Here is a 115343-nt window from a genome sequence, read left to right as displayed (position 1 = left end):
GGTAAATCTGTTTCATTAGGTATTAGATAATTAAACTTCTAAATAGTAGGAAAGCCGGAATTATTCTTTTTTAAAGAAGACTTTAACACTACTTAATTAGTTAAATAACAAGAAAAATATTACATTTATTCTAATAGTCAAGTATCAATATAATTTACTTATACTAATAATTAATAAAAAAGTATTTCCTATTTTCTAGCTTTAGCAACTTTGTTTTTGGGAAAATTGACATAGTAATTTTTATCTTTCATTCTAATTTGTAAATTTATATTTTAATTCACATACAGCGATGTCAATTAAAAACTTGGATAGCCATAGATAACTTAGTTCAAAAAACTAGATATTTTATTTATTGACTATCAAAAGTCAAAATTCCAAATAGGTTTATTAAAGTCAATAAAGTACAATTTGGTTCTAATTGCGAGACTTTTTATAATTTATCTTCAAAAATTACACATTTATTAAATTGTAAATAATTATACATAATTTTTTGATATTTATATATATTTTTTTGCATTCATTTTAGTTTCTTAATATTATTTAACTAACAATTTTGAAGAATTAGTATTTGAGTGCTGTCATAGTAATTTATATAGCAGGAACTACAAAGTAATTTTATATTTGAGTAATTTTGAATTATGAAATAATTTGTATAAAATACAAAAATTGTAATTGTGCTAAATCATTTAAATTTGATAACTAAAAATATAGCAATACTAGTTATTTTTCTAACTCCACTAAATTTTGTAAAATAATAATTGTAGAATCCCGCTTTAGTAAATAGCTGCATACTAACCTCATACAGCTTTAAGAGAGAATAACCGGAAAAGTTTTTATTAGGTATTCTTTTTAGTCATAAACACAATAGCTGAATCAAAACAAAATGTCTTGCCAAAATGGCAACTTTATTGGGGATTAGGGATTGGTGACTGGGTGTTGGGAGAAGAGGAAGAGATGGGAGATGGGGGAGAATTTATTCTTACCGATCTCTACTCCCTCAGCTCCTTGTCTCCCCTGCCCCTTGTCCTCTTCAAGCGTCCCCTTTTAGAACAAAAAAAATACAAGTACGGTTATTGCGATCGGAATACCCTCTAAAGATAGCTGTTGATATCGGGTTGGAAACGGTACATTGAAGATGTAGCCTGTGATGAGAGCTACTACTAATGGAAACTCGCTCCGGGCCATGGACTGGCGTCACTGACTAAACAAAAACATCCTACCCTAGTGAGAAAATCATAACCAAATACCGTTTTTCAAGCAATGTGTTATGCGTAAAAAACTACAACAAGCCATCAAACCGCTTTTAAAATCCCTATTTGTTCTGGTCGCAGTGTTCGCATTGGTGATAAGTCAAGCCGATGGAGCACTAGCAGCCCGTAGCGGAGGCAGGATTGGTGGTGGTTCCTTCAGAGCGCCCAGTAGCCGCCCCTACTCATCACCCCGGACTTACGCACCTCCTGGTGGAGGATACTATCCAGCGCCCTATCCTGTGTATCCAGGTGGTGGATGGGGATTTCCCTTTGTCGTGCCGATTTTTGGTGTCGGTGGCGGATTATTTAGCTTGCTAATTTTTCTGGCGATCGCTGGCTTTTTAGTCCAAACTTTCCGTCGTGCTACCAGTGGTGGCTATGAGGGTGGCTACGAAGAAGTTGGCTACAGCAATAATCCTCCTATTTCAATTGCGCGTTTGCAAGTGGGATTATTAGCTCAAGCTCGCGATTTACAACCCGAACTGAATCGCATTGCTGAAACTGCTGATACCAACTCTCCAGAAGGTAGAACTGAAGTATTACAAGAAGCCAGCCTGGCTTTACTTCGCCATCCAGAATACTGGGTATATGCAGGTGGTAGCACACAACAAGCACGTTTGAATGCAGCAGAAGGTGTATTTAACCGTTTAGCATTGGCTGAACGTAGCAAATTCACTGAGGAAACTTTATCTAACGTCAATAACCAGCTTAAAGCAGCTAATCCTAAAGGTGCTTTACCTTCTAGTGGTGAACTAGACAATCCAACCCGTTTGATTACCGAAGGGCCAGGAGAATACATTATAGTGACTTTACTGGCGGCGACTCTAGGTAAATTTGAAATTTCAGAAGTTAACAGTGCTGATGACTTGCGTCAAGCCTTACGTCAAATTGGTAGCATCCCCAGCGAAAAACTGTTGGCGATTGAACTGCTGTGGACTCCCCAAGCAGAAGGCGATGTCCTTACCACTGATGATATACTGGCGCAATACCCAGAGCTAAAACTGGTGTAGATTGAGGTGGAAAATTCCACTTATTAAGAAGAACCCCGACTTCTTAGAGAAGTCGGGGTTCTGTGTTTCAAGTTTATTTATATTTACTTACTCAGAAGAAATCATCTCAAATTCATTTAATTAATTATCATTCAAAACTCTCCGCGCCAGTCTCAATGATAAGTCTTTAAGTGAACTCGATATCATTCCTCTAAATCCAGTTGTTCAGTTTCTTGTTCCTCATAATCATAAGTAGTATTACTTATGATTGAGCTTAGTTCTTCTTCTTCCTCATCGTCATAATCGTAGTATTCTTCGGTACCACGTGGTATTAATCGACCTCTATTTCTCAACCATTCGAGAAATGATTCTTCATGCTTGAGAGGAATAACAGCTGCTCTCTGATTACGGGGTTCTTCGTGAAGAACTGGCTCAGACGGCTTCACCATATTTCCTCACCTCCACTAAGCTATACACTTAAATGCTATCGTTGCATATCAATTGTTAGGGACTGTCAATTGTAGTATTTGTTTCTGTTACTTTGGTAGTACATCAATAGACTGAGGTTTAGCAAAGGATAATCATTTTATTTATTAACTAAAAAGATTTTTTAATGCTCATCTTATCAAAAACTATTAAGATTTATTTGCCTTGTAGAGCGTATAATTATAATAACCACAGCTTTTTTGAATTGAGGCGATCGCTTCTACTATTGAGCTAACTTTAATATCAGGTGTAGTAATTAGCATCTCCCACAGATGAATCAGTGCTTGAGGAGCGCCTATTTTTCCTAAAGCCTCTGCTGCAATTTCACGCACAGCAAAGTCTTCGTGTTGACAAGCTTCAACTAATATATCCAATGACAACGGATTGGTTACTTGTGCTATGGCATAAAGAGAATCATAGTAAATATAGCTACCTTGTTCACCTTTGCAAGCTTGAACTAGAGCATCCACCGCTAAAGGAGTACCAATAGTTGCTAAGGCGCAGGCAGCCGCTTCGCTGATGCCTCCATAATTCAAAGCATTAATCAGAGCAGGTACAGCCACAACATCGCCGATATGTCCTAATGCATGGGCAGCGCGAATGCGAACACCATAGTCTTCATCTTCTAAAGCTTGAACCAACACATCCACTGCTTTTGGATCTCGAATTTGTCCTAAAGCACCAGCTGCTCCTCCACGCACTTCCGGCATTTCATCTTTTAAAGCCCGAATCAGTGCATCTACCGCTTTTGGGTTGGCAATTTTTCCTAACGACTCAGTAGCGTTTTCCCGAACTTCAAAATTCTCATCTTGCAACGCCCCAATCAAATTATCAATCACAGAGTCATCACCAATTTGTCCTAACTCAATAGCCGCAAAACTGCGAACATTAAAATCTTGATCCTGTAAAGCTTCGATCAGGGCATTGATTGACGAGGGATGGTAAATTTGTCCTAATGACTCAACAGCACAAACACGAACATCAGAGTCATCTGAGTTTAAAACCTGAATCAGCGCATCTACTGCCAATGGATCGCCAATATTTCCTAAAGCACAAACCGCACAAGCACGTACAATCGAATCTTCATCCCCTACAGCTTGAATTAGAGCATCTAACGCTTGTGGTGCGTTAATTTGCCCTAATTGAATCGCAGCAGATCGCCGCACACCAGAGCTTTGATCCAACAAACCCTCAATTAGAGCATCTACAGTTACACTATCGCTCGTCGGTTCTAAGACAGAAGTTTCTGCGGTGCAATGCTCACAGTTTTCTTTGTTTTGGGGATAGTCATCTTCATGAAATGCGATCGCCCTTTTATAACCTGTTATCCTCAACAGATAATTCCGACAAGTTTCAGGCACTTTTAGGCAAGCAACTAAACTCACTGTATGTTCTTTGAACTCTTGTTTCACCACTCCTGCTAGCTTTGCCCCCAAAATCAAATCTACTTCTAAAGCTAACCGAACAACTCGTGCCACCTGTACCTCATCATCTAGTTCCTGCAACATCTGCACTATGGGTTGTGTCCATTGCAGGTTATTTAAATAATCTTGTTTAAATTTTTGATCGCTGAGGTTGAGCACAACAGATGGCGAGTTGTGCAGCAACTCCAAAGGTGGCAACTTATCTTTGCTTTTACCCATGCCAATTTATGAACAGAAATGATTATTCTAAGCCAATAAAGGTAGGATAACTAGGGATTGGGAAATCAGAAATCCTAGTACCCAATTCAGTTGTTGTTTTTATGTCATTTTTTATCTTAATAGTGGCATTTGTTGGCTTTTAATGCAATGATCTAAATTAAGAGTAGAGTTGTGATCGCCTGCATTCAAAATTTCAAAGCTATCCCAATTCCTAATTGTTAACTCCTAGATGTGAAGCAATTAAAAATAGAGCGATCGTAATGACTTACTAGTTCTTTTTATGGTAGACAAGTGAGTATAATCACCACTCAAGTAACCAAGCAAAAATTACAAACGCCAAAGCACTAAAAGAAAAAATAATCTACAATCTTTGCCAAAGAGCGGCTATTTAGCAAATACCTCCACGCTAATTTGCAATTAAGCAAGAGCATGAATGCAAAAGTGACTAGGAGGAGACATCTTAAGTCAAATTCCTGAAAAACTTATTCATACAAGCAATAAATATCTAACAGTGAGGAGGCATTATGCAACTAACACTGCAAATAACCTTTCACAATATATCCCCCATCAACAAAAGTTGTCAAAGTTAACATATATTTACTTCTTCCTAAATTTGATTAATGATAATCCTTTCCCTGAGCAAACTTGAACAGTAACAATAAACGATTGCCAAAAGTGAATTAGAAAAATACTGTAACTCAAACTGTGATGAAGAAAACAAGTTAAGCATTTGCTTGTTCGTGTTGCACAATACAATCAAGACTTCACTTTTACCTTCTTAATTCTTTTTGCACTTGAAAAAACAAAAATAGTTCTGAGCGATCTACCTAAGCAAGGAGGTGAGAAATATGACGATAAAATTTCATGATCGCGCTGAAGCAGGCAAAATGTTAGCTAGAAGACTTGCAGCTTATGCCAACCGCCCGGATGTGCTAGTTGTAGCTTTGCCTCGCGGGGGCGTACCAGTAGCTTTTGAAGTAGCAGAGGCACTCCATGCTCCCTTAGATATTTGTATCGTTAGAAAACTTGGTGTACCTCATCACAAAGAACTAGCAATGGGTGCGATCGCAGCAGGTGGGATTCGGGTACTCAATTACGATGTGATTAGTTGGTTGGGAATCTCCAGTAAAACGATAGATGAAGTTGCAACCAAAGAATTGCGAGAATTACAACGTCGCGATCACGTCTATCGAGGAGAACGCCCACCATTAGATGTGCGTAATCGCATTGTAATTTTGCTCGATGACGGTATTGCTACGGGTTCAACTATACGTGCTGCTATTGCTATTTTGCGACAGCAGCATCCCCAAAGGATAGTTGTAGCAGTTCCTGTCGCACCTCTTGCTACCTGCCAAGAGTTGCAAACCGAAGTGGAAGAGATAGTGTGTTTATCAACACCAGAGCCATTGTATGCGATCGGTCTTTGGTATGAAAATTTCTCGCAAACAACTGATGAAGAAGTACGGGAACTGTTAGCAAGACAATTTGCAGCTAGCGATCGGCTTTCAAGCTTAATGGAACTGAGCTTTTAGCCGTTTCAACAGCCCTCACAACATCTAGACGCGCAATCGGGAGGGGAATACCAATGGATACAAAATCAATATGGGACGCACAAGAGGAAATAATTACAGTCAAGATTGACTCAGCTTACTTAGAAGCAGAACTAGTTGTCCCTGAAACTGCTGAGGGAATTGTCATGTTTGCTCATAGCGGTGGTAGCGGCAGATACAGCACCCGCAACCGCTATCTCTCCCACATACTGCGTCAGGCGGGGCTAGCAACTATTGCAATCAACTTGCTGACAAAAGAGGAAGAAGCGATCAATTTGCGAACCAAGCATTACCAGTGTGATACCAAACACTTAGCTATGCGTTTAATCAAAGCAACTAACTGGTTAGCTGAAAATCCTAACACCAGCAAACTTAAGGTTGGTTTCTTCGGTTATGGAACTGGCAGTGGTGCGGCATTGCTAGCAGCAGCAGAACATCCAATAGCAGTTGGGGCAATTGTCTCATATAGCGGTCAAACTGACTTGGTTTGTGAAGTCCTTTCCTGCGTGAAAACCCCCACACTGTTGATTGTAGGGAGTAATGACTTACCAGTCATAGCAATGAATGAAGATGCATTGGCATTAATTTCTGCCCCAAATAAACAACTGGAGATAATTCTAGGGGCAACTCACAACTTTAACGAGCCAGGAGCACTTCAAGAAGTAGGAAGGTTAGCAAGTCAGTGGTTTAAACATCACCTCACCACAGATCAGCAGCGAGACTTACACGTTCATGCGATGTCACTCGTTTAGTTCTAACCGATTCCCATTTAAAAGGAGCAATCAACCATGCCAGTGGATCATAACGGTGGTGGCGATCGCGATCGCCAAAGCAAAACACCACAACCTCGGCATATGGGCAGTAGTGTACTGCTGTGGTTATCATTACTGATGTTCTTAAATATGCTTCTGTGGGTACAACCTGCCCGTAATCACGTACCATACAGTGAATTTATCTCTCAGGTAGAAGCTGGTAAAGTTGCTCGCGCAGTCGTTGATACAAACCAAATTGAGTATGAACTGAAGCCAGAACCAACTACAAAACAATCCGACACGCAATCCAAACAGGTGTTTGTTACCACACCAATACCACTCGATTTAGAGTCGCAAAAGCTGCTCCGGGAGCATAATGTTGAGTTTGCCGCTCCGCCTCCTAGCCGCACTGGTTGGATCTCAACTTTATTTAGCTGGGTTTTGCCACCGTTAATTTTCTTTGCGATTTGGGGATGGTTGATGAACCGCAGTCAAATAGGAGGACAGGCAGCGCTGACAGTAGGTAAAAGCAAGGCTCGCATTTACTCAGAGGGCAATACAGGTGTGAAATTTGATGATGTTGCTGGTGTTGATGAAGCGAAAGCAGAACTGCAAGAAATTGTTGATTTTCTCAAAAATGCAGAAAAATATACCCGCTTAGGGGCAAAAATCCCTAAAGGAGTATTGTTGATTGGGCCTCCGGGAACAGGAAAAACCCTACTAGCAAAAGCCATTGCAGGCGAAGCAGTTGTTCCTTTCTTCAGTATTTCTGGTTCTGAGTTTATCGAACTGTTTGTAGGTATTGGTGCTGCACGGGTGCGAGATTTGTTTGAACAAGCAAAGCACCAAGCGCCTTGTATCGTTTTTATCGATGAACTTGATGCCTTAGGTAAATCCCGTGCTAATGTGGGGCCGCACTTAAGTGGTAATGATGAGCGGGAGCAAACTCTCAATCAACTACTTTCGGAGATGGATGGTTTCGATTCCAACACAGGCGTGATTATCCTGGCTGCTACCAACCGTCCAGAGGTTTTAGATCCAGCATTGCGTCGTCCTGGTAGATTCGACCGTCAGGTTGTGGTAGATCGTCCAGATAAAATTGGTCGAGAAGCGATTCTCAAAATTCACGCCAAAAACGTGAAGTTAGCAACTGATGTGGATTTGTCAAAATTAGCGGCTCGGACTCCAGGGTTTGCAGGTGCAGATTTGGCGAATCTCGTCAATGAAGCAGCATTACTGGCAGCTCGCCGCAACCATCAGACTGTGGCAATGGCTGATTTTCAAGAAGCGATTGAGCGAGTTTTGACGGGGTTGGAGAAAAAATCCCGCATTCTCAATGACAATGAGAAAAAAACTGTTGCCTATCATGAAGTTGGACACGCACTGATTGGAACGCTGGCGCCTGGAGGTGGCAGCGTGGAAAAAATTTCTGTTGTGCCTCGTGGTGTCGGTGCTTTGGGTTATACGCTGCAATTACCAGAGGAAGACCGTTTTTTGATGACAGAAGATGAAATTCGTGGGCGGATTGTAACGTTATTGGGTGGACGTGCGGCAGAGGAGTTGATTCTTAATAAAGTTTCTACTGGTGCTAGTGATGATATTCAAAAAGCAACCGATTTAGCAGAGCGGTTTGTCACGCTTTATGGTATGAGTAATACTCTTGGCCCTATTGCTTTCGAGCAAATTAAACAAGAGTTTTTAGAAGGGTTTACCAATCCTCGGCGCACAGTTAGCCAGAAGATTGCCGAGCAAATTGACCAAGAAGTCAAAGAAATTGTCGATAGAGCACACTATATTGCCCTAAAAATTTTAGACAAGAATCGGGGATTGTTGGAAGAAACAGCCCAAATCCTTTTACAAAAAGAAGTTCTGGAGGGAGAAGAGTTGCGATCGCGACTCCGGTGTGTCCAATCTCCACCAGAAATGGATGAATGGCTGCGTACAGGCAAAATCCCCAGACCACTTACCCATGCCAATAACTTGGAATGGTACTCAAACGACCGGACTGGAAAAAATTAGCAAGTATATCTTACAGGAGAAGTGTATTTGCTAGCTATGGCACTTAGTTTTACGAATTGATTGGATTTTGTTAGTTATCAATTAATTTTTGAAATTTTTTATTTTTTATTACTTAAAGGGAGACTGAGCTTATATGAATAAGACATCAGAATGGAAAGCTCAACAGAACCTGGTTTTAATTACAACAGGCTCGGTCAAGCTAGAGGGTAATCTAGTCATTCCTGAAAATGCTCAAGGGATTGTATTATTTGCTCACGGTAGTGGTAGCAGTCGGCACAGTCCTCGTAATCAATATGTTGCTGATGTACTGCAAACTTACGGTTTAGCTACTTTGTTAATTGACTTACTGACAGCCCAAGAAGAAGCGGTGGATTTACGGACACGACATCTGCGCTTCGATATTGGTCTTTTGGCATCGCGGTTAGTTGATACGACAGATTGGCTTGCCCAAAACCCAGACACAACTAATCTTGGGGTGGGTTACTTTGGAGCCAGTACTGGGGCTGCTGCTGCATTGCTAGCGGCAACAGAACGTCCGCAAGCCGTAAGAGCAATAGTCTCTCGTGGTGGACGCCCGGATTTGGCTGGTTCGGCATTAGGTCGTGTCAAAGCACCAACACTCCTGATTGTTGGCGGGTACGATACTCCAGTGATTCGCATGAATCAGGATGCACTGGCATTACTGCGTGTTGACAAAGAACTGGAGATTGTTCCTGGTGCAACTCACCTATTTGAAGAACCAGGAACATTAGAGGAAGTAGCGCGATTGGCGACTGGGTGGTTTAAGCGGTATCTCTCAAGTGATAAGGCAGAGGGCAGAGGGCAGGAGGCAGTAGACGCGTAGCGGCTTCCGTAGGTAGGAAAGAGGATTTAACTTGTTTAGCCATTAGCGATTAGCCATTAGCTACTAAATTTTTCTAGGATTGCTATGGATTTCTATGAAAGAGTTAGTCAACCTAGCATTTATTGGTGATGTTATGCTCGGTCGAGGAGTCAACGAAGAAATTCCTTGGCGATCGCCTGATGATTTCTGGGGTAATGTCCTGCCGATTTTACAGAAAGCAGATGCTGTGATTGCCAATCTGGAATGCGCTATTACCGAGCACCCTCAACAATGGAGCAAAACGCCAAAAGCCTTCTACTTTCGTGCCGATCCCGCCGCAGTAGATGTGCTTCGTGCTGGCAATATTCGTTTTGTCAGTCTTGCCAACAATCATACGCTAGATTTTGAAGAACAAGGGTTACTCGATACGTTGCACTATTTAGATGCTGCCGGAATTCATCATGCTGGGGCGGGTAGAAATATCAAAGAGGCAACAACTCCAGCCGTCATTAATGTTGGCGGATTCAAAGTAGGTATTATTGCAATTACAGATAACGAGCCTGAATTTGCAGCAACAAGCGATCGCCCTGGCACTAACTATCTGCCAATCCGCTCTGACTCTAAAACCTTAGCACTGATTGAATCTTGGATAGTGCAGTTACGGCGCTCAGGCGCTGGACTGGTAATCGTTTCTGCTCATTGGGGACCAAATATGGTCACTTCCCCACCACCCCACTTTCGCCGCTTTGCCCACGCAGTTATAGATTGCGGCGTAGATATTTTTCACGGTCATTCTGCCCATTTATTCCAGGGTATAGAAAACTATAAGTATGGTTTAATTCTTTATGACACAGGCGATTTTCTGGATGATTATGCAGTAGATCCGCTCCTACGTAATGACTGGTCATTTGTATTTCTTGTAGAAGTGGATAGTAAAGGTTTGCGTAGGTTGCGTTTAATACCAGTTCGTCTGCGCTATGCACGAGTTGACCTTGCTAAAGGAGATGAATTTGAAGCTATCTGCAAACGGATGCAATTTTTATGTGCAGCATTTAATACTGTATGCGTTTTAAAATCACCTGAAGGATTGGAAGTTAACTGAAGGCTGAAGTATGAAGTATGAAAAAGAACTTAGAAGTCAGGAGTCAGAATTTAGAAGATTCCGACTCCTGACTTCTGACTACTGTTTCCTTCATCCTTCCCTCTGCCAATTACGGAAGAATAAAACCACTCCAGACACAGAGAACACGGGGAAAACAGTTAGAGAGTGATTTTTGTAAGTCCTGAATTTGAGAATCAATATCTTTTATTCGATAGTAATAAGCAATAAAGGTATCGCCCATATCAATTAGCAGTAAGCTGTTTTATCTAGGGCGTTTTTCACAATCTACTATGGCAACGATTAACGACAACTACTTGAAGCTCAAAGCAGGTTACCTGTTTCCCGAAATTGCGCGACGAGTTAATGCCTTTGCTGAGGCGAATCCAGATGCCAAAATCATCCGCTTGGGAATTGGTGATGTCACCGAACCACTACCAGAAGCTTGCCGCACAGCGATGATTAAAGCTGTGGAAGAAATGGGCGATCGCGCTACTTTTAAAGGCTACGGCCCAGAGCAAGGTTATGCTTGGTTGCGGGAGAAAATCGCCAAATACGACTTCCAAGCACGGGGATGCGAAATTGATGCTTCGGAAATCTTTGTATCTGATGGTTCTAAATGCGACACTGGCAATATTCTAGAAATCTTTGGTCACGATAACACCATTGCCGTTACAGACCCGGTTTATCCTGTATATGTAGACACTAATGTTATGACGGGAAATACTGGGAAAGCCAACGATAAAGGCGAATTTGAGGGCTTAGTTTATCTGCCAATTACAGCAGAAAATAACTTCACCTCGACAATTCCCTCGCAGAAAGTCGATTTAATTTACTTGTGTTTCCCCAATAACCCCACTGGTGCAACCGCCACCAAAGAACACCTCAAAGCATGGGTAGACTATGCTAGAGCTAATAACTCAATTATTTTCTTTGATGCAGCTTACGAAGCCTTTATTACCGATCCATCGATTCCACACTCTATCTACGAAATAGAAGGAGCAAGAGAGTGTGCGATCGAGTTTCGTTCTTTCTCTAAAAATGCCGGATTTACCGGAACTCGCTGCGCCTTAACGGTTGTACCTAAGAACCTCACAGCCAAAGCCGCTGATGGTTCCGATGTCGAGTTGTGGAAACTTTGGAATCGCCGCCAATCTACTAAATTCAATGGCGTGTCCTACATTGTGCAACGCGGGGCTGAAGCAGTTTATTCTGAAGCAGGACAGGCGCAAACCCAGGCATTAGTTAGCTTTTATCTGGAAAACGCCAAAATTATCCGTGAGCAACTAACAGCAGCCGGATTAGCTGTATATGGTGGTGTAAATGCTCCTTACGTTTGGGTGAAAACACCTAATAGTCTTTCTAGCTGGGATTTCTTTGATAAATTGCTGCATACTTGCAATGTTGTAGGTACACCTGGTTCAGGCTTTGGGGCTGCGGGTGAAGGCTACTTCCGCATTTCCGCATTTAACAGCCGGGAGAATGTCGAAGAGGCAATGAAACGCATTACCGAGAAGTTTAAGGTGTAGAGTCAAAGTTGCGGTGGGCAATGCCCACCGGGCTTGGCAGTTGCCAGAGAAAACAACCTTTGTGAAAACTTATCTTTTACAACTGCTCCATTTTCACACCCGGCACTTCCAACATCACCGTTGTCACTGGCACAAGTCGCCCTACAGTAGTGTAATAGCTATTCCCCACTGGTGTTATCGTCGAACGTTCCTGAAAACGGCGCATGGTAATCAAAAACCACTCCCGCGTCTTTGGCATCGGTAATTGGTACAGTTGACAAGTATTGACGAAGTAGTAAAAGATAAACTGCGCTTCTGTGTACATGAAGCAACCGGGGTTTCCCTTCTCTAGATTGCTGTGGGTTTCAAAGAAAAAGTTTCGAGTTTTGTTCCACCGATCGCCCTTTACTTCAATCAGGATATCGCCAGTTCTCGTTGTCCAAACCAAGTCAACATCTCTGCGCTGGTAATCTGGGTCATGCTCTACATTTGTAACATTGATAGTTTCCGGCTTACCCCACAACCATGCTTCAATGTCACAAGCGGCTTGCTTGGCTACTTGCACTGTATCATCCATGCTGTAGCTGTAAGTCATAACTCTACTTCTACTATTACAATTATTGGTACAAATGTATTGTTGTTTGGTATACACTAAACTCTGGTTTTATACTAATTGTCTGTAAATAGAAAGATGCTTCCAGTCAAAAACAAGAAGCATCCTACTACATGAGTGTTTTGACTTCGGCGATTTCACCAGTACAGTACAATTGTACTACAGAAGAACAAAGTGTAAACAGGGGAATCTGGACAACTCGCAATAATTTTAGTACATATATACTAAATGTATGATAAAAAATTGCCTTTGTTATCAAGCATTTAACAAGTAAGTGCTATGCCCAAACGCCTTCTAGTGGTTGAATCTCCTGGTAAAGTCAAAAAACTCAGTCAAATCCTTGGTTCTGATTGGATTGTTCGTGCTAGTTGCGGACACATTCGAGAACTCAGCGATGAAGGTGAGGATTCGCTGGGGTTCATCATGGAGGGCAGTAGTGTGCGATGCAATTATATACCTCGTGATCAACGCTCGAAAGAAACTATCCAGCAACTAAAAGCTGCGGTTAAGCAAGTTGATGAAGTTGTCTTAGCAACCGATCCAGATCGGGAGGGAGAAACTATTGCTTGGCATCTGAAGGAAGTACTGGGATTGAGGGAACCAAAACGAGTTGTCTATTCTGAAATTACAGCATCGGCGGTTCGAGGAGCGATCGCCAATCCCAGGAAGCTTGACTTTAACTTAATCGGCGCGGGATTATGCCGAGATTGTCTGGATAAGTTAGTAGGTTACAAAGGAAGTCCATTAGTTTGGGCGTTAAACAATGGTGCTAAAAGTGTCGGCAGAGTCCAAAGCGCCACCTTACACCTGATTTGCCAACGGGAGAGGGAAATTCAAACTTTTGTCCCTCAAGACTACTGGAGTGTTTGGGTAGATTATGCCGAGGGGTTCCGGGCTTTTTACAAAGGTACGGCGAATTCTCCACAAGAAGCACCAGAACAAGAAACAGAAACCCATGATGATGCAGCTGCAAACAACACAGAAACACCAGAGTCTAAGCGTGTGCTTTCGGAAGCAGAGGCAACCAGGTTAGTTGAAGAAGCACGGCGCTATCCTCATCAAATTATTCAGATTGAAGGAAAAACTGTTCATCGCCAACCACCTCCACCCTTCACGACTTCCACTCTCCAGCAAGCTGCTGGTTCAAAGCTCAAATTCACTCCAGACAAAACTATGCTTCTCGCCCAAAAGCTGTATGAGGCAGGGTTAATTACATATATGCGCACAGACTCAGTCATGTTGAGTCCTGAGTTTGTCAAGAGTGCGCGGCAGTGGTTGGAACAAAACGATCCGCAGAACGTACCGCAAAAACTTGCCAAGCACCGCAGTGCTAAAACTGCTCAAGAAGCCCATGAGGCGATCCGCCCCACAGATGTTTTTCGTCCCTCAGCCCAATTGCGGCAAGAATTGCCTGCTGATGAATTCAATTTGTACGTCATGATTTGGAAACGAGCGATCGCCTCTCAATGCTGCTCTGCCCGGCTGCGTAAAACTCAAGTTATCGCTCAATCTGGACAGCTATTATGGCAAGCGAGAGGTCAAGTAGTAGAATTCTACGGTTATGCTCGCTACTGGAACAACCTCAGTAAGGATACAGTTTTACCACTATTGCAGCAGGGACAAGCCTTAACCCTGGAAAATGCAGCCCATGAGAAAAAACAGACACAACCCCCACCCCGTTACAGTGAGCCGAAACTAGTGCAACTCATGGAGCGCAAAGGAATAGGGCGTCCCAGTACCTATGCTCCAACTGTTGCAACCCTCAAGAAGCGGGGTTACGTGCAGTTAACAAAAGACAATTTACAGCCAACGGATTTGGGATTAGAAGTCGATGCTTTTTTACAGAAGGCATTGCCAGATCTGCTGGAGGCAGAATTCACAGCCAAGATGGAAGATGCCCTCGATGCGATCGCTCTTGGAAAACAGGGGTGGCAGCACTACTTAACAACCTGGAATCAGAATTACTTTGCACCAGCTTTAACAAAAGCAAAAACCGTGGTTTTCACATCAGATACAGCTAAAGCTTCTCCAGTGGAACGCAAATATGAAACTTCTAGAACTCGCTGCCCTCATTGCAACAACTTTCTAGCCAAAATTAAGAGTACTAAAGTTAAAAAGAAATACTTCCTCAAATGTGTCAGTGGGTGTGAAAATACCGTCCTATTTTGGAACGAACTCAACAAAAAGTGGGAACTACCTCGAAACAAAGAAAGCAGAGATAAAAATCCGCAAACACCTCCAGTGAAGCTAACTTCATATCCCTGCCCAGTGTGTAAAAAGCCTTTAGAAGAGTACAGTTACGTCAAAGAGGGACAGAACAAGACAATGCTACGGTGTTCTGCTCAAGAGTCCCGTCAGGATAAAAAACATAAGGATGTGGCTTACTTTAGTACGCAAAAAGGCTGGTGGAGTCCTAAGTTTGGTGAATTAGATTGTTAACTTTAATAAAGCTTTTAAACCTATCAAGAGCCTGTGAGAGTGATTGCCCTCGCAAGCCCCGTCCGGAAAAGCATCCGATGCAAGCCATTGTTATGTGAATTCAGACTACTCAAAGACATCTGCTTTGCAGGCTTCCTCAATTGCTCGCCCAATAGTCAGCAAGAACTGCATTGATCGTGCGTCGGGCGTTGCTGACTCCCACAGGGTTGGTGTTCAAGTAGTATGGGATGAAGATTACCGCTTGGGACAGTGCGTGGCCACGACCTCGCGCCCACGTCGCGTCATCGATCCCTAGTGCTACGCGGAACACGTCCCGGCTCTCACCTGAGAACAATCCCCATGCGATCATCAAGTCGCAGGCGGGATCTCCCACACCCAGACCTCCAAAGTCGATTACGGCACTTAAGCGTCCTCCTTCGACCAGCAGGTTTCCAGGTAGCAAGTCTCCGTGAAACCAGACAGGTGCGCGATCCCATTCGGGTGCCTGAAGGGCGTCTTCCCACACTATAATTGCTGCATCGGTATCGATCATGCCATCTAGGGCTGCGATCGCCTCGCGGGTGTACGTGTCTCGCATCGCTAGAGGAATGCCGCGCAAGTTATTGTCCACAGCGAGCGGTCCGCCTGTGGTATCGATCCTTTGCAGATCTGCGATGAATTGCGCCAGATCAGTTGCCGCCTGGCGTGGATTGGCAATGCACTCCATCGTCGCGCTCTCACCTTCGAGCCACCGATAGACTGACCACTGCCAGGGGTAGCCCTCACTAGGTTCGCCCTTCGCGAGCGGAATGGGGATAGTAAGCGGTAGGAAAGAGGCAAGTCTCGGCAACCAATGGTGCTCCTTCTCCACCTGAGCGATAGCCCAATGGATACGGGGTAGCCGCACAGCCATATCATTACCGAGACGATAGACCGCATTGTCTGTGCCAGCGGACTGAACTGGCTCGATGGGAAGGTCGGCCCATTGCGGGAACTGGGATGCGAGCAATCGGCTCACGAGTGATGTGTTGGTGTCTACTTCGTCAACATGCATTTTGCCAGAAGTCATAGGCACCTTTAATCATCTTCCAAAATGGCGGACGGATATACTTACAATATCAGGACTTACGTACGAGTTATGGAATAATGAACCGCAGAGAACGCAAAGACAACAGAGTCAAGAGGATTTTAGAGAGATTTTGCGTAAGTCCTAGATATTTGAGATTTTCAATCTACTTCAATCAGTTGCCACCACAAAGATTTTGACAAAAATTCTTCTATTTTTTCTCTGGCAAATTTCTGGGCGGGACTTCTCGCCCTTGGTAAAACTGTCGCTCCAACTTGCCCAAACCAAACCAAATCAATGCACCACTAACAACAGCCAAGCTGGAAATGGTAGCAGTGATGATAGATACCTGACCCTGAATCAACACCAATAGGGGAAGTAGCCCCCAAACCAATGCTGCCACTACAGCTACTCCCATCCTCAACCGTTGCAAGTTGATCAAGGCAGTACGGCAACTGCTGCATTTTTTCGTGTGGGAATGATACCTGTCTAGTAGAGCTTCTTTAGGCAGTGGCGGTGGAAGAATCTTTCCTGGGAAGGGTTCAGCATGATATTGTTTCACCCAGGAACGCAATTGAAATACGAAAAGGTCGGCTTTGGTCGGCAAATAAAACGCCTTAGTAAAGTTGGCACTGCCGCCTCGTTGTTCGAGATACCGTTGTTGGTAATGCAGAAAAATCTGATCGTCTTCCAGGACGTTATTTTGTCCAATGTGTGAGTACCAGCGCGGAGTCAGCTTGAGAAATAGTCCCGGCAATTTGGAGGAGAACTTGAAGGGAAAGCGGGCAAATAACCGACATTCTCCCTTACGAATCGGAGTTGCGTAGACCACTGTCAAAGTTCTGCCAAACTGCTTGGAGGTGAGGTCGTGCCACATCAGTCCAGGAGCAATGAAGGTAGTATCCTGACGCCCTAGAGTTCCTTTGCGAGGCCCTTCTGCCCAAGTCCCTTTAAACCCCCACTTCCCTGATTCTACGACTTCCAATTCAACAGCAGACACGTTAGCCCGATTGCCAACGGTGCGGTGGTGCGTGTAAGGGACATGGCTGGGATCGAGAACGTTTTCCATCAACGTCAGGGCATCATAGGGCAAGTCTCGAAAGGTATTGAGGCAAATCCAGCCTTCAGGATCTTCTTCGAGGGGTTCGACGATCGGAACTTTAGTTTTAGACGCATTCTCTGCTCGACCAGGATAAACGAACAACAGCCCTTGACGAACAGTGGTGGGCATAGAAGTCACGCAGGCACGCCCAGAAACTTCTGCTTTTGTTCCTTCCGCTTGTTGGGGGATACGTTCACACCGACCGGTTCCTGAAAAAGACCAGCCATGATAAGGACATTCTAGCTGTCCTAACTCGTTAATTCTGCCTTCTGAAAGCGGCGCTAAACGGTGTGGGCATTGGTCTACAAATGCTCGCCACGTCTGTTCATTTTTGTCCCACCACAAAACAATGTCCTGCTCTAGCAAGGTGAAGCGAGTTAGCTGAGATTTGTCTAGGTCTTCAACGTAAGCGACAGGATACCAAACTTCTTGCCACTCAAAGCGGTCTGGATCGAGTCCACCCGCAGGAAACTCTTGTGGTGCTATGGTTTGGGATGTGAGTGCTTGTTGAGAATCCTGTTGAGATAAAACGCTGTTGAACATGGTGGGAGGTGTAAAAAATCTTTTTATTTTCCTATCCACAAAAAATGTAACAATTTTTGAACGGTACTGGTGAGTCGCATTCAATCTTAGAAATGGTCTAAAGTAACATCAGTTGAAGTAAAAAACCGATGGCGCTATGGCAGTAGATACGGGAAAATATACAGCGGCTAAAACAGCTTTGCGTCAGGCGCTTGCTGCTTGTGGTGGCAGCACCAAGGACAAAGCCGTAATTGACGCGATTGAGAATCTCCAGCCTCTCAACCCGACGAAAGCACCAGCCTATAGTGGCACCCTACTGGATAGTAATTGGTTGTTGATTAGCGCACCAAATTTTCCAGGAGGGGAACAACTTGAAGATGGAAAGTTTGCCTATACCCTCGGTCGGCTCGCCTTCAATATGTTTCAACCGACAGGATTAAAATTGGTCATTGACCGAGTTCTACAACCTGTCTTGTTATTGGAAGGAGAACAGCGCAGCCACGATATTGTTGTGGAATTTACGACAATTGACGAGTCTCTTCCCAAGTTGGCTGGAATTGTTCGCAATCAAGGCATCTGTTACCCGGTTAGCGATCGCCTGCTACAAGTAAAATTTACGGGAGGAACTCTAGCGCCGCAAAACTCAAATCAAATGAACGATTGGCAAGCGGTTTTTGGACAGCAGCAACCCTCACAAAAAAGTTGGCAAGAAAAATTCAAGTCCGCTTTATTCTGGCTTATGTTTGGTTTAGTTCCTCCACAAGCAATGAATCCAGAAACTGGAGAAGTTTGTTTCACCATGCAGCGATCGCCTAAAGGTCGTCTAGAAATTCTCTATCTTGATGATGAACTTCGGATTACTCGTGGGGAACGGGGAACATTCTTGGTATGTGAGCGGCAGTAATGTCGAGATTAGATGAGAGTCAGACAGTTAATCAGTCCTAAACCTGATGCAATCCCCTCCCACGTCAAGCCAGCATCATTTGAGAGAAAAATTTGCCCATCACGAGTTGCAAATCCTGCTATATTTCCTGAGGTAGCAATGCATCCCGTATTGATATTGTCTGAAAACCATTCTGGCAGTCCTTGCTCGCACTTCTCAAACGTTCCCATCTGGTCAAGCGATCGCCGATAGAGGGCTGCTTTACTACCATTTGGCCCCATCGAAACACTCATTAAAATGGTGTCTCCACTGAGGTTGATCGCCCGTGCATAGATTGCATGGAGGTTCTTTCGATCAAAGCTCCAATCGTCTCCTCCATCTTGGCTTATAGCTAGTCCTTGAGCCGTCGCTGCTAGAACCAAACCAGGGCGATCGGCAACGGTTCTGACTTCGTGGACATCGGCATGAATATCAAGGGTTGGTTGCCATGATTTTCCTTGATCACGAGAACGCAAGATTCCACCCACATGGATGTTCGCGTAGAGTTCACCCGATGTACCTTGTGCCAGCGATCGCACATCCGGCAATCCACCCCAAGGAGTATACCATTCGTCCCTTCCCTCTGCCTGCTCAAAGCTGTCGATAATTTGCATATTTCCTTCGACAACTCGCATCAAATGAGCTTCAGAGGTGCCAACTAAAACGGTGTCATCAACGGGTAAAAGGCAATGCAAACGTAGGTTTTCGCTCGAAGCGACTTTGCGCCATTCGCCGTTCAAGTTGCGCTGCCAAACTGAATTATGATTGGCGATCACCCATAATCCATCATTACTGGGAGCGATCGCGGTAATATCGAAGCCTTCAAGTTCAATTCGTTGCTCAGATTCAAGTACCCACAACCCTTTGGATGTTCCTGCCAGTACAGAAAGTTTGCGGCTCTGGGATTCGGAATTGCTAGAATCCAAGGTCGCTTGTTTTACGCTCTGTTGTGCAACTTCAACCATAATTAAACCTCCTAGCTCTTTGCGTTACCTTAGCCACGCAAAGCGTCAAAGAAATGACTGTCCTATCTCCAGTCTAGTAATTACTGCTAAAGAATAAGACTGTCTTAGGTAGGAGGGGCTTTGACTTTTCACTGATGATGAAACTGGCTTTTGTGAAGATGGCCAGCTAACTGTAAGGTATGAGAAGTGATCGCTTTTGTGGGATGATAAAGAAATCTCACTATTGCTTGTTTAAGGTTTGGGCAATCTCCAGCAAATACCGGAAGACAAGACTGCACTAGCAACAGCAGCAATCAGAATCACTTGGATAGCATCACTTAAATTAAAAGTCATTGTCGTTACCTCAATTTTCAATTTCTATAAATCACTTCCATCTCTTATGGCAATTCTCCAAATATAAAATTGTGATTTAGATCAAAAATCTATGTGATTCTCGTCTCATCATTGTCAAAAACCCCTCTAGTTGAGTGCGATCGCCCACAACACAAACTCTATAGTTGTACACGATCACAGAAGGGTATTACTGCACGTTAACCAGAAGAGCGTATGAGTATTGAACAATTGCTATTGGAAAAATGGCGATCGCTGCTCTTTCTTTCAGCTTGACGACACAAAGTACTGCGATCGGCGATCTAGAATGAGGCTGATACTCTAATTGCCTCACCGATCATCCTGTTGCTGTGATTTTCTGGCGTTTCTCTTTGGATTAACTCTCCCCGGCATTTATTGATGCCGAAGATTCAAACTAAATGGGTTAAAGGTCGTAAAAATAATTGATTTATTTATTTATCGTTCAATGCTTCACGAGTATAAGCTTGAGCATGTTGTCCCCAATAGCTTCGCAAGTCGCCGTACCGTCAGGATCTAAATCCATATTTTCTGCTTTTGCATAAGCCATGAAGAGTATATCAAGTCCTATCTCTGCTTTTTTAGCAATTTCAATTGCTTCTTCAGCAGTGACAGTTGATGAGTCACGACTTGCTAGGTCTTTCAAAGGCTCATAAACTTGTTGAATATTGCACACAGATAAAGGCGCGATGCTATAGTCACCATTTGGAAGGATTTTGAGGGTGCAGTTGGTCAATCTCCCAGGAACTAGGATTATTGGCAATATACTGACGAATTGTATTTAAAGCAATCTCATTATGTATGATTTGTTCGTAGTAATTTCGTTGCCATACAGATATTCCAGGAGTACAGCGGATTTGGTTGATACGACGGGCGGAAAATGTTTTGAATCCACGAATAATTTCTGGAATGCCATGATGTCGCTTGATTGTCGAATTCCCGGTAGGGGCGGGTTTTGCCGATAATATCTTGCTCAAGACCGATAAATTCTCTGTTAAACCCGCCCCTACAATGCGATCGCAATTTGCAAAATCTTCTCCCTCTTCATGTTCTGAATCATCAGTCAAAATCAAAATTCCATGCAAATGATTTGGCATGAATACAAAATCATCCAACAGCAATCGCGGGTGATATTTAGGTAAAATTCGCCAATACCACTGAGCGACTTTTCCTAAATTATTCAATTTCATCTGTTCATCTACAATTTCACCGAACAAACATTCTCTTTGAGAAGTACAAATAGTTATGAAATATGCTCCTGCTTGGGAGTAGTTGTATCCCTGAAGACGGATAGATCGGCGGTGATGTTTTTCAGGGTTATATTTCATGTAATTTTTTTAGCATTTCCATAATTAGATTGCCCAATTACCTTACAAAATCAACATCGATAATCGGATTCCTGGTAGAGGTGCGTTTAACAGGGAAATAATCAGTCTCAATCGAGATATTATCGGCAAAACCTGACCCTACTGTAGATATTACTGAACTCATCATGGCAGTTCTAGATGCAAAATCTTACCTAGACATTGCCTAATTCACTGATGAATTACTCTAAATTTTTCCAGCAACGCTACTTTTCTCAGGGAGTAGCTCTGTTGTTATTACTACTATTGTTAGCGCTAGGAGCAGTTCCAGGATACCTAACAGGACGCTGGCAATGGCAACAACCACTTCCTGTCACAAATCTTAAACAACTCAGACAGATACGCCAGACAGGATTAACTCTTCCTAATTGGCAAACGATTGAACAAGCTCAACAACAAATCGGCGAGCACAAATGGTCATCGCAGGTACTCCAGAAACAAGGTGCCAACACTCAAGTTTTGTTACTTTTATTACCCCAAAATGGCCCTAAAAACCAGCCTCAAGTAGAGTGGACAGACATTGACAGTTGGGGAAGGTTGCGTTGGGGACAGTGGAACCAAGCTCAAAATCGTTCTGTTAAGTTCACGCTCAAGCACCCCCAGGAAAATGCTTTAACTACTGAAACCAAGGTAACAGCTAGTTTCTTTCGCGCCGTTACAAGAGAGCAAACTTTTGCTGTTCTGCAATGGTACGCTTGGCGAAACGGTGGAGATTCATCTCCTTTGCAGTGGTTGTTAGCAGATCAAGTCGCACAATTGCAAAAGCAACGCGCTGCTTGGGTCGCTGTTAGTATTCTTATGCCGATGGAACCTTTGGGACAAATCGAAACAGTTTGGCCTGAGGTTAAGTCTATTGGTGAAACAGTACAAGCTGCCTTAATGGCTGGTTTTTTGTAAAAAAATTTACTATCTATTGATAGAAAAAATAATAGAGTTTTTGTATAAAAAATTTCATTATAAAACTAGCATTTAGTATATTTACAGGCTAAGATAGCATCTTCATAGCTCCCAGTTGTGATATGCGTTCATTCAGCGCCCTGTATTTTTTTAGTCTTCAGGTCAGCGTTTTCTTTGCAAACGCTGCTCAACCTGTTTTTGCCCAGCAGACAACTCCCACTCTGCCATCCCCAATCATAGCGCCAGTACAAATTCCTGCTCCCCCAACAAGCACTGAATTTGTACCTTCTGGTGCTAACAACGATCAAATCTCACCACAACTCAGTCGCTACATTTTAGGGCCGGGAGATTTAATTAATATCCAAGTTCAACGCCCTCCAGGTCAATATCGCTTGGGAGCAGGAGATGTAATTAGTGTTGTGGTGCAGCGTTTTCCAGATGTAAGCTTTCAAGCAGCCATTAACCCAGAGGGAAATATCATTGTTCCTCTTTTGGGAACGGTATCACTACAAAATTTAACTTTGGAACAAGCACAAGTCAAAACTTGCTCGTTACTAAATCGCTATCTGGTGGAGCCGATTGTCACTTTATCACTGATGTCACAACGGCCCGATCTAAATTTTTCGGTTGCAATTAATCCAGAGGGTAATGTTGTTTTGCCACAAGTTGGAGCCGTTTCCCTCAAAGGTTTAACTATGGCAGAAGCTCAAGAAAAAATCCGCTTGTTGCTCGATCGCATTGCAGTCGAGCCAGTTGTGAACATATCACTAGTATCACCACGACCAGTACAAATCACAATTAGCGGTGAAGTTTTCCGCCCTGGTATTTATCCTATGGGTTCGCCAATGCCTCGTGTTGCTGATGCTCTGCTTTTATCAGGTGGTTCTACCATGATGGCAGACTTACGACAAGTACAAGTGCGGCGACATTTAATAGATGGTTCTGTAGTCACACAAACTATTGATTTGTATACTCCTTTGCAAAATGGCGGTACAGTACCTAATTTGCGCTTGCAAGATGGAGATGCAATCATTGTGCCACGCCGCGAGCTCATTAACGATGATACTTATGACCGCAATTTAGTGGCTCGTTCGTCCTTAGCTCAACCGCAGATTAAAATTCGGGTATTAAATTATGCTGCCGGAGGTCTTGTTACACAAATGCTACCAAATGGTAGTAGTTTTGTTGATGCTTTAGCAGGACTTAATCCTGACACTGCCAACTTACGGGAAATTGCTCTAGTTCGTTTTGATCCAGAAAGAGGTAAAGCCATCACCCAAAGATTGAATGCGAAAAAAGCGCTTTCTGGAGATGCATCTCAAAACGTGCCACTTCAAGACAATGATGTCATCGTTGTTGGTCGTAATCTTGTCGGTAGAATTACTAACTTGGTATCTACTATTACCCGCCCTTTTTTTGATGTTCAGTCCTTTATCCGCTTTTTTGAAACTTTCGGTGGTGGTGGTAGCAAGTAAAGGAGAGATTGGAAGACGCGGGGAGTGGGAGAACAACCACTAACACTAGCCATTAGCCATTAGCCATTAACCATTAGCTATTAACTATTAACCAATGACTCCACCGATTGTTAAACGTTATTTGATTGCTTTCGAGAAGTACAAGTGGATTGGATTAACCAGTTTTGCTTTGGTTGTAGCTGGTTCAACGGTGGTGGCTATGCAGCCGGAACCACCTGCTAGTTATGTAGCAAATGGTGCTTTGACTTACACTAGTCCACCTGTTTTTTTCTCTGCAACTGGTAGTGAAATTCTCCAACAAGGGCAAGAACTTTCTCAAGAAGTTTTACTATCTGATCAAATTGTTGAAACTGTGGCAGCACAAATTAATGTCAAACCACAAAAAATTGGTTTGAATGTTGCTTTGAGTCTACCGAAAAAAAGCAAAACAGGAGAATTAGAATCTACAATAATTGAGCTGAAGTACAAGGATTCTGATAAAAAGCGCGCTCAAGAAACAGTGCAGTTATTGATGGAAACAATGGTTAAGTTGAGTGGTGAGATTAATACTGGAAGATTAAAAGCAATTATTAAAAAAATTAACGATCGCCTACCACCGACTAAACGAGAATTAGAGGTTGCTGAAAAGAGACTGGAACAGTACGATCGCATTCAAGGCCCAGCAATTCTAGCTGCTGAGAATGGTAGTTTATTAGCCGGAATTACTAGTAGCCAAAACCAGCAACGGCAAATTCAACTCACACTTGCTGGAATCGATGCCCAAATTCGTAGTTTACAAGCAAAGCTGGGATTAACTGTCAACCAAGCTTATGTTTCTTCTGCTTTGAGTGCCGATCCAATTATTGCTAGCTTGCGCTCGCAAATTTATCAAGTTGAAACTCAAATTGAGATTTACAGAAGAGATTTTCGTGCTCAACATCCAACAATGATTCAGTTGCGACGCCAAAAGGAAGCCTATGAAAAATTGTTACAACAACGTGCAAATGAGGTAGTCGGCGGAGGCGGTAGGGCTGCTCCTCTAGGTAGTACAACAGATATCCGTACTCAAATGAACTTAGATCCATCTCGACAGTTACTCGCAAACCAGTTAGTTACTTTGCAAACCCAACGCGAGACATTGCAGCAACAACTATCGTCGTTGATTAAGGAAGAAGCGCAATTGCGACAAGAATATTCTTTGATACCTAATAAGCAACTGGAGCGATCGCGTTTAGAACAAGAAGTATTACTCAAAAAAGCCGTTTATGACAAAATGCAAGCGAAGCTCAGTGATGCTCAAACAGCAGAAGCAGAAACCGTTAGTAGTCTCAGTATTGCTAGAGCGCCTATAGTTATTGCTAATGTCAAACCTCCAAAAAGTGTGTTCGCTACCCTTGCTATCGGTGGTTTCTTAGGATTAATAGTAGGTGGTGGAGTTATATTTTTATTAGGATCACTAGAAGACACATTCAAAACTAAAGAGGATATCCGCAATAGTCTCAAGCAACGGGAAGTTACTGTGTTGGGAGAGTTGCCTTTAATGGCTTTCCAGAATTTGTCGCCAGATGATCTGTCGGTAGTGCTTGCTTTAGATTCTCCCTATTTAGAGTTTTATGAAAAGTTCCGCAGTAATTTACGCCGTATTGGAGGGAAAAATTTAAAAGTTGTACTAATTGCCAGTACCAGCAGTTTTGAAGGGAAAACAGTGAGTGCATATAACTTGGGCATAGCTTCCGCTCGTGCTGGTAAACGTACTTTGATTGTAGAAACAGATTTGCGATCGCCTTCTCGTAGTCAATCCCTTAAAGTTACTCTTGATGCCGATGCCAATCTTGAACCCTTGCACTATTACGGCAGTTTGAGTGAATGTATCCACTTAGTTCCCAATGTAGAAAATTTATACATTGTTCCTAGCCCTGGCCCAGTACGTCAACCTGCTGCTGTTCTTGAGTCTAGCGAATTGCGACATTTAATCGCAGATGCTCGCGAACGTTATGATTTTGTAATCTTGGATACAAATCCTATCAATTTATCTAATGATGCTCTATTAATCCAACCTTACTGCGATGGCATAGTATTAGTAACGCGACCAAATCATACACAAGAAAATATTTTAGGTGAAACCATAGATGAATTAGTAGAATCTGAACTAAGGCTAGTGGGAGCTATTATCAATGGTGCCGATATCACAGTTCCTATAGCTCAACCTACGGTTTTAGTTGCTTTGTCTGGGGGAGAATTAGAAATTCAAGATCAACCACACGCTGAACTGTCGGCTAGAAGCAGGCAAAATTGAAGTAGTTATGTCATAAATTTGTAGTTAGAAAACATAGCTGCTTGACCACAATAGCGCTCATCTTCGTCTAGGACATTCCAAAGAATAACTTCTTCTATTTGGAAACGCTTACCAGTACTAGTGATGCGAATGGCAGGAAACTTACTGTATCCTCTGGTGACTGTATCAGTTAATCGGCGACCGCGCTCCTGTTGTAACATTTGTTGAGCTGTTCTCCGTGAGGGCATACGGGTAAATTCCTCCCACGATAGTTCCCATAGTTCCAAAGCCTTGCAATTACCATAGTTTAAAATCGGATCTGCTTGTGTATCATGAGAGGCTAAGACAAAAGGCGCTTGGAATAATGCTTGGGCTATTTTTTCTGGTGAGCCATTAACATCTAATAAAGAATATCCCAACCAATAGTGAAAACTTTTGAGTAAACGCTGACTATGGTAAATCACAGCTTCTTGTTGCCAAGGAAATAGAATGTTACTGGTCATTTAATTTTAGATTGTGGATTGACTCCACAGATAAATACCTAGACAGAATTAATTACACAAATTACACACATTTTTTCCCCAATCATATTAAGAGTTTCCTGTTCCCTACCTCCACTCATAAATTTAATTTTGCCCAACTACTTCAATCTGGGGTTTTATCTGTTGTTAATATTTATAGGTAAAAAGTAATGAACCAAACTATATTTCATCTTGCCTTTCCAGTTACAGACATTGCCCAAGCAAAAGCATACTATGTTCAAGGATTAGGCTGTATTCCCGGTCGAGAAAATCGCCATGCTTTAATCCTCAACCTTTACGGTCATCAACTAGTGGCTCACGTTACAAAGGAAAACCTGACATCTCAACGCGGTATCTATCCTAGACATTTTGGATTAATTTTTACCTCAAAAGCGGACTGGGAATATTTACTGACCAGAGCACAAGAGCGACAATTATTGTTTAGAGAAGAACCTAAGCATCGTTATGTCGATACTCCACTAGAACATCGCACTTTCTTTTTAGAAGATCCGTTCTACAATCTGATGGAGTTCAAGTATTACCGTTACTCTGAGGCGATTTTCGGAAGTGCGGAGTATGTTCAAATTGGCGATCCTCACTAATATGTTGAACAGGTTCTGCCAAGGCATCGGCTACAGCCGCCAGACATCTAGTATCTGTGATCATCCAACCATGAACTAATGCTGGTATTATCACTTCTCGACCCAAAGGCATTTGTGAACTATTGGCTGGGACAATCATCAAATCATAAGGTGTCCACATAGAGGTGAAATTCAGCTGCTTAAGCATGAGAACATCCCGATTCAAATCTTGTAGAAAAGCACTATCTGGACGCATTTGTACACAGCCTACACCTTGATGGCTATAAGCAATCCAAGTGCCACGATGCGGTGCGGAAATAGTGATAAACCTTTGTACACGGCTAATTCCTCCCAGCCGCTGCACATAGTAACGGCTCACAATTCCACCCATACTAAAGCCCACTAAATCAAGTGGTTGCTCTCGTGGAAAATTACACTCTACGTAGTTGGCAATTTGTTGGGCTAGTTTATCAAGACTCTCATTACCATTATTGGGTGTAAGGTCGAAGTCGTAAACAACCCAGCCCCTTTGTGTCAGGTACGGTACCATTCTTTCAAAAACTCGACCTGTATCAAAAATGCCATGTACCAATAACACCGGATTGCGCTGAGAAGTCTGTTTCTTCATGTGTAAAGTTTAAATAAGTATTAATACAATCTGGGAAAAATCTAACTAAGTATTATTGGTATCTACAATATCGACTATGACACTAACTCTACTGGTTACACTCTCAGCCAGACCCTCTCTAATATACGTTTACTGAAAGTTAATGTTAACTTTTGTTAAACAAGCTTTGAGAATATTGCTCTTAGATCCAGAAAAATTTAATAATTAATTGTGAGTATTAACAATATTCCAAGCATTTAAGATCAAATAGTTGATAGTATTTGCTGTTTGCAGTGACAAGACAAGATTTGTTTGTCATTCATAAGCTTGCGACTGAAAACTAAATTGCATGGCGCAAACAAGGGATATGCGAACAGTATCTTGAATAGATGTAAGAAATTTCCCTAATTTTTAATCAATTTACTCGAATTTCAGGTATAAAAGACAGGAGCAATAGTAATGTTCGGTTTTATCAAAAACTTAATCACTGGGATTATGAAATTTATTACTGGGCTTCTCCCTGGCAAGAAAAAAAACAATGGTTACTATCTCGAATTAAAAGAAGAGGCTGAGACTGCTGTTGAGAAAGTTTCTGATGCAGCAAAGGCAGCTACTGAGAAAGTTTCTGATGCAGCAAAGGCGGCTGCTGAGAAAGTAACCGATACGGCAAAAACGGCTGCTGAGAAAGTGACTGCTACCACTAAAGCTGATGCAGAAAAAGCTGTTGCTTCTAAAAGCGCTACCACGACTAAAGCTGATGCAGAAAAAGCTGTTGCTTCTAAAGGTGCAGCTACAGCCAACGGTAAAAAACCAGCACAACCAGCTGCTGCTGCACCAGAGGCAAAAAATGGGGCAAAATCTTCTGCTCAACCAGCCAAAGCCAAAGTGGAGTTAGTGCAAACTGCTGAGGGCGTCACAGTACAGCCTAAGTCTGAAAAAGCTTCGGCAGAAGCTGCCAAGGTAATTAAGTCACAGCCAAAAGAAACTACCTTTGCACCAAAATATTTAATACCTAACAGTACTAATGGTCGTCGGCGTCCAGGAGCAAATATGAGTTCTTTCCTGGAGATGGCGCGTCAGGTAAAAACTCCCAATCCCAATAAGTAAGTTTAACAAATAGTTTGATCACAACAGAATAATGAGTGGGTTAATTTAATCTATTACTCTGCTAATTATTTGGTGATTGTAGAGACGCAAGTTTTTGTGTCTCTACATTTTTTTGTGTTGAGAAAGAGAAATTGCCATAGCAGTAATCAATTCAAATTTGTAATACCAATTCTCTAAAATTTTGCTACACATCAATCCCCGCGTCATTATCTTTAACCGCTTTTTGGAGAATTAGTATGAGTGGTTGTGAAAAATAAAGATGAAAACTGGAGGCTCTGGCTCATGAACAGGAGGTACAGCCTCAATCAATGCTTTTCCAAGCTCCAGTCTGGAAAACAGACAGAAGTGTGTAATTAATTCTGTCTGAGAATTACAAGCCAAGGGAGCAATTCTTCTCCTTATCTCCGTGTCTTCTTCTTAACCCAGCGATCGCTTTGTCAGCTTTTCGTGACTTTAACCCCTTAAAAACTTAGCGTTACAAGATTAATATTTGATTGATATGTGATTGATATTGGGTGAAAACAACTATTGATTCTGTAACAAAAAGTTAAGGGTGCCTTGAGGTATGAAAGGCAAGTTTATACATCTATGAGGATGCGTGCTTAGAGAATGATGGAGAATCAACTAGAACACTGGGAACCACCAGAGACAGCAGAAGCGATTTTGGAGGCTGCCATGCAAGAGTTTTTAGAACATGGCTACGCTTCCACAAGCATAAATAGAGTTGCAGTTGCAGTAGGGGTTTCTAAAGCGACAGTCTATAAGTACTTTCAGGATAAAGAAAGATTATTCACTGCTGCGCTCCAGCGATTTACTCAAGAAAAGTTATTTAATTTTCAAGACTTTCACTCGCTTGAAACAGAGCCTAGTCTTACCGTGTGTCGTTTAGCAATAAATTTGCTAGATCGTATCATGGATGACCAGCAGCTTATTAGATTTATTGTATTGACTATTACAGAATCTGGGCGCTTCCCAAATTTAGCACGGTTGCTTGTTAGCAATGTCGAAAAAGTGTTAATTGAGAATTTAACTCACTACTTTGAGTCTGCCTTTGGATGTCAATTTCGCGATCCACAAGCAGCAGCCAAAGTTTTGATGGGGACATTAATATATTTCGCGATCGCTCAAAATATCCCCTATCACAGTGATATTATTCCTACAGAGCAAGAACACCTTATTGAGAGTCTGATTGACTTTATCCATCCTTTAAACAATATTAATGATTCTCAAGAATTGCATAATCCAAGGATGCAATGCCCTTACTGTGAATCTAGTCATTTTAGCAAGAATGGTCGCAAACGTGGTAAGCAAAACTATATATGTCGTCAATGTAGTCGTCAATTTGTAGAATATTACTCACCTAAAGGATATTCTGATGAAATTAGAAAGCAATGTCTCCTGCTACACCTAAACGGCATGGGTTTTCGTGCCATAGAACGGGAAACAGGCGTAAATCATAACACTATTATTAACTGGGTTAAGCAAGCTAATTTACTTAATTAGAACTTACGCAAAATCTCCCTAAAATCTTCTTTCCTCTATGTTATCTGCGGTTTATTATTCCATAACTCGTACATAATTTATATTAAGTAGGTGGAAATAATTAACTGTAAGATTAGAGTTTGTTCGTAGTCAGCAGTTTACCGTTCTTAATAGGGGTTTTAAGCGGCTCACTATTATACTAAGAACTTTAATTTAATTCAGTTCTTAAAATGTCAGAGTGTGTCAGTTAGACAGACTAAAAATAGGAATTTGCATAAACAAAAAATTATCATACTCTAGCTTTTAAAAGAGTCAAAAATACTAACCCACTATACAAATGAAATGCCGTATCCCAATTAGTTTTTTCCCTCCGAAATAAGTGAATATGAGGCTCAATATTATCTAGCACTTCTGTTTGATCTAAAGCTGTTTCTGCAAAACTTGTGAAATCTGACCAAATTTTGACTTGAGGTAATTGTTCATCAATCAAAGAGAGTAGATTATTCCAATTTATTCTGATTGTGTTTTCGCCAGTTTGGGGAGCTATTTCTACTCCTTGTTGAAACTTATAACCTTTGTCGTAAAGTCTTAAAATACAATTCCTTCCAGGAATATATAGATCGCAAAATTGGAAGTAATCTTGGGTTTGAGTTTTGCGTTCTAACTTACCGCGTACATCTCGATCTACAACCTCTTCAAAAATAGGTAATAGTCCCTGTACTCTCCCTTTGACTTCTAACCAATCAAAACAAAGAGAACCAAGTTGGTTATCTTGATTGCGACAAACAACGGTGACTTTTGAAGTATATTCTTCAAAATAGTTGACGTGAAAAACCTGTATTTTTTCTATATCTGCTAACTTTGCCCAAAAGCAGGGAATATCAGCTTTTTTTAACTGCTTGCCATAAAATTCTAATTCTCCGATCGCACCACTACGGTACAATCGCCAACCTCGACTAGGTAGCAGTAGCCTGGCACTGTAGAAATCTAACTGCATAATTTGGGCTAGTTTTTGTGCAGCTTGGGTTTTCAGTTCATTGCTGATCGGTTCTAAGATTAATACACCGAGTTTACTGTTGTCGGAGTTAGCGGTTGCTTGGATGATAGCGCGTTTTCTTTCTTCTTTTTCAAGTTCCTGCAAGCGTTGTAAACCTTGTCTTGCTTGCGTCACTATCTTGGCGTTGGTTGTATCGCGCAGCAGTTGCCGATAGATTTTTTCCGCTTCTTGCCGCTTTGCTGAAACTTCATGCAAACGTCCAACATAAAATTGCACCCAAGGATTTTCTGGTGATTCTTTTAAAAGTTGTTTGAGTAATTTAGCGGCAGTGCGATAGTCTTTTTGCTCGAAAGCAGTGGCAACTAAATCAATCATGTATCAGTTTGTTATGTGGTTTTTAATGTTAGGGTGCTTACATTTTCAGTGATTCACCCTAGCTTTTATTTTGAGAAGATATATCCTTTATACTTCATAAATTGCGGTAATTAAGGATAAAGCTACAATTGGGGCTGTAACGGCTCTTAAGATACGTTTTCCCAAGGAAACAGGTTGAAATCCGGCATCAAGTGCATTTTCAATTTCTGTCTGTGTCCATCCTCCCTCAGGGCCGATCGCGATCACAATCTGGGATGTTGGCGAAACTTCGTTAATAGCTGTTTTTAAATGAGGATAACTGCCCCGTGCTTCACAAATATAACGATGAGTAGCTGTAGTGGATGCGATCGCAGCGCTAAAGGAAACTGGTTCTAAAATTGCAGGCACAATCGCACGCTCTGATTGTTCAGCAGCTTCTTTGGCTATGCGCCGCCAGCGTTCTAGTTTTTGGGGACTGGGATGAAGTAAAGTGCGATCGCTTACAACTGGAGCAATAGTAGCTACTCCCAGTTCAGTGCAAATTCTGACTACTTCGTCAAAGGCATTACCCTTTGGTAAAGCGATGATAAGACTAATTGCTACAGGTAACTCAGTCTCGACGCAGAGGGTTTCTAAAATTTTTGCTTGCGCCCCTGCTAGCTGTGCCAACCACCATTTACCCATTCCATCCATAGCGATAAAGCGATCGCCCTCGCGCAGGCGTAAGACTCTGTAAAGATAATGCTGTTGCTCAGATGTCAGTATTATTTGCTCTGGCTGGAGTTGGGAAGATGCGATCACTATTCTTTGTAATTGAGCCATGCCAATTTAAGTTCCGGAAGCAGGGGAGAAAAATTCCTGGATGGGAATTATCCGCACATTTAAATTTATCGGTCTTTTTAAATTCTGTTCGAGAAAATCCCTAACTAAATTAACCTGATTCTCAGAAATTGAATTTAATGCAGTTGCTACTTCCAAATTAAATACAAGTTCTCTGCCTTGCCGTCTGATTTGAATATCACGAATATCTGTACTAGAAAAGGTAAGGCTTTTGCGGGATAACAAATAATTTATGCTACGGCGTGCTTGTTCTTTGATCAATACATTTGCTAGCGAAAAACCCAAGGGCAAACCCAAGAGCAATATAGCTCCAATAGAGATTATTAAACCTTGACGCGCTCGTTCCAAGGAGCCATAGCCTTGAGCAATAAAAACTAGAGTACCGCTAAAAATAATACCAGTTAAGTTTGCCAAGAACAAAACAGTAGCACCAGTAGCAACTGACTGTGAACTACCTCCTAAGCCAATGCTAACCACACTTAAAGGTGGAACTAGGGCAACTGCGATTACCTACGGTACGCTACGCGAACGCTACTCCAGGTAAAGCATCTTGCTCCAAACACTGATTTTTTTGAACGCCAACCGCATTTTGTCTCCTTGCAGGAATCAATGAGAATAATAAAAAAGCTGCACCATTATTTGTAATGCAGCAATTTTTATTTTTCACTTATTTTTTAATGCCAATCTCTGTGGAGAGAGAATCAAATCTCAACTAAAAGCCGTTTATTGTGCCTTTAAATAAAGTTTGAGTGCCTCATCTACCAAATCCGTCATCGACTTGCCTTGGCAATCGGCAGCTTCCTTAAGCACATCATAAACATCATCTCGAACAGTGATGCGGTGACGTGCTTTACCTACATAGTTGACAGATCTGGATTTGTAAGAGTTAGCAAACTCCCGAATCGCTTCAAAACCAACCCGGTTGCAAAAATCTCCAAAGCTTTCACCCTTTTTGCGTGACTTTTTAAAGAAAACAAAAATCGGCTCTAGGAAAGTTTCCAAATCATTAATATGCAGCCTGTCGATGTAAGCTTCTGCCAATCTCGTTTGATCGGGCGAACCACCCAACCACACTTGGTAGCTTTCGGGAGCACTACCCACTAAACCAAGTTCCGCCATATACGGGCGAGCACAACCGTTAGGACATCCAGTCATCCGCACCACAAAATGCTCATTTTTCAAACCAACTTTATCTAACAAAGCGTGGATGCGTTCTAAAAATCCCGGTATTGCTCGCTCCGATTCAGTAATTGCCAAGCCACAAGTAGGCAAAGCCGGACAAGCCATTGAGTAACGTGCTAGTTGATCTATTTGTCCGGGATTAGTGACAACACCGCGACGGTTAAGAATATCTTCGATGGCTTGCTTGTTCTGGGGCTTGATATCATACAGGATCGCGTCGTGGTTCCCTGTGAGGCGGATCGGCAAGTTATACTGTTCAACAATTTCTCTTAAAGCTGTTTTTAGTTGGAAGTTTCCTTCATCCTTGATTCGCCCATTATCGATAGAAATGCCTAAGAACAGCTTGCCATCGCCTTGTTCATTCCAACCCAGAAAATCGCGGTATTTCCACTCTGGCAGTGGTTTAAAGGGTTCCACTGGCTTGCCGAAGTATTCTTCGACTACCAACCGAAACTTATCAACGCCCCAATCGTGGATGAGATATTTTAGCCTGGCGTGACGGCGGTCTGTGCGATCGCCATAATCTCTTTGAGTAGCAACTATGGCTTTGACAAGATCGTAAACATCTTCCTTCGCCACATAGCAAATTGGATCTGCTGTTCTGGCAAAGGTTTCTTCTTTATTATGGGTTCGTCCTAAACCACCGCCAGCAAAAACATCAAATCCTTCTAATTCTCCCTCATTGTTAGTAATTACTACCAAGGTGAGATCTTGGGTATATAAATCAATCGAATTATCACCCGGAACTGTCACACAAGCTTTAAACTTGCGTGGCATATAGTGAGTACCGTAGATTGGTTCTTCGCGATCGTGGAATATAGTTCCGGTTCCATTACGTTGCCTTACTGCCTTGACTTCTGGATTTTCTTCGGCACTAATTGCCTTCTCTCCATCCAGCCAAATCTCATAATAGGCACCTGTTTGCGGTGTCAGTAGTTCCGCAATATTATTGGCGTATTCCCAGGCATACTGATATTCAAGCTTGTTTTTGAAGGGAGCCGGAGGTGCCATTACATTGCGGTTCAAGTCACCACAAGCTCCCAGTGTTGAACCCATGCTTTGAATGATGGCGGCGATCGCTGCTTTTAGGTTTTTCTTTAAAATCCCATGTAACTGAAATCCTTGGCGAGTAGTGGCACGCAATGTATGATTGCCATACTCATCAGCCAGCCGATCTAAAACTAGATATAGCTGCGGCGGCACATAGCCTCCTGGATTTTTTGTCCGCAGCATGAACTGATAATCTTTCTCCTGTCCTTTGACCCGATTATCCCGGTTATCCTGCTGATAAGAGCCGTGAAACTTGAGGATTTGCACCGCATCTTCACTAAAATGTGTTGTATCCTCAAGTATTTCTGTAGCGACAGGTTCGCGCAGAAAATTACTGCGTTCCTTGAGTCCTTCTACTTTGGAAGGCTTACGGCTGGTGATCGGTGGAGGAGCAGATTTAACCATTGCAGTTGTGTAGTATTCTCAATAAAGCATCAATAACTGCCGAAGCCTGGATTGATAAGACATCCATTCGGCTTAATTAATCCCAGTAACCCGGTCGGAATTAGTAAGAATAGTCCGATTCTAACATGACAAAAAGCTGGCTTTGTCAGTGATGTAACACTTAACAAACCCAGCGATATTACTAATAAATTATCAGGTATTAGTTACTTTTTAGTGGTTGATTTCCAATCTGGTGCTCAAGGTAGACTGTGTGGGTATTTCGGAGTTACATAAGACTCATATTTTATTTTTGAAATAATTTAGGTAGGGAGTGTTAGTGAAGCGTAACGCACCCTACGTCATATACTGTTTGGGCATTTCGTAGTTACATAACCCCATATCAATCTGACGCTCTACGATGAATTGAGTTATCAGTAAGTTACTGTTGTTGGCGATTGACTCAGCAAAGGTAAATATTTTCTAATGAAGCCAATGGTAACTCCTGGCAATTCTAGTTGGGGTGTTAAGCCTACATCCTCTAGTGCTTGAAAAAATCTTATCGCTTGTGGATTCATTTGAGCAAGGCGACGACCAACTTCTAGCCCAGTGAATTGTGACTTTTGTCCCCAAATTATGGCAGTGGGAATTGTTAACTGCTGAATATAAAGCGATAAATCAAAGCTCAAGTCACCACGCACAAAAGATAGTGCTGCATATTCTGCATTTGGTTGTCTAGCAGATTCTAAGTAAGCTTGAACAATTTCTTCATAGACTCGATTCGGATTGGCAAATTGTCGTTGCTCCAAGAAATTACGAATACCCGCCTCAGTCGCGATCCCAGTACTGTAAATCACTCGATCAAGCACGGGAATCGTTATTAATTGGGTAAACAAGCTACGTGAGTCTTGCCCAAAATCAGCTAATCCGGCGGGTGTAGTGAGAATTAAGGACTTGAATAATTCTGGGTGGGCGATCGCTAATCGAATTGTCAAGGCTGCTGTTAGAGAAGAAGCAATTACAGTTACTGCACCATCACAAGTCTGCTGCAAAAATTCACGGATTGTTGTCAAATAATCTTCAATTGTGTAATTGTGTGCTGGATGTGAGGAGAACCCCCAACCGAGCAAATCTGGCGCGAGAATACGGTATTCTGCGGCAAATGCTGGATAAACTTTTGACCATTCATACGCAGAAGATCCTCCACCGAATCCATGTAAGAATACCAAAGTATCTTTGTCTTGGCTCACATTCATTTCATCTTGCCAAGGCGAACCGATGGCAGTATAGTATACCACTCTACCAAGAGGAGTAATTACGGAGCGTTGTTCAAATCCTGGTGGTTGAAACATAGTCATTAGTCATAGGTCATTTGTCGGTAGGGGCGGGTTTTACTGATGATCTTTAGTTTAAAACCGAGAAATTGTCTGCTAAACCCGCACGGCAGTCGCACTCGACGCGCTTAACCCGACGCCAGGTGACGCCAGGTGCTTCAACGCGCTTAACCCGACGCCAGGTGCTTTATGCCGGGGAACCCGTCCACCCTCCGGGTACCCAAAGGGAACGCCAAGGGCGTACAGCAGTCCCCCATCGCCGGGAACCGCCAAGACGGGGGCTGCTTCACCGCACTGGCTCCTTTATGCCGGGGAACCCTTTCGCCAGTCGCTACAAGTCGGCACTAGACGCGAAGCGGCTACCCTGCGGGTAGCCGCTAGGGCGCGCTGGCTCACCACCGCACTGGCTCCGCAAGGGCGCGCTGCCTCCCGCACAGTAGTTAGTTGTTCTCTCCCCTTGTCCTGTTATTCCTCCCTACTTTCCCACGCTTTCTGTCTTCCTACCTATCTCAACAGACAGAAATTCACTTTTTTACAAGGAAAGGCAGAGGGTCGAGGAGGCAGTGCGCCCTTGGAGGCTCCGCTCCCTTGTAGCACCTGCCGTGGCAGAAGCAGAAGGTTGAAAGTACTAATTAATACTTTGGTTCTGGGTTTAAAGCCCAGTTTGAACAACAATTATACTGGCACTGCTTGCAGCGATGTATAAATCTTCCTTGTCACAATCCCACTATGAATAAGGGTGGGTTCCCTTCTGCCCTCTGACTTGAAAGTCACCTCACCCCCTGCCCCTCTCCTTAGCAAGGAGAGGGGTGTCCGACAGGACGGGGTGAGGTTTTTCATCAAGGCTTGTGAAACCTGTTTCATTGGGACTGCCTCTTTCAAGCTAGGAACGAAATGAGCTTAATTTCTGTTTAAACTTAAAAGTTGAAAAACTCAGTGATAAAATCTGTGGCACATCCTCTAGCTCATGTATTCTAGGTAGAGGCTATTGCTAAATCGATTACATCTATCAATAGATGTAAAAAATACTACAAATAATAAATTTACAATCAAGTGGGTAAATACCGTGGCACAGGCTTCGTCTTCTTGGCAGCAAGTAATTGACCAAATTTTTAACGGGAAGCTTCCGGAGTTCAAGTTAAGAGCCACAAAAAATATAGCTCTAAAACGCTTTCAAGGACCAGGAGGCGTGCTTGGATTCCTGACAATAGCGATCGCTATGCTGTTGTGGAATTGGAAGCTGCTATTAGCTAGCAGTGTAGGTATTGGGATAATGATATTAACTTATTCGATCCAGGGTTGGAACTGGCAGTTGCGCTGGTCTGAGATTCGGAAATTTTTAAATAGTCCCAGTCATAGGTTAGCGATCGCAGTCTCCTGTGGTGGAATGGCTTGCATTAGCACGTACATGGCAACTGCCATCTGGTTTGATGCCAACAGTCCTTGGATTGCTACTGGTTTGATTGTGCAAGGTTTAGGGACACTATTCACTCTAATTTTGGTGGTGTGGCAGATAGTTAACTTCTATGGTTTTCAAGAGGAAAATCAATTAGATCGGTTAGTAGAAAACTTAACAGAAAAAGATCCGCTCAAGCGTCTAGTGGCAGTACGTCAGATTACTAAATTGTCCACTCGTAAACGCGTTGACTTCTGTGAACAGCAAAACATTGCCGAATGCTTACAACTTCTTCTGCGTCAGGAAGAAGAACCAGCAATTAGAGAGGCAGTTTTTCAGAGTTTGCAAGCTTTAGAACAACTACAAATCCTTTCACCAGCTGCAACTGCAATTAAAATACCAACCAAAACTAAAAGTAAGAGTCGCGTTAGTTGTTAAGTGTGAGAACAATTGTATAGACGCGATTAATCGCGTCTATACTAACTACTGTACGGATGGGTTTAAAAGATAAATTGTCTGTTTCAACCCAAAGATCATCAATCAAACCCGCCCCTATCGATACAATGACTAATTACTCTTGACTATATCTGATGTAACTGTCCATTTCGGACTTGTATGACATGATGATTGCAACGCCGCACTAAGTGTTCATCGTGAGTTGTAACAATTACAGTTGCTCCGAAGGCGTTCAACTTTTGGAAAATTTGCATCACTTGCCAGGAATTATCAGGATCGAGATTCCCTGTTGGTTCATCAGCTAAAATCAGTGGTGGTGTCCCAATGATCGCTCTTGCTATGCCTACTCGCTGTTGTTCTCCTCCAGAAAGTTGATCGGGGAAGCAATTAGCTTTATTCAGCAAACCTACTAACTTCAAAGTTGGTTCTAAACGCCGTTGAATTTCTTTGCGAGTGTATCCTTGTGCTTGCAATACGACAATTACATTTTCTGCGACTGTCCTCTGAGGAATTAATTTGTAATCTTGAAAGACAATGCCGATGCGTCGTCGCAATAATGATAAGCGATCGCCTCGCAAAACCTTGGTATTACATTGATCAACTATTACTTCTCCTTGTGTTGGTATCTCCTGTCCGTAGAGCAGTTTCAAGAGCGTAGATTTACCAGAACCACTTGCCCCTGTAATAAACAAAAATTCTCCCGATTTGAGGTACAAATTCACATTTAAGAGGACACTATTTCCCTGGGAATATGTTTTGGTAACAGAACGCAATTGCACCATTGCCGCAGCGCTATTACTGGGCTGTTGAGTGTCACTGTCTTGAAGATGAACAGATTTTTCAGTCGCTGCCTTTGATTCTACTGCTGGCATTGCTGATATTTCCTCGTACCCTGAAATTAGTTACAAAATAAGGATTCCCAATTACAAACCAGGAATTTTACTTCATACTCAAAATTGTTTACAAAATTTAGCGGTGGGTATTTTCTATGCCAGATTTATAATTACTCGTAGATTTTATGTATATACCAAATCCAGTTTTTCAATCCCTTTTTTTGTATAGCCCGCATAGGTGGGTTTGGTTTGTATAGCCACAGGCTTCCAGGGTGTATGGTAAAAGGGGGTATTCGATTCGGATTTGATATGAAAGGTAAAGAAAGAGATCATTTAGAGCAAAATGGTGCGTTAAGGTATACTTAACGCATCTCAAAGATTAATCGGTTTTAAAGTGTTCAGGGTAGTTGTTAGCTGATTACTTCTTTTGCTGTCAGACCATAAACTAAAGATTTCAGAGCAAACTTGGGTAAAGCTAACATCCGCCGCCAGCGCCAAGGCTCTTTATACAGACGATACAACCATTCCAAATGATTATTTCCCAACCAAGCTGGAGCACGATTTTTTGTACCAGACCAAATATCAAAACTACCACCAACTCCTACCCAAATTGCCTGGGGACACAAATGACGGTTCTCGGCGATCCATAATTCTTGACGTGGCACACCCAAGCCCACAAAAATCACTTGTGGTTGAATTTGGAAAAGAGTTTGTCGCAATTGTTCGACTTCTACCTGAGAATGGAAACCTGAATGAGTACCTGCTACAAATAAGCTAGGGATTTGAGCCTGCCAATACTCTGCTGCCTTGGCAGCTACTCCAGGTGCTCCACCATAGAAAAATACTTTTGCATCTGTTCGTTGTTTTCCAATTTCTCGCAGTAACGTTTCTGCAAGTTCAATTCCTGGAGTGCGTTGCACTTGTTGCCGCCGCAGCCACTGCAAAAATAGAACTACCCCTGCTCCATCTGGAATTACTAGCTCCGCGTTTTTGATTGCTTGAGCTAGGGATGGATTTTGCTCTGCCTGCATAGTCATTTCTGCATTCAGGGTTACTACATGAGTTCCCATTCCTTTTTGCAGGCGTTCTAGCAGCCAGCCTGGATAATCAGTCATGACATGAACTGGTAGCCCTAACACTGAAAATACTTTAGGCGGTTTAGACATAGCCTATTCTTTAGTAGCCTCACACCATAAAGTTTATTGAACGATAGTTTAACAAATTTTTTTAAATAATCTTATTTATTTAAATTCTAGCATAAAAAAATACTCTATAAAAATGCATAAATCTATAAGCTGTCTATGTTGAACATAGATTATAAATAGATTATTGCTTCAGTATACTGAAAATATTAAACATTTTTTAGTTAAAAAAAACACAAAGAATTAGTAAACATATTCAGATTAAAATATAAAGTATTCAAAAAGGATAGAGGGCATAAGGCGTCAAAGTATATAGAAAGCAGGATCTATTTACTATCCCCTGCCCAGCAGTATATTGGATAGAGCTTATGTTATTTTGCATTGTGAGTTCATTAATTTCATAAAACGCAGAATAAATCTATTGATATGGGGCATTGTGTAGATAAAAAATCATACTCGGACAGTGATCTCTATCACTGACAGTAAGACCAAGGATGATGTTATTTCTCAAACACCCCCTATATCTTTTTTACAAAGAACCCAATATCTTTAAACTACACATCCTAAAACTTTTTAGTAAACTCAATTTTACAGTGAAGAGTACGACGGGCAGAAATAAACAATGAGCAAAATTCGTGTGGCACTAATTGAAGACCATGACCTTACTCGTGTAGGTATTAGAACAGCACTACAGCAAAAGGATGAAATTGAAGTTGTAGGAGAAGCTGCCAACGCTGCGGATGGGCTTAGGTTGTTAAAAATGTTACAACCTGACATTGCAATTATAGATATTGGTTTACCAGATAAAGATGGTATAGAACTGACGCGAGAGGTAAAATCTTTCCTGACAGGGGAAGAATCATCAACGAAGGTTTTGATTTTGACGCTACGAGATAATAAAGAGGCAGTACTAGCAGCTTTTGCTGCCGGTGCAGATTCTTACTGCATGAAAGATATCAAGTTTGATAATTTGCTGGAAGCTGTGCGCGTAACTTACAACGGTAATGCCTGGATCGATCCAGCGATCGCTCGCATTGTTTTGCAACAGGCTCGACAAAATCAACACAAGCCAGAAGTATTAGCAACAGATTCTAAAACCACAACAACGACTGCTCCAAGTTCGGAAGCAGTAGAAAATAATGAAGAGATGATCGATCCCTATACTCTTACAGAAAGGGAATTAGAAGTATTGCAATTGATTGTTGAAGGTTGCAGCAACGCTGTAATTGCGGAAAGGCTTTACATCACAGTTGGCACAGTCAAAACTCATGTTCGTAATATTTTAAACAAGCTATGTGCCGATGATCGTACTCAAGCAGCAGTCCGGGCATTGCGCTCTGGATTAGTTGGATAGATTGGATTTATGGTGTGGTCACTGTTGAGGAAAATATACGTAAATTTATCACTGTAAGCAAAATATGTGTTAAAAAAGAATCGGTTATTTTGAATTAGATCTATCTAGCTGTTTATTGATGGTCAAATGTAATTTAAATTACACAAATTTGCTATTTAAGTATCCGGAAATGAAAGCCACCTATGACCGAGACAGATGTAGCAAAACTTAAACTTATGGTGGTAGATGACGAGCCGGATAACTTAGAGTTGCTCTACCGCACTTTTAGACGAGATTTTCAAGTATATAAAGCAAGTAATGCTCTGAGTGCTTTTGAAATTCTAAATCAAGAAGGCGAAATGGCCATAATCATCTCTGACCAAAGAATGCCAAACATGAATGGTACAGAGTTTTTGAGGCTGACAGTGGAGCGCTTTCCTGATACGATTCGCATTTTACTAACGGGATTTACCGATGTTGAAGATTTGGTAGATGCGATTAATTCTGGTCAAGTTTTCAAATATATCACCAAACCTTGGAAACCAGAGCAGTTACGGATAATTGTTCAGCAAGCAGTAGATACATATCGCGTAGTCAAAAAACGCACTCAAGAGTTAAGTCGTGCTTTGCGGCGAGAATCTTTATTTAATGCAGTGACAACAGCAATTCAAGAGTCATTAGACTACTCCAGTATGCTGCAAAAGATTGTTGCTATCATTGGCCAAACTTTTGAAACTAGCTATTGTTTACTTAGGCCAATAGAAAATAATTGTCTGACATCTGCTGAGTTTTCTTATCTTAGTTCCAAAACTCCTTTATGTAACTCGCTCAGTTCTAATCATTTAATTGAAAAAGTTCTAGAAAGCCATCATTACCAACAAAATCAATCTACTCATGAACATGGGCTTTGTTACCAGCTAGCAGTACCACTTACTTACCAGCAACATCTACTTGCAGTGATTGCTCTGTTTGAGTGGGAACGCGATCGCCCTTGGCAAGATGAAGATATTGAGCTTGTAGCAGGAGTTGCCGAACAAGCAGCTTTAGCTCTGTCTCAAGCCAAACTCTACCAGAGGCTTCAGGAAAAACAAGAACAGATTCGGGCAGAGTTGGAGGTTGCTCGTCAAATTCAAAACAACCTGCTGCGTCAAAGTTTACCTGAGATTCAAGGTGCAAAGGTACAAGCTTGTTGTTATCCCGCTCGTGAAGTGGGAGGAGATTTTTTTGAAGTATTTGTTCACCCCCAAGGTGATTTGTGGATAGCAGTGGGTGATGTTTCTGGTAAAGGTGTGCCAGCTGCTTTATTTATGGCGAGTGTCATTTCGGTATTGCGCCGCGAATTATCTCAACAAACGCCAGCAATGCCGAATGCAGTGATGGAAAATCTCAACCATGCCCTAGCTGAAGATTTAATTAGTAACAATTATTTTATTACCCTCTTCCTAGCTCGATATACTCCTGTCACTAGGGAATTAGTTTATGCAAATGCTGGGCATATATACCCTCTACTATGGTCTCGCAAAACCTTAACCCAAAACCCTAATTACCTCAAGATTCGTGGTATTCCTTTGGGAATTTTACCTAAGTGGCAAGCAGGCTTCGGGCAATTGTTTCTCACTTCTGGAGAAACTCTATTACTAACCAGTGATGGTATTACTGAAGCAACTGTTCTCAAAAATATAAATTCATTAGAACAATTAAACAATGGTATCAAGCCAAGTCAACGCTCGATGCTGAATCTAGAGGGGCTTTGGCAACTTTTGCAACAGGAAACCCAACCACTTTCTCTCAACAGTTTACTAGCTCGCATCCAAGCCGACAACCACATTCAAGAAGACGATCAAACTATACTCTCACTAGAGGTTTTATAAGTAATGAAAAGTGAGCTGAATGTACCAAGTGATTTAAAGTTTCTAAGCATCGTAGAAAACTGGTTGTTAGGATGCTTGGAAGTTAAACTCAAAGAATCTATTGATTGGCCGAGGCAATCGAGTCGGTTAAGGTTGGCATTAGTAGAAGCATATTCTAATGTGGTACGTCATGCCCATAAAGATCAGCCTTGTTTACCAGTGTTAATTCGTTTGGAACTTAAAGAGCGCGATATCGCTGTAGAAATTTGGGATCGCGGAGAAGGCTTCGATTTATCTGATTATTTGGCTCCCGATCCGACAGATAAACAAGAAGGTGGTTATGGTTGGCTGATTATGCATCGGCTGATGGACAAGGTGGAGTATCAGTTGCAGGTAAATGGTGGAAACTGTTTAAAGTTAGAAGTATCTATTCCAGAATCGGTTTCAACTGTTTAAAAAAATTTTTAATTTGTAAAGAGCCTCCGGCTCTAGTTCTCGATACCAGGTTGAACCTGGTAACGAGAGTTTGTAGACTTGGCTGGTGGACTTTTGGTAGGAGTTTTGATGTGAATTTAAAAATATTTTTAATTCGTAATTCACAATTTGCAAATTGAATTATGAATTCTGAATTAGTAATAATTTAAATAAATTTACTTAACGGGCTGTAGCTGGAAACTTTTTGACTAATTCATCTCCAGGAATGACAGTAGTATAGAAAACATAGTTATTGTTAGCTACGTAGCGTCGGTCTTGTTTAATTATTGCCATGAACTCTCGGTGTCCTTGGCGCATACGTCCCACTAAGCAGCCGGCACTGGCATTTTTAATATCATTACTAGGAGCATCATAACCCCAGTGTTGATTAATCAAGAAAAGACCAGTATCAAGTTTATCACCACTTCGTTTAAAGTCTTTGTTGAAATCGCGGCAAACGGTAATTGGCATTACCTGTATTAACGCTTCGTGACGATCTGCGTTGCCATGAGATCCAATCGCCCAAGCTTTGTATTGTCCAAATTGAATTCTGGCAGCGCCAGCTGGATTCATTGGATTGTAGGTGTAATGAGCGCCTGGTTCTGTGGTGGCTTGCCAGTGATCTACTATTTTGGGTACACCATCAACTATTTCAATTACAATCCGTCGGTCGTTAAATTCGTTTTTGTAGTCTTTGTTGAGGCTTCCGTCTCCATTCATTCCCTCTACATAAACAATGTTGTATTCTTTTAGTCCGGTGAAAACTTGATAATTCATTGCCTGCATATATTTCACAATCCTGCTGGCAAGATCGTTACCTAGCTTTAAGGGAGGTTGAGGAAGATCCTCCTTTTTAGTTTCAATTAGTTTCTTGGCTGTGGCTGCTCCGATAAAATCTGTTTCTGTGGTATTTGTCAGAGATTGGAATTTTTTGAGTGCGGCAACAGAAATTGGCCCAAATTTGCCATCGGCTGGAGGTTCAAGCAAACTTAAGCCTATTAATATTACCTGAATCTGACGAGCTAACTCGACATCATCAGCGATCGCTTCCAAGCCATATTTAGTATCCGTCCCTAGAAAATCTTGTAGTTTCATTTCACGCTTTCTCCTGAGCGGTTCATCTGAAAATTTCTGAAAAATAGATTTTGTGTAGTTACATCTTTTCCTACAGCAACTAACCTGAAAATTTCTGAAAGCTAATTTCGTGCAAAGTTATTGCTTTGGGTTGAGCATATGGTTAAATTTATTACTTTAATTACCGCAATACTATTGTTCTATGCAAAATAAAAATAAGTGGTAATACTTAAATATTTTTAATATAGGTAAGAATTTTTACGTATTTTTAAGACAGCTTTCCCATCCTGATTCATGAAAAATCTTATTTATACTGCTATTCTGCTGATTTTAAACAGGATTTACACAAAATACTTTTCTGGCTTTTCTCCGTGTTCTCTGTATCTAGGCCGTTTTATTGTTTTTTAAGTTTAACGTAATAAATAATATAAGTAAGCTAGAAATCCAATCAAGTTAATATGAGGTTAGGAGTGAAGCGAAGGTATCGCAAGATTTTTACTAAGTTGGTTTGGTAGGCTAACTATAACTTTGGTTCCTTGCCCGATTTGACTTTCTAGTGCAATACTGCCACCATGTAGCTCTACACAAGCTTTGGTAATAGCTAACCCTAAACCAGTTCCAGGAATAGTGTCAACATTACTGCCACGGCTAAAGGATTGAAACAAATTTGCCCGATCTTGTATCGGTATACCAATTCCCTCATCTTGGACGTAAAAAACCACTTGTGAGTTTTTGTTGATGAGATGGAATTCTACATTGCCTCCTTGCGGTGAGTATTTAATTGCGTTAGATATTAAGTTGGAAAAAATTAGCCGTAAAAGTCCTCTATCGCCCCAGAAACCTTGATGATTGCCTGTATTTCTAAAAATCAATTCGTGGCGATCGCTTGCTGTTAGCCGTTGTTCTTCAAGTAAGTCAGAGAAAAGTTGGCGTAAATCTAATAAAATAGGCTTAAATTTGGCTTTGTCCAATTCTAATTGGTCGATGACGAGCATATCATCTACTAGTTTGGATAGATGACGTGTTTTCTGCTCAATAATTTCCAAGAATCTTTGTTGTTTAAATTCGTCTAGCTTATCTTTATTTTGCTTAAGTGTTGATGCTGAAGCCAAGATGGAAGCTAGCGGTGTTCGGTATTCGTGAGAAATGGTGGTGATAATTTGGGATTTAAATGTATTGAGTTGCTTTTCTTTGACAAGAGCAGCTTGAGTTTTAGCAAGCAATTCCGCCTGCTGGATCGCGATCGCTAACTGCACTGATACTTGATGGAGAATCTCTAATTCATCGCTTTGCCAATGTTGGTTGCTAGAACATTGGCAAGCCATCAAAAAGCCCCAAGGTTTGCGCTTTAGCTGTTCGTTGTTACTGAGGGTGATGGGAACTACCTGATTTGCCCCACTGTTTGATAATTCTAGCAGGTTGGAACAGTTATGATTCCAGTTAGCCTCATTCGTTTTGATGATTGCATATTGACAGATGCAACAAATTGTTGAATCTGATTCCACCTGCTGACAATTTTTTGATGATTGAGAATGAGGATTACTAGCATTAGTGGCTAACTCATTCCACGATCGCTCAACTTCAAAGTAGATATTTTCGATATTTTTACCATCGCTCGCCATTTGTGACTGACTTGAGCAGGCGATCATCTCAATACTTTGATCTGGTAAGAACTGATATACCATCACGCGATCGCATTTTAGGAGTTGCTGTACTTCTGTTACGGCTGTATGTAAAATTTGCTCCAAATCTAAAGACTGACGAATTCTCAGAGCAGTCATGGCAATTAGACGTTGCCGCTCCTGAGTTTTTTGCAATTGCGTTTGCAAGTACGATTGCTTGATGGTATTGCGAACTGCTAGTTGCAGTACGTCTTGTGTCAAGTTTTGCTTGACTAAATAATCTTGAACACCTTTTTTCATCGCTTGCACAGCTATCTCTTCATCGCCACGCCCTGTCAACATAATCACAGGAATGGAAATTTCTAATCTTTGCTGCTTGAGACGATCTAGAAATTCTAGCCCGCTCATATCAGGCAGACAAAAATCCAGCAGCATCAAATTGCATTGTATTTTTTGGCATAAAGCAAGTCCATCCTCTCCACAGTCTGCCTCTAAAATTTGATAAGACTGTTGAGCGTCTTTCAAAAGATATCGACGATAGATCTTCCGATCTGCTGCACTGTCATCAATAATGAGTATTGTCCAGGCATCCGACATAAAAGTTTAACAGAGAGATTGAAGGCTCTTTCCTTTAGATTGTCATAAATAGCAACATTTTGAATAAAATCTAAATAAAATATAAAATTTCCTGTCTTACCTGTAGTAGTATATTCAGCTAACTGCGCAGGCAATACAGGCAATAATTGAAAATAACCACTTTTTATACCGTTGACTACGGTATCCACATCAAAAAACAGCGATTACCTTTCTGTTCTGTAATCTTCGCACCCAAGCGATGATAAAAATTCAATCCGCGAAGATTGCGAGCATCAGCATTCCAAGCCAGATGGGAACAGTCATTTTTCTTGGCAATTTCGGCAAGATGGTTCATTAATGCTGCTCCGGCTCCCTGACTTCTGATCTGTTCATCCACATATAAATCATCCAGCCAAATGCTCGGCTGCCCTGCGAATGATGAGTACCTAAATCCATACAAAGCGAATCCGACTTCACACTCTGAAGTTTCTGCAAACAAAACGTAAGAAAAAGGAACTGCTCTAAAAAGTGTTTTGCGTATTTTTTCCTCAGATACCTGCAACTCGCCAGTAAAAGCACCAAGATTGCGATCAAATTCTGCTTTCTTGTTGATGAACGAGAAAATCAGCGACACGTCATCAGGATTAGCAGATCTAACTTTCATTTGTTAAACCTCAATTGCTTTAGGAATATACCTCTGATAGTTTAACTGTAGAGCGATCGCCTCCGTCACACCATCGCCCACCGCAATAAGATTGTTATGCCGTGCCAACTCAAGAGATTTTAAATGGATTGACAATACCCAATTCATCAATTTTTGAGTATCCAAAGTCCTCAGTGTAAAGAGTCTGAACATTTGCTTCCAAACAAGCAGCAACAATCATGGCATCCCAATAAGAAAGACTAAAGCGATTTAACAAATCTTTAGCACGGTTCAAAACACTCCATGTCGGCAAAACTGTATACCAAACCTGACGAAATAGTTTAGGGCAAGTCGAGGACATTTCATCGTGCCAGAAGACTTTAACGCTCCCTTGCCGGAAGACATTTTGGCAGCATTTGAGGGTAGGCAAGAGTGAAATGGTTGCTGGATAAGTAATGCTATTTGTGGTGGTTTGCCCAACCAGAGTGATTAAATGATGAGACTAACGATCGCTGTTTTAGACTCTCAAACTAACTTTCCGTAATCTAGTTTAATCATCCGATCAGCTAAGTGAAAGTAACGATCATCATGAGTAATTGTCAGTACTGTTTTTCCCTGACGCTTCAGTTCTAAAAGAAGGTGATTGTAGAATTTTTCTCGAAAAGATGGATCTTGATCGGCTGCCCATTCATCAAACAGATAAATTGGACGATCTTCCAAATATGCTGTTAGCAATGCTAATCGCTTTCTCTGACCTTGCGATAATTCGATTGTAGAAAAGCGATCGCCGTCAATTTTGACTTTTTGATCTAGCTGAAACTGCTCAAGATAATTCTGAGCTTTTGTATCTAGAATATCCGAGGCAATGCCCAGAAGTTGCTCAAACAGGTAAAAATCGGAAAATACAGTAGAAAATAATTGGCGATATTGTTCTCTGTTTTTATCCGTTACTGGCTGCTCATCTAATAAAATTTCTCCTGATTGTGGAATATATAAACCTGTAATCAACTTCGCAAGCGTTGATTTTCCACTACCATTACCGCCGATAATAAAGATGAGTTCACCAGGGTGAAAAATTAAGTTGATAGGGCCGAGTGTAAAATTTTCTCCTGATTCCTGCTGGTAAGTGTAATAAACATCCACAAGACAAATTTGTTTTCGGAAGTGGAGCGCGCTCTCTTGAGCAAGAATCTCTTCAGAGCGGCTCGCGAGCGACAAGCCTAATTTTTCTATTTTCTGCAACGCCACACTACCACGACTTAAACCGGGTAGTATTTGCAAAATTCTTTGCAGTGGTTCAGTTAAGTAAGTGACGACTAAGATATATGCTGACAAAACTGTAACATCAACGGATGTAAACCTTGGCAATCCAAAAACTAGAAAACCAGCAATTACAAAAAACAGTAATTGACTAACGCCAAGAGAAACACCCAAAATTCTCATACTTGTGGTGTCGTAGCGACGCGATGCAGCTGCTGTCCTTTGCAGGTTATCAGCCACAAATGCTTGGCGGCGTTGAGCATTCAATTTTAGCTCTTTGATCCCGTCTGAGATAGCACGAAAGTGTTTGAAAAGACGATCCTGCTCTTCACGGGCGCGTTCTAGTAATCCATAAGCTGTTGCAACTAAAAGCTGAATGCAAATCATTGCTCCTACTAGCAATCCCACAGTTACTAAAAAAACACTCCAAGAAAGCCAGCAAAGATACACCAGGCAACTGACAACAATGGCAAAGTCAATGCATAAAAAGGGAACAACAGCAATTGTGTCAGCGATCGCGTTAGTATCTTCGGTTAAGGTGGCAAGAATTCGATTTGCTCCTTGCTCTTCAAGATGTCGTAAAGGACAAGCAAGAATCCAATTACTGAGTTGCAAGCGCAATTTATATACTGCTTCATAGGATAAACCTGATAGCAGAAACTGAGAGATTATATTTGTGACAAGAGCAACAACTACTAACCCCAGAAACTTCAAAAAAAGTTGACTCAACTCAGGATTGCTAGCAACAATTGCAGTATTGATTGATGCAATCAAAGCAGCATTACAAACACCACTGATTGAGCCTGCTATTCCTGCGATCGCTACATTAAGCCAAGATGAGCGCAAAAGAAACCAAATCAGATTCATGGCGTCAGAGAATTTGATGTACCTGAGTGTTAACTGCTAGCAGGCTAGGAAGAGGAGAGAGGAACGCGGGGATAAGCAGAAACGGGGTTGACTTCTACTTATCTTCTATTAATTAAATTTTGTATTTCCTATTTTGTAGTTCTTTAGTATTTGTAGTTGTCAATTCCATAATTTTCTTAAACTGGAAATTTTGAGCTAAATTTTTAAGCCAGTCTACCAACAGAGATTTTTCTGTAGGTATTTGCTTAAGCAATTCTAAAATTAAATCATCACTACATTGAGCTGCGGCATGATGCACTTTTATTAACCATTCCGGTGGCATTGTAGATAATAAAGCTACTAAATCACCAGAGTACAATATTTGTTCTGTACTTATATGCTTTTCTTGTAAACTTTGACGATTTTCTGTTTGATAAAGATACCTCACTCCTAAATATTGGCTCAATTTTTCGAGGATTATTTGTTCACGAAAAGGCTTATTAATAAAATCGGTACAACCAGCCGATATCATTGCTTGTCGTTGTTCTTCAAATACATTTGCTGACAGAGCAATAATCACAGTACATATTTTAGACACAAAAAGATTTTTCCCACCTCTTTTTGTCTCCTTGTCTTTTTGTCCTCTTTTCTCCCTAGCTCTAATTTCTCTTGTTGCCTCATAGCCATCCATAACAGGCATCCGCATATCCATAAGAATTACCTGTGGTTGCCAAGTTTCCCAAATGCATATGGCTTCGGTACCATTTGCTGCTTCCTTGACAACAAAACCAATATTTTCTAGTAATTTTACTAGTAAAATACGACTATCTTTGGCATCATCAACTACTAGAATGCGATATTCTGATTGCCCAGGTGCTAAACTCTTAACTCGGCAGTGTGGAGTAGCTGTAATCTGACTTTCGTTAGGATAAGGAAGAGTAACTTGAATATCAAAAGCAAATGTACTACCTACGCCAACGGTACTACTGACACTAATTTCGCCGCCCATTAGTTGTACATACTTGCGGCTAATCGCTAAACCTAGCCCAGTTCCCTGTTGAGATTTTCTACCAATTTCAGTTTGCCCAAAAGCTTCAAAAAGTAACTCAATTTCTTCTGGGGAAATACCATGCCCAGTATCAATGACTTGGAAGTGCAGACAGACAGAATTAGCACAAGAAGCAAACAGGGAAGTCGCTGTCTGTGGAACAGGAGATTTTGAGTTTTCTACAAACAAGCCAGTCTGGTGGTGAACCAAAGTTCTGAGAGGATTTTTCAATCTACTAGGCGATTGATGTAGATGTGCAGCAGCCTCCGTAGTTACGGCTTCTGAAAGAGGTGCTTCCTTGAGTTGTAGAGTCGTGTAGTGCGGCTTTTGTGAGAGTGGGTGGCTTTGTGTGAAGTGGTGACTGGCATCAAGATACGAAGCGGTGGAAATTAAATCATCTGTACTCTCTTTTTGATTACTAATGCTTACTTTCAGCTTCACACTACCACTGTCTGTAAATTTAATGGCATTTCCCAACAGATTAAGTAAAACTTGCCGCAGTTTGCTTGAGTCGGTAATTATGTGCCTGGGAACTTCGGGTGCATATTCAAATACAAGTTCTAAGTCTTTGGCAGCAGCACGGATGTGTAACATTTGTTGGAGGCTATCCAACAGGAGAATTAAATCAAAGCTATTAACATTTAAGGTGGTTCTACCAGCTTCAATTTTGGACATTTCCAAAATGTCGTTGATTAAGTTGAGCAGATGTTCACCCGCACGATTGATGATTGCTAAGTTTTGCTGATGTTCGCTAGATAGATTACTGTCACGGTTCATAACTTGAGTAAAGCCAAGAATAACATTGAGGGGAGTACGCAACTCATGGCTCATATTTGTCAGAAATTCACTTTTGGCGCGATTAGCAGCATCAGCAGATGTTACAGCTTTTTGGAGTGCTTGCGATTGTCTTTGAGTTTGTGCTAGTAATTCAGCTTGTTGCAAAGCGACTCCCAAGTGATTGCCTATTTGTACGGCAATGTTGATTTCTTCTTTTTTCCATTGGCGGGGAGTAGAATTTTGATAACTTGCCAGTAATCCCCAAAGTTGATTGCCACAAAAAATCGGAACTGTAATATAAGCTTTGGCTTGAAATTCTTCTAAGAGGTTAATATGACAAGAATCCAATCCAGCTTTGTAAATGTCTGGTACACAAAGAAAATCTTGATTGCGGGTGAAAATACCACTTTTAATTGCTTGCAAATAAGTATCTAGTATCGGATTCTTTACACTCTTGGCGGTTTGGAGAAAGCAGCTTTCGTTTTGAAGAGTACTTTCTGTTAGATGAGGGTGATGATTTTTTTTCTCAATTAGCGAAACCCACCCATTCTCGACTGATTCGGCTACAAACTCGCCACTCCAATCGGGATGGAAACGAAATACAACGACGCGATCGCAGTTTAGAACTTGCCGTAGTTCTTGGGTGGTAGCAGAAAATATGGTTTCTAAATCCAATGTCTGGCGCATCCTCTGAATAACTTGCGTGATGGCTTGTTCCCGCTCTGCACTCTCTCGCAAGGCATCTTCGGCTAGTTTGCGATCGGTAATATCTGTAATTGTGCCGATGCAGCCTTTTAATTTCCCATCCTTACCGATTTCTGGAAAAGTTTGACAGATAACCCAAACAATTCTGCCGTCTGGGTGTGTGAAGTGACACTCAGATTTAAAAGGTTGTCTTGCTGATAATTTACTGTACCATTCGGTAAAGATGCGATCGCGATCGCTTATATGTAAAGCGTATGTCCAACCATTACCTAAGGCAACTGTTGGAGAAAGTCCAGTAATTTCGCTCCAACGCTGATTCACATATAAACAATTGCCTGCGGAGTCAGTGTGAAAAATTCCTACAGGTGAAGCTTCTGCTAAAGTTTGATAACGCTGTTGGCTTTCTTGTAATGCTATTTCAGTTTGTTTGTGCAGACGCGTAGCATCTTGCCATAAGCCATTGCTGATTTCTACCAACACTGCTCCTACGCCAGAAAGGTTATTCACATCTCCTGAAATTGGAAAGTAAGAAGCAAGAAAGTAACGCAAAACATCTGGCTGTTGAGTTGATGGGTAGCTTACTTCCACATTCAGAATAGGTTTACCTGTCTGGAGTACCTGCTCGTAACATGGCACTATCAAGGGTGCGATTTCAGGTATCACCTCATGTAGAGTCTTGCCGAGATGCTCTGCTTGAGAACAACCGTGAATCTCTGCTAAAAGTTCGTTGATTTGTACAAATCGCAATTGGTTATCTAAAATATTCATGCCAACAGGAGCGCCACAAAAAAAGGCACTAAGGTAAGCTTTTTGCCATGTCAACTCTCGTTTTTTATACTCTTTTACTTGCTTTTGAAATGTTTTAAGTTTGAGTTGAGTTTCTATACGCGCTATAACTTCTTCAGCCTGTAATGGTTCTGTCAAATAATCAACGCCACCAGATTGAAAAACTTTTACTCTTGCTGTTTCTGTGTTTAAAACATTAAGAAAAATTATCGGAATATCCTGAGTTACGGTATGAGATTTTAGTTGCTGACAAATTTCGTAACTCTCTATTTGTGACTCTCTAATAACTAGCAAAATTAAATCAGGAAGATAAGCAATCGCAGTATTTACAGCATTTTTTGTCAATTTTTCTATTTGAATTTTGTAACCTTGCTTAATGATGATATCAGATAAAAAAATTATATTATTTGGACTATCATCAACTAACAATATTTTGAACTGTTGAGCATCCATTACCATATCAAACTAGAAAACAATATTTCTTAATATAAAAAATTTCAAATTAGGAACAATTTATTTTTTGCTAAAATCTTTATAAATATAGCGTTTCCTAATCTACTTAGGTACTGAGTACATTGCTAATAAAATTGGGCAAACCTTAGCGCTTCTCTGCGTTGTAAACATTGGTTGTGTACCTCACCTAATAGGGAATCGCTATAAAACTATCACAGCGTAGTATCTATTTTTGGAGCAATCATATAGATATATTTGATAGTGAGATATAGTTCAATCAATAATAATAGTCAAATATAATTACATCTCCTTTTTGCTTTATTTTTTTGAGTAGAAATATACAAAGGTAGGGAGCCTCAAAAGCACGGATGCTCTTTACTCAGACGCAATTGAGCTTTCTGTATAGATGTCTAGCGCTTAAAAACGCCACCAAGTTCTTTGCACGTAACTGAGTACAGCTATGGCGATCGCCAAAACAAACAATAGCAAAATAATTCCTCCAGGGATAAAACTAAGTATGCCAAAACCCCTCAATACCCAAACAGCGATGGCAATACCGAGAAACAGACCAAAAGCTTGGGTTAATGTACGATTGAATTTGGAAGATTGACTCACGTAGTTTGCCTCTTAACTTAACAGTTCTTCGAGCTGAGATATAGCAATCTTAGATCGACTAAGAGTGAACCGGAGCGTTGCTGAAAATGCAATCTGCATAAAATTAGTATAATTGAGCATTTGTGCCGTTTTGCGGGGTTATAAAGCAAAAATAATGGAATTTCCAAAAAATATTCGTTTCTGCTTTCTGGCATCATTCCTACTCTGCTTGCCGCTTGATGACTTGCTCGTATTCGAGGATGGTACGAGTGATAGTAGTATCGATTAGTATGGCAATATGACAATTTTTGCAAGCTTTAAGGTAATTTTACTGAAAAAGCTGACAGATATTATTTAATATTAGTAAAAATTAGAACATAATTAGCTAAAAATATTTATTTTCGGAAATTTTGTTTATTGGGCTGGAATTGTAATTGATGGAATACACTTAATCAATAATTAAGTAGTTCCGAGTTTTAATCTCTGGAAGGTGAGGAGTTGAGGAGTGACAGAAAACATGATATTTGCATCCAATATCTCAGGCTCATGTACCCCTGGTTCGCAAATGGCTTGGAGTCAAGTTGAGCAAAATAAAATCATACAACAGGGTGAAATTTTGTTAGAAACACGAGCGCATACAGCTTGGGGTGGTGCTGTAACTGCTTGGATGTATGTACCACTAGTGCGATCGCAAGTCTGGCAACAACTCACAGATTACCCTCGTTGGGTACAATATTTTCCTGACATTACCAAAAGCGAAGTGTTGCAAAGACGAGGTGAAGTCAAGCGTCTGTATCAAGCAGCACAAAAAGCTTTTTTGTTTTTTACTGCCCATGTAGAAATTTACTTAAACGTTGTAGAAGAACTGGGGCAGAAAATTCAGTTCCGGTTAGAACAAGGCAGTTTTCACGATTTTAGTGCTGAATTGAAACTCTTAGATTGCGGTAGTGGTACTTTGCTTAGTTATGCTGTACAAGCTACTCCGAATATTCCCATTCCGTCAATTTTAATTCAACAAGCAATCAATTTTGAATTGCCAGCGAATATGCGTAAAATGCGACAAGTTCTTTGTAGTGCTCAGTAAAAACAATGACACAGGCACAAGAAGTATTAGACTTTTGGTTTGGCAAGCCCGAACAGCCAGATTACGGAAAACCAAGAGATTTTTGGTTTACTAAAAAACCAGAGTTTGATGAACAAGTGCGAACCCAGTTTTTTAATTATTACCAAAAGGCGGCAGGGGGATACTTAGACGACTGGATGCAATTTCCCGATAGTTGTCTGGCACTAATTTTGCTGCTGGATCAATTCCCCCGTAATATGTTTCGCAATACGCCAGATGCCTTTGCCACAGATTGGGAGGCACTTTCAACTGCACAGCACGCTATTGCCCAAGGCTATGACCGAAAATTATTGTCGGTACAACGCTGGTTTATTTACTTCCCATTTGAACACAGTGAAAATCTTGAGCATCAACGTCAAGCAGTAAAACTATTTCAACAACTTAGTAGCGATCCTGATAGTGCTAGTTGTATTGACTATGCAATTCGTCATATGGAAATAATTGAGCGTTTTGGGCGCTTTCCTCACCGGAATGCGATTTTAGGAAGAAACTCTACATCAGAAGAAAAAGAGTTTTTGAAGCAGCCTGGTTCGGGATTTTAGGGATTGGGAAAAGAGGAGGCGGGGACATGGAGACACGGGGAATAATTCTCCCCCACTCCCCCCTTCTTTCCCTCTCCCTCTTCTGTTCCTAATCCCTAGTCTCTAGCCCCTAGTCCCTAGTTAGGTTGTAAATTTGAGTCTGAATAAAAACTACCAGAATTACCTATAGTTTTTTGGCAACGCTGAATATCATCTCCGAAAACCCAACCTTGGGTGCCATCAGCAAGTTTTACTTGGACAAAATCGCCTCGTACTCTCATAAATAAAACTTTTTCGCCAAGATTTAATTGCTTCATTGCGCCAATCTCTGTTTGTGGTTCAGAGCGTAATTTTGCCAATAACTTGCCGCCAGAAGGAGAAACAACACGACATAATTGAGGCTGTTGTAATATCAAATTCTGTTGTGCTTTATTTTTGTTTAAATTACCAGTATTCAATAGAAATATACCCGCGATCGCACTAACTGCAACTGCTGTACCCACCTTTAATTTAGGTTGGATTCTTCTAGGCGCAATCGAAGCTGGGACTATAATCGGACTTACCGACGTTACTTTTCTGCCACCGTTTTCAGACTTTTTAATTTGTGATATCCGCATAGTCTTAGGTGCAGGTTGTGCCGATGCAAGTGTAATCGCAAAGCACTTGGAATAATCCATCGGGGTGTATCCACTAGGATACTGCTTGCAGCTTATTTCCCTGACTCTAAAATTCTGTTGTCCTAAACGCAGAGTGCTGCCAGATGCTAGAGGCATCTCTCCAGCCAATAGCAATTGCCCATCAATAATAGGAGGATTCTGCTGGCGTAGGTTCCGTAAATAAAATCTCTGTTTTGGTGAATAAAAAAAGATTTCTACGTGCAGCCCAGATATTGTCGGATCTGGTAAAACAATATCACATTGTTCAGGGTCACGACCAATACGGATTTTGCCAGGATTTTTACTCTGTTGCTTTTCCAAAATCGTGCGATACTTTACCTGAGCATCTTCTACCCACTCTAAAGTTAACTGATGTAGGCTGGTTGCAGAAGACTCAACACTTGCGATCGCACTATTGCTCGAATTACTCAACTCTCGTAACGCCGCTAATACCTCGCTGGCTGTTTGATAGCGTTCTTTGAAATGATAGCGCGTCATCTTCGCTAAAATAGCCGTTAATTCCGAGCTGATGGAAGCCAAATCTTGCCAAAGAATTTCTCCCGTATTCGGATCGTCTTGCAGTTCGTGGGGATATACTCCTGTTAGTGCCTGAATACCCATCATCCCCAAAGCGTAAATATCGCTGCTAGGACGTGGTAGACGCCGAATTTGCTCAGAGGGCATATAGCCACGAGTGCCGACGATAATAGTAATGTTTTGCTGCCCTGCTCCAATCGCAGTTTGGCTTCGCAGTTGTTTGATAGCTCCAAAGTCAATTAGAACTAATTTGTTGTCTGATACACGCCTAATTAAATTATCAGGTTTAATGTCTCGATGAATTACCCCCTGAGTATGAACAAATTCTAAGATGCTCAACACTTCAGTGAGCATTTCAATAGTTTGAGCTTCTGTCCATCTTTTTCCTAGAGGTAGTTCTCTACTGAGAGGGTGTCCTTCAATAAATTCTTGTACTAAATAAAATTGTTGGTTTTCTTCAAAGTAAGCTAAAAGTCTCGGTATCTGGCTGTGATTCCCTAACTGTTGTAGAGTGTCGGCTTCTTTTTGAAATAGCCTTCTGGCAGTTTCCAAAGATTCCGGGTCTGTACTAGTAGTTTTAAGATGCTTGAGGACACAATTGGGTTTTCCTGGGAGGTGTATGTCCTCAACAATGTAAGTTTGACCAAAGCCCCCCTCACCCAATACTTCAAGGACTTTATAATGTCCTGCTAGTAACTGACCAATCATATTGTGATGGTAATTCTAAAAAATTTACGGCAATTTTGCTTCCCCATTTAGTTATCTAGTATGTTTTATTCCTCCCAATTTTGTTCAAATATAGCGTAAATTTATTGTAAAGGATGGGACAATTAAAAGTTTATTTTTCTGGCAGCCTATGACTAAAGATTATGTGGCGTTATCAGTAGACATAAATAAAAATCCCCGGTAAATCAATGAATAACAAATTTCACAACTGAGGGTTGCCACTTTGGCATTTAGCTGAGAACTTTATATACTAGTAATTTGTTTAAATTTTTTGTTTAGTTTTTTGATGTTAAAGTAAAGAATGTGACTAAAGAGTGGAATAAAAAAGCAAATTTTTGAGTATATTTCCTCTACATTAAGGAGGATAAATACAAAGGATTTTAAGAATACTCAGCACCGAAGTTGATAAGTATCCCTGTTGACAGTTAATCTTCTCCATTTATGAAGAGAGCTACTTTTAGGTTCAATATATCTATACTTAACTTTACAAATTAAAAATCGTCCAAACATATTTTTCAGTATTTTATTTTTTCATAAGTATATATTAAGCCAAGTATTAAAAACACAGTTCTCCGACTTCTTTAAGAAGTCGGAGAACTAATAGAAATAGTTCCTTTTATCTGTTCCCTGTTCCTCGTTCCCTTTTAATAGATGCCAGTCCAAGAGCGAAGTATCGGGATAATATAAGAAATAGGTGTTGTTTCTCCCACTTTGACTTGAACTGAGGTAATGGTACCAGATGATAATTTTAGTAGTGACCCCTGTGAAGATGACCATTTATAACCACTTGGCGTAGTTGGATCTTCTTTTAATTGCACAAAAGCTTGAACTTTACCTTCTCCTTTGCCTGCAAGGCTAGCTGCAATTTCTTGATTGCCAACCAGTGCGGCAATATCTTCTGTTGTTACAGGAAAGGAAGAAATATCTGCGATCGCTCCTAAGATGCCCCCTTCTCGCTCACGCTTGGCAAAGCTGGGAGTAACTTGTACGGACATTCCAGGTTTAATTTGTTTACCATCTTTGTTAGCAAAGTAAACAAGGCTCACAAGTTTTGTTTTAGGATCTTCTGCTTCGATTGAGCCAAGGCGAATACCCGAATTAACAATTTGACCTGGAACAACACTTACTTCTAATACTTGACCGTTATATTTACTAATGATTTTACTTTCTTTTGCTAATTGTAATTCTAACTGAGCAATGCGACGCTTAACTTCTCGGATTTGATTCGTTTTTTCTATAGATTGCTGAAGTTCTTGGGTTTGTAATTTTGTTTCTTGAGTTTTTAAGTCTTTAATTCTAGTACTAATTTCATCATTTTTATTGAGATTTTGTAAATAATCTCTTTGAGCATTGGTTGTTTGAATATCAAGCTCTTTTAACTGTGTTTCAATGTCTAATAATTGTGTCTGAGTATTGAAATATTCTTGCTGAGTTTGCACAAATAAATCTTGGCTGATTGCGCGTTCTTGAAAGAGGTGACGTCTGTTTTCAACTCGTTGTTGCAAGATTTCTAGCAAGTAGCTAATGTGTTTCTTTCTTTGCCTCAAGCTGTGGCGTTTTTGGGCGATCGCGCTCATTGTCTGATCTCGCAACTTTGGCGTCACTTGCTCTCGCTTGAGGCTGCTTTCCATATCCATCCGTTGCTGTTTGAGGATTTGGATTTGCTGGGCAATTAGCTGTTTTTTTAACTTATCAATTTCTTGATTCTGAATTTGTAGTTGCTGCAACTTTGCTTTCTCTTGCTGCAACTGCTGCTTTAAGGTAGATTGGTCGATAACAGCAAGCACATCCCCTTTTTTTACAATATCTCCTGGCTTGACTTTTAAAGTTAGTAATTGACCGGAACTAGGAGATTGAAATTGCACTATATGCCGGGGACGAATGAGAATTCCTTGCCCTGTCACAGTTAGGGGAATTCGCCCAAATACACTCCAGACTCCAGCCATAGCAACTAAAAAGCCCATAGCAGTTAGGGTTAGCCATGCTTGGGGCTTGACAACTTGAATTGCTTGATCTAACTGTTCAGGAGAAGACAGACGATCAAGGGCTTCTTGGCGGAAGATTTTATTTTGTTTGATCTGCATTGTTCTTCGTTCTTCTCCTTTCTATAGCCAGTTCACGGTGATTTTTGTTATTTGTCCTTTGTTCTCTGTTACAAAGTTATAAGCGCCGCAAGCCAGCGCACCCTGCGGGTAGCTACAAAAGCGTCTACAGACTTTACACTTTTTCATTGGTAATTAAAAAGCACTTCTAGCCCATATACAAGAGAGAAGCAACAGTGATTTCATCTCCGTTTAAAGGCTTAGGCACTTTCAAATAAAAAAACACTTAACAACCTCACGCAATAAAACTCTGTATTCCTTATTTCTTCGTGCTCTTAGTGTCTGGAGTGGTTAGGGAAAAACTAGGGTAGCGCAAGCAGCGATCGCTAATAATGAAAAAATTCTCGCCAAAGACTACTAGTTTTTACCAGTGCCTTTAACGAGAATTAACAACACACTTACTCCCACAACACAAAAGGGAGGTCTTTAAATTTCCACTATTTTAACGTCTTATGTTGAATTTCTGTTAATTTACAGATAAATCGGGTAAAAGTAGGGGAGGCGATCACTATTTATCAGTAATCTCTCACTTATATTTCTTTTTAGTTCACAATAAGAATTTTCTTTGTAGAAAAACTCCTGCAAGAAACTCTGCGCTGAGTATCGAACTTAACCAGATTTTGCGTGCAGGAGGTGTTGGGAGACGACTTTTTTGTTTTTAAATTAGAGATAAATCGGGTAGAACTAGGGGAGAAAATCGTCTGGTTAGAAAAAATTTCTCAGATAAAGCGGGGTGATCCCTTGTCTGCCGTTTCTACAAGAGATTCAGTAATCAAATTGGATTACTTAGTGGACATGATTAAATGTAAAATGGCAATTTCTAGAAAGCAGATGGAAACAACCTTTAACATTCTGCCATCTGCCTTCTACTTATATAGATGATCTGTAGATTTGCTTATAGATAAATGCGTCAGCAAGAAAATGGCGTTACAATCTCTATACCAAGTTGCCATTTACATCTTGGATGAAATCAGGAGTTAGTGGTGAGCGCTCAACAGCAAGAGCAAATAGAGCAATTACAGGCAAGCCTCAGCAAAATGCAATTAGCACTGGAAGTAATCGCTGATGCTGTAGTTTGGGTAGGGGAAGAGCAACAGATACAATGGTGCAATTCTAGCTTTGAGCGTCTAATTAACCAGTTCCACAGTCAAATTATTGGTTCTAGGTTTAGTGAGATATTGCCTCTTTTTCAGTCAGAGCAACCTGTAGCTATTGAGGCGTACCCCGATGTCCAAATGCACAAAGGGAATTACATAACAACAAATTATGAATTTAAACAAAAAGATAATTGGTTACTTTTACAAATCTCTGGAAAATGTGCAGGATTAAACGATAAATCTGCGGTAATAGTGATTAGAGATATCACTTTGGTAAGGCCAGATCACACTTGCGTTCAACAAGTAGAACAATCACTACAAGAAAGCGATGAGCATTTGCAGACACTGATTAATGCTTCGCCAGATATTATCTGCTTTAAAGATGGTGCAGGAAGGTGGTTAGAGTCGAATCAGGCTAATTTGGAATTTTTAGGACTACAAGGTGTTGAGTATAAAGGTAAAACAGATATAGAACTAGCGCAATACAGTATTTTTGATCGTGATGCTTTACTCAATTGCATCCAAACGGATGAACAAGCCTGGCAAAAGGGATCTCTTTATAGAGTAGAGGAAGTTATTGCTCGATCAGATGGCACGGTGAGCATTTTTGATATGATCAAAATCCCCTTGTTTCAGCATGATGGCAGACGCAAGGGATTGTTGACATTAGGGCGAGATATTAGCGATAGTAAACGAGCAGAAGAAGCTCTGCGCCGCAGCGAACAAAAATATCGAAATATTTTTGAGAATTCTCTAGTGGGTATTGGTCGTACTCGTCTTGAAGATGGGTTATTTTTGGAAATAAATCAACCTTGTGCAGAAATAATTGGCTATAGTTACGTTGCTGATCTAATTGGTAAGCGTTATGCACCCGAATTTCATGTCAATCCAGGCGATCGCTCTTGGCTATTAACTCAAATAGAACAGCATGGTGAAGTACGTAATTTTGAGATCCAATTACGTCGCCGTGATGGTGTTATAAGTTGGGGGCTAATGTCTGCTCGTGCCAACAAAGAAGAATCTTGCCTGGATTTTATGATTGTTGATATTAGTGATCGCAAATTAGCAGAGGAAGCTAGCAAAGCCTCGGAAGCTAGACTCAACACAATTCTTGATAGCGCCCTAGCTGCAATTTATCGAATTCGAGTGTATGCCCATCGCGATTGGGATTTTGAATACTGCTCGCCAAAAAGCCTACAGCTTTGGGGATATTCTCCCGAAGAGTTATTAGCAGATAAAACTTCTTTTGTGTCGCGTATTTTGCCTGAAGATTTGGCAGCTATTTATGAAAAAGCCTACGATGATATTTTTGCAGGACGAACTTACGAGGGAGAGTATCGGTATAATCATCCCGATGGTAATCTGCGTTGGATTTCTCTTACTATTACCTCTGTACGAGATGAAGTTGCAGACTACTGGATTGCAACAGTTATTTCTACAGATATAAGCGATCGCAAGCAGCGAGAGGTAGCTTTAAGTTTAATTGTCGAAGGCACAGCAGCAAAAACTGGTGATGAATTTTTTAGCTCCTGTGTCCGTTATCTGGCTCAAGTACTACAAGTTCACCATGCTGTTGTCACAGAATGCATCGATGAAACCAAAACTAAAGCGCGCACTTTAGCAGTTTGGTTAGATAAACAAAGTGAAGAAAACTTTGAATATGAGGTGCGTGGCACTCCTTGCGAACAAGTCTTACAAGGCTACTTATGCTACTATCCTCAAAAGATTCAAACTCTTTTCCCCGATGATACAGATTTAGTTACTGTCGGTGCTGAGAGTTATTTGGGAGTTCCCTTAATTAATGCCTCTGGTAAAATCTTGGGTCACTTGGCAGTAATAGATAACGAACCAATGGTAGACGATCCAGGCAGAGAATTGATATTAAGAATTTTCGCTGCTCGTGCCGGTGCTGAACTAGAACGCAAACGCGCAGAACAAGCTCTGCAAAAGAGTGAATTAAAATTTCGCACTATGGTTGAAAATGCCAGTGATATTATTTCCTTGATGACACTAGAGGGCAAAATAACTTATGTATCACCAAATATGACAGGAATAATGGGATACAATGTCGCGGAGTTAGAAGAAAAATATTTTGCGCCCTTTATTCATCCTGACGATGTAGCTGTTAGTTTTACCACACTGCAAAAAATTGTCGAATTTGGTGGAAATCAATCGACAGAGGTGCGAGCAAGACATAAGAACGGCAGTTGGCGATGGCTAGGCAGCAACGTCTCTAAAGTAGTTACACTGAGTGGTGATGAATTCATTATTACGTGTGCGCGTGATATTACAGAGCGCAAAATAGCAGAAGAAGCCTTAGAGCGTCGCGCTCAAGCAGAAAGTTTACTCAGCAGCATTTCTCGCCACTTTATCGATCAAGATTTAGATACTGCCATTAATTTTACGCTCCAGGCGATCGCTCAATTTATTGGTGCTGATCGCTGTTGTATTTTTGAGTACTCGCAAGATCGCAGCCACGTGCATCTGAGCTATGAATGGTGTGCTGCTAATATTGAACCATTAACTTATATGGCTAGAGAAGGAGCTGTGACAATGTTCCCTCGACTAGCTGAAATTGCTCACGGCAAAGTTTGTCAAATTTCCTGTGTCGCAAACTTACCATCCGATGCGCCAGAGAGAATAATGTTTGAAAGTCAGTCTATCCAATCAATGGTTGGAGTGCCGATGATTCACTCTGATCGAGTAGTTGGGTTTGTTGGTGCAGATGTAATCCAAAACTGTAAAATTTGGAGTCAAGAAGAAATTAACTTTCTCAAACTGGTAGGCGAATTAATCGCGATTGGTAGAGCAAGACATCAAGCAGAAGAAGCACTACGAGTAGCCAAAGAAGCAGCAGAAGCAGCAAACCGAGCCAAAAGTGCGTTTTTAGCCAACATGAGCCACGAATTACGCACACCGCTTAATGCCATCCTTGGATTTGCCCAACTCATGGAGAGAGATCCAGCCTTAAATAGCAGACAACGTGAATCATTAGCAACAATTAACCGTAGTGGAGAACATTTACTCAACTTAATAGACGACGTTTTGGAAATGTCCAAAATCGAAGCAGGGCGAGTCGTTTTTAACCCCGAATCTTTTGATTTATTTGGACTATTGCAAACGCTACAACAAATGTTCCAAATCCGTGCACAAGCCAAGCAGTTATTCCTCACATTTGAAATCGCCCCAGACTTACCACAATACATTCATACTGATGAAGGAAAACTCCGCCAAGTTCTCATCAACCTCTTGAGTAACGCAGTCAAATTCACCCAGCAAGGAGGAGTAACACTGCGTGCAAGAAGAGGACACAGGGAGGTGGGGAATCAAGACGACACGGGGAGGTGGGGACACGGGGAGGTGGGGAATGTTTTTGATAACGTCTGTGCGTCTTCTTCATCTACCCAATCCCTAATTTTCGAGGTAGAAGACACCGGATGCGGAATCGCACCAGAAGAAATCGAAAATTTGTTTAAGCCCTTTGTGCAGACAAGCAGTGGCATCCAAATGCGAGAGGGTACCGGATTGGGACTTACTATCAGCCATCAATTTATCCGAATCATGGCTGGAGAAATTCGCGCTCACAGCAAACTTGGGCAAGGTTCAACATTTAGTTTTAATGTGCAAGTCAAAACCACACAACCATTACAAGCTAAAACCCAACTAACCAAAAGCCGTGTCCTGCAATTGGCACCACAACAGCCTCATTATCGTATTTTAGTTGTAGATGACCGTCAAGAAAACCGCGAACCAATTTTACAATTGTTAAGCAGCGTTGGTTTTGAAGTTGAAGCTGCAACAGACGGGCAACAAGCAATAGCACTATGGCAAACATGGCAACCGCAGCTTGTGTTCATGGATATGCGGATGCCTGTGATGGATGGTTATGAGGCAACTAGGGAGATTCGAGCGAGGGAGGCAACAGGACAAAAAGACAAGGAGACAAGGGGAGGTGGGGAAAATCTTTTTGTGTCTAGAATCCGTACTGTAATTATTGCTCTGACAGCGAGTGCTTTTGAAGAACAAAAGGCAACAATTTTGGCGGCAGGTTGTGATGATTTGATTCGCAAGCCTTTTCGAGAACAGGTACTGTTTGAAAAAATTGCCCAACATTTGGGAGTAAGTTACCTTTATGCACAACCAGAAGCGATACTAGCACAGGAAAAAAATCCACAAGCAAGCCCAGCGATACTATTTTCTGAGTTAATCACAATCATGTCTGCACAATGGTTAGCACAATTACATCAAGCAGCTTTGCAGGTTGATGGCGATCGCATCATACAACTGCTTGAGCAGATCCCCCAAACTCATTCTGCATTGGCAGAGGGAATTACTGATTTGGTTCGTCGTTTCTGCTTTGATGAAATTCTGGAATTGACTGGAAACTTGCAGTAATAGTTAATATCAAGTCTGGCACAAGTATGCTAACCACCGAAAGCAAAAGGAAAAACTAACTTTAAAGCGGCTGTTACTAGTAGATTAACCAAAGCAATAGGTAGCAAAAACTTCCACCCCAAATTTAGTAATTGGTCGATACGAACGCGAGGCACCGTCCAGCGTAGTAAAATGGCAAGAAATACCAGGAAATAGGCTTTTAGCAAAGTCATGGTGATGCCCAATGACGCCGCGACAATCTGCAACACAGGGTTGTTGGCGCTGACTCCCAACCAGCTAGCTATCAGACTCATCGGAATGGGAAAATCCCAACCTCCCAAATACAAAACGGCTAATAACAACGCAGAAAGCACTAAATTCACATACGAAGAAATGTAAAACAGAGCAAATCTCATGCCAGAGTATTCTGTTTGATAACCTGCTACTAGTTCCTCTTCGGCTTCGGGTAAATCAAAGGGCAATCGTTCGCATTCGGCAAGGGCTGCGATCCAAAATATGATAAAACCGATTGGTTGTCGCCAAATGTTCCAACCCAGGATACCGTATCCAGATTGCTGATTTACAATATCAACGGTGCTAAGACTATTAGACATCATTACTATTGCCAGCACGCTCAAAGCTAAAGGTATTTCGTAACTGATTGACTGCGCTGCGGCTCGCAAACCTCCTAAGAGGGAGTACTTATTATTCGATGCGTAGCCAGACATCAGCAAGCCAATGGGTTGAATACTTGATAAAGCTATCCACAAAAATACTCCCATACCTACGTTGCTGATGATCAAATTCTGTCCAAATGGCACAATTAGGTAAGAGAGAAATACTGGAAGTATTACAATCACTGGGGCAAGGGTAAACAACAACACATCTGATTTCGCTGGCACTACGTCTTCTTTAAAGACTAACTTTAAACCATCTGCGACGCTTGCCAATAATCCGAATGGCCCTATATACTCTGGGCCAATCCTTTGTTGTACGGCAGCAGAAATCTTTCTTTCTTGCCATATACAAATTAACACTCCCACTGTGGCACCAACTATCATCAGCACCATTGGTAGCGGCATCCAAATTGCTTTTGCTATTCCCAGTGGTACTCCTATATCCAAAAGAGATTGGATAAAACTTTCTTGTAAGTCAATTCCTGTACTCATATTTGCCAATTCCAAATTGCTTGAACTTTTAACGAAACTTTTGTGTCTGCTGCTATCAACCCTTGAATTTGTTGAATTTAACAAAAAGACACAATTATGTTTCTTCTAAATAAGCAAAATTGGCACTCTCATGTCTTGCAAGTTATTCCGATTTTTGTAAGTTATTGCTATTTGTTTTGAAATTGTTTGGGTGTTACACCAAGCAAGCGTTTGAAGTGCATATTCAGATTACTTTGATTAGCAAAACCAACCTTGAGGGCAATTTCAGCAATACTTGTTTGTTTTAACAACAGCAATTCCTTAGCACGGGCAATTCTGGTGTGAATAACAAATTTATGGGGGGTAAAACCTGTTGATGTTTTAAAAAGTTTCAGAAAATAACGCGGACTCATTTGTACTAACGCTGCTAGTTCTGCTAATCCTATATCTTCGTTAAGATGGGCGTGAATATAATCAATTACTATTTGTAACTTGTGTCGAGGTAAACCATCTTGATAATCACGCCAACTAAGTTTTTGCGTTGAGTAGTTTTGCAAAAGATGAACAGCCAAGGCGTTAGCCATCGTTTCCGCATACAGACGGCTTCCTGCCCCGTCATTTTCTAGCATTGTCTTAAGTGCTAGCCCAATTTGGTAGACTAGTGGATCGGAAATAGCAAAGTGTGGTGCTAGCTCTACCTGATCAGGGTCAAACGACTCATAAATTGCACGCCTAAAAACTACTTGTTCAAAACCGAGAAGAATTATACTGAATGCTGTATCCCACTGAGCACGAGTAGCAATATTTGCTGGTGTAATAACAATATCACCTGGAAAAATTTGTTTTCTGTAAAATTGCCCGTCAATTGATTGCTCGTAGTTGATTATTTTTGGTACTTGTGTAAAAATAGCGACTCCGTGTTGTGGAGCAAATACTTCAGGAGTTTCATGAGCAGGTTGACAGTCATATGCAAAATAAAATCCGTTCCACAGTGTTGGCAGGTTAGTTAAAAGTGGCGATCGCGAGTAAACGCGTTGATATCCTGCCTCCTTTTCCTGAGAAAAATCGATACTTAGGGATTTTGCTTTTGGCATTGTGCTTCTGGTTAATCAAGCCATTAAGGTTAACGATTGGTTATGTAGTCATTAGTTAGTGGTTGGTTGTTCTCCCCTGTCCCTGGTGCTCCCCAGCTTCCCCAACCTCCTCATCTCCCCATCTCCTTGTCCCCACCTCCCCTTGTCTGTTTTTAATCTTCTCGCTGTACTTCTTGTACCTCACCAACTTCAAAAATTAAAGTAAAAGATTGCCCCATTTCTCGCTCAATAAATTCTTCCAATAACTGCACTTGCCTAGGAGTTACGGGTTCCCTTGCCCGCACGTTGAGACGAATTTGTGGTGGATTGGTTAACCAGTTAGTTTCTAGTGTAAGTAACTGTAATCTTTGAAAAGTAACAGTTTTGCTTAATAATGCTCGTCGTACACTAGTTTCTAACTGTGCTTGGCGAAGCAACCTATAAAAGCTTACGCCTAGGGGAATGACAAGAATAACCGTCAAAGCTATAGTCCAAAGCAGGGGTTTTCGCGCCCGATGCAAAGATGCGTAACCTGCTAGCAAAAATGTCAGCATACATGAAAGAGTTATGCCTAGCAGGTTCGTCAGGTATAGCAGGGTTGCTCCAATACTGAGCGAAAAGTTTGCCTGTGATAATCCTAAGCCAATCACACAAATTGGAGGCATTAAGGCAACAGCAATAGCCGTTCCTGCCAGGCTTCCAGAAATTTTCGGTTCCACTTTAGCGTAACCACTGATACCACCAGCCGCGACTGCAATCCCTAAATCTAATAGAGTTGGTTCCGAACGTGCCAGCACCTCGCTGCCAAATCTAGGAAGACTGACAAATAGTCCTAAACCGTAGGCGATCGCAATTGCAATGATTGTTCCCACTGCTACGGCAATGACTCCTTTGCGGAATAAAATCACATTTCCTTGCAAAGCCCCGTAAGCCAAAGCTCGAATTGGCAACATCAAGGGTGCAACAATCATAGCTCCAATTATGACCGCGCTACTGTTAGTTAATAAGCCAAAAGTAGCGATCGCACAGGAACCAACAATCAAAATCAAATAAGAAGAGTCTAATACTGATTCTGCCAGCAATTCTATTTCTAGCTGTTGAATTTGGACAGGCTCAACTACTTTCTTTTTAAAATTTTGGAAGCGGTTTTGCAATTTTCCGAGCACAAGGTTTTTAACCTGATTAATCTCTAATTTGTTTAGCTATATGATGGTTTTCTACACACTTATGTTGCAATTAGATAAATAGCCATTGCTGAATTACGCACATGAAGAGGAAGGGGAGAATCGATCAGCACGTTCTTGCTCCTTGTCTGCGCCAGTCGCTACAACACGCTTAACCCACAAAGGCGCGCTGGCTCCTCTGCCCTCTGTCATCTCCTTCTACTCAGGAAGGAGCTTGCCGCCATTGATCTAAAATATCCTTAAATAAAACTTCTTCTATCCAGGTTTTAGCAACCACTGCTAATGGTATTGCCATCAATAATCCCAAAGCTCCAAACAGAGTGACGAAAACTATTTGTGCTGTTAAAGTGACAGCAGGTAATAATGCTACCTGTTTTGCCATGACTGTTGGAGTGAGCCAGTAGCTTTCAATATTTTGAATGATGATATATAAAATTAAAACTGCTCCGGCTTTCCATGGGGTATCAACAAAAGCTATTGCCATTGGCAGCACTACACTTAAAGTTGGGCCTATATTAGGAATAAAATTAAGTAAACCTGCTAAAACTGCATGAGCTAGCACCAGTGGTACTCCTAGAATCCACAACCCCACTCCGCTAAGAACCCCAATAAATACCATTTCAATCAAAGCACCAATTGTCCAATTACCTAAACCTTGCGCACAACGAGAAAGAATTTCTTCGACTCTAGGACGATAAAAGGCGGGAAAGAAGCGCACAAAAACTCTACAGTAAGGTTGGGGATTAACAAGTAGCATTAAAGTTAAAACAATAACCAAGAGAAATTCTAAGATTGCAGTGACAGAGGTAGAAAAAATAGCGATCGCCTGTTGCAGAAAATTAGTAGCCAAAGGCTGAAGTTGTTCAATCAGTCGATTAAAATCAGGAATCTCTGGTAAATAAGTCTCTAAAAAGCGCTGCTCTAACCAATTAATAGCCCTCTGTATTTGATTGATTCCAGTTGGTAAGAGCGTTGCTAACTGCCTAAGCTGCTCGATAAATGGTGGCACAATCAAAAAGAAAACGCCAACTAGTAGCGTTATGACAATACCCAAACTTAGCCACACAGCCCAAATCCGCTTGATACCAGACTGCTGAAATCGCCGTACCAGTTGATTAATCGCTACTGCTAAAACTACAGCAGTGAATAATAGCAACAATAGCTGCCGAATTTGCCAAAGGATGTAAAGCGAAATCACCAGTGCTAGAAATCCCAGCCATTGTCCAAGTTTCATTTTGTCTATTTTTTGGAATTTTAGTTTGTGTGACGTTTAATATTCAGCTTTTCTAGTCTACTTTCTAAATATGATTACAAAATGACTCAAGAGAAATCAGGGCTACTAGCATTTAATGCTTAATCCTTTTGAAGCCAAAGGCAGAATAAGTTGAAACGTTGAACCTTTTCCAACTGAACTTTTGACGCTAATTTCACCACTGTGAGATTGGATAATTTGTTGAGTAATCGCTAACCCTAAACCAAATCCTCCTGTTTTGCGAGAACGCTTTTTATCCACTCGGTAAAACCGCTCAAAAATGTATGGCAGATCAGCTTTAGGAATACCAATACCATTATCTGTAACTTGAATTACAGCCCAGCGTGATTGGGTATGTAGCTGTAATTGAACTTGACCACCACAAGGTGTATATTTGCAAGCATTACTTAGTAAATTAACTACAGCTTGGTGTAGTAATAATTTATCACCAAGTACATCTACACTACTGATAGGTAACTTAGAAATTAAACTGATATGTTGTGCTTCTGGTTGTGTGCCATATTCATCAATTATTAGCTTCAGTAAGCTAGTTAAATCGACTTCTTGCAAAGATTCATTGGGTAATCTGCCTTGATAACGGGCAAGAAACAGCAGATTATTTACCAAACTACTCATCGACTTACCAGTATCAAAAATCTTTTGAAAACGCTGACGCTGTGTCTGGGGATCGCTAGATTTAGACAGTAAACCATACTGGGCATTGCTGATAATAGCTGATAGAGGCGATCGCAATTCATGAGAAGCGTCAGCCGTAAACCGTTGTAAATGCTCGTAGCTACGGTAAATTGGTTGCATTGCCATACCTCCTAACCACCAACCAGTCAGTGCAATCACACCTAAAGTGATAGGTACAGAAATTGCCAGTACCAAACGGAAGCTTGCCAAAGCATTTTCTGTGGAAGTCATTGGCATCGCCACCTGTAAATAACCAATTAATAAATTATCTTGGTAAACAGGTAATGTTACTTGACGCAGCCATATTTGCTTGTTATCAGTCTTGATAGTATCAAACCCACCTGGCACTAATAGGCGATCATGAGGAGCCACACCGAAAAATTGCACCAGTTGCTTTTTATCATCGTACCAACGTGCATACACCAGCTGGCTATCTGGCAATGGTTGTACTCTACTTCCCAACAATGGTACATGTTCTAAGTCTACCTGTTGCTCACCTTTGTACAGTTCTGACTTTACATTTGCTGCCATAACGATGGTTTTTTTGTAGAGTAATCGATCCAGTTCCTCCAACTGATCTATAACTTCTAGATAATAAACTACCGCCGCAAATATAATTAGGATACTCCCCATTGCGAGAGTGAACCAACTTGCAAGATTACGACGGCTACGATTAAACATATTTAGTTAAGAGTCATTAGTTATTAGTTCTTGGTTAATAGTTAATAGTTAATGGTTGGTGGTTTGGTACTCTCCCCCGCCCCTATTCTCCCACTCTCAATATTCAGGTGGACGGAAGCGATAACCCATACCATATACTGTTTTGATCCAATCTTCTGCACCTACTAACTGCAAGCGGTGCCGCAACTTGCGTACTAACACAGTTAGGGCATTACTTTCTGGCTCCATACCCCATTCCCACAAAGCTTCTTCCATTTGGTTGCGAGTTAAAACTTGATTGGGGTGACGCATTAAATATTCTAGCAGTTGCGCTTCACGAGGAGATAATTCTATTTTTTTTTGACCACGTTCTACACTCAAGTTAGCCAGCCGTAGCTGTAGATCTGATATGCAAAGAGTATCTCCTTGCCAATTTGGAGATCTACGCCCTAGAGCACGCACCCTCGCCAGTAGTTCGATCAAGTCGGCGGGTTTAACCACATAGTCATCTGCTCCCGCATCTAAACCCATGACTTTATCCGGCGTAGTGTCTTTAGCAGTTAGCATCAACACTGGTGCAGTTTTACCAGAGAGACGATATTGACGGCAAAGACTCAACCCGCTAATTGTTGGTAACATCCAGTCTAAAATTAACAGGTCATATTCTTTTTGAGAAATTAGCCATTGAGCAATTTCTCCATCTTCTGCTGCATCTACAATATATCCAGCTTCAGATAGGATACCCTGTAATGGCTCCAACTGTTCCAAGTCATCTTCTACCAGTAATATTCGCATAAAACATTAGAGGTAAGCCTTTGCAGTAAAAGTGATAGTCTTTTATTTCATAGTATAAAAGTCAAAATATCATTAATGTCTTCCACAAGAAAGACTTTGTTTTATATTTTAGATGGATTAATGTGGCGGAGATACTCTATCCCTAGACAGTTTTAAAGACTATTAAATTTGTACGTAAAAGTCGAATGATTATTGTTAAATTATTTAAAGGTTACAGATTATGTCTTACCAACGCTTGCCATTTTTATTATTTTTATTACCTCTACTTTTAGTAGGAATTGTTTTTTGGGTGACTAGTGATTTAGTAACAAAACAATTGTTGAGTCTTCCTTACAGAACTTTCAACAAGTTACAAGCAGATCAACTGCCGCAGGCACATCTAAAATTAAATTTTAAAATTGTTGCTATCGAAATTGAAAAAGAAGAGAAAGTTACTCAAGTTGAAATTAAAACAGGAAATTCGATAATTAAAAAATTAGAGTTTGAATTTCTTAACTCTAATTATAATTCTTATGAATTAGCGATCGCTCAAAAATTGGGTTTTGATCCTCAAATCAAAAAACTTAAATCTCCAAGTCAATTAAAAATAGAAATTCCAGTTAATTTAAAAGTCATTAAAGCTGAAGTTAATCAAGAACAAGGATTTAGTTCTGTAGTAGTTAAAACTGCTAATGATCCTTTAACCAATTTAGAGTTTATGCTTCCATTGACTGAGATAAACCTATTAGAGGTAAGGATTGCTCAAGTATTGAACTTACCTATAGAAGAAGTTAGAAATCTCATCCGTTATCAAATTAAAAAATAAATACTTGTATTCAACCACAAATATACAAACCATCCAGAGCGTACAGACACTAAAAAAAGTTCAACATCATGGGTGATTGCATATTATATATAATCTGGATGTAAAATCCCACAAGACTTTATCACCACTTGTGATGGATGTATTTAGGCGGATTGCGCAGCAAAAGAATTTTGTCTTCACGGGCTATTGAGGTAGAGATGTGTACGCTACGCGATCGCTTAGTTGCAGATATGAAAAAAATTCCTACAATATCTAGAAAAGAAAAAAAGTAACTGTTACCCATCTTCCTAAATTAGCTAGATGGATACAGATACTTTTTGACAACCTTGGTAAAGCTGTTGTATTTATGACTCTTTCATCCCGCTTTCATGCAATTGTTGGCCTGATAGGTACTTTTACGTTACCATTGCTACAAATTGAAATGGCGATCGCTTCACGAGCAACCCCAGATAGTATTGCTCAGGGGCTAACAGTTCACATTGATGGAACCAAGACTAGTTCTGAGGCAAAAATAGATTGCCAAGGCAATACGTACAATATTTTTACTAAAAATTCTCAAACACTTGCCTCAGCACAATCAGCGCAACTAGCACAGCCAATTTCTCTTCAACAACTTCAACTTACACAAAACGTCTCCAATTCCAGGTTATTAAAGCGATCGCCTAAAGAATTAATAGATGAAGTTTGGCAAATTATTTACCGTCAGTACATAGACAGTAGTTTTAATCGACTAAATTGGCAAGCTGTTCGTCGTGAGTACTTAAGCAAATCTTACAACAGCAAACAGGAAGCTTATAAGTCCATCCGAGAAATGCTCAAAAAGCTAAATGATCCATACACCCGATTTATGGATCCACAGGAGTTCAAGAATTTGCAAACGGAAACTTCTGGTGAATTGACAGGTATCGGTATTCAGATTGGTTTGGATGATAAAACCAAACAACTAATTGTGATTGCTCCTATTGAGGATACACCTGCTTTTAAAGTTGGGATTTTAGCAAAAGATATTATCCTCAACATTAACGGTAAAAGCACACGGGGAATGGATACCGATCAAGCTGTATCCTTAATTCGAGGTGAACCAGGAACTAAGGTTAACCTGACAATCTTGCGCAATGGGCAACAAAAAAAATTTACAATTACACGGGCGCGTATTGAAATTCATCCTGTAGAGTTTTCCCAAAAGCAATCTCCGGTAGGGAGTATTGGCTATATTCGTCTCAAACAGTTTAGTGCAAATGCTACTAAAGAAGTGCGAGACGCAATTAAAAACTTAGAAAGTAAACAAGTAACTGGCTATATTCTGGATTTACGAAATAATCCTGGTGGATTATTCTCCTCTAGCGTGGAAATTGCTAGAATGTGGCTTAATCAAGGTGCGATCGTCTCCATGATTGACAGGCAAGGTGAAGTCGAACGAGAAGTGGCAAACGGACGCGCTTTGACAAATAAACCCCTGGTTATATTGGTGGATCAAGGTAGTGCCAGTGCCAGTGAAATTGTTTCTGGTGCTTTACAAGACAATAAACGTGCTGTTTTGGTTGGCAGTAAAACATTCGGTAAAGGTTTAGTGCAATCAGTACGTTCCCTAGACGATGGTTCAGGATTGACAGTGACAATTGCGAAATATCATACTCCCAGTGGTAGAGATATTAACAAGCAAGGAATTCTTCCCGATATAGCTGTGGATTTGAACGATAAACAGCGACAAAATTTATGGCTTCAAGAACGAGATAAAATCGGCACCCTAGCAGATCCCCAATTTGCTAAAGCAGTGGAAGTGTTAGGCAAATTAAAAAGATAAATTACCTTTCCGGTGGACTAACTTTGGATAGAAGTAGGCTAGCACAGCAATATCTACTATTTATCTAGTGTTGCTTATGTTTGCTATGTCTTTTGTGCCTCAATTAGATCATCACCGCAAAGAAATCCTCCGTGGTGTTCTTGCCGTTTCTATCATCATCGTCGGTATCACTCATTTTATTAGACCAGAGCAATACGCCCGTATTGTACCGCCGCCGTTTCCACCCTTTGTGTCTGTCTACATCAGTGGTGTTTTTGAGATTTTAGGTGGTATTGGTTTAATGATTCCATTTGTGAGTGTGGCAGCAGCATGGGGATTAATCGCTTTGTTTATCGGGGTGTTTCCTGCCAATATTTACATGACTTTGCACAATATTAAAGTGGAGGGAATTCCCCACAGTCAGTTGCTTTATTTAGTAAGGCTACCCTTCCAAGCAGTATTGATTGCCTGGGCATACTGGTATACTCGCAATCCACAAGCACAAGCTGGAGCATCGAAAGTTGCAGAAAAAGTATGAAAAGCCTACAGTAGCCAGTTTTGTATTTTGTAGCGTGTGTTAGCGAAGCGTAACCACGGTATAAGATTTTCAGTGCGTTAGGACTAATGTCCATAACGCACCCTGGTATAAATATTAACGTGACACTAGAAGTCGATTAAGCTTCAAGTAATCACAGTTGGTTTTTCCATGCCTGTGAGTGCGCGTACCTGAGCAACTTCATCTGCGATCGCTATTAAGTCTGCAAGACTTTGCTGTGGATCGAGATCGTGCTTGCTTGGATCGGGTTCATAGCTTTCTAAATAAATTCGCAGCGTCGCGCCTTGAGTACCAGTGCCAGAGAGGCGATAGACAATGCGAGAACCATCGGTAAATCCAATCCGGATACCCTGATTTTTACTCACACTACCATCTACTGGATCGGTATAGCTAAAATCATCGCTGTACTCTACCTCGCGATCGCCAAATTTTTTCCCTTTGAGAGTAGGAATTTGATCACGCAGTTTGGTAATCAATTGGTTAGCGCGATCGCTATCTACGGCTTCGTAGTCATGACGCGAGTAGTAATTGCGACCATATTTTTGCCAATGTTCCCGCATCAGTTGTTCGACGGGTTGTTGTTTGACTGCGAGGATATTCAGCCAAAATAATACTGCCCACAATCCATCCTTTTCACGGATATGGTTGGAACCAGTACCAAAGCTTTCTTCTCCACAAAGAGTGATTTTACCCGCATCTAACAAGTTACCAAAGAACTTCCACCCCGTTGGTGTTTCGTAGCAATCGATACCCAAACTAGCAGCAACTCGATCAACGGCTTGACTAGTGGGCATAGAACGCGCCACTCCCGCTATGCCATCTTTGTAACCTGGAACTAAGGTAGCATTAGCTGCTAGAACTGCTAAACTATCGCTCGGTGTGACAAAAAATTTGCGTCCCAAAATCATATTGCGATCGCCATCGCCATCAGAAGCAGCACCAAAGTCGGGAGGATTTTCCCCAAAAAGTATCTCTACTAAATCGTGAGCGTAAACCAAATTTGGATCGGGGTGTCCACTACCAAAATCTTCTAGTGGTGTACCATTTTTTACTGTGCCTTCAGGTGCGCCTAGTCTCTGCTCAAATAAAGCATGGGCATAGGGGCCAGTAACTGCGTGCATTGAATCTATGCACATCCGAAACTTTCCACTAGTAAGCATTTCACGGATTAGCCCAAAGTCAAATATTGACTCCATTAATTTTTCGTAGTCTTGTACAGAGTCAATGACTTCCACCACCATCTCCCCTAATTTAGATTCACCTAAAGTATCTAAATTTACATCAGGGGCTTCCAAAATTTTATACTTATCTATGACTTTGCTTCTTTCAAAAATTGCTGCCGTCACCTTCTCCGGTGCGGGGCCGCCATTACTAGTATTATATTTGACCCCAAAATCTCCATCTGGCCCGCCAGGGTTATGGCTAGCAGACAAAATTATACCACCAAAAGCGTTATACTTACGAATCACACAGGAAGTTGCCGGCGTAGATAAGATACCTCCACGACCAACTTTTACCCGCTCAACACCATTGGCAGCAGCCATTTTCAGGATGGTTTGAATCGCCTGCCGATTATAGTAGCGACCATCACCGCCCAAAATCATGGTTTGCCCCTGGTAATCTTCGATACTATCAAAAGTCGATTGAATGAAATTTTCGAGATAGTGGGGTTGCTTAAACGCAGAAACTAATTTTCGCACACCGGAAGTACCTGGTTTCTGGTCTAAAAAAGGTGTAGTCGCAACTGTTTTAATGTTCATTGGAATACATCGCTATCTGGGAAGTGCAAGCAGTAAGCCTTCAGCCGAAAGCTATCTTACATTTTGACAGGGAAAGTATCCTTTAAACATCGTTCTTGTCATGCTGTTATTTTTCTCTCCACTGAGTGTTGCACGTAGAGTTGGAAGCAGCAATGAATGTATTGATGATAAGTACTAGCTAAACTTCGTTCCTAGACTATGCCTACCTCATCCCCATTACGAACAAAATTACAAACTTCAAAATTACTACAGGATTTCTTACAAAAACACACAGGAGAGCGTATTTATCTGAGAGATTTGCTCAGTGAGTTGAATAATCGGGCTTTTGCTCCCTTAATATTTATTTGTGCGTTACCAGAAGCACTGCCACTACCTGTTGCTGGAGTTTCTGCGATTATTGGCATACCTTTAATGATTGTATCAGCACAGTTAGTGTTAGGTTTTTCCCAGCCTTGGCTACCAAAATGGATCGCAAATCGCTCCTTTAAACGCAAAGATTTTGAGAAAGTTATCAATAAAATTCTGCATTATCTGCAAAAATGCGAAAAAGTGATTCGTCCACGCTGGCAATTTGCTAGTTCTCCTCTGGCACAGCGCATCTTAGGACTACTATTTCTGATCCTGGCTTTTGTAATTGCTCTGCCCATCCCTTTTGGTAATCTGCCGCCTGCCGTTACTATAGTTATCATGAGTCTAGGCATTATTGAGCAAGATGGGGTAGTGATAGTTTTGGGTGTTTTGGCAGCCTGTGCAGTACTTGTAATTATGACAAGTGCGATCGCGGCTTTGTTATCTGCGCTGCTTGTTCATTTGCGTTAGCAGGGGATAGGTGATAGCGAACAAGTGAGATGGGCTTTGAATCTCCATCTAATTACCTTCTGTCTTCTTCAATAGCGATCGCATATTTAAGCAAAACAGGCAGACAAAACCTGAATCCCGTCTACCCATAAAATTAATTACAAAAATTCATTACAAAATTTATTTGCGAATTATTGTTGCAATTTGTATAAATGACTCTCCAAAAGAGATGCGATCGCTTCTGGATGTACTTTTTTGTATTCTTTATGCCCAAGTTGCAAGATGCAGTTGGGTGCGTTATTACAACGCTTTAAACAGCCAGTAGTTTCTATAACTACTTGATCTTGAAGTCCGCGTTCGCATAAAGTCTTTTCTAATTCTGAGAGTAAACCTTGACCACCTCGTTTGCGACAGCCAGACTTTTGACACACCAAAATTTTGGCTTTTGGTGGCAAGGGCATTTTTTGGCTTGGGCAAATACCAAGTGGCTTTACTCCGTAGACTTTGAATTTGATTTTGCCTGTGTGAGAGTTTAACTTACTCAAACCAAAAACGTTAATGATTTCACCGATTTCTAGATGTTGATTGAGAGAACAACGCAACTCCTTGGGAATTTTCAGTCGCACTTCTCCTGATGCGATCGCCACTCGCAAGTATTTCCACGCTCCTGATGAATCGCTCACAAAACCAAGGAATTGCCCCTCAAGGTTAAACTCCGATAAGGTTAGATACTTGTTGCTCATTTTCTACTTTGGATTTGAGGTTATTCACAATTAATAGCTAATTGCTAATTGCGATTAGCTATTAGCCATTAACTATTAACTATCTATGCAAGTCGTTTTGCTTCAAAAGTTTGAGGTAATACTAGCGGATCTGGTAAGTTAGTAAACAATAGTTCCCAACCGTTTGCTAAAGTAAAAATCTTGCCATCAGCTCCATCTGTTTCTTTAACAACTTCTTCTTCTAGGTCTTTTTTGGCAACGTAAACCATTAAAGTACCAGCATTATTCTTGCGTAGCATTACCTTCATTATCTTTAGCCTCTACAAGTTCTAGTTCTTTTGCACGACAACCGATGATGAACCCTGTATGTAAGAAATGCACCGCATAAATATAAGACCTTTGTAAAAAGGTACCTATACTAGCGACATAACCGATATCTCCAATATTTGCTAATACCTTCCCAATTTCCTGTCCGGGAAAAGTACCATCATTTTTAATTAGCTTGCGAACTCGGACTTTGTCACCGATTTCAAAAGCAGGTGCGTCGTCTAACTCAAATTCATCCGATGGCATGAGAGTATCTCACTTCTTTGACTAAATTCAACACTTCTTGTGCGCTTAAGCTGCGTTTTTTCTGAACTGATTGTTTGCGCACAGCATCCAAAACATACTGGCTTTCTTCTACGCTGAGAGTAATGCCATGTTCCAGTAGTAAGTTAGATAGCAAATGTCTACCAGAATGCTTACCTACAACTAAACGCCGCTCCCAACCCACTTCTTCAGGTGCAAATGGCTCATAGGTAGAGGGGTTTTGCATGACACCGTGGGCATGAATCCCAGATTCGTGAGCAAAGGTATTTTCGCCGACAATTGCTTTCCAGGGCGGTACATTGCAACCTGATGCCGCAGCCACTAGTCGAGACAGTTCTAACAAACGCCGAGTGTCGATACCAACATCGAAACCGTAAATGCGCTTGATTGCCATGACAACTTCTTCTAAAGCCGCATTGCCTGCTCTTTCACCCAATCCGTTTACCGTTGTGTTTACCGACATTGCTCCAGCTTTAATCCCAGCCAGAGCGTTGGCAGTTGCCAAACCAAAATCGTTGTGGGTGTGAATTTCCACAGGTACCATCAAAGCCGCGACTAAGCGATGCACTTTTGTATATGTAGTAAATGGATCAAGAATGCCAACGGTATCGCAAAAACGGAACCGTGATGCACCCCACTCTTGGGCATAATGAGCTACATCAAACAGAAAGTTGTCATCTGCTCTAGAGGAATCTTCTCCTCCTACTGCAACCCAAAGACCACGATCCAAAGCAAAGCTGATACTATCTTTGAGTTGTTGTAATGTTACTCGCCATTGACCGTGAAATTTAGCGGCTATTTGAATTCCAGAGACAGGAATAGAAATATGTACTCGCTCTAAGCCACAAGCCAAGGAAGCTTCAATATCTGAAATGACAGCACGGTTCCAGCCAAGCAAATTTGCAGACAAATCTAAGTTAGAAATGGCTGCGATCGCTCGCATTTCTTCCTCACCCATCGCTGGAATGCCGACTTCTATTTCGTGAACGCCGATAGAGTCAAGAAATTTTGCGATCGCTACTTTTTCTTGTAAGTTAAAAGCAACACCCGCCGCTTGTTCGCCGTCACGCAAAGTCGTATCATTAATTAAGACCTGATTCATTGCAAAAATACCTCTTAGGCAATGTTTTTCATACCATTTCTGGTCTAATGCCCTGAAAAATTACTGGTAACGAGCAATGACTTAAATAAACGATAAAGTATGAAGTCTGTAGATGCCCGTTAGGGCGACTTTCCAAAGGGTAGTCTGAATTAATTCAAAATATTTCATCCTTTAGTCTTTATCTTCATTCTTACTCGATTACTAACTTGCATTCTGTATGACAACAAACCAGGAATGAGTATAAATTAAGAATTATTTTTCCCAGAAGGATGAGAGATTTCATCGAGTAGCATATAGCTCATATACGTATTGGCAACTCCTGAGAAAATTAATAAGCTCAGTCCAGCAATTAAAGTACAAATCATAGTATTAACCTCAAAGTTAATGTCAATTTTTTAGTGTGCTAAGTAGAAGGCAGAGGGCATAAGATAAAAGGCTGTTTCCATTTACTTTCTAGATGTAGAATCAAAAATTATCTAATTAAACTTGTTCTTCTAGCCAATCAAAAATCCGCTCTAACTGCTCTATATCTACAAATCCGTACTGCCAAAGCAGCATTGGTAATGGGCCATTTTCCAACTCACGTTTTCGCAAAGCTACAGCAATATCCCTTCTTGTCAATTCGAGTTCTTCTTGCAAAAAATTGATAAATTTTATATCAGTGTTACAGTTAACCATAAGAGAAGATTTGACAAAAAGTGTGAAGTAATAAATTTATGCTTACCTGATCGGGAGCAGACTAATAGATTTTTCGTAATTAGTGGAAAAGAAAATTACTTCTATTTACAAAAAATTTTCTTTTTCAAAATCATACTTGCCTCCAAAATTCACTCCTACGATGTCATGAATTGTGTTAGTTAAATAATCACAACTGCCAACATTGCTCTAACCAATCAATTAATTCTTGACGAGAAGCCACAAACTGCTTGACAGTACTGTGAACAAGAATTACTGTTAAACAACTATTGACTTGTACTCGCAAAGAACCATCAGGAGGACACGAACAGGGAATCATTAACTCTTGCAAGCGGTGATAGATTCGCCAGCGATCGCTCAAAGGAATTTGCAAAATATGATCGCCCAAGGCGTTAGAACTACTGTGTTGTAACATTCTTCATTTGTTAGTAATGGGTGGTTGGTTGGAACAAAAAACGAAAACAAATAACTACAAATAATTACCTTCTGCCTTCTGACTTGAAAGTCATCTCACCCCCTGCCCCTCTCCTTAGCAAGGAGAGGGGTGTTCGACAGGACAGGGTGAGGTTTTTCATGCCTGGCGATGAAACTTGTTTCATCGTGACTGCCTTCTTTTAGAGTTTGCAGTTGTTGTTCAAGTTGCTCTATGCGTTCTAACAAAGAGCGAATCACAGTCGCTTCTACATCCGGAAGCTTGTGATGTTCCAGAGGAGAGAGACTAACAGACTGCTTACGGGAAATATTGCGTCCGGGAATTCCCACTACAGTACAATCAGCAGGGACATTCCGCAGCACAACTGAACCAGCACCGACACGAACGCGATCGCCAATATGAATATTGCCCAAAACTTTCGCACCAGCTCCCACAACAACGTTTTTGCCTAAGGTGGGGTGGCGCTTGCCAGTTTCTTTTCCTGTACCGCCGAGAGTAACACCTTGGTAGATTAAGGTGTAGTCTCCAACAATCGCAGTTTCACCAATGACAACACCCATACCGTGGTCGATAAATAACCCTTTGCCTATTTCTGCTCCTGGGTGAATTTCAATTCCAGTCAAGAATCGCCCCAAGTGAGAAATTAAGCGAGGTACAAAAGCCACCCGGCGAAGGTGTAACCAGTGGGCAAGACGATACAAACAAAGAGCATGGAATCCGGGATAGCAAAATAGCACCTCTAACCAATTACGTGCTGCCGGATCACGCTCAAAAATGATGCGAAAATCAGTTAATAATGGCTCAAACAAAACGCCAGCAACGAAAGATTTCTGTGCTTCGGTATTTGCACCATCCAGTGTTTGTGCAATTTTGGTTTTCCGGATTGGCTCTAAGGTCTGTGGCATCGGTAATGCTCTGATAAAAAGCAGTGCGCTATTTTCTGCTTATATCAGGCACCTTGCGATCGGTTAGTACATCCGATGTCGATTGGATTTATTGGATTGATTAAGCTTGTACTCACAACCTCCAACCCAGATTTAATGGAAATTTAAAATTTTTGTGGGGGGAGGGGTGTTAGTATTTTTAGGATGGGGGTTCTAGTATTTTTGGGTGAAGGGCTAGGTATTTTGGTACTCAATGTCAAACCCATTGCCTTTAAGGTTTTGCAACGATTGAGCAAAATATTTTTGCATAACTTAACGTGTACTCAACCGTGCGGAAATATGCGGTTTGTAACATGAACAGTAAAAATTCTGTATAACCAGTTACTATACCTTATTTTATTAGTTTGTCGGTGAAAAAACAAGTCGGAATAGGGAATAGGAAGAGGACGCGGGGACAAGGGGAGGGGGAGACAAGGGGACAACCAACCACTAACTACTAACTACTAACTACTGTACGGGCGGGTTTAGAAGATAAATTGTCGGTTTTAACCCAAAGATCATCAATAAAACCCGCCCCTACTAACCAATAACTAATAATCCCCAGGGGCAGGCACAAGGTACTGCACGGCAGTCGCCACAAGTAGGGGAACCCGCCCATGGCGCTGCCTCCCCTACTATCAACTGGCGATCGCGATCGCAATCTTTCCTACGGCACGTTCACTTTCGCTGTAGGTATGAGCTGCGGCTAACTCTTCGAGGGGATAGGTGCGATCAATTACAGTGCGTATTTTTCCTGCTTCAATTAATTCATTTAGATACGCAAAATCTTGAGAGTTAGTTTTTGCAAGCACGAATTTAGCTTTTTTCCCTGGAATCAACGTTGTCAAAATTCCTGGTAAGATATTCTGCGGCGTAGGTAGTGTAGTGACGTAAATTCCATTAGACTTAAGAACCTTTTTGCAATCAGAAAAAGACTTGTTCGCAACTACATCAAAAATAATGTCGTATTGAACAGTATCTTGAGTAAAATCTTGTTGTGTATAGTCTATAATTTGGTCGGCTCCCAAAGACTTGACCAAATCTAGATTTTTCGTGCTGCAAACTCCTGTTACCTCTGCGCCAAATACTTTAGCAATTTGCACTGCAAAAATCCCTACTCCACCAGAAGCACCATTAACCAACACAGTTTGTTCTGCCTTGATTTTACCCAAATCGCGCAGTGCTTGAAGAGCGGTAAGAGCTGCGACAGGCAAAGTAGCTGCTTGTTCATAACTCATATTTTTAGGTTTGAGAGCAGCATGATTTTCTTGTATGGCGGCAAATTCGGCATAAGCACCTCCAGGCACTTTGAGAGAACCGTAAATTTGATCTGCGATCGCAAAGCGCGTGACTTTAGTACCAACCTCTACTACCTCTCCTGCCAAATCCAACCCTAAAACCATTGGGAATTTGTTACCTGTAATCACTTTCAACATTCCCTTGCGGATTTTCCAATCAATGGGATTAATGCAAGCAGCATGAACTTTAACAAGTAATTGATCGGGTTTGATTTTTGGTGGTGCCACATCTTCATATCGCAACACATCTGCCGATCCGTAGTTATGAATTACAACTGCTTTCATAGTTTTCCTCCGGATACGCTAATTTGCTGAATAGACTAGAAAGCACTTTTGCTAATTACCTTAGTGTAGCGAGATTGGCATTTGAACTTCCTACCTAATTAACGCCACAATAAAACAAAGTGTTGGAAAAATTTCATGGCAGATCTAAGTGGTACTTGGCTTGGCACCTACTGGCAAGAAGGAATCCCAACTCGTTTTGAAGCAGTACTCGTTCAAAGTGGCAATAGCTTAAGTGGCAACATTTTGGATGATAACTTTCTTGGAGAAGCACAGTTGCATGGAGAAGTGATAGGGCGTCGCATCAGCTTTACTAAAAGCTACTTGACTACTTCACCAGATCCAGTTAAGTATGTTGGTACAATCTCCGAAGATGAAAACTATATGCAGGGAGAGTGGAGAATCAGTAAACACTACTCAGGTTCTTGGGAAGCACGACGTAGTGGAGAATCTTTGACAGCAGAATTGGTAACTAGTTTGGCAAAGCAAGAGCTAATCGGCTTTAGAGTTCGGTAAAAAAGATTGCAGGTTGTACAATTTAGTGTTTATCTCTCTAGTTCTTGTTACCAGGTTGAACCTGGTAACGAGGGTTTCGAGGCTTTCAATCTATATCTTCAAATTATTAGTTCTCACAGTTCCATTCAACTCGCTATCTTGAGCGTAGAATTCATCGGCAATATAAAAACGGCTGTAGTTATTAGAATTCACTCCATTCACAACCATTCCCAAGATATTTTGCCCAGATTTCTCTAAAAACTCTTTTGTAAATAAACCACTGGCAGTATCAACAACCCCAGGGCAAACAACTAACAACACACCGTCAGCCATTTGTCCTAAAGTCGCCGCATCAGCAGCAACTGTCAGCGAAGGAGCATCAATAATCACAAAGTCATTATGAACGGCAAAAGTTTCGATCAAAGCAGCCATTTTTTTGGAGTCGAGAAGAGAAGCTGGAGCAGGAGGCACTACACCAGCAGTTAAAACATCCAAATTACTCATCACAGTTTTGACTGCCACCCTCAAATTAGACTGTCCGACAATTATATTACTCAGACCTTGATCGTTCGATAGTTCCCAGATATGATGCTGAACAGGACGATGCAAATCCCCATCTACTAGTAAGACTTTACGTTCCATTTGTGCCATAGCGATCGCCAAATTAGCAGCTACCGTTGACTTGCCTTCTTTAGGTACAGAACTAGTGACAACAATAACTTTTAGCTCCTTGTCAGCACTCATAAACATGAGATTTGCCCGCAGCATTCGGTAAGCTTCACTAATAGGCGATCGAGGAGTATTACGAACAACAAGTCTTTCACTATATGACTCTGGTTGTTCATCGCCACGAATAGATTTATTCGATTTACTCCAAGCAGGAATAATCCCTAGTAAGGTAAATCCTAGTAATTCTTTGGCTTCATCAACAGTTTTGATTGATTTATCTCTTACTTCCAAAATATATACAGCCGCTAATGCAGCCAAGCTAGCTAATAAGCCTGCACTTAGGTAAGAAACTATTGGCGAAGAAATAGACTCTTCTGGAATTTCAGCTTGAGTGATAATGCTGGCATTACCTACATTTTGATTTTCTGCAATCCGACTTTCTTGCAATTTTTGTAGTAAAAGTGAGTAGGTAGACTGAGCTGCTTGTACTTTACGTTCTAACTGGCGCTGTTGTTGTTCTAATTTAGGTAGATTATTTAGCCGTTGTTTGTATTGAATTTGTAAGTTTGATAAAGCAGTGGCTTTACTCGCTAATCCCACACGATTTGCTTCTAATTCTACAAGCCTTGCAGAAAGTTGCTGTTGCAAAACTCCAAGTTGAAAGTTTTTATTTAGTTGTGGTTTATTCGTTTCTACAACTTGTTTAATTCGTTGTTGTAATAGCTTGTTTAAAGACTGTAATTTGTCTTCTAAGTTTTGAATTTGTGGATGGATATCTTGTAGAATAGTACGCCTAGCTGCTAGTTCCGATTCTGACTGCTGAATTTCTTTGAGAATATCTTGTACCCCTGAAATCTGGCTAAATGAGGTGAGTGTTAGTGCCTGTTGCGGGTTCATGCCCAATTGCTTGCGGATTTCTTGAGATTGTGTTTGAGCATCAGCAATTTCAGATTGAGTTGAGTTTATTTGCTTTTGTAAGTCTCCAATAATTTCTACTGCCTTACTTGCTTCTTCTTGCAGAGAAACAACTTTATATTGTTCTTTAAAGTTTGCTAGCTCTGCTTCTGCTTGTCGAACAACTAATTCAGCATTTGGTAGTTGTTTTTCTATAAACATACGAGCAGCTGCCGCTTCTGATCTTAGGTAAGATACGTTTTGCTCCAAGTAAACTTGCATTAAGGTGTTCACAACCTCTGCTGTTATTTGTGGGCTAGTATCTCGATAAGAAATTTGTAGAACATCGGCTCCCTTAACATCTTTGACGGTAAGACTTTTTAGAAATTCCTTTGATTTTAGAAGTCTACCTTGATTATCTGTGAGGTTAAGTTGGCTAATAGTTTTGCGCACAACAGGAAGAGAACGTATTACTTCTGCTTCTGTATTCAGAGGGCTAGTTTTCTGGTCTTGTACTAATGGTTCTAATTTACCTATTTCTGTCGATAAACCTGTTAAATAAGAAGTAGTATTTGTTCTTTGAAATCTGAGTTTACCTTCTGATAAGTAAGAAGGTTTTTTAAAATATGCCGCTACTCCAACAAGAGCAAACACAAAAATAAAAACAATTGAAGCAGGTAGCCAACGCCGCTTAAATATGAGCCAATAATCAATTTTTTGTGAAGTGTCTATAGTTTCCATAAGTTGTTTTAAATTCCTTAAATTTAATCAAATCTTCTTGAATATTGAAATTATGAAATCATGATTCTTTCATTTCTTTATCAAGACAGCAAAGTAATATTTTATTCCCTACAAAGCTAGGCATCTAGAGACTTATGCCTACTACATTTTTCAAAATCTAAGTTTTATGTTGCGATTACTTGCAGTAGAGTTTTACATATAATGAGTAAATCAAAACTCAAGCCCATTTGCTCTATATATTCTATATTTAACTTTAATTTTTGAGGCATTATTTCGTGTATATAGAAATCCTCTGGATTATGATTATGCTTTAATAGTTGATTTTCATTCCGAAATTTTATTGAAGCTAAATCAGTTATTCCTGGAAGTACTTCTAAAACTCTACGTTGTTCATGAGTATACATATAAACATATTTTGGTACTTCAGGACGAGGGCCTACTAAACTCATTTCTCCTTTAATCACATTGAGTAGTTGTGGAAGCTCATCTAGTTTATATTTTCTCAAAAATCTTCCAATTCTAGTAATTCTTTGGTCATTATCAATTGTAATTTGCTTACCCATTTTCTCAGCTTCAATTATCATAGTGCGGAACTTATAGATTTTAAATTCGCACCCAAAACGCCCAACTCTCACTTGTCTAAAAAATACAGGGCCTGGAGAGTCTAATTTAATAGATATTGCAATCATCAGAAATAGAGGCAGCAAAATCGTAATACCAATTAAGGAAAAAAACAAATCAAAAATTCGTTTAGACATAGTTATTTAATAGCTTGTTATTTAGAAAACTTTAATTGAGACAAGAATTAATTCAAAGTTTTTTTAACGGCTTCAATAACACGGGTTTGATCTGCTTCAGCCATTTTTGTATATATTGGTAAGCTCACTATGCGTTTATAAGCATAGGAAGCGCAAGGAAAATCGTCGGAGTGCAGATTATATTTGTCACGCCAGTAGGGGTGCAAATGCAATGGAATATAGTGAACGCTACAACCAATACCTTTAGCAGCTAGTTGCTCAATGAATGTATCACGGCTTACTTTTGCAGAGTCGTCTAAACGAATTACATACAAATGCCAAGAGTGGGTATCTCCATCAGTTGATTTTGCCGGCAGATGTAAAGGCAAGCCAGCAAACTCTGCATCATATCGTTTGGCGATCGCCGCCCGTTTTTTTTGGAACATCCAAGCTTTCTGAAGTTGATGGATGCCAACAGAAGCAGCCAGATCCGTCATATTATATTTGAAACCAGGTGCAACTACCTCATAGTGCCAGGAAGGTTTAGTTGAGGTATAACGATCAAAAGCATCTCGACTAATACCATGCAATCTCATCATCCGGCAGCGTTGGGCAACTTCAAGATTGCGGGTAACGAGCATTCCACCTTCGCCAGTGGTAATTGTTTTGGTGGCATAAAAACTATAAACAGTCGCGTCACTATCTAGGCTGCCAATCAATTTACCTTGATAGGTTGTTGGAATTGCATGGGCAGCATCTTCAACCACCTTCAAGCCATACTTTTGAGCGATCGCCAAAATTGGCTCCATATCGCACGCAAGTCCTCCCAAATGGACGGGTATGATCGCTTTAGTACGAGGAGTAATAGCTGCTTCAATTTTTGTGGGATTGAGATTGAGAGTATTGATATCAATATCGACAAAGACTGGATTTGCCCCCAAGTAGCGAATCACTTCTGCGGTAGCAGTAAATGTATGGACTGTGGTTATAACTTCATCACCATCACCAATACCCAGTGCTTCTAGAGCCAAATGTAATCCTGAAGTGGCAGAATTAACAGCGATCGCTTCAACTCCATAGCCAATAAATTCTGCAAAATCCTGTTCAAAACGTTTGGTTTTAGGCCCTGTTGTTAACCAATTGGATCTTAAAGAGTCAACGACTTCAGCGATTTCCTCTTCTCCAATCTCTGGTAATGCAAAAGGTAAAAATTTTTCCATAATATTCTATAAAAATTTCTATATTTACTTGATATTTTTGAATCAACTCTTTTTAATCCAGCACAAAACATGAGTACGTAAGCATGGCATTAGATTTAGTAAAGTGTAAAAATTTGGATGCATTCTCACAACTAACCGACCAAGAGGAGGTGCTAATGTTATTCGCCATATCTTAATTTCACTTTGAGGAAATAATTTGTAAATTCGCTTAATTGAAATACCTTGAACATCTGAATTATTAGGATTATTGAAAATAAAGTCATACCAAAGTACTCCACCTCCTGGTTTAACTAACGACCATATATGATTCGCTAAATTTTCTTGAAATTTTGTATCTAAAATTGAAGTAAATACTGTTGCTTGTAAAACAACATCAAATGAATTTTTCTCTAAATCCAAAGCTAAGGCATCCCCAAGCAAAACTTGAGTTGCAGTGGGAAGTAAGCATCGTGCTTTAAGAACACGTTCTTCCAAAAGTTCATTTCCTACTAAGTTTTCTGGCTGAAAACCCAAAGATATAAATTGAAGTAAATTATCTCCAAAACCACAACCAATCTCTAATACTCGTTTATCTTGAACAGGTGCTAAACCAGACTTGTTAATCCAGTGAATGAAAGCTCGCCGTTTTTCTTCATAACTCATGTAATTAAATGGATTTAATGGGTCATCTAAAGATGATTTAGGAATTTGTTCGCGTCTAGCATAACGCTGACGAATAGCCTCAATTTCAGTGTTCATAAAACATTTTAATTTTAAAATTAATTGATTTAATTTTTGTATTTTTTCAACAAGCTTGCTATAGATGCATTGCTCCTAAAGCACGGTAGTAAATGTTTGTATAAGAATCTGCTACCTTTTTGAGACAGAAGTTTTCTTTGATATGTAAACTGCTACGATTACCCATTAAAATTCTTTGCTCCTTCGACTTAAGAAGTTGCATAATTGCCGTAGCTAAAATTTTTCCATTCCGAGCAGGAATCAACAAACCATTCCAACCATCTCGCACAACCTCCTTGCAACCAGGCATATTTGTTGTAATCAAGGGAAGTTTCATTGCACCAGCCTCTAACAAAACCCGTGGCACACCTTCACGGTAATAACTAGGCAAGACAAAAATATCGCTTAAAGACAGTAGCGCCCCAATGTCATTGCGAGAGCCAAGATAGCAAATATCATCAGCTTTTTGCTGAATTTCTTGGATTGAAACTGCTTGTCGCCCTTCTGAAGATAAGGAACCAATCAATAAAAATTTGACATTTTTCACTAATCTGCGCACCATGCTAGCAGCATCTAGATATTCCCTCACCCCTTTAGCAACAACAAGACGCGCAATCATAGTCACTACCAACTGCCCTTCCAGCCCTAATTCTTGACGAAGATTTGCCAACACTTCGGGCTTGGGGCAGTCATTGATGAACTTTTCTACATCTATGCCCGAACCCAAAACTAAATCATCGCAACCATTTTGCACCATCCCATGCTCGTGAAAATATTGGCGATCGTCAGGATTCTGAAAGACTGTAATTCCCGCAGCAGATGCTTTTCCTTGTAGATGACAATATATAGGTCTAAGTGCAAGTGCTAAGGGAGAATTAGAAGAAAAGATATAACCCATCCCAGTAATAGTACGTACTATTCCCGGTACTTTAGCCTTCTTCGCTATAACTGGTGCGATTATAGCTGGCTTTGTATCGAAGCCATGCACAATATCTGGTTGATATTTAGTAAATAAATGAAAAAGTTGGGAACGAGTATATAAATCTGCAACTGGGTTTATTTCCCGTTTCAGCGTATATCGAAAATATGGTATGTCATGGACTGCAAAGTCAACTCCATCTTCAGATCCAACCGCCCCCACATGGAAACCTCTCTCCCTGAGCGCCAGCAATAAAGGAATCCGAAGCCGCACATCTTCTCCTCCAATGTGCCAAACAGTTTTTGGTGTAGCGTTGTTCATATCATTTGCTAGTAGATGAAAGCCTCTCGATTTCCTCTCCTAATCGGTGTCTAGCAGATTCGAGTACCTTCGGATCGCGTGTCCAATTTTTCCAGTCACGAGCGACACCTCGACTAACTGCCAGCGCCCAATCTCTGCGAGCGAGTTTTTTGAGTATCTCGATGTATTCGTAATCCTCTACTCCTTCTCTCAGCCACTTAAGTCTCATAGAAGGAACAACTCCTTCTATACCTACTTGTTTGCCAGGATAAACCAGCATTCCTTCACCAGGATAATTGTGGTTGTCAGCAAAGAAGGTTTGAACGTCATGCCAAGGATCTTTAGTCCATAGGTCAATCCGCCAGTACAATAGTCCTGTGAGACTGAGACTCTGACTGATAAAACCTGGTTGAATTCGGAAATTTATCGGCTCGAAGTCTATTTCCCATTTTGGAGAGTAATCATCTTGCACTAAAGCGTTGTAAGACCAAACTTGGTTTCCCTTATTAAGTACATACAATACTCTTTCTCGCGCCTCATCATACATTCTCGGCAGCAAAACCCATATATCTACGGCAGAGCGCCCATTTCCTAAACCGTCATCATAAAGCTCAGGTACTGGTTTCATAGTGATGAGGTTAGCAATCCCAGCCGAGTGCAGATTTCGCGCCCACTGCTTAATCGTGGTGTAAAGATTTGGACAATTATCAATCTCATCAGCCGTGTAGTTATATAGCAACAAGCCAGGCTGATAGCGCGAAGCAGTTGTCTGCAATTGCTTCACAGAAGGAGCTGGAACCATCTGGCAGTTCTTAATATTCGCTTTGCTCCAAAAACCAAGGTTCGTAGAAACAAGCCCCCACTTATTAACTAATTCATGTTTGTCCTCCGTATTCACATCTTCAGGCATAAGCTTGTGTTTGAGGAGTTCTTCATTAGCACTTTTAGTACCAGCTTCCCAAAATGAAAAAGAAGAATTAAGCGATGGTTTTAGAGGTAGTTCAAAGTTCCAAACTTTTAAGAGTATTTTGCCCTCGACTTTCCCTTGACTACTTGTAACAGTAAACTTGCCTGTATATTGTCCAGGTTGTGTGTTGCGAGGTACAAATATATCGCCCCAAATTGGTTGATTTTGTTTGGCAACAAGTTGAAATGGAACTGCTTTTAAATCAGCTTTCTTAGGAGGTTTTCCAGTTACTGGATCTAGAAAAGGAATAAGTCCATCGGCATACCAACCAGGGTTTAATGGTGGATTTTTAGTACCTCCCCATTTAGGACTGGAATAACGAACATGAACGTAATGCTCTCGGTAAAGTGTAATATTTTGCTGGGGTATGATTTGTTGGTTTTTACCATACAAATTTGAAACCGTAACATTCACATTTTTAAGACCACCTGGTGGTGCCTGAATGATGATTTGAAAGGGTTCATATTCTCCACGAGCCGCATAAAGTTCAATAGAGTTTGTAGTTCCTGGTTTGTCTTCTCGTCCGATTCTTTCCATACTAGAAGCTACCCACACAATAGGAGCTAGTGAAGAGGAATTCTTTGCTAATAAAATGCTGATGTTTGCACAAGCAAGCAAAATTAATAGCGCTCCCAGCACCCATAGAAAATAAGAGAATTTTATTTGTTTCTTTTTCTTAGAATATATTTTATCCATTCGTGCCTAATCAGCCATATTTAAAAAGTCATTTTTTACGCTATCGACCTTAGCGATATACTCTTATTCAATATCTAACTTTCAGTATTAAATGCAAACCAAGAGTATATACACCCGTACACAGAGGTAAGCCCAATTCATATATAACTTGCCACTACGATTTACTTAATATCTTTTGCCGCTAGCGATACTGTATATCTAGTTGTTTTCCAGCCACGCCTGGAACATCAGCACATCCCATAGATAGTATTGCCAGTCGCGATCGCCCAAAAGATGTTCTTTCCATTTCTGCCGAATCGGCTGTGGGTTTAAAAATCCTTCTTGCCGCAACCGACTTTCATCTAGCAGTGTCTCTGCCCAGTCTCGCAAAGTACCACGTAGCCAGCTATCAATGGGAATGTTGAATCCCATCTTCGGACGCTCAATCAGATTTTGAGGAACATACTTATACAAAACTTGGCGCAGTAGCCACTTACCCTGCCCGTTGCGAATTTTCATAGCTAGCGGCAGACGCCAAGCAAATTCTACTATACGGTGATCTAATAGTGGTATCCGCCCTTCTAAACTCACACCCATACTGGCTCGATCTACCTTGACTAGGATATCGTCGGGTAAATAAGTCACTGCATCAAGATACATCATCCGTTGAGTGAAGTCGGGTAAATTAGCCCAGCATTGGCGATCGCTTAAAGCTGTAGGTAGTTCTAAACCACCTCTGACTAAAGTTTCTGGTTGTTTCCAATGGGAAACCAGATGAGTGTACATCATCTCAGGATTAGCAACTGCCAAAATTTCACTCAGCTTGTGCAATGTATCTCCAAGCAAAAGTGGTTTGAATTTAGCTGGTATTAAGTTGCTAAAGCCAGCAAAAGCACTATTCTTCACTAGGGGTGAGATGTGAGTTAAAACACCAACTGCATCCTTGCGTAATTTTGGTGGCATCCACCCTATTTTCTGCCAAATACTGCGACCCCAGAAATAGCGATTGTATCCTGCAAACAGTTCATCGCCACCATCGCCTGAAAGACTAACTGTTACATCTTGTTTAGCTAGTTGCGATACCAGAAAGGTAGGTATACCAGAGGAATCTGAGAATGGTTCATCGTAAAGCGTTGGTAGCTTAGGGATAACAGCAAGTGCCTCTTGTGGAGTTACATAAAGTTCTGTGTGATCTGTGCCTAGATGCCGTGCTACCTCCTTAGCATACTGGGCTTCGTTGTAAACATCTTCATTAAAACCGATGCTAAATGTTCTAACGGGTTGCCTACTTTGAGCCTGCATCAGGGCTATGACTGTGGAAGAATCAATACCTCCTGAGAGAAAAGCACCCAAGGGTACATCTGCAACCATTCGCAGTTTCACAGCATCTTGTAGCAAAGCTGTTAACTGTGCTATTGCTTCCTGTTCTGAACCTATGAAGGGTTCAGCAATGCCCTTGTGGGCAGTTTCCTTAACAGACCAGTAAGATGTCGGTTGAGAATAAGGTTCTATACCATTCCAGGTGAGGACACAACCAGGTGGCAATTTATAGATGCCTTCGTAGATTGAATAAGGTGCAGGAATGTAGCTAAACCGGAGAAACAAAGTCAAAGCATCTCGGTTGATTTGAGCCTGGAAATGGGGATAAGCTTTCAGAGCTTTTAATTCCGAAGCGAATAGCAGCGTCTGATTGATCCAACCGTAATAAAGGGGCTTTTCACCCAAGCGATCGCGCCCTAAATGCAAAACCTGTGCTTGCCGATCCCATAAAGCAAAGGCAAACATCCCGTTAAAGCGCTTAATTGCCCCATTTAAACCCCATTGGCTAAAACTAGCCAGCATCACCTCAGTATCAGAATGACTGCGAAAGCGGTGTCCTAGTTGTTCGAGTTCATGCCGTAATTCTAAAAAGTTGTAAATCTCACCATTAAAAACAATCATATAGCGATCGTCAGCAGACACCATCGGTTGATGTCCTTCTGGTGAAAGATCTACAATCGCCAGTCGCCGATGCCCCAAGGCAATTCCCATCTCTGCATCAACCCAGCTACCTCCATCATCAGGGCCACGATGAACTAATGTAGAGGACATAGCCTGAACAATTACCTGCATTTGCTCAGAACTAGTTTGTGCAGAGGGATTGAAAAAACCAGTTATACCACACATCCATTTATTCCACCTATTTTTTGTAACCTATTGCACACCAGTAAGGAGCAGAATTCCTAAAACTGATTCTTTCCAAACCTGCATCTTCCATCATTTTTTGAATTTCTTTTTTGGTGAATCGCTTTTCTAATTTTGTACCAAACCGATCCAAAGCATCAGTCCGCATGACATAAAAACTTCTGTTTCTATACGCGGAAAGAGGAAAAGAATCTACATTGAATCCAAGCTTTTCTAGCAGCAATGCACCCTGAGCAAGGGGAAAATAAATGAAAATTGCAATGATTTGACTAAGTAAATACCTAAGTGAATAAGGTGAACGAGATATCAAAAAGCGAACAGGCTCAGTTATTTGCCAGAGTAAGTAAAACCACAAAGGTCTATTATCAAATTTATAGTATAAATAGAGCAAAAATGGAGCTGATTGTTTAAGTTTTGAAACACAAATTTTGATGCCGCTAGCAGGATCAGGAGTATGATGCAGCACACCTAATGCATAACCAAAATCGGCAGAATTGTTTTCTAAAGGCAGATGATCAACTCCTGCTAAATGGAATTCACAATTTGACATTTTACTTAGATTTTTTTTAGCTACATCTAAAGCAGCGCTACTAGGATCTATGCAGTGTAACTTACCCACTCTCGGAGCTACTAACTTTGCCCACCTACCACTACCACATCCAACATCAAAACCAACCGCATCTTTTGGCAGGGTATACCAAGGAAAGATATCGAAATACTCGTAGAACATTTCTAGATGTTCTGCTTGAGAAAGAGTAGATTGGTCGAATCTGCTCCATTCATCACCAAATCCTTCGACTACTTTTATATCAAGGTTAGATTTCATATTATCTCCCTAAATTGACTACAAATTTTTCAAATAATTTATTTTGTGACAAAACACTTTCATATAATGCTTCATACTGATCAACAACTGAGTCTAAAGAAAAGTATTCGATTATTCTGGCTCGTGCTGATTTTCCTAATGCTTCTCTGCCCTTTGAACCAATATCAATTAACTCTTTCCAAGCTTGAGCCAATGCCTCTGAATTTTGTGGAGGTACTACCCGTCCTGTATTACCTACAATCGACGCTGAATCACTCACATTTGTAACAACACAAGGCACACCGCAAGACATAGCCTCCCCTACTACTAAAGGCCATCCTTCTCCAAAAGCAGAACAAGAAGTAGCAATATCAACAGCAGCATTAAGACGAGGCATATCACTGCGATGCCCTAACAAGTGGATGCGATCGCCAATTTTTAAATCTTCAATTAAACGTTGCAAAGTATGATTCTCTGGATTGACTCCAGAACCAGCTAAAAGAAAATGGGTATGAGAATATTCTTTTAAGAGAATAGCAGCAGCTTGAAGAAAATTTGTATGGTCTTTCATTGGATGATAGCGACCCATCAATCCAATCAGTAGAGTATTTTCTGATAAACCTAGTTCTGACCTAACACTTGATTTAGCCTCCAACAATGGTTTAAATAGTGAAGTATCACAAGAATTAGGAATTACGTAGCTTTTTTTTTGGCAATATCCCAAAGCTTCATGTTGTACTTTACTAGTTTGAGAAACAAACACAATTTTGCTAGTCAACCGAGATAGATAAGCACAACTTTTAACAATAGTTGCGGTCATTTTATTATCAAGTTGAGTCAAAGAATCAAGTGAACATTGAATATTCCATAAAATCGGTGTTTTCTTGAATAAAAAAGCACCAGCTAATTGCGCAGCAAAATTACCGTGATACATCCAGCCTTGAATCAGATCGGGATTATGTTGCCGTACTGTACGAATTAATTGCCAAGTGGCTTCTAATGTCGGCTGTCCTGCTTTCATTCCCAACGTATGAACTGGAATACCCAATGCTTCAATAGAATCGCCCCATATCCCCCGATCCATCAAAGAAACCACAACAGGACTAAACCGGGAAAGATTGATTTTAGATAGGATGTTGTAAAGCATTCTTTCACCCCCGCCTGTACCTGTAGAGAGTTCAGTAGTCACATAAATAATTTTCATAATTTTTGCATTTTTTGATATTTTTGTTCAAAGTGGCTGGTTACATTCATCGCAGCTATTAATGAAAACATAAGTAGAAATTCACGCTGTTCAAAAATGTTATGGCTAAATATTGCCCATGTCAGAATTAAAGCAGCAAAAGCCAAACTGATATTTTGAGTTCTTTTACTCGCGTTTTGTGTTACAGATATAACTAAAAAAGGTAAAAATAAAGCTCCTAAAAATCCATGTTCAAGCATAAATAATAAATACATATTATGTGGTCTAATATTGTATATTTTTTCAAGTTCTAAAGTGTAGCCAACTCCCCAACCAAAAAATGGTGATTCTAGAAATTTTTGCCAAGATAGCTCTAGTATAAATAAACGTGTTTGCCCAGAAGCATCAAAAATAGCATCACTAGATAAAGGAGATTCAAACTGGTTAATCCTATGGATTGTCGTATCTTTCAGCAACCCACTATATTCAAAGTTGTGAGTATCTAATAAATTTAATCCGAGCAAATTTATAACTATTAAGATTATTCCTAATAAAGGGATTCCTAAAAATACATATTTACGTGGAATTTCATTCTTACTAATTAATAATACTAGTACAATTAACAATGTAATTGGAGCACTGCGAGAAAAAGTTATAAAAATACCAATAAAAATAATTACAACAAAGGGTAAACGATATCTTTTAGGTAGTAGACCTATAGTTAAAATTAAACCACTAACTAATGCACAGCCAGCTCTATTAGCATCTACATAGAATCCCGACGGACGACCTGTTAGCTCTGCACTTTGATGTTCAATTATAGTTACAAATGCTGAAGGATTCATTAATCCATAAAAATAGGTAATTATATTTATGAAAGTAACAGCCAGTATGCTACGCCTAGCCCAAGTTTGAACAATAGAATACTGAGAAAAAATTAAACTCATTAATAAGATAAAAAATATTGTTAAAATTCGAGATTTAAACTCATCAAATGAGGATTCATACTGAGAGCTTAAACCCAAATAAATAACTGATATGACAAAATATCCAGTCAACCAAGCTAACAGACTGAGTGAGAAATATTTTTTTCTAGAAATAAAGGTTGAAAATAAGGGAATAGAGGCAACAGCAAAGACAATAATCCAAAGCTTAGGAGAGGGCGCTGCCACGGCAGTTTCTAGATATGTATCCAAATTTGTAAAAAAAATTAAAACTGCTCCTACAGCTAAAGTACATTGATAGTACAAAAGTAAATTTGATGTTTTAAGTAACTTTATATTCATGACATCATTGCAGAAAAGCAGCTTCTGTTTTTAGTAGTAATTGACGGACTGAAAACCGAGTCACCACTTGCTGTCGAATATCTTCTCGACTCTTGCCATTGAATTGAGCATTATCTATGAATTGCTTAATCGCAGCAGTCAATGCTTCTGGGCTTTTGGGTGGTATAACTAAACCTGCGTCACCAATAATCCAGGCTGAATCAGCCACATCTGTCGCTATACACTTCACGCCACAAGCCATTGCCTCTCCTAGCGTATTAGAAAATCCTTCTCCGTAGGCAGAAGCGGAAATAGCTACATCCAGGGCATTGTGTACCGCAGGCATATCTGAGCGCGCTCCCGCCCAAATTACCTTTTCAGAAATCCCTAAATCAGCAGTTAGCTGATGTAATTCCCGTGCATAGTTTTCCGATCCAGTTCCTACACAAACGAAATGCACATCCTTTCTTTCTGCACACAATAGTGCCGCAGACTTGAGAAAGGTAGGGTGATCTTTCATTGGATCTAGTCTTCCTACCAAACCAATCAAAATCGTGTCTTCTGAAATTCCCCATTCTTGTCGTACTTTTGCTCCAGCTTCTGGATTAGGTTGAAAACGTTCAGTATCAATGCCATTGGGAATTACTATCATCTTGCTAGCTGGAAATCCGCGAGTTAGGTAATCATCTCGCCCTGCATGAGAATTAACTATAATCAGGTCAGCGAAATGTGATAGTAAGTTTTCTAGTTGTTGGTACAATTGCACCCGCCAATCATGGCGATCGCACTCATAATTAGAACCGCGTATTCCCCAAATCATCCGAGTTGAGGGAAACAAGGGCTTTAAACAGATAGTGAATAGATTAGGTTCAGTCAGGTATCCATGCAACACATCAGGTTGAATATGCTTTAGATATTGAACTAAACGCCAAAAGAAGCGAATTAAATCCCAACGTCCTTGTTTTTGTAAAGAGATTAATTTGACATTACTATTTATCAAATCTTTCTCTAAAGGACAGTGAGGGTAAAAGCATAAAATAGTTACATCAAAGTTTTGTTGGTTGAGACTTTTTGCGAGTGTCACTAATTGTCTTTGCGCACCGCCGTAGTTAAGGTCTCGAATGAGAAATACAATTTTTTTTGTCATTATTTTTATTTGGTAATATTTTTATCTTTGAAGTACAAAAGATATCCTATTGGTAACACTATTAGCCATAGTAATTTGCCAAGCATTGGAGCTATATTTGACATTTGGTCAGTGATAGCAATATTTAGATGAAAAGAAAATCGGCTATAGTGAATTGCTGCACGTAAAAAGCTTACAGGAGCAAATTTAAACCAATCTATTTCTTCATTTAGAATAGTTAAAAGTGACAGACGCTCGCCTAAAGCGTTTTTACCTGGGTTGGAAGTGTTGCGCATAATTGAGGGTTGATCTGTCCAATATATTCTGAGAAATTCATTGACAAATCTAGTTTTATATTGTCTGGCAATTTTATTCCAAATCACATTTTGTGAAATATAACCTCCTCTAATTTCCTCACTGTAGGGAAATTGTCGAAGTATATCAGTACGGTTAAATCCCCATTTTTCACCTATTACTTTGAAGCGATAACGGATTTCTAAAACATCTGAATCAATAGGATGATAAGGAAATAAATTACCAACAATATTTCCATATTGGTCGTTACACAAACCTGTTACTCCAGTAAAATTTTCTCTTTTATCTAAAGGAATAGAATCCCAATGATATTTAAGCCGCTCTAGTGCTTCCGGTACACATGAATCGTCAGAGTCAAGCTGAAGAAATAACTCTCCTTGAGCTACCCTTGCACCTCGATTCAGAGCAATATGTAACCCACCATTTTGTTGATAGATATAGCGAATCGGAAATTGATTTTCTTCTTGCCACTGCTCTACTAATTCTTTAGTATTATCAGTTGAACCATCATCTATAATTAACCATTCAAAATCGCAGTATGTTTGTGCTTTAAGACTTTCATAAACTCTAGGCAGAGTATAGGCACGATTATAGGTTGCCGTGAAGACTGTAAAGACATATTGATAGCTTTTATTACTCTCTAAAGTTTGTTGCTCTTGAGTTATCATTTTCTTTTTTCCTTGATGACTTCTTCAATTAATGCTTCCCACATTCCCATAACTTTTTCTAAGCTGAATCGTTCAGTTACTTCTGGCGCACGGCTAGCTAAATGTTTGCGCTCTTGTTCATCAGATATTAAGCGATCCATTGCTGCGGCTAAGGCTAATTCATCTAGATTAGGCACCAAGATACCATCTATTCCATCACGAATGATTTCTTTTGGGCCGCTAGGACAATCTGTAGAAATGACAGGTAATCCACAAGCCATTGCTTCGCATAAAGCATTGGGAAAACCTTCAAAGCGTGAAGACATGACAAAAATATCCGCTTGCTTAAGATAGTCATGGGGATTTTTCACTGTTCCTAAAAGATGAACACGATTTACTAATCCCAAGCGATCGCGCAAAGATTCGAGTTCTGGACGTAACTCTCCTTCTCCCAAAATTGTCAATGTCCATTCAGGATAGCAGTCTTTTAGTTTGGCAAAGGCTCGTAGAAGCAGATCGAATCCTTTTTGCGGAACAAGACGTCCGATCGCAATTAGTGATGGCTTCACCAGTAATTTTGCTGATGAACTGTTACTATTGCTTACTGATAAAGCTGGATTGGGAATAACACAACCATGAGCTTGTATCTGGGGTGAAAAATAGTTCAACGCCCTGGCAGTTACTGCAACAACTCGATCTGCCTTTTGGTAAGTCCATTGCCGTAGAAGTTCCCAAATTTTACCAATCGGGTACATGGCTGGATGAACTTGTTCATCTACTACTAAAGGAATTCGCAATTTCTGGGTTGCCAGTAAAGTTAATACATTAGTTACGTCTAAGAAGCTAATCACAACATCAGGTTTACTCTCAACAATGACAGATCTAAGTATCTGAATTCGCTTAAGATTATTTGAGATTGCTGCCAACAAATTAGAAGAATCTCCAGCTATACCTAAAGGAACATATTGAATGCGCGAATCTAAATTGTAGAAGGGAGATACCGAACTCTCTGGCAAAGTCAATAATGTAATTGCCCATCCCTTTGCAGCCCAGTAATTAGCCATAATTGACATTACCCGCTCTGCACCTCCAGAAGTAAGGGAAGAAATAACTAATGTTAGTCTCATTTTTGGATACCAAACTACAAATTATTAAAAATCACTTTCATATTTATCTAGAATTATTTACTAAGTTCTCTTAACTTTTTTGTTATCAACAAAAAGACAAATAAAAATGTGAATAAATACACACAACTTGTAGATAAGGCAATACCTTTAATGCCTATCCATTGCATAAATAAATAATTTAAAGTGATATTAATTATTAAATCAAATCCAGCCGCCCACATTAGTATATGATTCAGTTGCATAGATGTAATAAATTTCACGACTAAAATATTGCCAATATAAAAGGGTATCTGTAAGGCAAAACAACTTTGAATTTGAGCTACTAAATGAGTATCTTCGGCTGTAAAAGAACCTCTTTGAAAAAGTATCTGAACTATAGGCTCTGAAAAGACAATCAAAATTCCTGTAAGTGGTACAGTCACTACAAATATTAGTTGTAGGTAATGCTTAAGTGTATGTTGCACACCTTGCCAATCTTTACAGGCAATCATTTTTGAAGAATAAGGAATTACGGCAGTACCCAATGCTGTGGTAACTAAGCTAATGGGGAAGGCGATCGCTCTTTGTCCGTAGTTAAGTGCTGCTACACTCCCAGGCGATAACATTGCTGCCATCGATTGATCGACAAAAGCAGCGCTACCAATTAAAAACGATCCTGCCATTGCCGGAAAAAATTGATTAATTACCTGATGTAAGTGAGCATTCAATCCATACCACTTCAGCTCCAATAAAACGCCTTGCTGATAAATTGCCGCTCCCAAAAGAATAATTTCCAATACTGCACCACCAACTAACCCTGCTGCTAAGGCAAAAACACCCCAAGACTTATTCAGTAATAGAAATATTATTGTTATGGCTGGCGTCATAATTGGACACACAGCTGCTAACGCAAAACGCTCACCCGCATTCAAAACTGCACCCCAGATTAGAAGGATTCCATTCAGCATTACCACAGGTGCAATCACCCATAGCAGCTTAAAAGTCAAATCTAATTTTTCAGCACTAAATCCTGCTGCAATTTGTGGTAAATACAAGGGTGCAGTAGCCAACATTAGTATGGTTGTGATTAAAAGCAGTCCTAAACTCCAGAGCATAACTCCAGAAAAAAGTTTTTGAGCTGCATTTATGCCTTCTTGTTCTCGTACTTGAATATATGTAGGAATGAGAGCAGCATGAAAAGAACCAGCTACGACAATAATGATGAAATCAGGAACTAGCATGGCAATTAAAAATGCATCTAAAGTATCTCCAATTCCAAACTTCCAAGCGACAATTAATTCTTTAAACACAGCCACTATTTTGATTAATGCTGTTCCTAAACCAACCGTAATCGCTGCTCCCAAAATTTGGCGGTTGATGGAGCCACCTGATAAATTCCTCCAATGTTTCACAATATTTTGCACTGACAAAACTTTCATTTAGATTTACTCCAAATTCTTTATGAATTTGAGTTTTAGATCACTCATTGTCGTAATCTGCATATTTTGATAGCACACTAAATATTGTTAGTTACTGTGACGATAGCATTATTTTTGATAGTAGATGTTGCTGTACTATTCCCTAAATATTTTGGTTTATATCCTGGGACGATTTGCTCAAGTAGAAACAGAATTAAATTCGTATGATTCTTAGCCGCGGCCTTGCATAAATCTTCGACAGCAATAGTCAAATTATCTGGAACAATTCGACTCGCATTTTTGACAACTAACAACTTTTCATGCTCAGTTGGTTCGTACTCTTCTCCTTCAATAAACAACTCTTCAAATAACTTTTCACCTGGACGCAAACCAGTAAAGACAATTTCAATATCTTTGTTGACTTCATATCCACAAAGACGAATCAATTCCTTTGCCAAATCAACTATTTTCACTGGCTGTCCCATATTTAACATCAGCACTTCTCCACCATGCCCAATTACTGCTGCTTGCAACACTAATTGCACTGCCTCTGGAATCGTCATGAAATAGCGGCGGATTTCCGGATGGGTAACTGTGACGGGGCCTCCTGCTAAAATTTGCCTAGTGAAAGTCGGGACGACACTGCCACGACTACCCAAAACATTACCAAAGCGCACAGCAACATAAGATAAGCCACTTTTTTTTGCTGCTTGCAATACCAACATTTCTGCAACTCTTTTACTTGCTCCCATCACATTGGTGGGATTAACTGCCTTATCTGTAGATATCATCACGAAATGTTGAACTTTGTATTGCAGCGCCAGATCCACTAAATTTTTTGTTCCCAGTACGTTGTTAGTAATTGCTTCTGGTGAATTTAATTCCATCAGAGGAACGTGCTTGTGGGCTGCGGCATGAAAAATCACATCTGGCTGGAATCGCTCAAAGGCGTGTTTAAGGCGATCGCGGTAACGAATATCGCCAATGAAGATATGAAGACGAGGGGCATATCTTGCAGATTTCCCATCTGCTGTTAGGGCTTGAACTAGTTGTTCTAATTCCTGCTGAATATTGAACACAGAATTCTCACCATGCCCCATTAGCATCATTTGGGCAGGATGACATTTGTAAATTTGACGGCAAAGCTCACTACCAATCGAGCCGCCTGCGCCTGTAATTAGTACTCTCTTGCCTGCCAAAAATTCCGCAACTCGTCCAATATCTGTCTGTATTGGTTCACGCCTGAGTAAATCTTCAATCCGCACATCACGAATGCTATCCACTCTTACTCGTCCATTCAGGATTTCATGTATTCCTGGTAAAGTACTGGTTTGAATGCCGGTAGCTTTGCAAATATCAACGATTTCTCGAATCACTTTTCCTGCAACTGTTGGCATTGCAATAATCACCTTGTGAATTTGCAAAGATTTGACAATATCAGGTATTTTGTGGCGATCGCCCACTACAGGAATACCGTGAATGTGTGCATATAGTTTTTGGGGATCGTCGTCAACAAAGGCAACTGGATAAAAACCCTGTTGAGGATTTGTTTGCATTTGTTGCAATAAAGACACTCCAGCTTTCCCAGCCCCGACGATCAGTACTCGTTGTGAGGGGTTAAATACTGCTCGTTTTTGGTGAGTTTTTTCTACTGCTTTGATGCTGAAACGCAAACCACCGATGAAAATAAACGAAAGTAGTCCATCAATTAATGGCAATGAACGTGGAAGTCCACTGAAAACAGAGTTTGGGATGCTATGAATCACATCAAAACAAAACGATTGTATGATAATCGCTGCTGCCATCAACATAGCGATGTATGTGAGTTCTTCAATGCTGGCATAGCGCCAGTAACGGCGATAAAAACCAGAACTCCATAAAATGAATTGTTTGATCAGCAAAAATAGTGTTGTGGCAAATGCTAAGTTTGGCAGATATGCTTCTAGGCTAGGTATTCCATCTAAGCGCAGAATCAAAGCTAATAGGGGTGTAGCGGCAAAAATAATGATGTCGATTATTAACCAATGCCTGTTTCTCACTTTTAGCAATTTATCAAGCAATATATTGCTTGATTTCTGCATTAACCAATGAGAAACAAAAAAGAAAACATTCATTGTTTTAAACCTCAATTCGCTAAAGACTATTACTTAGCTATAAATAGCCAAGTCTAGACAAAGCAAATTGGTAAACCAATTTTATTAATTATTGCAAAACTTGTAGTAAAACTACACAGCAAAAGAAATTTGCAGTTGTCGCAGTCATTATCAAAATTGGTATCCATTCACTTATTGTCCTGTTTAACTCAAATCAAATATCTTTGACAGATTGTCAGTTTTGGTTTGATGACTATCTCAAATGCATCCAAAATTTATTATGCACTTAATCTAAGTTAAATCAACTGACCAAAAGTATAGTAATTGTGTCTGACAATCATTTTAGTTAATATTCACACCACAATAACTATCTTGAATATATACATAAGTAACTCATCCTCAATAATTGGATTTTGATTAAATAACTGAGTCGCAATGCATACAACATATTTAAAATTATCCAGCGGAGCTTAAAGGTTAAGAAACGTTTTTAAACTATGTTGATTTGCTGATATACAAAAAAACTTTTTTAATTACTATATCTAGACTCAATCAAAAACTATCATTTTTAAGCCTAATCACATTGAAAATTAATACTTTTCTTAAAATTGGTCTGAATCAATTGATAAGTCAAATATCAATTTTTGCATTACAAACCCTTTAGAACAATGATTACATCATCTCATTACTGTATTTACAAAAAGATTATCTCAAGGTTTGCTAAACAAGATTTTTAGGACGTAAGTATAGCAAAAGCTTGTTTAGAAAATTCCATAAAATTCAGATTAGCTGATTGTTAACTCTATCAATACTTTTCATTTACAATTTGTTGTATTTTTGGTGTTTAGACGTATATTATGTGGTGATTAACATGATATATGCTAGCAACAAGCATTATTTTATAGATTTTGATATCAATAGAAAAGCTTTGATATGGTCAAAAAAATGAAGCTAAAACAAGCAATAACTTTATTTTTAAGAAAAAATTATAGATAAGTAAAACAAGAAGTATTGATGCCAAATTTAGAAGTTAATGAATGATTCCGATGTTGCATATGAGTATCAAATCAGCAACAATATATCTAGATGTCACAAAATGATCGCCGACCAGCACAAAAATATTTATAGGCTATCTTTGCATTGCAAGTGAGCGTCTTTGCGATATATATTATTCATGTTCCCGAATCTATAAAAGTTTGTCTCCCTATCTTGATGACATCTATAGTTGAAGTCAAGCCAACAAAAGTCAATTTTTTTGTCAAAGGTATTCTACTAACTGTTTTGTATGTCCCCTGGGGGGGTATTCTATAATAAGTAGGCAATCAACTCAACACCATTGACAGTAATACCAGAAGCATAAGAGTGCTGATAAGTGTCTAGAAAGTTAGAAGCATTAAAAATGGTTTGCTCAGTAAGCCTTTACAGAGCTTACTAATAATCAATTATCAAGGTTGATTGAACATAAGAATTTTCATTAGTACAAGCATTGATGGCTTAATGCTTGAGACTAGGAGTGTTTTTTAGGTGCAGCACGCTATAAAACTTTAGTATTTAACAACATCACCATGATCTACCAGCATAAAACACTAGAAATCAAACCATACATAACTAGATGGTCGAACCAAACACTATCAAACACAATACAGGCTACTACAGTAGTGGCGATTGAGAAAATTTTTTTACCACCAGCGCAGATTCGACACTACTTTGAGCCTAACAAGATGCAAGAATTAGTGGAATCAGTCAGGCAGCATGGTATTCTTGAGCCACTCTTAGTTCGCTCCATTCATAACGAGATGTACGAGTTAGTCAGTGGAGAACGACGCTATCGAGCAGCAAAAGAACTTCAGATAACACAAATTCCTGTGATAGTGCGCCAACTCAACGACGAAGAAGCATTGCAGATTAGCTTAATTGAGAATTTACAACGAGAAGACTTGAATCCGGTTGAGGAAACAGAGGGTATTCTACAACTATTGGCAATGAAGCTGAATCTAGAAATTCAAAGTATTCCTAAATTACTTTATAGGATGCAGCATGAAGCTAAACATAAAAATACCCAAAACGTTTTGGGCAGTGAACAAGGGCAAACTGTAATAGAAGTATTTAGAGGATTAGGGTTAATGAGTTGGGAGTCTTTCGTTAGTAGTCGCTTGCCTTTACTGAATTTACCTGAGGAAATTTTATTAGCTCTACGTCAAGGAAAGATAGCTTATACCAAAGCTCAAGTCATTGCTAGAGTCAAAGATAGAGAACAAAGGGAAGCACTGCTAGAAGAAGTGATCGCCAAAACACTTTCGCTTTCTCAAATCAAAGAGCGGATCACCAGTCTTGCTACTACAAGTACTAATGGCGATCGGCAATCATCCCTTAAAAATCGTATGAATGCAATTGTCCGTCTGCTGGATAAATCGCAAATTTGGGATCATCCTACCAAGCGAGAATCACTAGAAAGGCTGATGGAACAGTTAAAAGCACTAGTCTTGGAAGAGTAAGCTAACAAACCTAACTGAGTAGCTCGTAACCTTGGAAGTATTCTGTATCTGCTGTGCGCTCAAAACTGGGAAGATAATATAGATAAATATTGCTCATATCCTGATCTTGTATTTTCATTCCCACAGAGCTAGAAATGACGTTAGTTGTTGCTACATTTTATAAATTTGTTAATCTGCCAGATTTTGTCGAGAAACAACAACCTTTACTATCCTATTGCCAAGTGCAAGGCATTAAGGGAACGATTCTGCTGGCACAAGAAGGTATTAACGGCACGATTGTTGGCTCGCGTCAGAGCGTAGACTCAGTATTATCTTTTCTGCGTTCAGATTCGCGCCTTGCAGATTTGGAACACAAAGAGTCTTGTGCTGACTCACCGCCGTTTGAGCGGATGAAAGTACGTCTAAAAAAAGAAATTGTCACTATTGGGCTGCCCGAAGTCAACCCTAATAAAAGCGTGGGAACTTATGTCAGTCCTAAAGACTGGAATGCCATTATTTGCGATCCAGAAGTGACAGTGATTGACACTCGCAATGATTATGAAGTGAGTATTGGCACTTTTAAAGGGGCGCAAAATCCCAAAACAGAATCATTTCGCCAATTTCCGGATTATATTGGCAAGCAACTTGATCCAAATCAACACAAGAAGGTGGCACTCTTTTGTACTGGTGGAATTCGTTGTGAAAAAGCTTCGGCTTTTATGCTCTCCCAAGGATTTCAAGAAGTTTATCATCTCAAAGGTGGTATTCTCAAATATTTAGAGGAAGTTCCAGCAGAAGAAAGTTTGTGGGAAGGAGAGTGTTTTGTTTTCGATGAACGCGTGGCAGTTCGTCACGGTTTGGAATCTGGCACTCACCAAATGTGTGCTAGTTGTGGGCATCCGCTCTCAGAAGTTGATCGCACTTCTTTAAAGTACGAGGAAGGAATTTCTTGTCCCCACTGTTTTGATAGTTTGACAGAAGAGAAAAGAAAACGCCAGCAGGAAAAACTGCGCCAACAAAATTAACAGTGGCTTAGCGATCGCTGTTGCTCGATAAGTTACGATGCATCTTTCCAAGTTCTTAAAATTTGACAGTGCTACACCCAATGCCGATGTATGTATACAATATGGAGCAAATGCGATCGCTACAGATACTCGCATCTTCATAGTAAAAACAAATCTGCTTTAGTCAAATCGCCCATTATAAACAGTTTGTAGTCAGGATTTCAGTTCCGGCTTGAGGACTTTAGTCCTGACTACGAGCAAACATTTTTCTTCAGTTTGATTAACCGGACATGATATTAAATGACAACTTTTGTAAGTATTTAGTGTATTAATTTTTAAAATGATTTAATACTCTAAGTTTCTATACATAAATGCTAAGTTTTAATTTTTCATAGCTAGAGTCAAGCCATCTGCAATTGGTATCATACTGATCGTAACTCTTTGATCTTGATGTATTTTCTGATTTAAAGCACGAATTTTGTTAGTGCGATTGTCTTGGACATTGCGATCGGCTACTTGACCTGACCATAACACGTTGTCGATCGCAATTAGCCCTTTTGAACGTACAAGTTGCAAAGCGAGTTCATAATAATTCTCATAGTTGCTTTTGTCAGCATCAATAAAGGCAAAATCAAAGCTTTCTCCTTCTCCTGCTGCTAACAACTGCTCTAGTGTTTCCAGGGCTGGAGCAATGTGCAATTCAATTTTATTTGCCACACCTGCTTGCTGCCAGTAGCGACGAGCAATAGCTGTGTACTCTTCACTGACATCACAAGCCACTACTTTGCCATCTGCTGGCAATGCCAATGCCACTACCAGAGAACTATAACCAGTAAAGACACCAATATCCAACGTTTTCTTTGCCCCGATTAACCGCACCAGCAATCCCATCAATTGTCCTTGCTCTGGTGCAATTTGCATTTCAGCCATTGGATGCTGTGCTGTTTCCTGCCGCAGTTGAGCTAGAAGTTCTGGCTCCCGTAGAGATACGGAAAGTAAGTAATCATAAATGTGTTTTTCTAAACCAAGAGTCTTATTTGCCATAAAGTGCGATCGCCAACACCGAGTTCCGTAAAAGATTTTACTTTGGACAGTTCGCCACAGTTATTTCAATCTGATATTTTGATGAATAAGCATACAAAAAGCTTAATCCTAATAGTGACAAGCATATATTTTGCTTTCTTAAATAAAAATTAACAAAATCATTTTTACTTTAATTTAGCCTTAGATATGTTTCAGTACATCAACTTAATAAGTTTTGCCTGAATCTGTGATCTCAATTTCTTGCTTGAAGCTGAAATCAAGGCGGGTGCTATTCAGCGATTGCTAGGTTGATCGAGTGATTGGAATTGCAACACTATCTCTCAGCGAGTTCGCGCCTACTCATCGACTAAAGGAGATCAGTAATGGTACAAGATCCTGTTTCATCAAGTCCCGTTTCACAAGCACTGAATAGCTCTGAAGCCGATCGCTGGGCTGCTGAGATTGAAGCGCAGATGACTGATGATGAACGCTTTTCGCTGATCCTCAGTCTGATGGTGGTGCTGCGGGGTGTCAGAGAAAAGCGAGTACCCGAAGAGATTGGGCGACTTGCGGGCTATGTTCCAGGGGTGCCGCGATTGGGAGTTCCACCCCAGAAAATTACTGACGGACCAATTGGCGTAACTAATCCGCTCGGCAGTCGAGTCGGTGATACGGCAACCGCCCTACCTTGTGGGCTGTGCCTGGGTTCAACCTTTAACCCGACATTGGCACGGGAAGCGGGTGCGGTGATCGGTCGAGAGGCAAGACTACGCGGCTACAATGTAATCTGTGGTGGTGGTATTAATCTGCCTCGTGATCCGCGCCACGGACGCAACTTTGAATACATCTCAGAAGATCCTTGGCTTTCCGGTGTGATGGGCGCTGAGAATGTGATTGGCACACAGTCCGAAGGCGTGATATCGATGCTCAAGCACGTTTCGCTCAACGTCAATGAGATAAACAAGTTTTGGTTAGATGCAATCATCGATCCGATCGCCCATCGAGAATCCGATTTACTCGCGTTCCAAATCGGCATCGAGCGCGGCAATCCGGGTTCGCTGATGGGAGCGTACAACAAAGTTAACGGCGCGTACAATTGTGGCAATGATCCGATTTTGAATGGTGTGATCAAAGATGCGATCGGCTTCAAAGGCTACATCATGTCAGACTGGATGGCAGTTTATCATTGGGATTTCGCCCTTAAAGGTCTCGATCAGCATTCAGGCGCACAGTTAGACCAGAAAGAATGGTTTAATGAGCCACTCAAAGAAGCAATGGCAAACGGTGAATTTCCGAGAGCGCGATTATCTGATATGGTGCGGCGGATTCTACGATCAATTCACATGGTGGGTGTAGATCAATGGGATGGTGAGTCAGGATACACGGTAGATATGGCGAAGCATAATGATGCGGCGCTGGAAGTTGCTCGTCAGGGGATTGTGTTGCTGAAAAACGACGATGCAATCCTACCGCTTTCACCTGATCTCAAAACTATTGCGGTGATTGGCTGGCAGGTGAACAAAGGAGTCGTTGCAGGGGGCGGATCGAGCCAAACTCTACCAACCGGTGGCTATGCAGCTGAAATTCCCATTGGTGGAGACTCCCTACTTGCTCCCGTCCGAACCGAAGCTTATCACCCTTGTGCGCCACTGGCGGAAATCAAGAAGCAACTTCCCCATACAAAGGTGATGTTCGATCCTGGCATTTATCCTGCTGATGCGGCTGAACAAGCGCGTCGTGCAGATATTGCGATCGTCTTTGGGGTCAAATTTGAAAGTGAAGGCTTCGACGATCCGGATCTCACCCTCCCTTACGGACAGGATGCCATGATCGAAGCTGTCGCTACTGCAAATCCGAATACAATCGTGGTTCTCGAAACAGGCAATCCGATCGCGATGCCGTGGCGAGATAAAGTCAAAGCGATCATCGAGCTATGGTTTCCGGGACAAGCGGGCGGAACTGCGATCGCAGAAGTCCTCACTGGACGAATCAATCCTTCAGGTCGCTTGCCGATTACGTTCCCTGCCGATGTTCAACAACTGCCACGTCCAGAACTTCCAAATTTTGGTGAACCCTTTGGTAAACCTTCGACCGTTCACTTTAATGAAGGGGCTGAGATTGGCTATCGTTGGTTTGCCAAAACGAATGCAAAGCCGCTTTATGGGTTTGGTTATGGATTGAGCTATACGCGCTTTGCCTACAGTAACTTCACCATTGAGGGCGGTGAAACAATTAAGGCAAGCCTTACGGTCAAGAATGTGGGCGATCGTGCAGGGGCAGATGTGCCACAACTCTATTTAACTGAAGCAGCAGGTGACAAACGGATGCGGCTGCTGGGTTTCGAGCGAGTGCAACTAGAACCAGGTGAATCAAAGCGGGTGGAGATGATGGCTGATCCGCGACTGCTGGCAAGGTTTGATGGCGATCGAGGGCAGTGGCGCATCGATGAAGGAACTTACACAATCAGTCTGTCGCGTGCTGCTGATGATCTAGTAGAAACGGCAGAAACAACGCTAATCGGGCAACATTTCGGGCGATGATCATAGGGTTGATGCGTCTGAATCCGAAAAATGCAGAGATTTAACTGATCTAGTAAGGAGTAGACTCGATGGAAACGCTGCCTCACCTCGCCATCCCTGCAAAGGAAGTCCCTGTTCCAAGCACGGTTTCGCCCGAACTACAAAAGCATATTGCCACGCCAATCCCGCCGCTTGTCTCCATGCCGACGACCGCAGAAGGCTGGAAGGCGCTACAGAAAGAGGCGAATCAGGTGTATGAAAATCTTGCGATCGCGGGTGCCAAGCAAATGGGTATCACAATCGAGTCTGTCGAGATTGAGGGCGTATCGTGCTATCGAGTCTCGCCTAAATTGATCGCCCCTGGCAAAGAGAACCATCTGATTGTTCATGTGCATGGCGGTGCCTTTTTGTTCAATGGCGGTATCGCAGCAGTCGGAGAAGCGATGTTACAGGCTCAGACTTGCCAAACGCACGCTTTGTCGATAGATTACCGAATGCCACCCGACTTCCCCTTTCCAGCAGCACCAGATGATGTGCTAACAGTCTGGAAAGCAGTTGTGAACGACTATGATCCTAAATCTGTCGTCATGGGTGGCACCTCCGCAGGAGCCGGATTGATCATGACGACAATGCTGCGCTGCAAACAAGAGGGACTAGCGATGCCAGTGGCTTTGTTCCTCGGTACGCCTTATGCTGACTTGACGAAAACCGGAGACAGTTTGTATCTAAATGCGGAAGTGGATCGTATGCTAGGTCGGATGAAGGAAGATTATTAGAGTCCACGAAGCTATATGCAGGTAGCCATGCTTTATACGATGAGCAATTGTCTCCAATTTACGGCGATTTTTCTGGATGCCCACCTGCTATCCTCATTTCTGGCACGAGGGATCTACTGTTGAGTACAACGACCCGTACCCATTGTAAGCTCAGAGCCGCAGGCATCCCTGCGGAGTTGCACCTGTATGAGGGAATGTCGCATGGCGATTATCTAACCGCTTTTCTGACTCCAGAAGCGCAGAACGTCATGATGGAGATCGCCTTGTTTTTTGATCGTTATTGGAAGTTGTAGGGTGGCCTTTGCCGTCTCTTTGAGTGAAGCGCGATCGCTCTATATTAAAGAATGCTGCACAAGCACAACATAGATGCTAGAGAAATAAAACATTGTTTTTATAGGGCATCGCCTCATACCTTGCTTTCAAAATTGAGTTCAAAACAAAAAACAACACAAATATTTTGATCAAAAGAAGAATATCAAGGGATTTCTGACATTTCAGCGTGATAGTATTTCTTTTCGCCAATTTTGTTATTAACCTAGTCCTATGGAAGCAGAACCATTCATTTTTACGATTTTTTTCTTAACGATCGGGCCTATTAAAACCATTCCCGCTTTTGCAAAAATCATGCACTCAATGTCGCTCGCATTCAAGCGGGAGGTTGCAGTCAAGGGAGTTTTGATCGCCAGTGCGATCTGTTTGTTCATCGTGCTATTAGGACGGAGTTTGTTAGCTCGTTATAAGATTTCTTTAGAAGCTGTAGAAATTGCGACTGGCATTGTTCTGTTACTTTCCGCTTTGAAAGCAATCTTCCCGGTTGTTCACCCTGTAGAGCCACCGGTGCCTGCTAACCCCACTGCAATTCAACTTGCAATTTCTCCAGTTGCATCTCCAATTATCGTGCCACCTGTTGGCATTGCAGTCATCCTGATTTTCATTATGATTGCACCGCGTTATCCTGGAATGGATTTCGCAATCGTCAAGGTACTATCACTGATGATGCTCCTGAATTTTCTGGTTATGTTCTTCATCGACAAAATCATGAAGGTTACAGGTTTAATGCTGATTTTTAATGTGTTTGCAGCAACGCTGGTTTTTTCCAGGTTGCGTTGGCAGTCGAAACCATTTTAGGGGCGTTTAAAGGCTTGGGTGTCCTGAGATAATTGGCTTTACAGACAACTCCAATTCAAAATTCTACTTACATTCTAATAGCATAATGCCAGCCACTAGACACTATTTTTGACAGCATAAAGTGTGAAGCTATTAAGGGAATTTTGGCAATTCAACTTGCCTGGACGAGGGTTTTGGTATGACGCTTATTTTCATACATGAAATCAGCAACGCTATAAATTCCTTCCCCCATAGTTGAATCACACTTGCAAAGACTATGGTAATAGTAATAGCTACAACACGCCAGCCATCAAAGACAAATGCTTTACAAGGCAAAAAATATACAACAAAAACTGTGTTCTTGTCATCTTGATGTTATTTATAGTTATAGTTAATTAATTTACAAAAATCGACACAAATTGTAGTTAAAGGCAATAACCCTTGATTATTAGATGATTATTTTAAGATTTAGTGATTATTTTGCATAGCAACACTCTTTCTACTCCTTGAGTTATATTTCACAAATTTATAGAATTGGTAAACTAACATACAATCCAAAATTGCACTTTACTGTAGTCGCTATCTGCACGGGAGAAAGCCATGAGCCGTCCAATTATTCTTGGTATTGTTGGTGACAGTGCTGCTGGAAAAACCACACTCACAAAAGGGATTGCTCAGGTGCTTGGCCCAGAAAATGTGACAGTCATTTGTACGGATGATTACCATCGCTATGATCGCAAACAACGTGCGGAAATTGGCATCACAGCTCTTCACCCCGACTGCAACCATTTAGATATTATGCAGCAGCACCTGTCACTGCTGAGAATAGGACAGCCTATTCTTAAGCCTGTTTACAGTCACACAACAGGGACATTTGAGCCACCAGTTTACATTAAACCGGGTAAATTCGTGATCGTTGAGGGATTGCTTGGCTATTCAACTCGTACAGCTCGTGATTCTTATGACGTGAAAGTTTATCTGGCACCCCCTGAAGAATTACGTGCTACTTGGAAAGTTAAGCGAGATACACAAAAGCGGGGATATACAGAAGAACAGGTGTTGGCAGAACTAGAAAAGCGAGAACCAGACTCAGAACAGTTTATTCGTCCACAGCGACAGTGGTCAGATATAGTAATAAGTTTTTATCCACCTAACGATGATTTAAATCAAGTTAACGGACACCTAAATGTGCGTTTAGTCTTGCGTCCAACCATTCCCCATCCAAATTTTACCCAGATTCTTGGTCTCGATCATAATTCTATGTCGGCAATTCGCCTGGGATTAGATCGAGATATGGGTAAACCCGTTGATGTTTTAGAAGTTGACGGTCATGCCACCTTAGAACAAGTTAATAAGTTAGAACATCTAATTTGTTCGGATATGCCTCACTTGAGAAGTATATGCGATCGCGATAGTAATCCAGAGTTAGGTAAAGTAGCCGGTACAACTGGGGAAACAATTCAAAGTTATCCCCTCGCCCTTACCCAACTTTTGATTACTTACCATATGCTCAAAGCAACACAAATACATTAGTAGTTAATAGCTAATGGCTAATGCTGAAAATAATAGCTATTAGCTTAGAGAGAAAATTTTAAATATTTCGTCAAATAGGTTATATTTTGAGAGTTTTCAGGGGATAACTAGAGTATAGATACTCTGCAAGCGTACTTCCCTGGATTTAGTATGACTTATTGTCTCAGAATTGCTGATATGCCTGAGACCGAGCGTCCGCGAGAGCGGTTGTTGGCTCATGGTTCTAAAGTTTTATCCACTGCTGAATTAATTGCAATTCTGCTTGGTACTGGGCAAGGAGCGGGAAAACTCTCTGCTGTAGGTTTGGGACAATACATATTACACGAATTGAGTAAATGCGATCGAGATCCCTTGGCAGTGCTGCGAGAT

At 40.7% G+C, this 115343-nt stretch carries 94 protein-coding genes and 4 pseudogenes (2 of these 98 cut by a window edge); 39 read left to right on the top strand and 59 right to left on the bottom strand.

The genetic code is table 11. The annotated features are described in order from the left end of the window. Positions 1–16 carry the start of a glycosyltransferase family 4 protein gene (locus tag QUB80_RS11645; protein ID WP_289789665.1) on the bottom strand. Its footprint begins 1217 nt before the window's first position, so only the first 16 of its 1233 coding nucleotides appear in the window; it begins with the start codon at positions 14–16; the stop codon falls past the left edge of the window. A gap of 872 nt (positions 17–888) precedes the next feature. On the opposite strand from QUB80_RS11645, the gene QUB80_RS11640 reads away from it, so the two are divergent. Beyond that, positions 889–1095 (top strand): hypothetical protein, encoded by a 207-nt coding sequence (locus QUB80_RS11640; protein WP_289789664.1) that lies wholly within the window; start codon positions 889–891, stop codon positions 1093–1095. A 172-nt stretch (positions 1096–1267) separates the two neighbouring features. Beyond that, positions 1268–2260 carry a DUF1517 domain-containing protein gene (locus QUB80_RS11635; RefSeq protein ID WP_289789663.1) on the top strand — a complete coding sequence of 331 codons (993 nt, stop codon included), beginning with the start codon at positions 1268–1270 and terminating at the stop codon, positions 2258–2260. A gap of 182 nt (positions 2261–2442) precedes the next feature. Here the strand turns inward: QUB80_RS11635 and QUB80_RS11630 are convergent, their stop codons facing one another. After that, entirely contained in the window at positions 2443–2688 is a 246-nt protein-coding gene (locus QUB80_RS11630; protein ID WP_289789662.1) for a DUF3134 family protein, read from the bottom strand. Between the two features lie 186 nt (positions 2689–2874). Continuing rightward, complete coding sequence (locus QUB80_RS11625) at positions 2875–4368, bottom strand: HEAT repeat domain-containing protein (protein WP_289789661.1); 1494 nt, start codon at positions 4366–4368, stop codon at positions 2875–2877. An 848-nt stretch (positions 4369–5216) separates the two neighbouring features. Between QUB80_RS11625 and QUB80_RS11620 the strand changes: the two genes are divergently transcribed. The 6 genes from QUB80_RS11620 (at position 5217) to QUB80_RS11595 (ending at position 12140) form a co-directional block, all read left to right on the top strand. Next, complete coding sequence (locus QUB80_RS11620; RefSeq protein ID WP_289789660.1) at positions 5217–5900, top strand: phosphoribosyltransferase; 684 nt, start codon at positions 5217–5219, stop codon at positions 5898–5900. A gap of 53 nt (positions 5901–5953) precedes the next feature. Beyond that, a complete protein-coding gene (locus QUB80_RS11615; RefSeq protein WP_289789659.1) occupies positions 5954–6670 on the top strand; it encodes a dienelactone hydrolase family protein in 717 nt (238 codons plus the stop codon). A gap of 36 nt (positions 6671–6706) precedes the next feature. Beyond that, a complete protein-coding gene (gene ftsH, locus QUB80_RS11610) occupies positions 6707–8689 on the top strand; it encodes an ATP-dependent zinc metalloprotease FtsH (protein WP_289789658.1) in 1983 nt (660 codons plus the stop codon). A 133-nt stretch (positions 8690–8822) separates the two neighbouring features. After that, complete coding sequence (locus tag QUB80_RS11605; protein WP_289789657.1) at positions 8823–9533, top strand: dienelactone hydrolase family protein; 711 nt, start codon at positions 8823–8825, stop codon at positions 9531–9533. 94 nt (positions 9534–9627) lie between these two features. Further along, positions 9628–10614, top strand: a complete 987-nt coding sequence (locus QUB80_RS11600; protein ID WP_289789656.1) for a CapA family protein — start codon at positions 9628–9630, stop codon at positions 10612–10614. Positions 10615–10904: 290 nt separating this feature from the next. After that, positions 10905–12140, top strand: coding sequence for an LL-diaminopimelate aminotransferase (locus QUB80_RS11595; protein ID WP_289789655.1), 1236 nt, complete (start codon positions 10905–10907; stop codon positions 12138–12140). A 76-nt stretch (positions 12141–12216) separates the two neighbouring features. Here the strand turns inward: QUB80_RS11595 and QUB80_RS11590 are convergent, their stop codons facing one another. Continuing rightward, entirely contained in the window at positions 12217–12714 is a 498-nt protein-coding gene (locus QUB80_RS11590) for a hypothetical protein (protein WP_289789654.1), read from the bottom strand. 297 nt (positions 12715–13011) lie between these two features. Here QUB80_RS11590 and topA point away from each other — a divergent pair, with 297 nt between their 5' ends. Next, a complete protein-coding gene (gene topA, locus QUB80_RS11585; protein ID WP_289789653.1) occupies positions 13012–15171 on the top strand; it encodes a type I DNA topoisomerase in 2160 nt (719 codons plus the stop codon). 136 nt (positions 15172–15307) lie between these two features. Here the strand turns inward: topA and QUB80_RS11580 are convergent, their stop codons facing one another. Further along, on the bottom strand, positions 15308–16219 hold the full coding sequence (locus tag QUB80_RS11580) for an aminoglycoside phosphotransferase family protein (protein WP_289789652.1): 912 nt from the start codon (positions 16217–16219) through the stop codon (positions 15308–15310). A 208-nt stretch (positions 16220–16427) separates the two neighbouring features. Next, entirely contained in the window at positions 16428–17861 is a 1434-nt protein-coding gene (locus QUB80_RS11575) for an aromatic ring-hydroxylating dioxygenase subunit alpha (protein WP_289789651.1), read from the bottom strand. A 136-nt stretch (positions 17862–17997) separates the two neighbouring features. On the opposite strand from QUB80_RS11575, the gene QUB80_RS11570 reads away from it, so the two are divergent. After that, positions 17998–18744 (top strand): PAP/fibrillin family protein, encoded by a 747-nt coding sequence (locus tag QUB80_RS11570; RefSeq protein WP_289789650.1) that lies wholly within the window; start codon positions 17998–18000, stop codon positions 18742–18744. 8 nt (positions 18745–18752) lie between these two features. Here the strand turns inward: QUB80_RS11570 and QUB80_RS11565 are convergent, their stop codons facing one another. The 4 genes from QUB80_RS11565 to QUB80_RS11550 all read right to left on the bottom strand — a co-directional run bounded on the left by QUB80_RS11565 (position 18753) and on the right by QUB80_RS11550 (position 21403). After that, positions 18753–19727 carry a WD40/YVTN/BNR-like repeat-containing protein gene (locus QUB80_RS11565; protein WP_289789649.1) on the bottom strand — a complete coding sequence of 325 codons (975 nt, stop codon included), beginning with the start codon at positions 19725–19727 and terminating at the stop codon, positions 18753–18755. 520 nt (positions 19728–20247) lie between these two features. Then, the gene (locus QUB80_RS11560; RefSeq protein WP_289789648.1) at positions 20248–20391 is read right to left on the bottom strand and encodes a hypothetical protein; all 144 of its coding nucleotides are present in this window, start codon (positions 20389–20391) and stop codon (positions 20248–20250) included. Between the two features lie 129 nt (positions 20392–20520). Continuing rightward, positions 20521–20751: a hypothetical protein gene (locus tag QUB80_RS11555; RefSeq protein WP_289789647.1), complete on the bottom strand. Its 231-nt coding sequence runs from the start codon at positions 20749–20751 to the stop codon at positions 20521–20523. Between the two features lie 22 nt (positions 20752–20773). After that, positions 20774–21403, bottom strand: coding sequence for a transposase (locus QUB80_RS11550; RefSeq protein WP_289789646.1), 630 nt, complete (start codon positions 21401–21403; stop codon positions 20774–20776). Between the two features lie 213 nt (positions 21404–21616). Between QUB80_RS11550 and QUB80_RS11545 the strand changes: the two genes are divergently transcribed. The 3 genes from QUB80_RS11545 to QUB80_RS11535 all read left to right on the top strand — a co-directional run bounded on the left by QUB80_RS11545 (position 21617) and on the right by QUB80_RS11535 (position 26086). Beyond that, positions 21617–22336 carry a cyanoexosortase B system-associated protein gene (locus tag QUB80_RS11545; RefSeq protein WP_289789645.1) on the top strand — a complete coding sequence of 240 codons (720 nt, stop codon included), beginning with the start codon at positions 21617–21619 and terminating at the stop codon, positions 22334–22336. A gap of 122 nt (positions 22337–22458) precedes the next feature. After that, positions 22459–23811, top strand: a complete 1353-nt coding sequence (locus QUB80_RS11540) for a polysaccharide biosynthesis/export family protein (RefSeq protein WP_289789644.1) — start codon at positions 22459–22461, stop codon at positions 23809–23811. Between the two features lie 94 nt (positions 23812–23905). Next, positions 23906–26086 carry a GumC family protein gene (locus QUB80_RS11535; protein WP_289789643.1) on the top strand — a complete coding sequence of 727 codons (2181 nt, stop codon included), beginning with the start codon at positions 23906–23908 and terminating at the stop codon, positions 26084–26086. Between the two features lie 5 nt (positions 26087–26091). Here QUB80_RS11535 and QUB80_RS11530 read toward each other — a convergent pair whose 3' ends face one another. Continuing rightward, positions 26092–26568, bottom strand: a complete 477-nt coding sequence (locus QUB80_RS11530; protein WP_289789642.1) for an MEKHLA domain-containing protein — start codon at positions 26566–26568, stop codon at positions 26092–26094. A gap of 188 nt (positions 26569–26756) precedes the next feature. Between QUB80_RS11530 and QUB80_RS11525 the strand changes: the two genes are divergently transcribed. Continuing rightward, complete coding sequence (locus QUB80_RS11525) at positions 26757–27188, top strand: VOC family protein (RefSeq protein WP_289789641.1); 432 nt, start codon at positions 26757–26759, stop codon at positions 27186–27188. Here the strand turns inward: QUB80_RS11525 and QUB80_RS11520 are convergent. Further along, positions 27118–27795 (bottom strand): esterase/lipase family protein, encoded by a 678-nt coding sequence (locus tag QUB80_RS11520; protein ID WP_289789640.1) that lies wholly within the window; start codon positions 27793–27795, stop codon positions 27118–27120. The genes QUB80_RS11525 and QUB80_RS11520 overlap by 71 nt on opposite strands. Before the next feature lie 438 nt (positions 27796–28233). Between QUB80_RS11520 and QUB80_RS11515 the strand changes: the two genes are divergently transcribed. The 3 genes and pseudogenes from QUB80_RS11515 to QUB80_RS11505 form a co-directional block, all read left to right on the top strand. Then, positions 28234–28881, top strand: coding sequence for a hypothetical protein (locus tag QUB80_RS11515; protein ID WP_289789639.1), 648 nt, complete (start codon positions 28234–28236; stop codon positions 28879–28881). Positions 28882–29490: 609 nt separating this feature from the next. Continuing rightward, a pseudogene (locus QUB80_RS11510) lies at positions 29491–29670 on the top strand (TetR/AcrR family transcriptional regulator); the annotation flags it as partial. A 459-nt stretch (positions 29671–30129) separates the two neighbouring features. Next, a pseudogene (locus QUB80_RS11505) lies at positions 30130–30366 on the top strand (IS1/IS1595 family N-terminal zinc-binding domain-containing protein); the annotation flags it as partial. A 286-nt stretch (positions 30367–30652) separates the two neighbouring features. Here QUB80_RS11505 and QUB80_RS11500 read toward each other — a convergent pair. From QUB80_RS11500 to QUB80_RS11475, 6 genes are all read right to left on the bottom strand, one after another. Next, a complete protein-coding gene (locus tag QUB80_RS11500) occupies positions 30653–31735 on the bottom strand; it encodes a tetratricopeptide repeat protein (protein WP_289789638.1) in 1083 nt (360 codons plus the stop codon). Positions 31736–31822: 87 nt separating this feature from the next. Further along, complete coding sequence (locus QUB80_RS11495) at positions 31823–32536, bottom strand: 16S rRNA (uracil(1498)-N(3))-methyltransferase (protein WP_289789637.1); 714 nt, start codon at positions 32534–32536, stop codon at positions 31823–31825. A gap of 6 nt (positions 32537–32542) precedes the next feature. Beyond that, positions 32543–33061, bottom strand: a complete 519-nt coding sequence (locus QUB80_RS11490; RefSeq protein WP_289789885.1) for a DUF389 domain-containing protein — start codon at positions 33059–33061, stop codon at positions 32543–32545. Positions 33062–33277: 216 nt separating this feature from the next. After that, entirely contained in the window at positions 33278–35191 is a 1914-nt protein-coding gene (gene sir / locus QUB80_RS11485) for a sulfite reductase, ferredoxin dependent (RefSeq protein WP_289789636.1), read from the bottom strand. A gap of 410 nt (positions 35192–35601) precedes the next feature. Next, positions 35602–36519 carry an alpha/beta fold hydrolase gene (locus tag QUB80_RS11480; RefSeq protein ID WP_289789884.1) on the bottom strand — a complete coding sequence of 306 codons (918 nt, stop codon included), beginning with the start codon at positions 36517–36519 and terminating at the stop codon, positions 35602–35604. Positions 36520–37176: 657 nt separating this feature from the next. Next, positions 37177–37365: a hypothetical protein gene (locus tag QUB80_RS11475; protein WP_289789635.1), complete on the bottom strand. Its 189-nt coding sequence runs from the start codon at positions 37363–37365 to the stop codon at positions 37177–37179. A 202-nt stretch (positions 37366–37567) separates the two neighbouring features. Here QUB80_RS11475 and QUB80_RS11470 point away from each other — a divergent pair, with 202 nt between their 5' ends. After that, positions 37568–38335: an armadillo-type fold-containing protein gene (locus QUB80_RS11470; protein ID WP_289789634.1), complete on the top strand. Its 768-nt coding sequence runs from the start codon at positions 37568–37570 to the stop codon at positions 38333–38335. A gap of 143 nt (positions 38336–38478) precedes the next feature. On the opposite strand, the gene ftsE is transcribed toward QUB80_RS11470, so the two are convergent. Both ftsE and QUB80_RS11460 read right to left on the bottom strand, forming a co-directional pair. Beyond that, entirely contained in the window at positions 38479–39225 is a 747-nt protein-coding gene (gene ftsE / locus QUB80_RS11465; RefSeq protein ID WP_289789633.1) for a cell division ATP-binding protein FtsE, read from the bottom strand. A gap of 371 nt (positions 39226–39596) precedes the next feature. Further along, positions 39597–40352 (bottom strand): WecB/TagA/CpsF family glycosyltransferase, encoded by a 756-nt coding sequence (locus QUB80_RS11460; protein WP_289789632.1) that lies wholly within the window; start codon positions 40350–40352, stop codon positions 39597–39599. Between the two features lie 598 nt (positions 40353–40950). On the opposite strand from QUB80_RS11460, the gene QUB80_RS11455 reads away from it, so the two are divergent. The 3 genes from QUB80_RS11455 to QUB80_RS11445 all read left to right on the top strand — a co-directional run bounded on the left by QUB80_RS11455 (position 40951) and on the right by QUB80_RS11445 (position 43967). Next, a complete protein-coding gene (locus QUB80_RS11455; protein WP_289789631.1) occupies positions 40951–41682 on the top strand; it encodes a response regulator in 732 nt (243 codons plus the stop codon). A 182-nt stretch (positions 41683–41864) separates the two neighbouring features. After that, complete coding sequence (locus tag QUB80_RS11450) at positions 41865–43532, top strand: SpoIIE family protein phosphatase (protein ID WP_289789630.1); 1668 nt, start codon at positions 41865–41867, stop codon at positions 43530–43532. A 3-nt stretch (positions 43533–43535) separates the two neighbouring features. Beyond that, positions 43536–43967, top strand: a complete 432-nt coding sequence (locus tag QUB80_RS11445) for an ATP-binding protein (RefSeq protein ID WP_289789629.1) — start codon at positions 43536–43538, stop codon at positions 43965–43967. 198 nt (positions 43968–44165) lie between these two features. On the opposite strand, the gene QUB80_RS11440 is transcribed toward QUB80_RS11445, so the two are convergent. From QUB80_RS11440 to QUB80_RS11430, 3 genes are all read right to left on the bottom strand, one after another. After that, complete coding sequence (locus tag QUB80_RS11440; RefSeq protein WP_289789628.1) at positions 44166–45080, bottom strand: peptidoglycan-binding domain-containing protein; 915 nt, start codon at positions 45078–45080, stop codon at positions 44166–44168. 443 nt (positions 45081–45523) lie between these two features. Beyond that, entirely contained in the window at positions 45524–47278 is a 1755-nt protein-coding gene (locus QUB80_RS11435; RefSeq protein WP_289789627.1) for a hybrid sensor histidine kinase/response regulator, read from the bottom strand. A gap of 175 nt (positions 47279–47453) precedes the next feature. Then, the gene (locus tag QUB80_RS11430) at positions 47454–47921 is read right to left on the bottom strand and encodes a GNAT family N-acetyltransferase (RefSeq protein WP_289789626.1); all 468 of its coding nucleotides are present in this window, start codon (positions 47919–47921) and stop codon (positions 47454–47456) included. A 311-nt stretch (positions 47922–48232) separates the two neighbouring features. Between QUB80_RS11430 and QUB80_RS11420 the strand changes: the two are divergent. After that, a pseudogene (locus QUB80_RS11420) lies at positions 48233–48336 on the top strand (type II toxin-antitoxin system Phd/YefM family antitoxin); the annotation flags it as partial. An 89-nt stretch (positions 48337–48425) separates the two neighbouring features. Here QUB80_RS11420 and QUB80_RS11415 read toward each other — a convergent pair. The 3 genes from QUB80_RS11415 to QUB80_RS11405 form a co-directional block, all read right to left on the bottom strand. After that, a complete protein-coding gene (locus tag QUB80_RS11415; RefSeq protein ID WP_289789625.1) occupies positions 48426–50027 on the bottom strand; it encodes a cyclic peptide export ABC transporter in 1602 nt (533 codons plus the stop codon). Between the two features lie 112 nt (positions 50028–50139). Continuing rightward, positions 50140–53781, bottom strand: a complete 3642-nt coding sequence (locus tag QUB80_RS11410; protein ID WP_289789624.1) for a response regulator — start codon at positions 53779–53781, stop codon at positions 50140–50142. A 411-nt stretch (positions 53782–54192) separates the two neighbouring features. Further along, the gene (locus tag QUB80_RS11405) at positions 54193–54390 is read right to left on the bottom strand and encodes a hypothetical protein (protein ID WP_289789623.1); all 198 of its coding nucleotides are present in this window, start codon (positions 54388–54390) and stop codon (positions 54193–54195) included. Positions 54391–54886: 496 nt separating this feature from the next. On the opposite strand from QUB80_RS11405, the gene QUB80_RS11400 reads away from it, so the two are divergent. Together QUB80_RS11400 and QUB80_RS11395 are read left to right on the top strand one after the other, a co-directional pair. Beyond that, on the top strand, positions 54887–55453 hold the full coding sequence (locus QUB80_RS11400) for an SRPBCC family protein (protein WP_502875292.1): 567 nt from the start codon (positions 54887–54889) through the stop codon (positions 55451–55453). A 5-nt stretch (positions 55454–55458) separates the two neighbouring features. Continuing rightward, positions 55459–56034: a DUF924 family protein gene (locus QUB80_RS11395; protein ID WP_289789622.1), complete on the top strand. Its 576-nt coding sequence runs from the start codon at positions 55459–55461 to the stop codon at positions 56032–56034. 116 nt (positions 56035–56150) lie between these two features. On the opposite strand, the gene QUB80_RS11390 is transcribed toward QUB80_RS11395, so the two are convergent. Together QUB80_RS11390 and QUB80_RS11385 are read right to left on the bottom strand one after the other, a co-directional pair. Then, positions 56151–57914 carry a protein kinase domain-containing protein gene (locus QUB80_RS11390; RefSeq protein WP_289789621.1) on the bottom strand — a complete coding sequence of 588 codons (1764 nt, stop codon included), beginning with the start codon at positions 57912–57914 and terminating at the stop codon, positions 56151–56153. A gap of 662 nt (positions 57915–58576) precedes the next feature. Further along, positions 58577–60016, bottom strand: coding sequence for an NHLP bacteriocin system secretion protein (locus tag QUB80_RS11385; protein ID WP_289789620.1), 1440 nt, complete (start codon positions 60014–60016; stop codon positions 58577–58579). A gap of 1001 nt (positions 60017–61017) precedes the next feature. Between QUB80_RS11385 and QUB80_RS11380 the strand changes: the two genes are divergently transcribed. Beyond that, positions 61018–65526 (top strand): PAS domain S-box protein, encoded by a 4509-nt coding sequence (locus tag QUB80_RS11380; protein ID WP_289789619.1) that lies wholly within the window; start codon positions 61018–61020, stop codon positions 65524–65526. Between the two features lie 29 nt (positions 65527–65555). Here QUB80_RS11380 and nuoH read toward each other — a convergent pair whose 3' ends face one another. The 6 genes from nuoH to rppA all read right to left on the bottom strand — a co-directional run bounded on the left by nuoH (position 65556) and on the right by rppA (position 72313). Continuing rightward, a complete protein-coding gene (nuoH, locus tag QUB80_RS11375) occupies positions 65556–66674 on the bottom strand; it encodes an NADH-quinone oxidoreductase subunit NuoH (RefSeq protein ID WP_289789618.1) in 1119 nt (372 codons plus the stop codon). 167 nt (positions 66675–66841) lie between these two features. Further along, a complete protein-coding gene (locus tag QUB80_RS11370; RefSeq protein WP_289789617.1) occupies positions 66842–67747 on the bottom strand; it encodes a helix-turn-helix domain-containing protein in 906 nt (301 codons plus the stop codon). Between the two features lie 152 nt (positions 67748–67899). Beyond that, complete coding sequence (locus QUB80_RS11365; RefSeq protein ID WP_289789616.1) at positions 67900–68892, bottom strand: DUF389 domain-containing protein; 993 nt, start codon at positions 68890–68892, stop codon at positions 67900–67902. Positions 68893–69112: 220 nt separating this feature from the next. After that, entirely contained in the window at positions 69113–70144 is a 1032-nt protein-coding gene (locus QUB80_RS11360) for an AI-2E family transporter (RefSeq protein ID WP_289789615.1), read from the bottom strand. 105 nt (positions 70145–70249) lie between these two features. After that, entirely contained in the window at positions 70250–71539 is a 1290-nt protein-coding gene (locus tag QUB80_RS11355; protein WP_289789614.1) for a sensor histidine kinase, read from the bottom strand. A 96-nt stretch (positions 71540–71635) separates the two neighbouring features. Next, positions 71636–72313 (bottom strand): two-component system response regulator RppA, encoded by a 678-nt coding sequence (rppA, locus tag QUB80_RS11350; RefSeq protein WP_289789613.1) that lies wholly within the window; start codon positions 72311–72313, stop codon positions 71636–71638. Positions 72314–72533: 220 nt separating this feature from the next. Here rppA and QUB80_RS11345 point away from each other — a divergent pair, with 220 nt between their 5' ends. The 3 genes from QUB80_RS11345 to QUB80_RS11335 all read left to right on the top strand — a co-directional run bounded on the left by QUB80_RS11345 (position 72534) and on the right by QUB80_RS11335 (position 75439). Beyond that, positions 72534–73118 (top strand): hypothetical protein, encoded by a 585-nt coding sequence (locus QUB80_RS11345; protein ID WP_289789612.1) that lies wholly within the window; start codon positions 72534–72536, stop codon positions 73116–73118. Between the two features lie 346 nt (positions 73119–73464). Continuing rightward, positions 73465–74922: a carboxyl-terminal processing protease CtpC gene (gene ctpC, locus QUB80_RS11340; RefSeq protein WP_289789611.1), complete on the top strand. Its 1458-nt coding sequence runs from the start codon at positions 73465–73467 to the stop codon at positions 74920–74922. An 85-nt stretch (positions 74923–75007) separates the two neighbouring features. Continuing rightward, entirely contained in the window at positions 75008–75439 is a 432-nt protein-coding gene (locus tag QUB80_RS11335; protein ID WP_289789881.1) for a DoxX family protein, read from the top strand. A gap of 143 nt (positions 75440–75582) precedes the next feature. Here the strand turns inward: QUB80_RS11335 and QUB80_RS11330 are convergent, their stop codons facing one another. Next, positions 75583–77217 (bottom strand): alpha-D-glucose phosphate-specific phosphoglucomutase, encoded by a 1635-nt coding sequence (locus QUB80_RS11330; RefSeq protein WP_289789610.1) that lies wholly within the window; start codon positions 77215–77217, stop codon positions 75583–75585. A 198-nt stretch (positions 77218–77415) separates the two neighbouring features. Between QUB80_RS11330 and QUB80_RS11325 the strand changes: the two genes are divergently transcribed. After that, positions 77416–78036 carry an exopolysaccharide biosynthesis protein gene (locus tag QUB80_RS11325; protein WP_289789609.1) on the top strand — a complete coding sequence of 207 codons (621 nt, stop codon included), beginning with the start codon at positions 77416–77418 and terminating at the stop codon, positions 78034–78036. A gap of 170 nt (positions 78037–78206) precedes the next feature. On the opposite strand, the gene QUB80_RS11320 is transcribed toward QUB80_RS11325, so the two are convergent. The 8 genes from QUB80_RS11320 to QUB80_RS11285 form a co-directional block, all read right to left on the bottom strand. After that, the gene (locus QUB80_RS11320; protein WP_289789608.1) at positions 78207–78758 is read right to left on the bottom strand and encodes a (2Fe-2S) ferredoxin domain-containing protein; all 552 of its coding nucleotides are present in this window, start codon (positions 78756–78758) and stop codon (positions 78207–78209) included. 83 nt (positions 78759–78841) lie between these two features. Beyond that, positions 78842–79045, bottom strand: coding sequence for a putative nitrogen fixation protein NifT (gene nifT / locus QUB80_RS11315; protein ID WP_026087720.1), 204 nt, complete (start codon positions 79043–79045; stop codon positions 78842–78844). Further along, a complete protein-coding gene (locus QUB80_RS11310; protein WP_289789607.1) occupies positions 79020–79310 on the bottom strand; it encodes a nitrogen fixation protein NifZ in 291 nt (96 codons plus the stop codon). Before QUB80_RS11310 ends, nifT begins: the two co-directional genes overlap by 26 nt. Continuing rightward, positions 79297–80430 (bottom strand): homocitrate synthase, encoded by a 1134-nt coding sequence (nifV, locus tag QUB80_RS11305; RefSeq protein WP_289789606.1) that lies wholly within the window; start codon positions 80428–80430, stop codon positions 79297–79299. The genes QUB80_RS11310 and nifV overlap by 14 nt, the downstream gene beginning before the upstream one ends. A gap of 480 nt (positions 80431–80910) precedes the next feature. Next, positions 80911–81108 carry a DUF2949 domain-containing protein gene (locus QUB80_RS11300; RefSeq protein ID WP_289789605.1) on the bottom strand — a complete coding sequence of 66 codons (198 nt, stop codon included), beginning with the start codon at positions 81106–81108 and terminating at the stop codon, positions 80911–80913. A gap of 187 nt (positions 81109–81295) precedes the next feature. After that, entirely contained in the window at positions 81296–81541 is a 246-nt protein-coding gene (locus QUB80_RS11295; RefSeq protein ID WP_289789604.1) for an Asr1405/Asl0597 family protein, read from the bottom strand. A 95-nt stretch (positions 81542–81636) separates the two neighbouring features. Then, a complete protein-coding gene (gene cysE / locus QUB80_RS11290; RefSeq protein ID WP_289789603.1) occupies positions 81637–82464 on the bottom strand; it encodes a serine O-acetyltransferase in 828 nt (275 codons plus the stop codon). A gap of 656 nt (positions 82465–83120) precedes the next feature. Beyond that, positions 83121–84065 carry an NAD(P)-dependent alcohol dehydrogenase gene (locus QUB80_RS11285; RefSeq protein WP_289789602.1) on the bottom strand — a complete coding sequence of 315 codons (945 nt, stop codon included), beginning with the start codon at positions 84063–84065 and terminating at the stop codon, positions 83121–83123. Between the two features lie 135 nt (positions 84066–84200). Here QUB80_RS11285 and QUB80_RS11280 point away from each other — a divergent pair, with 135 nt between their 5' ends. Then, positions 84201–84578, top strand: coding sequence for a hypothetical protein (locus tag QUB80_RS11280; RefSeq protein WP_289789601.1), 378 nt, complete (start codon positions 84201–84203; stop codon positions 84576–84578). A 90-nt stretch (positions 84579–84668) separates the two neighbouring features. Here the strand turns inward: QUB80_RS11280 and QUB80_RS11275 are convergent, their stop codons facing one another. The 15 genes from QUB80_RS11275 to QUB80_RS11205 form a co-directional block, all read right to left on the bottom strand. Further along, on the bottom strand, positions 84669–86861 hold the full coding sequence (locus tag QUB80_RS11275; RefSeq protein WP_289789600.1) for a GumC family protein: 2193 nt from the start codon (positions 86859–86861) through the stop codon (positions 84669–84671). A gap of 164 nt (positions 86862–87025) precedes the next feature. After that, on the bottom strand, positions 87026–87619 hold the full coding sequence (locus QUB80_RS11270; protein ID WP_289789599.1) for a sugar transferase: 594 nt from the start codon (positions 87617–87619) through the stop codon (positions 87026–87028). Positions 87620–87666: 47 nt separating this feature from the next. Continuing rightward, positions 87667–88818, bottom strand: coding sequence for a DegT/DnrJ/EryC1/StrS family aminotransferase (locus tag QUB80_RS11265; RefSeq protein ID WP_289789598.1), 1152 nt, complete (start codon positions 88816–88818; stop codon positions 87667–87669). Between the two features lie 42 nt (positions 88819–88860). Continuing rightward, positions 88861–89556: a class I SAM-dependent methyltransferase gene (locus QUB80_RS11260; RefSeq protein ID WP_289789597.1), complete on the bottom strand. Its 696-nt coding sequence runs from the start codon at positions 89554–89556 to the stop codon at positions 88861–88863. Between the two features lie 58 nt (positions 89557–89614). Continuing rightward, positions 89615–90775 carry a glycosyltransferase family 4 protein gene (locus tag QUB80_RS11255; RefSeq protein ID WP_289789596.1) on the bottom strand — a complete coding sequence of 387 codons (1161 nt, stop codon included), beginning with the start codon at positions 90773–90775 and terminating at the stop codon, positions 89615–89617. 1 nt (position 90776) lies between these two features. Beyond that, the gene (locus tag QUB80_RS11250) at positions 90777–92258 is read right to left on the bottom strand and encodes a DUF4091 domain-containing protein (RefSeq protein WP_289789595.1); all 1482 of its coding nucleotides are present in this window, start codon (positions 92256–92258) and stop codon (positions 90777–90779) included. Between the two features lie 357 nt (positions 92259–92615). Then, positions 92616–94562 (bottom strand): asparagine synthase (glutamine-hydrolyzing), encoded by a 1947-nt coding sequence (asnB, locus tag QUB80_RS11245; RefSeq protein ID WP_289789594.1) that lies wholly within the window; start codon positions 94560–94562, stop codon positions 92616–92618. A 13-nt stretch (positions 94563–94575) separates the two neighbouring features. After that, the gene (locus tag QUB80_RS11240) at positions 94576–95406 is read right to left on the bottom strand and encodes a class I SAM-dependent methyltransferase (RefSeq protein ID WP_289789593.1); all 831 of its coding nucleotides are present in this window, start codon (positions 95404–95406) and stop codon (positions 94576–94578) included. A gap of 1 nt (position 95407) precedes the next feature. After that, entirely contained in the window at positions 95408–96589 is a 1182-nt protein-coding gene (locus tag QUB80_RS11235) for a glycosyltransferase family 4 protein (RefSeq protein ID WP_289789592.1), read from the bottom strand. Next, complete coding sequence (locus QUB80_RS11230; RefSeq protein ID WP_289789591.1) at positions 96586–97854, bottom strand: O-antigen ligase family protein; 1269 nt, start codon at positions 97852–97854, stop codon at positions 96586–96588. The genes QUB80_RS11235 and QUB80_RS11230 overlap by 4 nt, the downstream gene beginning before the upstream one ends. Before the next feature lie 4 nt (positions 97855–97858). Continuing rightward, the gene (locus tag QUB80_RS11225; RefSeq protein WP_289789590.1) at positions 97859–98980 is read right to left on the bottom strand and encodes a glycosyltransferase; all 1122 of its coding nucleotides are present in this window, start codon (positions 98978–98980) and stop codon (positions 97859–97861) included. 5 nt (positions 98981–98985) lie between these two features. Next, positions 98986–99942 (bottom strand): glycosyltransferase family A protein, encoded by a 957-nt coding sequence (locus QUB80_RS11220; RefSeq protein WP_289789589.1) that lies wholly within the window; start codon positions 99940–99942, stop codon positions 98986–98988. Then, the gene (locus QUB80_RS11215) at positions 99939–101048 is read right to left on the bottom strand and encodes a glycosyltransferase family 4 protein (protein WP_289789588.1); all 1110 of its coding nucleotides are present in this window, start codon (positions 101046–101048) and stop codon (positions 99939–99941) included. Before QUB80_RS11215 ends, QUB80_RS11220 begins: the two co-directional genes overlap by 4 nt. Before the next feature lie 53 nt (positions 101049–101101). Continuing rightward, entirely contained in the window at positions 101102–102466 is a 1365-nt protein-coding gene (murJ, locus tag QUB80_RS11210; RefSeq protein WP_289789587.1) for a murein biosynthesis integral membrane protein MurJ, read from the bottom strand. 77 nt (positions 102467–102543) lie between these two features. Further along, complete coding sequence (locus QUB80_RS11205; RefSeq protein ID WP_289789586.1) at positions 102544–104559, bottom strand: polysaccharide biosynthesis protein; 2016 nt, start codon at positions 104557–104559, stop codon at positions 102544–102546. 1544 nt (positions 104560–106103) lie between these two features. Between QUB80_RS11205 and QUB80_RS11200 the strand changes: the two genes are divergently transcribed. From QUB80_RS11200 to QUB80_RS11190, 3 genes are all read left to right on the top strand, one after another. Then, a complete protein-coding gene (locus QUB80_RS11200) occupies positions 106104–107033 on the top strand; it encodes a ParB/RepB/Spo0J family partition protein (protein WP_289789585.1) in 930 nt (309 codons plus the stop codon). A 134-nt stretch (positions 107034–107167) separates the two neighbouring features. Next, the gene (gene trhO / locus QUB80_RS11195) at positions 107168–108037 is read left to right on the top strand and encodes an oxygen-dependent tRNA uridine(34) hydroxylase TrhO (RefSeq protein WP_289789584.1); all 870 of its coding nucleotides are present in this window, start codon (positions 107168–107170) and stop codon (positions 108035–108037) included. A gap of 37 nt (positions 108038–108074) precedes the next feature. Next, positions 108075–108200 carry a DUF3172 domain-containing protein gene (locus QUB80_RS11190; RefSeq protein WP_289789583.1) on the top strand — a complete coding sequence of 42 codons (126 nt, stop codon included), beginning with the start codon at positions 108075–108077 and terminating at the stop codon, positions 108198–108200. A gap of 197 nt (positions 108201–108397) precedes the next feature. On the opposite strand, the gene QUB80_RS11185 is transcribed toward QUB80_RS11190, so the two are convergent. After that, positions 108398–109060, bottom strand: a complete 663-nt coding sequence (locus tag QUB80_RS11185; protein ID WP_289789582.1) for a class I SAM-dependent methyltransferase — start codon at positions 109058–109060, stop codon at positions 108398–108400. A gap of 566 nt (positions 109061–109626) precedes the next feature. Between QUB80_RS11185 and QUB80_RS11180 the strand changes: the two genes are divergently transcribed. From QUB80_RS11180 to radC, 6 genes and pseudogenes are all read left to right on the top strand, one after another. Further along, positions 109627–111579 carry a beta-glucosidase family protein gene (locus tag QUB80_RS11180; protein ID WP_289789581.1) on the top strand — a complete coding sequence of 651 codons (1953 nt, stop codon included), beginning with the start codon at positions 109627–109629 and terminating at the stop codon, positions 111577–111579. A gap of 179 nt (positions 111580–111758) precedes the next feature. Beyond that, positions 111759–112334 (top strand): alpha/beta hydrolase, encoded by a 576-nt coding sequence (locus QUB80_RS11175; RefSeq protein ID WP_289789580.1) that lies wholly within the window; start codon positions 111759–111761, stop codon positions 112332–112334. Positions 112335–112345: 11 nt separating this feature from the next. Continuing rightward, a pseudogene (locus QUB80_RS11170) lies at positions 112346–112627 on the top strand (alpha/beta hydrolase); the annotation flags it as partial. Positions 112628–112877: 250 nt separating this feature from the next. Then, positions 112878–113462, top strand: a complete 585-nt coding sequence (locus QUB80_RS11165) for a MarC family protein (RefSeq protein WP_289789579.1) — start codon at positions 112878–112880, stop codon at positions 113460–113462. Positions 113463–114041: 579 nt separating this feature from the next. Then, positions 114042–114974 (top strand): phosphoribulokinase, encoded by a 933-nt coding sequence (locus tag QUB80_RS11160; RefSeq protein WP_289789578.1) that lies wholly within the window; start codon positions 114042–114044, stop codon positions 114972–114974. 150 nt (positions 114975–115124) lie between these two features. Then, positions 115125–115343 carry the start of a RadC family protein gene (gene radC / locus QUB80_RS11155; RefSeq protein WP_289789577.1) on the top strand. 513 nt of this gene lie beyond the right edge of the window, so only the first 219 of its 732 coding nucleotides appear in the window; it begins with the start codon at positions 115125–115127; its stop codon lies beyond the right edge, outside the window.

Origin of the sequence: Chlorogloeopsis sp. ULAP01 (assembly GCF_030381805.1) — a bacterium.
GTDB lineage: Bacteria > Cyanobacteriota > Cyanobacteriia > Cyanobacteriales > Nostocaceae > Chlorogloeopsis.
This window is presented reverse-complemented; position numbering and strand designations above follow the sequence as displayed.

Bases quoted from the DNA above. Each gene is read 5' to 3' on its own strand.
- QUB80_RS11525 (WP_289789641.1), top strand. From the start codon at position 26,757: ATGAACCAAACTATATTTCATCTTGCCTTTCCAGTTACAGACATTGCC.
- ftsE (WP_289789633.1), bottom strand. From the start codon at position 39,225: ATGCCAGCAGTAGAATCAAAGGCAGCGACTGAAAAATCTGTTCATCTT.
- QUB80_RS11455 (WP_289789631.1), top strand. From the start codon at position 40,951: ATGAGCAAAATTCGTGTGGCACTAATTGAAGACCATGACCTTACTCGT.
- QUB80_RS11390 (WP_289789621.1), bottom strand. From the start codon at position 57,914: ATGATTGGTCAGTTACTAGCAGGACATTATAAAGTCCTTGAAGTATTG.
- QUB80_RS11220 (WP_289789589.1), bottom strand. From the start codon at position 99,942: ATGATAACTCAAGAGCAACAAACTTTAGAGAGTAATAAAAGCTATCAA.
- asnB (WP_289789594.1), bottom strand. From the start codon at position 94,562: ATGTGTGGTATAACTGGTTTTTTCAATCCCTCTGCACAAACTAGTTCT.
- QUB80_RS11185 (WP_289789582.1), bottom strand. From the start codon at position 109,060: ATGGCAAATAAGACTCTTGGTTTAGAAAAACACATTTATGATTACTTA.
- QUB80_RS11635 (WP_289789663.1), top strand. From the start codon at position 1,268: ATGCGTAAAAAACTACAACAAGCCATCAAACCGCTTTTAAAATCCCTA.
- QUB80_RS11595 (WP_289789655.1), top strand. From the start codon at position 10,905: ATGGCAACGATTAACGACAACTACTTGAAGCTCAAAGCAGGTTACCTG.
- QUB80_RS11285 (WP_289789602.1), bottom strand. From the start codon at position 84,065: ATGAAAGCAGTTGTAATTCATAACTACGGATCGGCAGATGTGTTGCGA.
- ftsH (WP_289789658.1), top strand. From the start codon at position 6,707: ATGCCAGTGGATCATAACGGTGGTGGCGATCGCGATCGCCAAAGCAAA.
- QUB80_RS11545 (WP_289789645.1), top strand. From the start codon at position 21,617: ATGAATTACTCTAAATTTTTCCAGCAACGCTACTTTTCTCAGGGAGTA.
- QUB80_RS11355 (WP_289789614.1), bottom strand. From the start codon at position 71,539: ATGTTTAATCGTAGCCGTCGTAATCTTGCAAGTTGGTTCACTCTCGCA.
- QUB80_RS11295 (WP_289789604.1), bottom strand. From the start codon at position 81,541: ATGTTACAACACAGTAGTTCTAACGCCTTGGGCGATCATATTTTGCAA.
- QUB80_RS11625 (WP_289789661.1), bottom strand. From the start codon at position 4,368: ATGGGTAAAAGCAAAGATAAGTTGCCACCTTTGGAGTTGCTGCACAAC.
- QUB80_RS11550 (WP_289789646.1), bottom strand. From the start codon at position 21,403: ATGAAATATAACCCTGAAAAACATCACCGCCGATCTATCCGTCTTCAG.
- QUB80_RS11515 (WP_289789639.1), top strand. From the start codon at position 28,234: ATGTTCGGTTTTATCAAAAACTTAATCACTGGGATTATGAAATTTATT.
- nifV (WP_289789606.1), bottom strand. From the start codon at position 80,430: ATGAATCAGGTCTTAATTAATGATACGACTTTGCGTGACGGCGAACAA.
- rppA (WP_289789613.1), bottom strand. From the start codon at position 72,313: ATGCGAATATTACTGGTAGAAGATGACTTGGAACAGTTGGAGCCATTA.
- QUB80_RS11270 (WP_289789599.1), bottom strand. From the start codon at position 87,619: ATGTCTAAACGAATTTTTGATTTGTTTTTTTCCTTAATTGGTATTACG.
- QUB80_RS11530 (WP_289789642.1), bottom strand. From the start codon at position 26,568: ATGACCAGTAACATTCTATTTCCTTGGCAACAAGAAGCTGTGATTTAC.
- QUB80_RS11360 (WP_289789615.1), bottom strand. From the start codon at position 70,144: ATGAAACTTGGACAATGGCTGGGATTTCTAGCACTGGTGATTTCGCTT.
- QUB80_RS11215 (WP_289789588.1), bottom strand. From the start codon at position 101,048: ATGAGACTAACATTAGTTATTTCTTCCCTTACTTCTGGAGGTGCAGAG.
- QUB80_RS11385 (WP_289789620.1), bottom strand. From the start codon at position 60,016: ATGCAGATCAAACAAAATAAAATCTTCCGCCAAGAAGCCCTTGATCGT.
- QUB80_RS11165 (WP_289789579.1), top strand. From the start codon at position 112,878: ATGGAAGCAGAACCATTCATTTTTACGATTTTTTTCTTAACGATCGGG.
- QUB80_RS11445 (WP_289789629.1), top strand. From the start codon at position 43,536: ATGAAAAGTGAGCTGAATGTACCAAGTGATTTAAAGTTTCTAAGCATC.
- QUB80_RS11535 (WP_289789643.1), top strand. From the start codon at position 23,906: ATGACTCCACCGATTGTTAAACGTTATTTGATTGCTTTCGAGAAGTAC.
- QUB80_RS11345 (WP_289789612.1), top strand. From the start codon at position 72,534: ATGTCTTACCAACGCTTGCCATTTTTATTATTTTTATTACCTCTACTT.
- QUB80_RS11335 (WP_289789881.1), top strand. From the start codon at position 75,008: ATGTCTTTTGTGCCTCAATTAGATCATCACCGCAAAGAAATCCTCCGT.
- QUB80_RS11205 (WP_289789586.1), bottom strand. From the start codon at position 104,559: ATGAATGTTTTCTTTTTTGTTTCTCATTGGTTAATGCAGAAATCAAGC.
- QUB80_RS11325 (WP_289789609.1), top strand. From the start codon at position 77,416: ATGCCTACCTCATCCCCATTACGAACAAAATTACAAACTTCAAAATTA.
- QUB80_RS11580 (WP_289789652.1), bottom strand. From the start codon at position 16,219: ATGACTTCTGGCAAAATGCATGTTGACGAAGTAGACACCAACACATCA.
- QUB80_RS11265 (WP_289789598.1), bottom strand. From the start codon at position 88,818: ATGGAAAAATTTTTACCTTTTGCATTACCAGAGATTGGAGAAGAGGAA.
- QUB80_RS11260 (WP_289789597.1), bottom strand. From the start codon at position 89,556: ATGAACACTGAAATTGAGGCTATTCGTCAGCGTTATGCTAGACGCGAA.
- QUB80_RS11415 (WP_289789625.1), bottom strand. From the start codon at position 50,027: ATGAATCTGATTTGGTTTCTTTTGCGCTCATCTTGGCTTAATGTAGCG.
- QUB80_RS11475 (WP_289789635.1), bottom strand. From the start codon at position 37,365: ATGAAACAGGTTTCACAAGCCTTGATGAAAAACCTCACCCCGTCCTGT.
- QUB80_RS11600 (WP_289789656.1), top strand. From the start codon at position 9,628: ATGAAAGAGTTAGTCAACCTAGCATTTATTGGTGATGTTATGCTCGGT.
- QUB80_RS11605 (WP_289789657.1), top strand. From the start codon at position 8,823: ATGAATAAGACATCAGAATGGAAAGCTCAACAGAACCTGGTTTTAATT.
- QUB80_RS11320 (WP_289789608.1), bottom strand. From the start codon at position 78,758: ATGAGCAACAAGTATCTAACCTTATCGGAGTTTAACCTTGAGGGGCAA.
- murJ (WP_289789587.1), bottom strand. From the start codon at position 102,466: ATGAAAGTTTTGTCAGTGCAAAATATTGTGAAACATTGGAGGAATTTA.
- QUB80_RS11310 (WP_289789607.1), bottom strand. From the start codon at position 79,310: ATGCCATCGGATGAATTTGAGTTAGACGACGCACCTGCTTTTGAAATC.
- QUB80_RS11330 (WP_289789610.1), bottom strand. From the start codon at position 77,217: ATGAACATTAAAACAGTTGCGACTACACCTTTTTTAGACCAGAAACCA.
- QUB80_RS11615 (WP_289789659.1), top strand. From the start codon at position 5,954: ATGGATACAAAATCAATATGGGACGCACAAGAGGAAATAATTACAGTC.
- QUB80_RS11520 (WP_289789640.1), bottom strand. From the start codon at position 27,795: ATGAAGAAACAGACTTCTCAGCGCAATCCGGTGTTATTGGTACATGGC.
- nifT (WP_026087720.1), bottom strand. From the start codon at position 79,045: ATGAAGGTAATGCTACGCAAGAATAATGCTGGTACTTTAATGGTTTAC.
- QUB80_RS11440 (WP_289789628.1), bottom strand. From the start codon at position 45,080: ATGAAACTACAAGATTTTCTAGGGACGGATACTAAATATGGCTTGGAA.
- QUB80_RS11235 (WP_289789592.1), bottom strand. From the start codon at position 96,589: ATGAAAATTATTTATGTGACTACTGAACTCTCTACAGGTACAGGCGGG.
- sir (WP_289789636.1), bottom strand. From the start codon at position 35,191: ATGGTTAAATCTGCTCCTCCACCGATCACCAGCCGTAAGCCTTCCAAA.
- QUB80_RS11255 (WP_289789596.1), bottom strand. From the start codon at position 90,775: ATGAACAACGCTACACCAAAAACTGTTTGGCACATTGGAGGAGAAGAT.
- QUB80_RS11280 (WP_289789601.1), top strand. From the start codon at position 84,201: ATGGCAGATCTAAGTGGTACTTGGCTTGGCACCTACTGGCAAGAAGGA.
- QUB80_RS11240 (WP_289789593.1), bottom strand. From the start codon at position 95,406: ATGAAATCTAACCTTGATATAAAAGTAGTCGAAGGATTTGGTGATGAA.
- QUB80_RS11495 (WP_289789637.1), bottom strand. From the start codon at position 32,536: ATGGCTCAATTACAAAGAATAGTGATCGCATCTTCCCAACTCCAGCCA.
- QUB80_RS11230 (WP_289789591.1), bottom strand. From the start codon at position 97,854: ATGAATATAAAGTTACTTAAAACATCAAATTTACTTTTGTACTATCAA.
- QUB80_RS11430 (WP_289789626.1), bottom strand. From the start codon at position 47,921: ATGAAAGTTAGATCTGCTAATCCTGATGACGTGTCGCTGATTTTCTCG.
- QUB80_RS11370 (WP_289789617.1), bottom strand. From the start codon at position 67,747: ATGCCAAAAGCAAAATCCCTAAGTATCGATTTTTCTCAGGAAAAGGAG.
- QUB80_RS11500 (WP_289789638.1), bottom strand. From the start codon at position 31,735: ATGATTGATTTAGTTGCCACTGCTTTCGAGCAAAAAGACTATCGCACT.
- QUB80_RS11410 (WP_289789624.1), bottom strand. From the start codon at position 53,781: ATGGTAATGGATGCTCAACAGTTCAAAATATTGTTAGTTGATGATAGT.
- QUB80_RS11250 (WP_289789595.1), bottom strand. From the start codon at position 92,258: ATGGAAAGAATCGGACGAGAAGACAAACCAGGAACTACAAACTCTATT.
- QUB80_RS11570 (WP_289789650.1), top strand. From the start codon at position 17,998: ATGGCAGTAGATACGGGAAAATATACAGCGGCTAAAACAGCTTTGCGT.
- QUB80_RS11300 (WP_289789605.1), bottom strand. From the start codon at position 81,108: ATGGTTAACTGTAACACTGATATAAAATTTATCAATTTTTTGCAAGAA.
- cysE (WP_289789603.1), bottom strand. From the start codon at position 82,464: ATGCCACAGACCTTAGAGCCAATCCGGAAAACCAAAATTGCACAAACA.
- QUB80_RS11175 (WP_289789580.1), top strand. From the start codon at position 111,759: ATGCCGACGACCGCAGAAGGCTGGAAGGCGCTACAGAAAGAGGCGAAT.
- QUB80_RS11480 (WP_289789884.1), bottom strand. From the start codon at position 36,519: ATGTTTCAACCACCAGGATTTGAACAACGCTCCGTAATTACTCCTCTT.
- QUB80_RS11590 (WP_289789654.1), bottom strand. From the start codon at position 12,714: ATGACTTACAGCTACAGCATGGATGATACAGTGCAAGTAGCCAAGCAA.
- QUB80_RS11460 (WP_289789632.1), bottom strand. From the start codon at position 40,352: ATGTCTAAACCGCCTAAAGTATTTTCAGTGTTAGGGCTACCAGTTCAT.
- QUB80_RS11620 (WP_289789660.1), top strand. From the start codon at position 5,217: ATGACGATAAAATTTCATGATCGCGCTGAAGCAGGCAAAATGTTAGCT.
- QUB80_RS11450 (WP_289789630.1), top strand. From the start codon at position 41,865: ATGACCGAGACAGATGTAGCAAAACTTAAACTTATGGTGGTAGATGAC.
- QUB80_RS11275 (WP_289789600.1), bottom strand. From the start codon at position 86,861: ATGGAAACTATAGACACTTCACAAAAAATTGATTATTGGCTCATATTT.
- QUB80_RS11435 (WP_289789627.1), bottom strand. From the start codon at position 47,278: ATGTCGGATGCCTGGACAATACTCATTATTGATGACAGTGCAGCAGAT.
- QUB80_RS11225 (WP_289789590.1), bottom strand. From the start codon at position 98,980: ATGACAAAAAAAATTGTATTTCTCATTCGAGACCTTAACTACGGCGGT.
- QUB80_RS11575 (WP_289789651.1), bottom strand. From the start codon at position 17,861: ATGTTCAACAGCGTTTTATCTCAACAGGATTCTCAACAAGCACTCACA.
- topA (WP_289789653.1), top strand. From the start codon at position 13,012: ATGCCCAAACGCCTTCTAGTGGTTGAATCTCCTGGTAAAGTCAAAAAA.
- QUB80_RS11190 (WP_289789583.1), top strand. From the start codon at position 108,075: ATGCATCTTTCCAAGTTCTTAAAATTTGACAGTGCTACACCCAATGCC.
- ctpC (WP_289789611.1), top strand. From the start codon at position 73,465: ATGACTCTTTCATCCCGCTTTCATGCAATTGTTGGCCTGATAGGTACT.
- trhO (WP_289789584.1), top strand. From the start codon at position 107,168: ATGACGTTAGTTGTTGCTACATTTTATAAATTTGTTAATCTGCCAGAT.
- QUB80_RS11200 (WP_289789585.1), top strand. From the start codon at position 106,104: ATGATCTACCAGCATAAAACACTAGAAATCAAACCATACATAACTAGA.
- nuoH (WP_289789618.1), bottom strand. From the start codon at position 66,674: ATGAGTACAGGAATTGACTTACAAGAAAGTTTTATCCAATCTCTTTTG.
- QUB80_RS11400 (WP_502875292.1), top strand. From the start codon at position 54,887: ATGATATTTGCATCCAATATCTCAGGCTCATGTACCCCTGGTTCGCAA.
- QUB80_RS11630 (WP_289789662.1), bottom strand. From the start codon at position 2,688: ATGGTGAAGCCGTCTGAGCCAGTTCTTCACGAAGAACCCCGTAATCAG.
- QUB80_RS11540 (WP_289789644.1), top strand. From the start codon at position 22,459: ATGCGTTCATTCAGCGCCCTGTATTTTTTTAGTCTTCAGGTCAGCGTT.
- QUB80_RS11565 (WP_289789649.1), bottom strand. From the start codon at position 19,727: ATGGTTGAAGTTGCACAACAGAGCGTAAAACAAGCGACCTTGGATTCT.
- QUB80_RS11395 (WP_289789622.1), top strand. From the start codon at position 55,459: ATGACACAGGCACAAGAAGTATTAGACTTTTGGTTTGGCAAGCCCGAA.
- QUB80_RS11160 (WP_289789578.1), top strand. From the start codon at position 114,042: ATGAGCCGTCCAATTATTCTTGGTATTGTTGGTGACAGTGCTGCTGGA.